Source organism: Bradyrhizobium sp. USDA 372 (assembly GCF_053629095.1).
The window spans coordinates 6,166,402-6,277,456 of record NZ_JBRJHR010000001.1 but is presented as its reverse complement, the minus strand read 5'-3'; the positions used below and the strand labels follow the sequence as shown (position 1 = coordinate 6,277,456).

The following is a 111,055-nucleotide window of genomic DNA, read 5'->3' as shown; positions in this document are numbered from 1 at the left end:
CCGCTCTGGCTCGAGATGAAGCCGGTGCGCGCGATCGCGGCGCAGCCGCGCGTCGATGCGCAGGCCGTGACCTTGCTGCTCGGCCTCGAAGCCGAGACACGCGTGACCTCGACCCCGACCAAGCCCGATTGTCCGTTCCCCGACAAGATCTCGATCGTGCCGCCGACCGGCACCGGCGTGAACATCGGTGTGCCGATCGACGTGCCCTTCACCGAGATCAACAAGCTGATCGCGGCCCAGATGGTCGGCCGCACCTATCCCGAGGACGGCTCCGGCCCGGTCGACGTCACCGTCAAGAGTGCCAACGTCATCCCCTCGGGCGACCGGCTGCTGATCTCGCTTCTGGTGCGCGCCAAGGAAAAGAAGAGCTGGTTCGGCCTCGGCGCCGAGGCGAATGTGCACATCTGGGGCCGGCCGGTGCTCGACCAGGCGCAGCAGACGCTGCGGCTCACCGACATCCAGCTCGCCGTGGAATCCGAGGCTGCCTTCGGCCTCCTGGGTGCCGCCGCCCGCGCGGTGGTGCCGCAGATGCAGCAGGCGCTGCTGCAGAAGGCAACCCTCGATCTGAAGCCGATCGCTGCCAACGCCCGCGAGAAGATCGCGGCCGCGATCGCCGATTACCAGAAGAGCGAGGACGGCCTCAAGGTCGAGGCCAAGATCGACAGCCTGACACTCGCCGACATCGCCTTCGATTCCAAGACGCTGCGCGTGGTCGCCGAAGCCGGCGGAGCGCTGAACGTATTCGTGACGAAGCTGTCGGGGATGTAGCGCGTCCCTGCTCGTCGCAGGGCCGTCGCATTTGACTTGTTGCAGCGGCCTGCGCGCACGCCTCGTCCTTCGAGACGGCGCTTACGCGCCTCCTCAGGATGAGGCTATTCGACGTCAGTGCCCTCTGGAACTGCAGCCACGCCCTCCATCCTCATCCTGAGGAGCCCGCCCAAGGCGGGCGTCTCGAAGGATGGCCGCAGGGAAAGCTTTCATAAGCGATCGTCCCGCCACTCACCGGACCCTCACAATTCCTCGTCGCTTGCGCCGCTGGCATTCTCGCTGCAGGATGCTAATCTCGCACGGCATTGTAGGGGACAAGGCGAGGACAACATGGAAGCCGGCATGGTCACGCCTGCGCCGGCGTTGGTGCGCTTTTCAGGCATTCAGAAGACCTATGATGGCGAGCATCTCGTGGTGAAGAACCTCGACCTCGACATCAGGAAGGGCGAGTTCATCACCCTGCTCGGCCCGTCGGGATCGGGCAAGACGACGACGCTGATGATGCTGGCGGGCTTCGAGGTGCCGACCCATGGCGAGATCTACCTCAGCGAGCGGCCGATCAAGAACGTGCCGCCGCACAGGCGCGACATCGGCATGGTGTTCCAGAACTACGCGCTGTTTCCGCACCTGACGATCGCGGAAAACATCGCCTTCCCGCTATCGGTTCGCAAGTCGAGCAAGGCGGAAACGCAAGAGCGCGTCAGCGCGGCGCTGCGCATGATCAAGATGGAAACTTTTGCGCACCGGCGGCCCGGGCAATTGTCCGGCGGTCAGCAGCAGCGCGTGGCGTTGGCCCGCGCGCTGGTGTTCAATCCGCAGCTCGTGCTGATGGACGAGCCCCTGGGCGCACTGGACAAGCGCCTGCGGGAACAGATGCAGCTGGAGATCAAGCAGCTGCACGAGACGATGGGCATCACGATCGTCTATGTCACCCACGACCAGAGCGAAGCGCTCACCATGTCGGACCGCATCGCCGTCTTCAACGACGGCATCGTGCAGCAGATCGACCGGCCCGACGCGCTGTACGAGCATCCCGTGAACAGCTTCGTCGCCCACTTCATCGGCGAGAACAATGTGCTGGCGGGCACCGTGGAAAGCGTCGAAAGGAACTATTGCCGCGTCGCGCTGGCCGGTGGCGGCACTGTCGCCGCACGGGCGGTCAACGTCTCGGGCGCGGGCGCATCGACCTCGCTGTCGGTGCGGCCGGAGCGTGTCGCAATCGTCCCGGATGGCAGCTCCAGCGACGCACCGAACCGCCTGCCGGCGACGGTCCAGAACACCATCTATCTCGGGGACCACGCGCTGGCCGTGCTGGATGTCGCCGGCAACGCCGAGTTCATGGTCAAGCTTCCGCCTGGAGCGCATCACAGCTTGAGACCTGGCGAAGGCGTGTTCATCACCTTCCGCCCGGAGGACTGCCTCGCCCTCGATCCGGTCTGATCTGCCGGCGGCGGAGCTGAAACAATCAATGTCAACGCAACCCACATGAAGAAGGAACGAAGACCATGCAGAAGCGCAAGATTGCTCTGGGTTTCGCCGCGGCACTGAGCGCCAGTGCTGCGCTGGCCACGATCGCGGAGGCACGCGACCTCACAATCGTCTCGTGGGGCGGCGCGTATCAGGAGGCGCAAAAGAAGGTCTATTTCGAACCGTTCAAGAAGGCATCCGGCGTTGCGATGAACGACGAATCCTGGGACGGCGGCGTCGGCGTGTTGCGCGCCAAGGTGCAGGGAGGCGCCGCCACCTGGGACGTCGTCCAGGTCGAGAGCGACGAGCTCGCGGTCGGCTGCGAGGAAGGCCTGTTCGAGAAGCTGGACTATTCCAAGATCGGCGGCGAGGCCGCCTATATCCCGCCGGCGGTCAATCCTTGCGGCGTCGGCGCCATCATCTACGATTTCGTCCTCGGCTACGACAAGGACAAGCTGAAGGAGGCCCCGAACGGCTGGGCCGACTTCTTCGACACCAAGAAGATTCCGGGCAAGCGCGCCCTGCGTCAGGGCCCGAAGACCACGCTGGAGATCGCCCTCATGGCCGACGGCGTCGCGCCGAAGGACGTCTACAAGGTGCTGGCGACCGACGAAGGCATCGAGCGCGCCTTCAAGAAGCTCGACAGCATCAAGGGCGACCTCGTCTGGTGGAAGGCCGGCGCGCAGCCGCCGCAATTGCTCGCCTCCGGCGAGGTGGCGATGACCTCGGTCTACAATGGCCGCATCGACACCGCGAACAAGAACGACAAGAAGAACTTTGGCATGGTGTGGGACGGTGCGCTGTTCACCATCGACAGCTGGGTCATCCTGAAGGGCAGCCCGAACAAGGACGCGGCCTACAAGTATTTGGATTTCGTCGGCAAGGCGGAGAACCAGTCCAAGCTATCGGAGAACATTGCTTACGGGACTTCGAACAAGGACGCCGCCGGCCGGCTCCCGCCCGCCGTTCTGAAGGACCTGCCGACAGCGCCCGACAACATCAAGAACGCGGTCGAGATCAACGTCGCCTTCTGGCTCGAGAACATCGACCGCCTGACCGAGCGCTTCAACAAGTGGGCCGCGAAATAGCGCGCGACAGTACCGGCGTGCGGCACAGGCGGAGGGAAGAATGTCGCGAAGAGCTCGCCCGCGGCGCATCCTTCGAGACGCCCGCCTGCGGCGGGCCCTCAGGATGAGGGCGGGATTTGTGGCGGCGACTTTGCAGGCACCCATGTCGATGAGCCTCATCCTGAGGAGACCGCGAAGCGGTCGTCTCGAAGGACGAGGCGCTTGCTCAGGCCTCTCGTCAACGAGGCTCACGCCATGACAACCACGTCCCTGCCCGGCGCCAATGCGCAGGCCGAGGTGCCGCTCAAACGCCGATTGAGGCGCGCTGAGCGGACACGCCAGGTCAAGGCGTTGGCGCTGGTCCTGCCGCTCCTGCTGTTTCTGCTCTTCACCTTTGCAGGTCCCATCGCGGGCATGTTGTGGCGCTCGGTCGAGGACTGGGAGGTGCGTCAGGTCCTGCCGCAAACGACAGTTGCTCTCGCCAGCTGGGACGGCAAGGACCTGCCGGATGAAAAGGCCTACGCGGCGCTGGCAAGCGACATCCTGGCGGCGCGTGAGGCCGGCACCGTCGCGATTGCGGCCAAGCGGCTCAACTACGCGCTCAACGGCTTCCGCACGATCCTGACCAGCACGGGACGCAATCTGAAGGCGGTGCCTGAGCCCGGCATGGCCAGGGAGACGCTGGGCAAGATCAACCCCGCCTGGCGCGAACGCGCCACCTGGACCACGATCAAGGACGCGAGCGGCCCAACCACCGGCTTCTACCTGCTCGCCGCGCTCGACCTGACGCGAAACGCGGACGGCGCAATCGTCGCCGCAGCACCGGATCAAGCCATCTACCGCGATATTTTCGTCCGCACCTTTCTCATCAGCCTCGGTGTCACGGCGATCTGCCTGATCCTCGGCTTCCCGGTCGCTTACCTCCTGGCGACGCTGCCGCCGGGCCGGTCGAACCTGTTGATGATCTTCGTGCTGCTGCCGTTCTGGACGTCACTCCTGGTTCGCACCTGCGCCTGGATCGTCCTGCTGCAGAGCAAGGGCGTCGTCAACGACAGCCTGCACTGGCTCGGCGTCATCGACGCGCCGCTGCGCCTGATCTACAACCGCTTCGGCGTCTGCGTCGCCATGACCCACGTTCTGCTGCCGTTCATGATCCTGCCGCTGTACAGCAGCATGAAGGCGATCTCGCCTGCTTACATGCGTGCCGCCGCCTCGCTCGGAGCGCCGCCCCTCACCGCCTTCCTGCGGATCTATTTGCCGCAGACCCTGCCCGGCATCGGCGCGGGAAGCCTGCTCGTCTTCATCCTGGCGCTCGGCTACTACATCACGCCCGCCCTCGTCGGCGGCGCCGCCGATCAGATGATCAGCTACTTCATCGCCCTGTACACCACCGAGACGGCCAATTGGGGCCTTGCTTCGGCGCTAGGCGCGGTGCTGCTGCTGGCCACCGTTCTGCTCGCTCTCGTCTACGGCAAGCTGGTGCAGGGCCAGCAGGTCACGGGAGGGATGAAGAATTGAGCGACAATTCCTCCTTGCGCACGCCCAGCCAGCGCATCGCGTGGACCGCAACCATCGTTGTCTCCACCCTGGTGTTCATCTTCCTGATCGCGCCGATCCTTGCGATCATGCCGCTGTCCTTCAGTTCTAGCTCGTACCTCACCTATCCGCTGCCGGGCCTTTCCTTGCGCTGGTACGACGACTTCATCAATTCGCCGCGCTGGATGAACTCGCTCAAGAACAGCATGATCATCGGCGTCGCATCGACGCTTTTGTCCATGGTGCTCGGCACGCTGGCCGCGCTGGGGCTGGCGCAGTGGAAGAGCCGGTTCAAGCCGCTCGTGCTGGCCTTCGTGCTGTCGCCGGTGGTCGTGCCCGGGGTCATCACCGCGGTCGGCCTGTACTTCTTCTTCGCACCGATTGGCCTTACCGGCAGCTATCTCGGACTGATCCTGGCCCACACCGCGCTGGCGACACCCTTCGTGGTGATCACGGTCGGTGCGACGCTGCAGAGCTTCGACACCAATCTGGCACGCGCCGCCGCCTCGCTCGGCGCCTCGCCGCTCGAAGCGTTCCGGCGCGTGATCCTGCCGCTGATCCTGCCGGGTCTGGCCTCAGGCGCGCTGTTCGCGTTCGCGACCAGCTTCGACGAGGTGGTGATCGTGCTGTTCATGGCAGGTCCCGAGCAGCGCACCCTGCCGCGCGAGATGTTCAGCGGCATCCGCGAGAACATCAGCCCCACCATCACCGCAGCGGCGGTGATTTTGACGACAATCTCGGTCATCCTCCTCGCCACCCTGGAAGCCCTGCGCCGGCGCAACGAACGGCTCAAGGGCAGCGGGGGCTGATTGCCGGCACAATTTCCGTCATTGCGAGCGCAGCGACTTGTCCGCCGAAGCCTCGGCGAAGGCGGAAGCAATCCAGAAATGCATCCGCGGAGATAGCTCTGGATTGCTTCGTCGCAACAGCTCCTCGCAATGACGCGGGCGGACGAAGACACGACAGCGCGCCCGGTGAAAACCAGGCGCGCTTCGTTCAGGCCGTTACGCGAACCGCATTACTCCGCGTACTTGAACTGCGGCATGTTCTTCAGCTCGTCCTTGCTGGCATTGAACACGGCGTGGTCCGGATACCATTTCGACGCGGACGACGTCGCCGCGGGCGCCGCGGGCCTGTCGGTGCCGGTCGCAGCGCCGGTCGTCGTCCCGGCGGGCTTGGCGCCGGTGTTCGCGCCGGTGCCGGTATAGGCGACGGGCTCGTTGACGAACTTCAGCTTCTCGTAGGGCACGGCCACCAGATGCTCGCCCATGCCGAGGAAGCCGCCGACGCCGATCACGGCGATCTTGATGTCACCGTTCTTGTCCATCAGCAGGTCGTTGATCGTGCCGATGTTCTCGTTGGCCTCGTTGTAGACCTTCAGGCCGTCCATCTTCGAGGTGCGCCACTGGCCGGAAGCCGTCGTGGTCGTTGCGGTGGCCGCAGGGGCCGCCTTGTCGGTGGTGGCGGGCGGCGTTTGCGCGAACGCGACGGTCGCGAGCAGGGCGGTACCGGCGAGGCCGGTGACGATCGATTTCATCATGTTGTCCTCTCCTTGCGAAAACCTTGTGCGGAGAAAACAGCTCTGATCACGCGCAGTTCCGTGCGCGCCGCAATTTCGTCGCGCAATGCGCGAACTGTTCCTACTGTTCCTGCGTGACTCCGGAACATTTTGCGATGCACTGTTCCTGCCGACGATGCGCGCAAGCAGGAGATGCTGGAGCCGTTCGTGCGCGGCGACGAGGCGCGCACCATGGACGAGTCCACCGGCTTCGGGCTCGGCCTGTCGATCGCGCGCGCGATCGCACTCGCCCATGGCGGCGAGCTGTCGCTGCACGACCGCAAGCCGCATGGCCTGATCGTACGGATGCAATTGCCGGTCTCGCAGGCGCCGCGCCTTGCCGCGTGATCAAGCCGCGAGCGGCGGGTGCTCGATGGCCTCGTGCGGGAAGATCGCCACCGCCTCGAAGCGATAATTGCAGGCGCGGCAGGTCCAGAGATAGGAGACGCGGCCTTCGCCTGGCTCGATCCAGTCAGGGAACGGGATCGGTGTGCCACATTGTGCACAAGGGTTCTGCTTGGGGATGTCGTCGATGTCTACAGGGGTCATGGACGTTCTCCCGAGTGCTGGTCTTGAGTGACGATTGTTGGGCGAATGCGCGAATGGACAGACCCGCTGTCGCGTAAGGCGCTCCACCAACTCGGAGCTTAACCCAGGTTTAAGTCGTAAACGCGACGAGCCGGCGAAAATCGCAGCTGGTGACATTTCGCCACATCATCGCCGTGTTCCCACGGCCTAACGCGCTGGGGTGCGGGTCCGTTCTGCCGAGGAATATTTCGATGAAAATCTTACGTGTTGTCGCGCTGCTCGCGGCCGGATTGACGTTGCCGCAGGCAGCTTTCGCCGGCGAAGCCGAATATGCCGAGATGGTTGCCGCCCATGCCCGCGCCAACGGCGTGCCGGAGGCGCTGGTGCATCGCGTCATCATGCGCGAAAGCCGCTATCAGCCGCACCTCGTCGGCCGCGGCGGCACCATCGGGCTGATGCAGATCAAGCTCGCGACCGCGCGCGGGGTCGGCTACACCGGCGATGCCGCGGGCCTGCGCGATCCCAACACCAACCTCACCTATGCCGTGAAGTACCTCGCCGGCGCCTACCGCGCCGCCAACGGCGATCACGCGCGAGCCGTGCGTTATTTCGCGGGCGGCTATTACTACGCTGCAAAGCGCCAGCGGCAGGAGGCCGTGCAGGTCGCCAATGCGGGCGAGACCATGGGCCAGGGCACTATGGGTCAGCCCTGGCTCGAGCCGAACGGCAATCCGCAGCCGATGTTCGCCGCGCCAACGCACAGAAAGCTCGCCCAGCGTGTCCGCAACGCGCGGGCGCAGGCGCTCAAGTAAGCTCTCGTGTCCCGGACGCGCTGCAGCCTAGGCGATGCGAAGCATCGTCCGGTAACGCTGCTGCGCAGAGCCGGGACCCAGCACCCTCCGCAAAATGGGCCCCGGCTCAGCAGCGCACCACTGCGAGATGCGCTGCGTCCGGGGCACGGTCGGGTTCCGAGCCAACACGCGTTGACCACCCCGCCCCGCTGGCATACATTGGCACCGTTCCGAGGGGTGCTCCGAGGAGGAGCTGAGATACCGCTAAATGGGCAATACGGCCCAGGACCGCGGTGACCCTTTGAACCTGATCCGGGTCATGCCGGCGAAGGGACAGGGATGTTGCAGACCACCAAGCGACCGGACTCACCGGTATCCATCATCGGCGCAGGCATCGCAGGCGCCTGGCAGGCGCTGCTGTTCGCCCAGGCCGGCCACGCCGTCACCCTGCACGAGCGCGGTGACGAGGCGATGACGGATGCCACCAGCCATTGGGCCGGCGGCATGCTCGCCCCCTATTGCGAGGCCGAGGTCGCCGAACCCATCATCAGCCGCCTCGGCTTGCGCTCGCTCGATCTCTGGCGGCGCGAGCTGCCGGACACGCCGTTCAACGGCTCGCTGGTCGTTGCCCACCCGCGCGAGCGTAACGATTTCGAGCGGTTTGCGCGCATGACCGAAGGCCACCAGCGGCTCGATGCCGCCGGCCTTGCCGCGCTCGAGCCGTCGCTGGAGGGCCGTTTCCGCGACGCGCTGTTCTTTCCGAATGAAGGCCATGTCGAGCCGCGCCGCGTACTGCCCAGGCTGCACGCGCGCATCGTTGCCGCCGGCGGCACCATCAAGTTCTGCAGCGACGTCAGCGCTGCCGAGCTGGACGGCATCGTGATCGACTGCCGCGGCCTTGCCGCGCGCGACGAGGAGCCGGAGCTTCGCGGCGTCAAGGGCGAGATGATCCTGATCGAGACGGACGAAGTGCAGCTGGCGCGCCCGGTGCGGCTGATCCATCCGCGCTGGCCGCTCTACGTGATCCCGCGCGAGAACGGCCTGTTCATGCTGGGCGCGACCTCGATCGAGGCGGAAGACACCGGCGTCAGCGTCCGCTCCGCGTTGGAGCTTTTGGGCGCGGCCTATACGGTGCATCCGGCGTTCGGCGAAGCCCGCATCCTCGAATTCGGCTCGGGGCTTCGGCCCGCTTTTCCCGACAATTTGCCGCGCATCGGCATTCGCGATCGCAGGATCAGCGTCAACGGCCTCTATCGCCACGGCTTCCTGATCGCCCCCGCGCTCGCCGAGCTGACGCTCGCCTATGTCGAGCGCGGCCAGATCGACAACGAGGTGATGCAATGCGCGTGATCGTCCAATGCTTGTGATCATAAACGGCGAACAGCGCGAGGTCAGCGCGGCCAGCGTCGACGCGCTGCTCGCCGAGCTCGACTACGAAGGCAGCCATTTCGCCATCGCGCTCAATTACGACGTCGTGCCGAAAAGCCGCTGGGCCGAGACGCGCCTGAAGGCCGGCGACGAGATCGAGATCATCACGCCGCGGCAGGGAGGGTGAGGTGATGATTGCGCGCGCCTTCTATCTGTCGCCCGTTCAGGGTTCTTCCCGTCATTGCGAGGAGCGCAGCGACGAAGCAATCCAGAGTGTCTCCGCGGATGAATTTCTGGATTGCTTCGCTTCGCTCGCAATGACGGCGGAGAGAGCGTCAATCGAGGAAACACCGACATGGTGACCTTCTACGGCAAAACCTTCGCCTCCCGCCTCCTGATCGGCAGCGCGCTCTATCCCTCGCCTGCGATCATGCAAGGCGCGATCCGCGCCTCCGGGTCAAACATCGTCACGGTGTCGCTGCGGCGCGAATCCGCCGGCGGCAAGACCGGGGACGCGTTCTGGAAGCTGATCCGCGAGCTCGACGTCACCGTGCTGCCGAACACCGCGGGCTGCCGCACCGTGCGCGAGGCCGTGACGACGGCAAAGCTCGCGCGCGAATTGTTCGCTACCTCCTGGATCAAGCTCGAGGTCATCGCCGACAACGACACGCTGCAGCCCGACGTCGTCGGCCTGGTCGAAGCCGCCGGCATCCTGATCAAGGACGGCTTTGAGGTGTTCCCCTATTGCACGGAGGATCTCTCGGTCGCGAGCCGCCTCGTCGATGCCGGCTGCAAGGTGGTGATGCCGTGGGCCGCGCCGATCGGCAGCGCGAAAGGCATCACCAACCGCGATGCGCTGAAGCTGCTGCGCGAGCGGCTGCCCGACATCACGCTGGTGGTCGACGCGGGCCTCGGCGCGCCCTCCCACGCCGCGCAGGCGCTGGAGCTCGGCTATGACGCCGTGCTGCTCAACACCGCCATCGCCAAAGCCGCCGATCCCGTCGCGATGGCGAACGCCTTCCGCCTCGGCTGTGAGGCCGGCCGCACCGCTTACGAGGCCGGGCTGATGAACGCCCGCGACTTCGCCTCGCCCTCCACCCCTGTCGTTGGGACCCCGTTCTGGCATGCCGTATCCTGATCGCTTCTATCCCGTCGTCGACAGCTTGGCTTGGGTCGAACGCCTGACCAAGCTCGGCGTCGGCACCATCCAGCTGCGCGCCAAAGAGCTGAACGACGCCGACGCGCTGCAGATCGTCAGCGACGCGCTCGCCATCACGAAGGACACGCAGGCCAAGCTGGTGGTGAACGATTATTGGCGCGCCGCGATCGTTGCGGGTGCAAAATATCTGCATCTCGGCCAGGAGGATCTGGCGGAAGCCGACCTCAACGCGATCCGCGAGGCCGGCCTCTCCCTCGGCATCTCCACCCATGACGATTCCGAGCTTGAAACCGCGCTCAAAGCCAAGCCGGACTACGTCGCGCTCGGCCCGATCTTCTTCACCACGCTCAAATCCATGCGCTTCGAGCCGCAGGGCATTCCGAAGATCACCGAATGGAAGCAGCGCATCGGCACCATCCCGCTGGTCGCCATCGGCGGCATCAAGTTCGAGCACTCCGCGGAGATTTTTGCGGCGGGCGCGGACTCAATCGCGGTCGTGTCTGACGTCACCCAGAACCCCGACCCCGACGCCCGCGTGCGGCAATGGCTCGACGGTTCGAAGGAGGCGGCATGATGCAGGTCCCGCCCTCACCACGCGTCATTGCGAGGAGCCCTTGCGACGAAGCAATCCAGACCGTCTCCGCGGACGCATTTCTGGATTGCTTCGCTGCGCTCGCAATGACGGAGCAAGAATTCACCGCCGTCGCTCCAACGCACGCACACCAGAATTAACCGGAGGATCCCATGAACATCCGCTCCAACCCCGACAAAACCGTCCCCGCCGTCACCACCGGCCCCCTGCCCTCCTCGCGCAAGATCTTCGCGACCCCCGACGCCGCGCCTGATATCCGCGTGCCCTTGCGCGAGATCATCCTGTCCGAAGGCGCGGGCGAGCCGAACCTGCCGGTCTACGACACCTCGGGCCCCTACACCGACCCCAGCGTCACCATCGACGTCAACGCGGGCCTAGCCCGCAATCGCAAGCAATGGGTGCTGGAGCGCGGCGGCGTCGAGGAATATGAGGGCCGGCAGATCAAGCCGGAGGACAATGGCAGCGTCTCCACCGACAAGGCCGCGCGCGCCTTCTCGGCCTATCACAAGCCGCTGCGCGGCCTCGACGGACACAAGATCACGCAGCTCGAATTCGCCCGTGCCGGCATCATCACCAAGGAGATGATCTACGTCGCCGCCCGCGAAAACCTTGGCCGGAAGGCACAGCTCGAGCGCGCGGAAACGGCCCTCGCCGACGGCGAGAGCTTCGGCGCATCGGTGCCGGCCTTCATCACGCCGGAGTTCGTGCGCGACGAGATCGCGCGCGGCCGCGCCATCATCCCCTCCAACATCAACCACTCAGAGCTCGAGCCGATGATCATCGGCCGCAACTTCCTCACCAAGATCAACGCCAATATCGGCAACTCCGCCGTGACGTCGTCGGTCGAGGAGGAGGTCGAGAAGATGGTGTGGGCGATCCGCTGGGGCGCCGACACCGTGATGGACCTCTCCACGGGGCGCAACATCCACACCACGCGCGAGTGGATCCTGCGCAACTCGCCAGTGCCGATCGGCACCGTTCCCATTTATCAGGCGCTGGAGAAGTGCAACGGCGATCCCGTCAAGCTGACCTGGGAGCTCTACAAGGACACGCTCATCGAGCAGTGCGAGCAGGGCGTCGACTATTTCACCATCCACGCCGGCGTGCGCCTGCAATACATCCACCTCACCGCCAGCCGCGTCACCGGCATCGTCTCCCGCGGCGGCTCGATCATGGCGAAGTGGTGCCTGGCGCATCACAAGGAGAGCTTCCTCTACACGCATTTCGACGAGATCTGCGACCTCATGCGCAAGTATGACGTCTCGTTCTCGCTCGGCGACGGCCTGCGTCCCGGCTCGATCGCGGACGCGAATGACCGCGCACAATTTGCCGAGTTGGAGACGCTCGGCGAACTGACGAAGATCGCGTGGGACAAGGGCTGCCAGGTCATGATCGAAGGCCCCGGCCACGTGCCGATGCACAAGATCAAGATCAACATGGACAAGCAGCTCAAGGAGTGCGGCGAAGCGCCGTTCTACACGCTTGGACCGCTGACCACCGACATCGCGCCGGGCTACGACCACATCACGTCGGGCATCGGTGCCGCCATGATCGGCTGGTTCGGCTGCGCCATGCTCTGCTACGTCACGCCGAAGGAGCATCTCGGCCTGCCCGACCGCAACGACGTCAAGACCGGCGTCATCACCTACAAGATCGCCGCCCACGCCGCCGACCTCGCCAAGGGCCACCCCGCCGCGCAACTGCGCGACGACGCCCTCTCCCGCGCCCGGTTCGAATTCCGCTGGACCGACCAGTTCAACCTCGGCCTCGATCCGGATACCGCGAAGAACTTCCACGACGAGACCCTGCCGAAGGAAGCCCACAAGGTCGCCCATTTCTGCTCGATGTGCGGCCCGAAATTCTGCTCGATGAAGATCACGCAGGACGTGCGGGACTATGCGGCGACGCTGAACGATCCGAACTCGGTGGGGATGTCGATGCAGGGCACGGCCGAAGACGGCATGGCCAAGATGAGCGCGAAGTTCAAGGAGATGGGCGAGAGCTTGTATCTGGATGCGGAAAAGGTGAAGGAGAGCAATCGGGTGTTGTGAGGCACCGAGACCCTTTCAACAAGACATGGCGGTCCCGTATGACGGGAGCGCCATGTCTTCAACTCTTGCAAATCCCGGGCAGCTTAGTTCGGACCACGCGATGAATGAAGCTGAGCTCAACGCCTATGGCCAAATGGCGCTAGCGCTTGCGCGTCATGCGGATGGTTGGGCTAAGGGTTGGGACTTCAAATTTCCGGGTATTACCGAGCCCGTCTATCACCACTTGTCGGATTCGACATTTGAAAGTGTGGCCAACTGCCTCTGGAAGCTGAAGGTATTTAGGGCTCTCGATGAGAAGAACGGAGGCGCGGCCAATTTTGTTATCGATTGCGAATTAGAAGATGTTTTCCGCACTGCGATTGCCAATTACCATATCGGCCCCACTTTCGAGGAGGTGCTGTATACGCTGATCTATTTGTTTGGCGATTATGGCACGCAATACTGGGGATTTTCGACGCGCCGGGATCTTGCGTTCGGGAAAGACGGACGATTGGCATCGGTGCTCGATGCGTTGGTTCCACTCGGCTACGCAGAAAGAACCGAAGCCGGGTATGTCTGGACCGAACGCGTTGCACCGATCATGCGCGAAGCAGGTTATGAAGGTGAATGGCCGGTTGGCTAGCTACCTTGAGGTGCGCCGCACCAGCGCAGACCCAGGATGAGTAGAACTGATTTGTCCGGCGCTCTTCCCCACCGCCTCCTCGATCAGCTCCGTCCCAATCTTCGCCTCGTCTTCGTCGGCACCGCCGCCTCGACGCGCTCGGCTGAGCTCGGGCACTATTACGCCCATCCCGGCAATCGCTTCTGGCGCGCGCTGCATGAAGCCGGGATCACGCCGCGGCGCTATCAGCCAAGCGATTTTGCGTCGCTGATCGAGCTCGGGATCGGCTTCACCGATCTCTGCAAGACGGGCGCGGGGATGGATCACCAGATCGCGGCGGAGACGATCGACGTGCCGGGCTTCAGGGCGAAGATGGACAAGTACCGGCCGCGGACGATTGCGTTCACGAGCAAGAAGGCGGCGAGCTTGTTTTACGGCAGGCCGTCAGCTGCGATTGCGCTGGGGCGGCAGGTGCGGGATGAGAGTTTGCCGGAGATATTTGTATTGCCGTCGCCGTCGGGGGCGGCGTCGGGGCATTGGACGATCGAGCCGTGGCGGGAGTTGGCTAGGTGGATTGCTGCGTAGGCTGGGTTGGCGCAGCGTAACCCACCTCTTCTGTCGCCGCCGATGCAGACGTGGTGGGTTACGCCTTCGGCTAACCCACCCTACGAGAGCGCGCCACACCCACAGACCTCATCCTGAGGAGACCGCGCAGCGGTCGTCTCGAAGGATCGCCGCGGGCGAGATGAGGGCCTTCATGGTTCGAAACGGTGCTTCGCGCCTCCTCGCCACGAGGATCCAGCTTCGTAGGGTGGGCAAAGGCGCGGCAGCGCCGTGCCCACGAATTCTTCGCGAGTCCCGGCGTTGCGTGGGCACGGCGCGAAGAGCGCCTTTGCCCACCCTACGGTACCGTCCCCCTCACCCCGCATACGCCTTGTCCAGATCCGCGATCACGAGCTTCCGCATCCCCATCATTGCCTGCATCACGCGGTTGGCTTTGGTGCGGTCGGGGTCGCCGAGATAGCGGCCGAGCGCCGTCGGGATGACCTGCCAGGACAGGCCGAATTTGTCCTTGAGCCAGCCGCACCTCGATTCCTCACCGCCGTCGGCGGTGAGACGGCTCCAGAAATAATCGACCTCGCCTTGCGTCTCGACGCTGATGAAGAACGACACCGCCTCGTTGAAGCGGTATTGCGGCCCGCCATTGAGCGCGTGGAAGCGCTGGCCCTCCAGCTCGAACACCGCCATGAAGTCGCTGACGGTCTCGACCCTGGCGTTGGGAAACACCGATTTGTAGAACGCGACGGCCTCGGGGACGTTGTTGTCGAACCAGAGAAACGGCGTGATCGAGGTCATGAACTTGTATCCTTTCGGCTGGAGCTGGACGCTCGGCAGGGCGCCGCTGTCCCAAGGACGAGCGAGCGGGCGGCATTCCGACAGGGGAGCCCCACTTTTTTCCGCCCCCGCAGGTGTCGTCCCGGCCTAGTGCGCAATTGCGCACGGGCGCCGGGACCCATAACCACAGGCCTAATTGTCGGAATCCCGACCGCCGGTTCGTCCTCTGAACACAGCACGCAACACCCGGAGCCCCCCATGCCCACCATCACCGCCTTCGAAAACTCGCCCGACCGTGGCCGCGGGCACGCGCGCGACATGCGGGTGCGCTGGGCATTCGAGGAGGTCGGCCAGCCCTACGACGTTCGCCTCGTCTCGTTCGCCGCGATGAAAGAGCCGGCGCATCGCGCGCTGCATCCGTTCGGCCAGATCCCGACCTATGAGGACGGCGACCTCGCCCTGTTCGAGTCCGGCGCGATCGTGCTCCACATCGCCGAACGCCATGACGGCTTGCTGCCGAAGGATGCGAATGCGCGCGCCCGCGCCATCGCATGGATGTTCGCTGCGCTGAGCACGGTGGAGCCGCCGATCGTCGAGCTCAGCATGGCCATGATGTTCGAACGCGACCGCAGCTGGTACGCCGAGCGCCTGCCGGGCTTGCAGGAGCACGTGCGCATCAGGCTCGGCGAATTGTCCCGCCGCCTCGGCAAGGCCGACTGGCTCGACGGCGCCTTCAGCGCCGGCGATCTCATGATGGTGACGGTGCTGCGGCGATTGAACTCGTCAGGCCTGCTCGACGAATACCCCGACATTGCCGCCTATGTCGCGCGCGGCGAGGCGCGCCCGGCGTTCCGGCGGGCGTTCGACGCGCAACTGGCGGTGTTCAACGCGGCGTCGCGTTCGTAATTCGTAGGGTGGGTTAGACGCGCGGCTGCGCGAAGCGCGGGCCGTGCGGCGTAACCCACCGCTTCTGTTTCGGCGGATACGAAGGTGGTGGGTTACGCCTTGCACCTTCGCGCGTTGAACGACTGCGCTCGTGAGCGGCTAACCCACCCTACGAGAGCTGTGCCAGGCCCAACCGTTGCGCCGGCCGCGACCCTCCTGCATTCTAGCCTCCACCGCCCCGGAGGAGCCCGCCATGCTGACCCTCTACTCCTATCCGCAACTGTTCGGCGTCGTCGACAACAACGGCTACGGCCTCAAGGTCTACGCCTTCCTCAGGCTCGCGGGCGTGCCGTTCGTGCATGAGCACGTCTTCGATGCCTCCGCCGCGCCGCGCGGGCAGCTGCCTTACGTCGTCGACGACGGCGGGATCATCGGCGACAGCGAGACCATCATCGCGCATGCGATCGCGAAATATCGCCTGACGATCGATGCCGGCTTGTCGCCGGAGCAGCGCCGCACCAACCATTTCGTGACGCGCATGCTGGACGATCTCTACTGGGTGATGTCCTATTCGCGCTGGAAGGATGAGCGCTTCTATCCGGCGTTCCGCGACGCCTTCATCGCGCAGCATCCGCAGATCGACGCCGATGGCTTCGAGAAGGCCAAGGCCTACAACGCGCAGCGCTATCACTTCCAGGGCATCGGCCGCTACACGCCCGAGCAGGCCTATGCGCGGGGGCTCGCGGACTTGCAGGTGCTGGCGGAGATCGTGCCGGCGCAAGGCTTCGTGCACGGCGCGGCGCCGACGAGCGTTGATGCCGGCATCTACGGCTTCATCGCCAACATCTATTTCTTTCCGATCCCGACGCCGCTGAAGGCCTTCGTCGATGCGCACGTAAACCTCGTCGCGCATTGCGAGCGGGTGTATGCGATGGTCGAAAAATCGTAGGGTGGGTTAGCTTCGGGCGGCGCGAAGCGCTGTCCGAAGCGTAACCCACCACTGTCGTCTCCGGAGACGCCGAAGAGGTGGGTTACGCCCCGCAGATGCGCTTCGCGCATCCGCAGGGCTAACCCACCCTACGGCACCTCGCTTTACCGCATCGTGATCGCAAGCCCGCTGAGATCTGCATTCGCCATCAGGCCGACCTGCGTGCCGGTCAGCTCCAGCACCGCGCCTTTTTGGTTGGTCAGCACGATGGCGCGGGCGCCGGCGCCGACGGCAAGGCCCGCGCCGGCGGCGCCGTAGACGCCGGCAACGTCCGAGGGCCGGTTGATGTTGCTGACGCGGCCGCGCAGCACTGTCTTGGATCCCCCGAACACCAGGCCATAGTCGATGCCGCCGGTGGAGAGCCCGTAAGAGCGGCCGCGGAAGTTCAGCACGCCGGAGCCGCCGGAGCCGCCGATGATCCAGCCGGCCTTGTAGATCGTCAGCGTCACGAAGCCGCTGTCGGCGCGCGCGGTCGTCGAGAGGCCGGCCAGGGCGACGATGGCGACGCACGCGGCGCGGAAGGTGGATGCGAGCTTCATGGGGGTCTCCGGGGCTTTTTTTAGGGAGGATTCGAATCAGACGGAGCGAATGTACCTGATCGATCGGGGCGGCAACATGATGGGACGGCGTTTTTGCAAGTGCAGCGGCAGCGAGACTCGCGGAAGGTCCTCATGCCCCGTCATTGCGAGCGTAGCGACTTGTCCGCCGAAGCCTTGGCGAAGGCGGAAGCAATCCAGAATCGTTCTGCGGAGGCAGTCTGGATTGCTTCGTCGCAAGAGCTCCTCGCAATGACGGGTCAATGGCCCGTCCTCTCACCACGGGCGGGCCGCTCGGGGAGAGGCGAAGACCACCATCGCCATCATCCCATACTGCCCCTGTTTTGCCCGACGGAGCAAGCGGATACTTCCGCAATCCCGAATTTCGTAAAAACCCAACGTTCTCCGCACCATCCCTACTGTGCATGGGGTTGTTTTCGCATTTTTGTTTTGAGCAGCCCACGTCTTGCCGCTACGCTCATGCGTCCGCCCCCGTCCCGAGGTGATCCCATGTCGATCCAGCATTTCGCGCCCCCGCCGCACGTCAAGGCGCCGCCGCTGTCCTTTGCGACGCGCGTTGGCGATCTCCTGTTCGTCTCCGGCATTCCCGGCTTCGATGTATCAGGCGCGCTGCCCGATGGCTTCGAGGCGCAGTTCGCCAATGTCGTCGTCAACATCAAGCGCGTGCTGGGCGAGGCCGGCGCCGGCATGCACGATCTCGTCAAGGTCAACGTGCTCCTGACCCGCGCCTCGGACGTTGCCGCGATGAACGCGCTCTATGCCGGCGCCTTCGGCCCGCCGCCGTACCCGGCGCGCACCACTTGCGTGGTGCAGGCGCTGCCCGATCCGAAGATGCTGATCGAGATCGAGGCGGTCGCCTCATTGGCCAAGTAGGAGCGGATTGAGCTGCGTGTGGCCCATCGGGCACGCTGCCAAACCAAATGCTCGAGGCACGGCTGACATGTCCGTGAATGGCGGCTCGCCGGCTTGCAAAGGGCCTGCTTTTACCGCACGAATTTTTTCGGTCCCATGTCCCACAAGGAGATACTTCATGCGTCGCCTTCTCGCGCTTTGTGCCGTTGCCGGCATCGCCTCTTCCGTGTTCGCCGTGCCGGCCTCAGCGAAGGTCGGCTATTACGTGATCCGCTGGGACAACACCGGCATCTGCCAGGTCTGGAACGAGGACCTGCAGTACAAGCCGTTCCAGTTCGGGGTCTCGACCTACAAGGTCGTCAGCAAGCCGCTCCCGACCTTCCAGCTGGCCTCGGATCTGCAGATCAAGATGCGCACCGAGCGGAAGTGCACGCTCTGAGCTCTACGGCAAGAGATCGCATTCGAAGGGCGGGTCGCGCGGGCGATCCGCCCTTTTTCTTTGCGCTGGCCTGAAGCGTTTCCCCCGGCCGAAATCGCGCAGGTCCAGCGCACATTGTTTGAACCTCGGCGGCCGGTGGAACTACTCACATCTTGTCCGGGGCGCATGCCAAGCGCGTCCCGCACCACCCCTCCCCGTCATTGTCGGGAGGCGCATCACATCATTCATTTGAGGAGCTGATCATGCGTCGTATTTCCATGCTGTGCGCTGCCGCCGGTCTTGCCGTCACTGCGTTCGTCGCCGCGAGCCCGGCCGAAGCCAGCTATCATCTGATCCGTTGGCAGGACACCGGCTTCTGCCAGATCTGGGACGAGAGCATCCCGACCACGCCGTGGCCGGCCGGCTACCACCGCGCCAGCGCGAGCATGCCGACCTTCCTCGACGCCCTCGCGGCGAAGGACGCCGCGCTCAAGAGCGGTAGCTGCACCTGGTAAAGTTTCGATCGGCGGACGAAGAGCCGGGCAAGGACGCCAACGTCCTTGCCCGGTTGTTTTTGTGCCCGCGTGAACGCGAGCCGTGGCGCCCTTACGCGTCCTTGTGCGCGCCGGGATGGATCAGGATGTCGCGCGCGGCGGCGAGGTCGATGAAGGCTTCGGCGCTGCCGCCCTGGTCGGGATGCAGGCCCTTGGCGGCGCGGCGATAGGCCTGGTTGATGTCCTCGCAGGTGAGCTGCACCGCGAGCGGCAGGCCGAGCACCTTGCGGGCGCGATCCTCGCTGGAGAGCTTCTTCGGCGCGGCGTTGCGGCGGCCGAAGCGCGGTGCGGTCAGATCGTGCACGACCTCGAGCACCACACCGAGACGACGCTGGGCCGCCAGCGTCACGCTGTGATCGTCATTGTCGACGGCCTGGCGCAGCACCGGCAGCGCCTGCTCGGCGGCCTGGCGCAGCGTGACGTCGCCGCTCATCCGCGCGATCTCGGCCACCAGCCGGCCGGCCTCGGCCCAATCCGGCGATTGCGCCGACCGCAGGCGTTCCAGAGCGAGTTTCCAGGAGTCGAGCCGTTCCATCATGCGCGCAACGTTTAGCAATCAAGATCAGTATGCCAAGGCCGCCGTTTCCGACCCCTTAATTTCGAGTTAGCTTTTCGAAACGAAAACGGGAGGAATATGCCATGGCGTTGCTCGCGAACCACATTGCCGTCGTCACCGGCGCCGGTTCCGGAATCGGCCGGGCGATCGCCGCCGGCTATGCGCGGGAGGGCGCGCAAATCGTGCTGCTCGACGTCAACGCCGAGACGGTGGCGGAGGCGGCGCAGGAGATCCGAACATCGGGCGGCAAGGCCGAGAGCTTTGCGCTCGACGTGACCAGGCGCGAGGATTGCTTTGCGCTGGCGAAGCAAGTCGCGGACAGGGTCGGGCAGGTCTCGATCCTCGTCAACAATGCCGGCATCACCCGCCGCAACGCCTTCACCGCGGAGACCGAGACGGTGGCGAAGGACTGGAACGACATCATCTCGCTCAACCTCAACGGCGTCTTCAACATGACGCAGGCATTCCTCGCGCCCTTGCGCGCGAGCAAAGGCCGCATCGTCAATATCGGCTCGATCCAGTCCTTCGTGCATCTGCGCACGCCGAGCTCGGCGGCCTACACCACCTCGAAGCACGGCGTGCTCGGCTTCACCAAGGCGCTCGCGGTCGAGCTCGGCAAGGACGGCGTGCGCGTCAACGCGATCGGGCCCGGCTTCATCGAGACCAACATCAACGTCCATGTGCGTGCGACAAATCCGGCGCTGGTGCAGGCCTTCGTCGATCACACCCCGCTGGCGCGCACCGGCAAGCCCGAGGACATCGTGGGGCCTGCGGTGTTCCTCGCCTCCGATCTGTCGGCCTTTGTCACCGGCAGCATCGTGATGGTGGACGGCGGCTACCGAACGGTGTGAGAGGCTCGTCAATCGCGGCCGCATCTGGGCATTCTCAAGATCAATTCGGCGCGGCCACCCCCGATTAACCCTTCATTAACCAAACCAGACCACCGTAGATTCACGGCTTGGGGGTCGTTGGTTCTCGATCCGCTTCCGACGATGGAAGCGGGCGTTGATCGGGAGGTGTGTTGATGACCACTGTTCATGTCGCCGCGTCCGAGCCGGACGCACAATTCTTTGCCCCGAACCAGATCGTTCCGCTTCTGATCGGCGCCACCGTCGACGAGGTCGAGCGTGAGCTCGTGCTGCAGACGCTGGCGCGCTGCGACGGCAACCGCACGCGGGCCTCGCGCGTGCTCGGCCTTTCGGTGCGCACGCTGCGCAACAAGATCAAGCTCTATGCCGCCTCTGGCATCGACGTGCCTGCCCATCAGGACTAGCGCGCGACTTTAGTCCACCCGCGACGACGCGCTGCGCAGCCGCGCGCGATCGATGACACGGCTGGTTGCTCCGTTGGATTGATGTTGATCAAGCCGGGCACGATGCGCGGGCAGAATTGCTGCTGTCGTCAAACGCCGCTAAGTAGCTTGCTTCGGGTGAAGGGAGCAATGGCGTGGCAGACGACCAGGGACGACGGCCGGGGCCTCAGGGTCCTCGTGGGCGGCAAGGCGAGCCGGGACGACCGGGGCCACAAGGTCATCCGGGCCGGCGCGGCCCCGACGGCGCGCGCGGCAAGCCCGGGCCGCAGGGCAAGCCGGGCCCGGTCGGAAAGGCCGGACCGCAAGGAAAGCAGGGCGAAGCCGGTCCGCGTGGGCCAGCCGGCGCGCTGGGACCTGTCGGACCGCAGGGGCCGGCGGGGCCGCAAGGCCCGCGCGGCGAGCCGGGTCCGCCCGGCCAATTGCCCTCGATCGAGCAGGTGCTGCCGTGGCTCGACCAGCTCTTCGACGCCTGGGACGAGCGCCGCCGCCAACGCGAGCGCGAAGCCGCTGAGCGCGAAGCGCTCGAAGCCGCCGTCCAGGAGACCGACGAGGCAATCGTCGACGACGAGGGCGACGACGGCGACGATCACAAGAAGAAAAAGAAGAAGAAGAAGCAGGGCCAGAAGAGTTAGCCCCAGTCTATTTGGGCTGATCCTCGCGCCGCGGCAGCATGCCCATGCGCTCGAACTGCCAGCGCATGGCGCGATACCAGAGATAGCCGACCGCCGCGCCGCACAGGGCGAGGATGACCACATTCGCGCTGGAGAACGAGCCGCTCCACCACATCATCCACGCGGTCCACAGCAGCGTGAAGACGATGGCACCTGCTTTCAAGGGAAGAAGGGGGCGGCTCATGTCGTGCTCCGGGCGATCAAAACCCCGGCCGCCACCTTCGCAAGCCGAGGCAGCAGATACCGTGAGGCAGATCACGGACCACGCTGCCTGAGCTCACGTACCGAAGCGCAGCCGCGAGCGCTCTTTGGCCTTTTCCGCCTCAACCTCGCGGTCGCGCGCCGGCGCATGGGTATGCAGTGAAGTCAGGAGTTTTCGCGCGGCCTCGGAGACCTCGGCCACCGCACGCTCGAACGCCGCCTCGTTGGCCTGAGACGGCCTGTTGAAACCCGACAGCTTTCGCACGAATTGCAGCGCGCTGGCGTGGATCTCATCCTCGGTCGCCGGGGGCTCGAAGTTGAACAGCGTCTTGATATTGCGGCACATGCACTTTCTCCGGATATTTCCTCGAGGACGGTTGGCGGAGGGGAAATCCTACATCGTTCCCGCATTTGTGCTAGGTTCCGCCGCAAAGCGGCCGCCGGACACGAGCCGCACGGGGAGAGGAACATGAGAGCTTCTTGCGTCGCGCTGTCGACCATCCTGCTATCGATCTCGACGTCAGGATGGGCAGCCGACTATCCGCCCCCGAAGCAGGGCGACTGGATCGCCCGGGATTTCAAGTTCCACACCGGCGAGACCATGCCGGAACTGAAGCTGCACTACACCACGGTCGGCGAACCCTCGGGCCAGCCCGTGCTGGTGCTGCACGGCACAGGCGGGTCGGGCGCGAGCATGTTGACGCCTTCCTTTGCCGGCGAGCTGTTCGGCCCTGGGCAGCCGCTCGACGCCACCAAATATTACATCATCATTCCCGACAATGTCGGCCACGGCAAATCGTCGAAGCCCTCCGACGGCATGAAGACGAGCTTTCCGAAATACAATTACGAGGACATGGTCGAGGCGCAATATCGCCTGGTGACGGAAGGCCTCGGGGTCAAGCATTTGCGGCTCGTGATCGGCAATTCGATGGGCGGCATGCACACCTGGCTGTGGGGCGAGAAATATCCGAAGGCGATGGACGCGCTGATCCCGATGGCCTCGCAGCCGACCGAGATGGCATCGCGCAACTGGATGATGCGGCGGATCATGCTCGACACTATCCGCAACGATCCCGACTACAATGGCGGCAATTACACCGGCCAACCGCGCATGATGAAATATGCCATCACCGCCTACGGCATTGCCAGCATCGGCGGGACGCTCGCCTATCAATCGCAGGCGCCGACCGCGGCGAAGGCCGACAAGATCGTCGATGACCGGCTCGCGACGCCGATCACGGCGGACGCCAACGACTTCGTCTATCAATGGGAGTCCTCGCACGACTACAATGCCGGCGAGAAGCTGGAGGCCATCGAGGCCGCGTTGCTGCTGATCAATTCCGCCGACGACGAGCGCAACCCGCCCGAGACCGGCCTCACGGACGCTGCCATGAAGCGGGTCAAGCACGGCCGCTTCCATTTGATCCCGGCGAGCGCCGAGACGCGCGGCCACGGCACCACCGGCAATGCAAAGTTCTACAGCGAGCAGGTCAGGCAATTGCTACAGACCGCGCCGCAGCGGACGATGTAGGTGCAGCAGCCAGACGATATGTCGAAAGCCCGCTTTCGTAAGACTGCACTCGCGCTTCCCGGTGTCATCGAGGGCGCGCATCACGGCCATGCCGACTTCCGCGTCGGCAAGCGCGTGTTCGCGACGATGGGCTATCCCGATGACACATGGGGTATGGTGAAGCTGACGCCGGACCAGCAGGCCATGCTCATCGATGCGGAGCCGGCGATGTTTCGCCCCGTGCCCGGCGCCTGGGGCAAGAACGGCAGCACGAATGTGAAGCTGGCGAAGGTCGATCAGGTGACGCTGCGAAGCGCGCTCGATATGGCCTGGCGCAATGTCGCGCCAAAATTGCTGCTCGCCTCGATCGAGACGCCATAGCGAAAATCATGCCGCAACGCATCATGCGCCGCGCCTCTCGCGCGCATATTATTTGAGCATGCAATGCGCTGACAGCTCGGGCTTAATCGCATCAACGATACGAATCGGAATGCGGCGGAGGATCGCATGCGAAGGCTCGCACTGTGCGTTTGGCTGATCGCGATGACGGCGCTGACGAGCGCTGCGTTCGCGTTCGACAACGGGCAATACGATCACGTCCCGCCCGACATCCGCGCCTGGTTCAAGAGCGTGATCGCGCCGAACGGCGTGCCCTGCTGCGACATCTCCGACGGCCATCGCACCGACTACGACGTGCGCGCGGGCAGCTATTGGGTGCCGATCGAGGGACAATGGATGGAGGTGCCCGAACGCGCCATCATCCGCGACCAGGGCAATCCGGTCGGCCAGGCCGTGGTGTGGTACGTCCACCACCGCGGCGCCATCATCATCAGCTGCTTCGTGCCGGCGGATGCGGTGTAGCGCGTCTTGATGAATTCCATTGGCTGGAGATGGCCCGATCGGGTAGCTTGGCGCCAAGCTTGAAGCGGAGGCACGCTTGACCGATCTTAGCGCCGAAGACCTCGCCACCATCTATGCCAAGCCGAGCCCGCGCGTGATCGCGAAGGCACGGCCTGCGATCGACGCGCATGCGAAGAAATTCATCGAGATGTCGCCGTTCTGCGTGCTCGCGACATCGGGAGCGGACGGCAGCGTCGACGCTTCGCCGCGCGGCGGCGGCATCGGCTTCGTCCGCGTCGCCGGCCCCAACCAGCTGCTGATGCCCGACCGCTCCGGCAACAACCGCATCGACAGTTTCCGCAACGTGGTCGAAGGCTCAGGCTTCGTGCATTTGCTGTTCTTCGTGCCGGGCATCGACGAGACGCTGCGCGTCGGCGGACGCGGCACGCTGTCGGCCGACCCGGATCTGCTCGCCGCGATGGAGGAATTCGGCAAGCTGCCGCGCGCGGTGCTGAATATCGCGGTCAGCGAGGTCTATTTCCATTGCGGCAAGGCGCTGATGCGCTCGAAGCTGTGGTCGTCGGAGAAGGTGCCGCGCTCGGTGATGCCGAGCATCGTCACGGTCGTTCACGAGCAGACCGGCCTCGGCGAGCCCGCGAGCCAGGAGGCCGTGGAAGAGCTCTACAAGACGCAGCTGTAGGCCGCACGACATCACAGCGTCGTCCCAGCCTCGCGCCACACTCCTCCCTGGGGTTATGGGTCCCCGCTTTCGCGGGGACCACATGGGAGTGTGTCGCGACGGCGTCTGTCGCGGCATTAGCGCTTAATGCCCGTCGCCTTCCAGCCCGCCGACATGCTTCTGGGTGTAGAGTTCGAGGCCGATGCGGCCGATCAAATCGAGCTGGGTTTCGAGGAAGTCGATGTGATGCTCCTCGTCGCTCATCAGCTTCTCGAACAGGTCGCGTGTGACATAGTCCTTGACGCTGTGGCAGTAGGTCGCCGCTTCCTGATAGAGCGCCCGCGCGCTCATCTCGGCGGCGAGATCGCACTCGATGATCTCCTTGACGTTCTGGCCGATGCGCAGGGGGTCGAGCACCTGCATGTTCGGAAAGCCGTCGAAGAACAGGATACGCTCGGTGAGCTTGTCGGCGTGCTCCATCTCCTCGATGGACTCCTTGCGCCAGACCTTGGCCATGTCCAGCAGGCCCCAATTGTCGAGGAAGCGGTAATGCAGCCAGTACTGATTGATCGCAGTCAGCTCATGACGCAGCGCCTTGTTGAGATATTCGATGACCTTTGCGTCGCCCTGCATGGTTCACTCCAGCTCTTGCAATCCAAATCGGCCCTAACCGAGTTTAGAACGCTTCTAAATCACTTTGCGAACGAGGGCAACCGGCTGCGGGAACGCAGCCGAGGAAAAGCTCAGCCGGGGGTGCGGAAGTTTTCAGCAGGCCGCGAGCGCGAACTCGGCGGGCTCGGCGGTCTCGTCGTTGGCGGCCACAGTGTGGCTATGCGGACAGCCGGCGCAGCAGGACTGCGCGCAGGGCCCAAGCGCTTCGTCGATGATGGTCTTGATCGTCCGCGCGCAGCGGCCGCATTCGGCGCTACAGCCGAGACACCCATAGACCTGTTTGGCATGGCGCAGGGCATCGTCGGACTCGGCGACGGCGGCGCGGATATCGTCATCGCTCAGCACGTTACAGGAACAAACGATCATGGAAGCGGCAGGCCCTTCGGTGATGCGCCATCATCGATATTTAACAGGCCGGCCGGATGCAAAAGGAAAAACCGGTATTTGAAGCTATTCCAAACTGGCCTGATCAAAGCCTAGAACGGCTCTAAAATAAGCTGTTGCGCTGGATCAAGATTGGGCCGGACTAGTCGCCGCCACCGCCTCCTCCACCGTCGCCACCGCCTCCGCAGTCGCCGCCGCTGCTGCTGCCGCTATCGCTGCTCGAACAGCTGCCGCCGTCGCTCGAGCTCCCCGAACTGCCGCCGGAGAACCAGCTTCCCAGCGAGAAGCCGTCACTCGTCCCGGAATAGCTGCTGTCCCTGCCGCCACTCCCGCGGTCGCTGCCTGCGGTGGCGCGGGAGCGCCGTGCGCGGTTCTGGAGATGTGCGATCCAGCCGTAGCCGATCGCGAAAACGATCCCGGCCGCAATCAAGGCATTGACCATCGCGTTGCCCATCATCGTCTCCCAGTGGGGCCCATATTAGTTGGTCGTCTCCGGCAAAGGTGCCGTTCATTGATCATTTCAGCGAAATATGGAACCTTGCGGCCCAAAGGTTCCCGTGTGTTGGTCTGAAAGGTCAAGCAATGAAGAAGTCGCTCCTGGCGGTCGCTGCCGTCGCCACCCTGGCCCTGACGGCCGGATCCCCTGCCCATGCCCAGCGCGGCGTCGCCGCAGGCGTGGCAGCCGGGATCATCGGCGGCGCCATTGTCGGCGGTGCATTGGCTTCTCCGTATTATTACGGACCCGGCTATGGCTACTATCAGCCGGGCTACTACCCGCCGCGCTACTACGCCCCTGGTCCAGGCTATGTGGCCGACGACTATTACGGCGGCTGCGTCTGGCAGAAGCAGCGCTTCTGGGATGGCTATGCCTGGCGGGTCCGTCGCGTCCGAGTCTGCGGCTGAGGCACGCCAAGCCGGTTGACTACGGAGTTGCCGTTCATCTCGGGGCCTGAAAAAGACCGCTTTTTCTCGTCACAGGTCCGTGTGCGTTTACTGTGGATTGACCATTTGCGCGCTTCCTAGCTGCAAGGCCAATTCCATCAGAGTGTGCGTGAACCTTTGAAACCCGGGCGCCTCTAACAGGAGGAACCCATCTCCCAGGAGAGCCAAGAGCATGAACAAGACTTTAGTTGCCGCCCTCACGGTCGCGACGGTCGCCGGTTCGCTGGTGACCGCCGCTCCGTCCGCCAAAGCCGGTGACAACGTCGGCGCCGGCATCGCGGCCGGCCTGATCGGCGGCGCCATTGTCGGCGGCGCGATCGCGTCGAGCCGTCCCGCCTATGGCGGCCCCGTTTACATCGCCGAGCCCCCGCCGCCCGCGCCCTGCTACTGGCGCCGCGAGCGCTATTGGGACGGCTACGGCTGGGTCAGCCGCCCGGTTCGCGTCTGCTACTGATCTGATCGCAACGCGCTCATGAGCGCGGCGATCGAAGCCCGGCCGAGCACCTCGGCCGGGCTTTTTCTTTGGTGAGACACTAAAGCGCGATGAGATTTTGGACGAATCGTCATCGCGCTTTAGGTCTTTGTTTGAGCATGATCTTTTCGGAAAAAACGCTTCACACTTTTCCGGATCATGCTCTACCGCGCCGCCTGGATCGAACGCAGCACCTCTTCACTCGGCCAGCAATCGACTTTGAGTCCCGCCGACTTCTGATAGGCGCCGAGCGCGGCGCGCGTCTGCATGCCGGCCTTGCCGTCGATCTTGTCCTTGTAGAGCCCGATGCGCGTCAGCCCGCGCTGCATGGTCTCGACGTCCTTGGTGCGCAACTGCTTCGAAGCCGACCAGGGCGTTGCGAAGGGCAGCGGGCTCGTCATGCGGTCGCTGAGATGGCCGACGAACAGCACGTAAAGATCGGAGAAATTGTATTCCTTGATGACGAAGTAGTTCTTCGTGGTCAGGAACGACGGCCCGTAGATGCCTTCGGGCTGGAGCAGCGAGGCCGGCTGCGCCTGCTCGGCCGCGCTGAGCTTTTGGCCGCGCACCGGGACAAAACCCTCGCGCAGCCATTGGGCGATCGGCTTGGTTACCTCCGGCACGCCCGTCGTGCAATCGACCTTGGCCGGGGCCTGCACCTCGTAGGCCCAACGCAGGCCGCTCTGCCAGCCCTTGTTGACGAGCTGCTGCGCGGCCGAGGCCAGCGCATCCGGCACGGAGTGCCAGATGTCGATGCGGCCATCGCCGTCGAAATCGACGCCATGCTTGTAATATTCGGACGGCAGGAATTGCGTGAGCCCGGTAGCACCCGCCCAGGACGAGCGCATGTCCTTGCGCGTCACCACGCCTTCGCCGAGGATCTTCAGCGCGAGGATGAACTCGTTGCGATACTGATCCTTGCGCCGGCCGACATAGGCCTGCGTCGCCAGCACGCGAACCAGATCATAGGGCAGCGTGTAGCGGCCGTAATCGGTCTCGCGGCCCCAGATCGCAAGCATCATTGTTGCCGGCACGCCGGAGCTCTTCTCGATCTCGGTCAGCGCCGCGCGATATTTCTGCAGCAGCCGTTGGCCCTCGCCGGCCAGCCGCGCAATCGAAGCTTCCTTGACGTAGTCCGCCGGCACCTGCACGAACTCGGCCTGCGACGGCGCGCCGGTCGCCGGCCGTCCCGGCAAGAGCAGATCGGGCAGCTTGTAATCGGGCTCCAGCCCGCGCGTCTGCGCGTCGAACGTTGCGCGCGAGACGCCGGCCTGCTGGGCTTCCGGCCACAGCGAGGCGATGAACTGCGTGAAGGCGGCGTCAGCGGCGCGGGCGGACGACCAGCCGCAGGTGATGACGATCACCGCAGCGATGAGCGCCCGCCGCATCATGCCGCCATCACCGCGTCAGCTTCTTGTACTTCACGCGGTGCGGGATGATGCTGTCCTGGCCGAGCCGGCGCATCTTGTCCTTCTCGTAATCCTGGAAATTACCTTCGAACCATTCGACATGGCTCTCGCCCTCGAAGGCGAGGATGTGCGTCGCGATGCGGTCGAGGAACCAGCGATCGTGGCTGATGATGACGGCGCAACCGGCAAAGTCCTCCAGCGCCTCTTCGAGCGCGCGCAGCGTGTCGACGTCGAGGTCGTTGGTCGGCTCGTCGAGCAGCAGGACGTTGGCGCCGGACTTCAGCATTTTTGCCAGATGCACGCGGTTGCGTTCACCGCCCGAGAGCGCGCCGACCTTCTTCTGCTGGTCCGCGCCCTTGAAGTTGAACGACGAGCAATAGCCGCGCGAATTGACTTCCTTTTTGCCGAGCAGGATCAATTCGTTGCCGCCGGAGATCTCCTCCCACACGGTCTTCTTGCCGTCGAGCGCGTCGCGCGACTGGTCGACGTAGCCGAGATGCACGGTCTCGCCGACCGTGATCGAGCCCTTGTCCGGCTGTTCCTGCTTGGTGATCATCTTGAACAGCGTGGTCTTGCCGGCGCCGTTGGCACCGATCACGCCGACGATGCCGCCGGGCGGCAGCTTGAAGGTGAGATCGTCGATCAACAGGCGATCGCCATAGCCTTTGCTGAGACCTTCGAAGTCGACCACGTTGGCGCCGAGCCGCTCAGCGACAGGGATGATGATCTGCGCGGTCTGAGTCTGTTTCTCGCTGGCCTGCTTGAGCAGTTCCTCATAACGCTGGTAGCGCGCCTTGGATTTGGCCTGGCGTGCCTTGGGCGAAGACGCCACCCATTCCTGCTCGCGCGCGAGCGTCTTCTGGTGCGCGGCGTCCTCGCGTCCCTCCTGCTCCAGACGCTTCTGCTTCTGCACCAGCCAGGACGAGTAATTGCCTTCGTACGGGATGCCGCGGCCGCGATCGAGCTCGAGGATCCAGCCGGTGACGTTGTCGAGGAAGTAGCGGTCGTGGGTGACGATCAGGATCGCGCCGGGATAGTTGCGCAGGTGCCCTTCCAGCCACGACACGGATTCCGCGTCGAGATGGTTGGTCGGCTCGTCCAGCAGCAAGAGCTCGGGCTGGTCGAGCAGCAGGCGGCACAGCGCGACGCGGCGACGCTCACCGCCTGAGAGCTTGGTCACGTCGGCGTCGTCGGGCGGACAGCGCAGCGCGTCCATGGCCTGGTCGACCTTGCTGTCGAGATCCCACAGGCCCTGAGCCTCGATCTCGTCCTGCAGCTTGGTCATCTCATCGGCGGTCTCGTCCGAATAGTTGACCGCGAGCTCGTTGTAGCGGTCGAGGATCGCCTTCTGCTTGGCGACGCCTTGCATCACGTTCTCGCGCACGGTCAGCTTGGGATCGAGCTGCGGCTCCTGCTCCAGATAGCCGACGCGGGCACCCTCGGCGACCCAGGCCTCGCCGGTATATTCCTTGTCGAGACCGGCCATGATCTTGAGCAGCGTCGACTTACCCGAGCCGTTGACGCCGAGCACGCCGATCTTGGCGTCCGGGTAGAAGCTCAGATGGATGTTATCGAGCACCTTCCGGGTCGGGTAGCTCTTGGTCAGGCCCTGCATGAAATAGATGAACTGGCGCGCCATCGGTCCCGTGAAACCTTCGATTTGAGGAAATTTGCTTCGCCAGCGATGTAACGATCCCGCCCTCAAAGGGCAACGTTTTCCCTCCGTTCACCACGGATGAATACGGGACGGACACCATCCGGACGCACATCCGGACAATTGAAACCATTTTTTAATAAAGCAGGCCAAAGCTCGGTTTCGCGCGGAAACAGCGCCACCCGCTCAGAACGAATGGGGAGCACAGCGAGGCCGCATCATGGCTCTGATCGAGACCAATTCTCTTCCCGTTCCGGCAGGAGCCGGGCGCACTTTCGGGTTCGCCTCGGAGATCAAGGCCTTCTGGAAGCGCTTCTTCGCCACCGCCTTCAATCCCTACCGGCCCGAACTGCATTACATGCGCGGCCCCGGCCCCGCCTGGCGCGCCAAGCACGGCATGGATGCGCCGTTCCGCTTGAAGCCCCGCGACGTCTGAGAGACGACCTCCTATCGGACTTTTGAAGCCGCAGGCTGCTTGCGCGCTGGCGCGATTGCGCGCAACCATGGCCAGGTTCCGACGACGGCGCCCGCCCGGCGCCATCACCTCTCGCCATGGATGATCGCTGATGAGCCGGCTGCGCTGCGCAATCCTCGACGACTATTTCAACCTCGCCCTCGACGTCGCCGACTGGCCGAAACTGTCAGACCACGTCGACGTCACCGTGTTCAGCCATCCCTTCGCCTCCGAGCAGGCCGCAGCCAGTGCGCTCACCGACTTCGAGATCATCTGCGCGATGCGCGAGCGCACGGCATTTCCCCAGAGCCTGTTCGATCGCCTGCCGAAGCTGAAGCTGCTGCTGACGTCGGGCATGCGCAACGCTGCGATCGACATCGAGGCCGCGAAAGCGCGCGGCATCGCCATCGGGGGCACGCAATATTCCCGTGATCCGACCGCGCCGCTCGCCATGGGCCTGATCCTGGAATTGACCCGCGGCATCGGCCGTGAGAACGCGCGGATGCATGCGGGCGAATCCTGGCAGACATTTGCCGGCGTCGAGATCGACGGCATGACGCTCGGCATCGTCGGGCTCGGCAAGCTCGGCAGCAAGATGGCGGGCATTGCGAAAGCGTTCGGCATGAACGCGATCGCCTGGAGCCCGAACCTCACGCCGGAGAAGTGCGCGGCTGTTGGTGTCGGCTACGCCACCAAGGAGGAGCTGTTCACCAAGGCCGACATCGTCACCATCCACGTGGTCTTGAGCGAGCGCTCGCGCGGGCTTGTGAGCCGCGCGGATCTTGCGCGGATGAAGCCGACGGCCTTCCTGGTCAACACCGCGCGCGGGCCGATCGTGGATGAGCAGGCGCTGCTGGAAGCCTTGCAGGAGCGCAAGATCGCGGGTGCAGGCCTGGACGTGTTCTCGGTCGAGCCGCTGCCGGTCGACCATCCCTTCCGCAAGCTCGACAATGTCGTGCTGACGCCGCATCTGGGCTACGCCACCACGGATGGTCTGCGCATCCATTATGGCCAGATGGTCGAGGCGATCGACGCCTTCACCAAGGGCGGCGAGCTGCCGCGCAGGCTGGCCTGAAATCAAAAGGGCGTGCCGACGGCACGCCCTTCGCAATCTCATTGAAATTGAGGCGCTCAGCGCACGGTGACCGGCGCGGGCAGCGGCGGCACGACGGTGGGCTGCGTCCCCGGCACCGGGCCCGCCTGGGCGGACATCGGAGCCGGCCCGGCCGCGCTCTGCGTCGGCGCGGCGGAGGCCGTCGCCGTTCCCGGCGGCGGGCCGCCCGGCATCACGACAACGCGGGTGCCGACCTTGACGCGATCGAACAGGTCGGAGACGTCCTCGTTCAGCATGCCGATGCAGCCCGACGAGACGAACTTGCCGATGGTCGAGGGCTGGTTGGTGCCGTGAATGCGGTACACGGTCGAGCCGAGATACATCGCGCGGGCGCCGAGCGGATTGCCGGGGCCGCCGGCCATGAAGCGCGGCAGATAGGGCTGACGCTCGATCATCTCGGTCGGCGGATGCCAATCCGGCCACTCGGCCTTGCGGGTGATCTTCTGCACGCCGGTCCAGGTGAAGCCGTCGCGGCCGACACGGACGCCGTAGCGGATCGCACGGCCGCCTCCGAGCACGTAATAGAGGTAGGTGTTGGGCGTATCGACCACGAGCGTGCCGGCCGGCTCCTTGGTCTGGAACGCGACCTCCTGACGGCGCAGGTTCGGCGGCAGCTGCACCGGCGCGGCATCGGGCTGCTCCTCGGGCGGCAGCGCGGCCAAGGTCACCGGGCGGCCATCCGTGCCCACGGGCGGCTGCCCGGCCTGGACCGTGCCGGTCGCGGCGGGACCGCCGACAGCCTCGGGCGGACGCAGACCATCATTGGCGGGCGCCTGCTGAGGCGGACGGTCGGCGTAGATCACCGCCGGCGGACCGGCGGGCCGGCCGTAGCGGGGATCGTCGGGCGACATCACGGGGCCCTGCGGCGCTGCCGAATAGACCGGCGGGGCGCCAGCCGGGCGACCGTAACGCGGATCATCAGGCGACATCACCGGGCCTTGCGGCGGGGCGGCCGAATAGACCGGAGGCGCGCCCATCGGACGGCCGTAGCGCGGATCGTCGGCCGGACCGGGCGGCGGCAGCGAGGCATGCGGCATCGCGTCGTCGTCTTCATCGAGCGCGTCGAAATTCGGTACGCGGTCACCGGGCCGATATTCGGCCGGGGCGCCATAGCTCGGGACCTGCTGGACCGGATAGCTCTGAGCCTGAGCGAGCGAGGTTCCCGCCGCAGCGACTGTTGCGGCAGCGCATATCGTCAGAAAATGTTTGATCATCATCGCTCTTGTATAGTCCCCAAGCCCGATCGGACCGTTAACGGCCAGATGACGGAAGATAGCGGCACATTCAAGACATATCAGGCTTATTTGCGCCGGACTTGACGTTTTGTGATCCGCAAGACTACCGTTGCCCCGTTGCATCACGGGGCTGAAATCGTATCGCGCCATCATTTGCCGCGATGTTGGGCGGCGATTTTAACGGAACGATCCGGAAGCGTTGCGATATGGTCGAATCAGCCTGATTCGCCACTTTTTTGAGCTTCGATCCCGCGTGGCGAACGCGGCAAGCAGTACCGTCACCGCGTTCAGATGGCTCTTGGGCCCCGGCCACTCCGCCGCCGGGGCGGAAATTCGCAACCGCTCGATGCTTCCCGGCTTTCGCTTCCTGTTTGCCGCGATCCTGCTGTCAACCTCCATCCTGGTGTTCGGCCTAGGGGCCGCCGCGCTTCTGCGGGCGACCCATCAGCAATATGCCAGCAACCCCGGGTGGCGGAACGGCCCGCAGGAGCAGGTGTTTGCGCAAGCGCCCGAGCCGGCCCAGCCGCTGCTCGCGGTGCTGCGGGCCGAGCCGGAGTTACCCGCCGAGACCACGCCATCGCTCCGCGACCAGGTGCCGACCATCGCTCTGCCCCTGAGCGAGCCCGACCAGGTTGCGGTACTCACGACCGAGACCGACGTTCAGCCTGAGGGCGCCACGCCCCAGGCCGAAGCGCCGGCCATCGAGCCAGCCAGGCCCGAGCCGACCGTGGCGGCCGCGCCGGCTTCCACGGATACGCTGACCCCCGCCGACACCACGGCCGCGATCCCCGAGGCCCAGCCTGCCGCAACCGCCAGCGAGCCGGCGCCGGCTGACCCTGCCCTCGCAGCCGCGGCGATCGATGTCGCCTCGGCAAGGCTCGCTGCGCTGAACGCTGCCCCGGCCGCGACGGACGCGCCGGCGAAGGCCAAGGCCGAGAGCAGCAAGCCGGACAGCAAGGCCACCAAGCGCAAGGCCAAGGTCAAGAAGCGCCAGCGCGTGGTGCGGCGCCCGCCACCTCAGCAGCTGCAGCAGCAACTCGATCCGTTCGGTCAGCAGCAGCCGGCTTTCGCGACAACAACGACCGCACGTACGCGCTGACTCGTCACTCCGACAATCTCACGCCGGGCCGGTCGCGATGGCCGGGCCGCCGGCCTGGCCCCATTCCGACCACGAGCCGTCATAGAGCGCGGTGTCGGTGATGCCGAGGCGGTAGAGCGCGAGGGTCAGCACGCCGGCGGAGACGCCGGAGCCGCAGCTCGTCACGATCGGCGCATCCAGCTTGACGCCGGCATTGGTGAAGGCGGCGCGGAGATCCTCGAGCGGCTTCATCTCGCCGGTCGCGGCATCGAATAACAGGTTGTAGGGCACGTTGCGGGCGCCGGGAATGTGGCCGGAGCGGATGCCCGGCCGCGGCTCGGGCGCGCGGCCTTCGAACCGATCGGCAGCGCGCGCGTCGATCACCTGCTCCTTGCGGCTTTCGAGGTTGGCGATCAGCTGCTGCATGCTGCGCACGCGGTTTGCATCATAGCGCGCCTTGAAGGTCGCCGGCTTCGGCTCGACCTCGCCGCTCTCGGTCGCGCGTCCCTCGGTGCGCCACTTCTTCAAACCGCCATTGAGGATGCGCACGTTGCTGTGGCCGTAGGACAGGAACATCCACCAGGCACGCGGCGCTGCGACCCAGCCGCCGGCATCGTAGAGCACGACGGTGTCGCTGTTTCCGATGCCGAGATTGCCGACGTCGCGGCCGAACTGCTCGGCGCTCGGAAACATGTGCGGCAACGGGTTGGAATGATCCGACACGGCATCGACATCGAAGAACACGGCGCCCGGCAGATGCGCGGCGAGATAATCGTCCTTCGGCAGCGGCAGCACGCCTGGCAGCTTGAAGCTGGCGTCGAGGATCTTGACGTTGGCATCGCCGATATGGGTGGCGAGCCATTCGGTGGAGACGAGGGGGTCGGTGGCGGTCATTGGCTTTTCCTTGCTGTCATTCCGGGGCACGCGTAGCGCGAGCCCGGAATCCATCGCGCGGCAGAGTCGGTGGATGAATGGATTCCGGGCTCGCGCTTCGCGCGCCCCGGAATGACGTTACCCCTTCTTCTTCGGCTCCCACTGCTCCGTCGGCCCGCCGGCATCGCGCCAGGCGGCGTAGCCGCCGGCGATGTGGGCGACGGGCTTCAAGCCCATGTCCTGCGCGGTCTTGGCCGCGAGCGCGGAGCGCAGGCCGCCGGCGCAGTGGAAGACGAACTTCTTGTCCTCCTGGAAGATCGGCTTGGCGTAGGGGCTCTGCGGGTCGATCCAGAATTCGAGCATGCCGCGGGTGCAGGCGAACGCGCCCGGGATGCGGCCGTCGCGCTCGATCTCGCGGGGATCGCGGATGTCGACGATGACGACGTCGCCGTTCTTGGAGATCTCGATCGCGTCCTTGGCGGTGAGCGTCTCGATCTCGGCATTGGCCTCGTCGATCAGCGCCTTGATGCCGCGGGTGATGGTCTGGGGCATATGGTTCTCCCTCTTGTTGTCATTCCGGGGCGCGCGTAGCGCGAGCCCGGAATCCATCGATCTACGCGTGCTGCGGCCCGATGGATTCCGGGCTCGCGACTTCGTCGCGCCCCGGAATGACAACAGCTAGTGCGTCAATTCCTTCATCGCACTCTCCAGCCCCTCGATCGTGATCGGATACATCCGATTGGCGAAGATGCGTTTGATGATGGTGGTGGATTCCGAATAGTCCCAGTGCTTCTGCTGCACCGGGTTCAGCCACACCGTGTGCGGATAGGTGCGGATGATGCGGTCGAGCCAGACCGAGCCGGGCTCCTCGTTGACGTGCTCGACGGAGCCGCCGGGCACCATGATCTCGTAAGGCGACATCGAGGCGTCACCGACGAACACGACCTTGTAGTCGTGCGGGTATTTGTGCAGCACGTCCCAGGTCGGCGTGCGATCGGTGAAGCGGCGCTTGTTCTGCTTCCACACGCCCTCGTAGAGGCAGTTGTGGAAGTAGAAATACTCCATGTGCTTGAACTCGCTCTTCGCCGCCGAGAAAAGCTCCTCGACCTGCTCGATATGCGCGTCCATGGAGCCGCCGATGTCGAAGAACACCAGCAGCTTCACCGCATTGCGCCGCTCGGGCCGCATGTGCACGTCGAGATAGCCGTGATTGGCGGTCTCGCGGATGGTGGTGTCGAGATCGAGCTCGTCGGGCGCGCCGGTGCGGGCGAACTTGCGCAGGCGGCGTAGCGCCACCTTGATGTTGCGGATGCCAAGCTCGACGTTGCCATCGAGATCCTTGAACTCGCGCTTGTCCCACACCTTCACGGCGCGGTTGTTGCGGTTCTTCTCCTGGCCGATACGCACGCCTTCGGGATTGTAGCCGTGGGCGCCGAACGGCGAGGTACCGGCGGTGCCGATCCACTTCGAGCCGCCCTGGTGGCGGCCCTTCTGCTCCTCGAGGCGCTTCTTCAGGGTCTCCATGAGCTTGTCCCAGCCCATGGCCTCGATCTGCTTCTTCTCTTCCTCTGTGAGGTATTTCTCGGCGAGCTTCTTCAGCCACTCCTCGGGAATCTCCGCCTTGTCCATGGCGTCGAGCAGGCTTTCCAGCCCCTTGAAGACAGTGCCGAAGACGCGGTCGAACTTGTCGAGATTGCGCTCGTCCTTCACCAGCGAGGCGCGCGACAGGTAGTAGAAGTTCTCGACCGTGTAGTCGGCAAGGTCGGCGTCGAGCGCCTCCATCAGCGTGAGGTATTCGCGCAGCGTCACGGGGACCTGCGCATCGCGCAGAGAGGTGAAGAATTGCAGGAACATGGGTGACAGATTGCCCGTCGGGTGGCCGACGTCAAGGGGCGGCACTTCACCTCTCCCATCGGGAGAGGTCGGCACGCAGTGCCGGGTGAGGGGCTTCGCTTCCTCGTGGGACCGGCGCCCCCTCACCCGATTTGCACCGGACGATGCTCCGCATCGCCGGGAGCAAATCGACCTCTCCCCGCTGGGGAGAGGTGAAGCAAGATCACGACCGCGGTGATTCAACGTGGACCGGCAGGCTTTTTGCTCTAGAATTGCCGGCCTCAAGGGGTTGTTTGGGGGACGTTTGCAATGGGAATTGTCGCGGCGCTCATCATCGGCGCCATCGCCGGCTGGCTGGCCGGCAAGATTGTCCACGGGGCGGGATTTGGCCTCGTCGGCAACATCGTCGTCGGCATCATCGGCGCGCTGGTGGCGAGCTGGGTGCTGCCACAGCTGCACATCCAGCTGGCAACGGGCACGATCGGCGCCATCGTCGACGCCACGATCGGCGCAGTGATTGTGCTCATCATCCTTTCGCTGATAAGACGGGTCTGAAAGCCTGACCGAACCAGGAACGGCCGCCCTGCGCGGCCGTTCCCATGTCGCGACCGGGGCGATGCAATTGGCAATTCCCGGGACGACGACCAACAAGGACGCGCGATGAAATTTACCGGCACCAAGGACTATGTTGCGACCGATGACCTCAAGGTCGCCGTCAACGCTTCGATCGTGCTGGAGCGCCCGCTCCTGGTGAAGGGCGAGCCCGGCACCGGCAAGACCGTGCTGGCGGAGGAAGTGGCGAAGGCGCTGAACGCGCCGCTTCTCACCTGGCACATCAAGTCCACCACCAAGGCGCAGCAGGGCCTCTACGAATACGACGCGGTGTCGCGCCTGCGCGACAGCCAGCTCGGCGATGAGCGCGTGTCCGACATCCGCAACTACATCAAGCGCGGCAAGCTGTGGGACGCCTTCACCAGCGAGCAGCGCCCGGTGCTCCTGATCGACGAGATCGACAAGGCCGACATCGAATTCCCCAACGATCTGCTGCTCGAGCTCGACCGCATGGAATTCCATGTCTACGAGACCGGCGAGACGATCAAGGCCAAGCAGCGCCCGATCATGATGATCACGTCCAACAACGAGAAGGAGCTGCCGGATGCGTTCCTGCGCCGCTGCTTCTTCCACTACATCAAGTTCCCCGACGCCGACACGATGGGCCGCATCGTCGACGTCCACTTCCCCGGCATCAAGAAGCGCCTGGTCGAGGAAGCGTTGCGCATCTTCTTCGAGGTGCGCGAGGTGCCTGGCCTGAAGAAGAAGCCGTCGACCTCGGAGCTGCTCGACTGGCTCAAGCTGCTGCTCAACGAGGACATGAGCGCCGAGCAGCTGCGCGAGCGCGACCCGCGAAAACTGATCCCGCCGCTGCACGGCGCGCTGCTGAAGAACGAGCAGGACGTGCATCTGTTCGAGCGGCTGGCGTTCTTGAGCCGACGGGAAGTGTAAGGCACGCCGTAACGCGTCGCATGGTGCCGTAGGGTGGGCAAAGGCGCAAAGCGCCGTGCCCACCAGTCCTCCGCGATGGACGAAGATCGTGGGCACGCTTCGCTTTGCCCACCCTACGATATCTGCGCTGCGTCCGGGGCACGAGTGCGGGCAAGGGGCAACGGCGTCATTCTCCAAATGCCACTGTCATTCCCCGCGAAGGCGGGGAATCCAGTACGCCGCGGCTTCTCGGTTCTAGCGCACCTTCTCGGAGTACTGGATCGCCCGCCTTCGCGGGCGATGACAGCGCGTGCGTAGCCACAGACACACCTTCGCAGCCTCGCGGCTCATCTCGCCCGAGCTTTGCTTCATTGCATCGCCCCGAAAGAAAGAGGGCGCAGGGAAGACCGGGTGCCGACGGGCACCCGCGGTCCGCTGCGCGAAAGGCACACGCAGAGAAACCGCACAGCAGCATACAGGTGTCGCCGATCACTCGGCCTTCCCTGCGCGATGGTCGGACGGCTTATGCCGCGCTCTCCTGGGAGCCGAATTCCTTCTGGCCTCCCTCGCCCCGCGAATTGACGATGCCGTCTGCCCGGTTGGGCTCGCGCGCACCTTCGCGGAAGGCTTGACCGTAGCAACGACGGCCAGGACCACACGGTTTTGCCGTACGCAGCTCATCCAGCTTCGCCAAGAGGCTTCGCCGGACTTCGGCGCCGTTCGTCTGCACGTGGCCGCGGACTCACAGGGACTACCCGCCCTGCCCGCACCTTCGTGTCGACGCTGCCGCGTCCATCGCAACCCGGCCCGCGTTTCGAACGACTCGCGAACCGCCCCTCTTCGTCGGGCCGGGCTGTTTCGATCTATGCCGCAATTCCGAATTTCGGTAAAGTGGAATATTTTTGCGCGGAGGGGTTGACGCGGCAGCGACACAGCCGAGCCGTAGGGTGGGTTAGCGTCAGCGTAACCCACCTCTGCTTCCACATCGAAAGAAGCGGTGGGTTACGCCAGCGACTGCGCTTCGCGCAGCCGCTCGCTAACCCACCCTACGCAGATCGGCTGCTCACGCCACCGCTGCGTCCGGAATCCTTGCGGCTTCCATCGGCTGCTTGCCGCGGATCAGATCCGAGGCACGATCCGCGATCATCATCGTGGAGGCGTTGAGGTTGGCCGAGATCATGCGGGGCATGACGGAGGCGTCGATGACGCGGAGGCCTTCGAGGCCGTGGACGCGGAGGTGGTCGTCGACCACCGCCCAGGTGGAATCCGCCGGACCCATGCGGCAGGTGCAGCCGGGGTGGAAGGTGGTGGTGCCGCGCTCGGTGGCGGCGTGCAAAAACTCGTCGTCGGTGTTGACGTTGGGGCCGGGGAAATCCTCGTAGGCGTAATAGGGCGACAGCGGCGCACTCTTCAAGAGGCGGCGCGCCAGCTTCATGCCGCCGACGATGACGCGGCGGTCGAGCTCGGCGTCGAGATAATTGGTCTGGATGATCGGCGGCGCGAACGGATCGCTGGAGCGGATGCGGACATAGCCGCGGCTCTCGGGCCGCTGCTGCCAGGACGCCACGGTCATGCCGGGCTCGTCCTCGAGCTGGCCCTGCACGCCTTCCTTGTAGCTTGCCGGCGTGAAGGTGAGCTGCAGGTCGGAGCTCTCGGCGCTCTCGCCGGAATGCCAGAAGCAATAGACCATGGTCGGCGACAGCGACAGCAGGCCGCGGCGCGCGGTCGCCCATTTCATCGCCTCGACCCAAAGACGCCAGCCGCGGCGGAGCTCGTTGATGGTCTTGATGTCCTTGACGCGCGCCACCGTGCGCGGGGCGTAATGATCCTGCAGGCCCTCGCCGACGGGCAGCGCGTGACGCACGGCGATGCCGTGCTGCTGCAAGAGATCCGGCGAGCCGATGCCGGAGAGCTGAAGCAGTTGCGGCGAATTATAGGTGCCGCCGGACAGGATCACTTCCTTGTTGGCGCGCACTTCGACCGGCTGCCCGCCGCGCCCGCCCTTCATGTAGCGCACGCCGACCGCGCGCTTGCCTTCAAAAATGATCTCGGTCGCGTGTGCATGGGTATGCACATGCACGTTGGGCCGCTTCATCGCCGGCTTGAGGAACGCGGTCGCGCCGGAGACGCGCAGGCCGTTGTTGATGGTGCGCTGGCAGTAGGAGACGCCTTCCTGGGTCTTGCCGTTGTAATCGGGGTTGCGGGGAATGCCGAGCGAGACCGCGCCTTCCATGAAGGCCTCGCAGAGCGGATCGCGCCAGTTCATGGTGGTGACGATGAGGTTGCCGTCGCGGCCGCGATAGGTGTCTTCGCCCTCGCCGACCCGCTTCTCCAAGCGCCGGAAGTAGGGCAGCACGTCGGCATAGCCCCAGCCGCGATTGCCCATCTGCGCCCAAGTGTCGAAATCCATGCGCTGGCCGCGATTGTAGATGTGGCCGTTGATCGAGGACGAGCCGCCGAGCGTCTTGCCGCGCGGCGCGTAGATGCTGCGCCCGCCGGTCCACGGACCGGGCTCCTGCTGGTAGGCCCAGTTGATGCTCTTCATGTGGAAGGTCTTGATGAAGCCCGCCGGCAGATGGATGTAGGGATGCCAGTCGGAAGGGCCCGCCTCGAGCACGCAGACGCTGACGTCAGGATCTTCGCTGAGCCGGCTGGTGAGCACGCAACCGGCGGAGCCCGCGCCGACGATCACATAATCAAATCTATCCATGGTCCCTCGGCCGCCCCTAGCGCGGCTTGTCGTTGAGTTGAAATTCCAGGTGCGCCTGCACCGTCGGCCATTCGGCGGCGGTGATGCTATAGACGACAGTATCGCGCAACGTGCCGTTCGGCGCGATCTGATGGCTGCGCAGGATGCCGTCCTGCTTGGCGCCCAGGCGCTCGATGGCGCGGCGGCTCTGGTGGTTGAAGAAGTGCGTGCGGAACTCGACCGCGATGCAGTTCAGCGTCTTGAAGGCGTGGCGCAGCAGCAGCAGCTTGCACTGCGTGTTGAGCGGGCCGCGCTGCGCGCTCTTGCCATACCAGGTCGAGCCGATCTCGACGCGGCGGTTCGTGGCATCGATGTTCATGTAGGTGGTCATGCCGACGATGGTGCCGCCGGCGTCGAACACGGTGAAGGGCAGCATCGAGCCGGCAGCCTGCAGGCCGAGGCGACGGTCGATCTCCTTGCCCATGTTCTCCGGCAGCGGGATCGCGGTGTACCACAGCTTCGACAGCTCGCCGTCCTTGACCGCCTCGACCAGCCCTTCGCGATGATCATGCGACAGCGGCTCGAGACGGGCGTGCTGTCCGCGCAGGGTGATGGGATCTGGCCAGGGCATTGAAGTCTCTCTCCGTTGTCATTGCGAGCGAAGCGAAGCAATCCAGAGTCTTACCGCGGAGGCAGTCTGGATTGCTTCGTCGCCAGCGCAAAATTGCTTCGCAACTTTGTCGCGGGTTCCTCGCAATGACGGCTTGGCTCACTTGTTCAAAAAATTCAACGGCAATCCGCCGCGCGGCCAGTCCATCGCGATCAGCTCGCCCCTGCCCGACAGCGTGATGTAGGCGGTTTTGAGCTCGGGGCCGCCGAAGGCGATGTTGGTGGTGACGCGGTCGCCGGTCGGGACCTGTTCCACCAGGGTGCCGTCGGGCGCGACCACCGAGATGCAGCCGGAGACGAGCGTGGCGACGCAGACATTACCGTTCGCTTCCACCGCGAGCGAGTCGAACATCTGGTAGCCGCCGAGGCCGCAGATCGGCTGGCCGCGCTCGCCGCGATAGATCGGATCGCGCGGCTTGAGCGTGCCCGGCGCCGAGAGCTCATAGGCCCAGAGCCGCCCGGTCGGCGTCTCCGCGATGTAGACCGTGCTCTCGTCCGGCGACAGGCCGATGCCGTTGGCCGGCAATATGCCGTGCACGATTTCGACGATCTCGCTCATGCCGGGCTTGAGGTAATACATGCCGCCGACGTCCATGTCGCGCGCGCGGCGCTTGCCGAGATCGGAGAACCAGAGGCCGCCGTGCTTGTCGAAGACGAGGTCGTTCGGCCCGCGCAGATCGTGCGCGCCGCATTTGCTCACGACGGTCTCGACCTTGCCGGACTGCAGGTCGACGCGCTGGATCGCGCCGCCGAGATAATCGTCCGGCTGCGGGCCCGGCATGATCATCTTGCCGGCCGGAATCCAGGAGAAGCCGCCATTGTTGCAGATGTAGATCTTGCCGTCGGGCCCGAGCGCGGCGCCATTCGGACCGCCGGGAATTTTCGCCACGATGTCCTTGCGACCGTCGGGATAAATGCGCGTCAGGCGCTGGCCGCGGATCTCCACCAGCACCACCGAACCGTCCGGCATCACGACCGGCCCTTCGGGAAATTCGAGGTCGGTGGCGAGAACGCGGACGTTGGACATTGGAGACCCTCCCGGCTGCTTGTTATGGCTTGCACGGGATGTCCGGCACGGGCCCCCGCAGGCAAGATTTGCCTGCGGTTATGGCAAAGTCACTGGGGCTTGCCAAGCAATCGGGACGGTATGCCAGCGTTGCGTGTTATTCTTTGACCGGTATCCAGATTTCGAAGCCACCGTTGCCGGTGGCGGGATCGAATTTCTCGTCATAGCGCTCGAAGTTCGGCGCGTCCGCGGCTGTCAGGCCAGACGTTGGCAGCCATTGATTCCAGATCGTGTTGACGGTGCGCCGGATCGATGCGACGTGGTCCTTGTGCGTGAACACCGCATAGCGCTGCTCCGGAATGCGAATGCGACCGAAGCGGCGCGGCAGGTCGGAGAAATCGGCGACCTCGACGCCGGCGATGTAATCGAAATTGCCGGCATCATCGCCGTTGCAGCAGACGCCATAGGCGACTTGACCGATGCGCGCGGGAATGTCGCCGACCTCCCGATTGAAGCGCTGCCATAAACCGGGGATCATGGCGCCGTTGTCGCAGGCGATGCGCTCGGCGGGACCGGCGACGAGGAAGGCCTTTGCCGTCTCGAAGCGCGGTGGGACAAGATGGTCGAGCATGGTGGAATCCATGAGGATCGGCTCCTGTAGCCTGAGCTGGTTGACGCACGCTGCCGCCCTCACCGCTTCGGGCGTGGTGCCGAACTGGTCGCGGAACGCGCGGGTGAAAGCTTCGTGCGAGCCGTAATCCGCCTCCAGCGCCAGTGACAGGATGTCGGGTGCGCCCTTTGCCAGGCAGCGCGCCGCCTCCGTCAGCCGCCGCGCGCGCACGTAGCGCATCACCGGCAGACCGACGGCTGCGGCAAACGCACGCACGATGTGGAACCGCGACACGCCCGAGATCGCAGCGATCTCGTCGAGCGTCAGCGGCTCGGCCAGATGGCTCTCGATGTACCAGAGCGCGCGCTGGGCTGGATTCATGGCGGTTCAGGCCCTCGTTCGAAGCGCGGCGATGATGCGCCTGTTACCATCGCCCTGCTTGATCGGCATTGCTGTCCTTCGCACGAGGATAGCCGGCCAACGGCCACTGGCAACGCCCCGGTGTTCGTGGCTAAACTCGTCGAAACCGCTCACAAGAAAGGGGAACCGGGTCATGGAAATCACCGATGTGCGGGCGCACCATATCCGCATCCCCTATGATTCCGGTGTCGCGAGCTTCCGTCAGGGCGCTTCCGCCATCACGGCCCTCGACATGGTCCTCGTCGAAGTCACGACCGATGCCGGACTGACCGGCTGGGGCGATGCCTTCGCCTATGTCTGTCCCCGCACCACGCACAGCGCGGTCGAGGAGATGATCGCCCCGCAGGCCCGCGGGCTGAAGGTGGCCGATGCGGCCGGCATTCCCGCATTCATGGAGCAGATCCAGCGCAACCTGCATCTGTTCGGCCGCTACGGCATCACCATGTTCGCGATCTCCGGGCTCGATATCGCGTTGTGGGACCTGGCCGCGAAGGTCGCCGGCGTGCCGCTGCATCGCCTGCTGGGCGAGATGAGGCGCACGGCGATTCCGGCTTACGCGAGCCTGCTCCGGATCGGCTCGCCCGACAACATCGCCGCCGAATGCAGGAAGGCGCTCGCGCTCGGCTATGGCGCGATCAAGCTGCACGAGACCACGACCCCTGCGGTGCTCGCCGCGCGCGCGGCGATCGGCCCCAACATTCCGCTGATGGTCGACATGAACTGCCCGCTGACGGGCGAGCAGGCGATCGCCTTCGCGACGACATGCCGCGACGCACAGCCGATGTTTCTGGAAGAGCCGGTCTGGCCGCCGGAAGACTTTGCCACGCTAGCCGAGGTGCGCAGCAAGAGCGGGCTCGGAATTGCCGCCGGCGAGAATGCCTGCACCGAATATCAATTCCGCCAGATGATGGAGGCAGGCGCGGTCAGCGACGCCCAGCCCTCGGTGACCAAGGTCGGCGGCATCACGGAATTCCTGAAGGTCGCGGCGCTGGCCGATCGGTCCGGCATCAAGATCGTGCCGCACTCGCCTTACTTTGGCCCGGGCCTGCTGGCGACGCTGCATCTGCTCGCGACGCGCGACGACGGGCTGGTCGAGATGTTCTATCTGAAACGCGAAGCCTGCCTCTGGGGCGGCCGCGCCGATGTCGATGCGACCGGCCATGTCGCGGTGCCGGCGGGACCCGGGCTCGGCTATGAGCCGGATCGCGGCGTGATCGAGCGCTATCGCGTGCTGTGAACCGCGCTTATTTCGCGGCGTCCTTGGCCGGCGGCGCGTCCTGTTTCTTCTTCAGATCCTCGGCGGTCTTTGCCTGCGCGGCCTGGAGATCGAGAAGCGTCTTCTGCAGGCCGGCGACGGCTGTCTTCAACGCATCGATCTGGCGACCCGCGGCATCCAGCTTCTGCTGATGGTCGAGGGTGAGCTTGGTGATCGTCTTCTGCAGGAAGTCGACATTGCTCTGCAGGCAGCTGGTGCGGCGTTCCATGGTCTTCTCGACCGTGCAGATCTCGATGCCGGGCACGTCCTGCGCGAGCACCGGCAGAGGCGCCAGCGCTGCGAGCAGCAATATCGCGAAACAAATGCCGGCGTTTCGAAGCAGCATGAAAGTTCCTCGGTCAGTCGATCACATCAATGTGCGCTGTTTGTGCGCAGCCGCGTGAGGCTACCACACTGGCACCGCATTCTCGCGTTGAGCTTGTGTCCGTTCCCTGGGACGGGAACGATGATCCGCGCGCGGAAGAAGTGGGCGTTCTGTCCGCGGCTTTGTTTAGGGGAGAATATTAGAATGGCAACGCGCGATAGACGTTTGGCGGAATTCGACGGCGCCGGAGAACCACCGCCGGGCCTGCCACTCGAAGTGCTGTGCGAGGATCACAGCGGGACGTATCAACTGCCGTTCGCCTGCCGCTATGTCGAGGGACGCTGGCAAAACCAGGAGGCCGGGATTGCGGTGGAAGCAACCGTGATCGGCTGGCGCCTGCCGCGCGTGAAGCAGCGCGGGGCCGCCTGAAGGCGTTCTCTGTTTCAAAATGCGACGGAGCCGCGCTCCGCTTTAACCTTCGGAACGCGGCCCGAACGAATCACGTCCGAATCAGCCGAAGCGCCCTGTACGCATCTGTTCACGGCTAGATCTCGCGGCGGGTCCGACAGGCGCGCACAATATCTGCGCAGCCGGCAGGATCGCAGACGCCTCTCACCGGCACCAAAGGTTAATTGTTGCAAAGACATAGCGCTGCGGTCGCAGCGGACGGTGCCTCGCCGCCGAAACAGGCAGGGCCGTGCGACACCTGCCTAATATTCGACCTCGAGCTCCTCGATCTCGGCCGGCTCCTCCTTGGCCGCCGCGATCCATTCCTGCATCTCGGGCATTGCCATGATGGTGTCGGCATAGGCCTTCAGCGGCGGCGCGAGCTTCACGTCATAGGTCACGAAGCGCGTCACGACAGGGGCGTACATCGCGTCCGCCATGGTGCGCTTGTCGCCGAACAGGAAGGGGCCGCCCGATTTCTCCAGGCAGTCGCGCCAGATGAACCACACCCGGTCGATGTCGGCCTGCGCCCGCGACCAGATCTTGAAGCCGGGAAAGTGTCCCTTCAGGTTGACCGGCAGCGAGGCGCGCAGCGTGGTGAAACCGGAATGGATTTCGCCTGAGATCGAGCGGCAATGGGCGCGCTGGATGCGGTCGGCCGGCAACAGGCCGGCGTCCGGCATCACCTCGTTGAGATATTCGGCAATGGCCAGCGTGTCCCAGACCACGGCGCCCTCGTGCCGCAGGCACGGCACCAGGATCGAGGACGACAGCAGCAGGATCTCGGCCCGCGCCGACGGATCGTCCGGTGCGGTGACGATCTCCTCGAAATCGAGCCCGGAGAATTTCGTCAGCAGCCAGCCACGCAGCGACCAGGACGAGTAATTCTTGCTGCTGATGGTCAGTGTCGCCTTCGCCATATGACCCTTCCCTGGTCCCGACATCGGCCCGGCCTGCCCGTGGCCTCTGCTTCCACGGCATGAACAGCAAGCGACGTGCCAGTTTTACGCGAGGCCCGATCGCCGTCTGGCGTCCTTATTGCATAGCAGCACGGGACGGGGTGGGCGATTCAGTATGATGTCGATGTACTATCAGGCTTTTCAGAACCACATGGACCTGACCGCGCCTTGGCGCGCGGGGGCTTCGTCCGCGCTCAAATTCCTCCATCTGGTGCCTCAGGGCCTATCGGACCAGGTGGTCGGCCGGGTGTCGGCCGCGCTGGAGCTGATCTCGCGCTCCACCCTCACCTATGACCGTCCCGCCTACGGCATCGACAGCGTCATGGTGGGCAACCGCGAGGTCGCGGTCAGAGAGGAGATCGCCTACGCGACCCCGTTCGGCTCGCTGCTGCATTTCAGGAAAGAAGGCGTCGGCGAGCAGCCGCGCATGCTGCTGGTGGCGCCGATGTCCGGACACTTCGCGACGCTGCTGCGCGGCACGGTGAAGACGCTGCTGCAGGACCACGACGTCTACATCACCGACTGGCACAATCCGCGCGACATCCCGCGCAGCGAGGGCCGCTTCGGGCTCGACGACTATACCGAGCACCTGATCGACTTCCTCGGACAGCTCGGGCCGCGCCCGCACATGGTGGCGATCTGCCAGCCGTCCGTCTCCGCGCTCGCGGCCGCCGCGATCATGTGCGAGGACAACCATCCCTCGCGCCCGGCGACGCTGACGCTGATGGCCGGCCCGATCGACACAAGGATCCAGCCGACCAGGGTCAACGAGTTCGCCAAGAGCAAGCCGATCGAATGGTTCGAGCGCAATCTGATCAACTACGTGCCGGTGCAATGCCGCGGCGCCTTGCGCAAGGTCTATCCCGGCTTCGTGCAGCTCACCGCCTTCGTCTCGATGAATCTCGAGCGCCATATCAAGCAGCACATGGATCTCGCCAACCACATTGCCAAGGGCGAGAAGGAGAAGGCCGCGACGATCAAGACGTTCTACGACGAATATTTCGCCGTGATGGACCTGCCGGCCGAGTTCTACATCGAGACCGTGCGCGACGTGTTCCAGGAGCATCTCCTGCCGCAAGGCAAGCTGATGCATCGCGGCCGTCCCGTGAACACCAAAGCCGTCAGCCGCATGGGCCTGATGACGGTCGAAGGCGAGAAGGACGACATCTGCTCGATCGGGCAGACGCTGGCCGCCCAGGACCTCTGCACCGGCGTGCGCGCCTATCGCCGCGTCCACCACATGCAGGCCGGCGTCGGCCATTACGGCGTGTTCTCCGGCAAGCGCTGGAACAACGAGATCTATCCGCTGCTGCGCGATTTCGTGCACGTCAATTCGTGAGGGTCGCGCCGCGGCGCACTAGAGCTGCTCTTCAAGCTCGTATCGCGCCGGGCCACGCGATGACTTGCCCTGACATCACAAGGCGGTTGCGCCCGCTCTCCTTGGCGGCGTAGAGCGCCTTATCCGCAGCCGCTATCAACGACGTGCAATCAGCCTTGTCGCCGAACGACATATGTGTGGCGCCACCAATACTGAGGGTGACCTGCTTGGATGGCGGGTTGAGCGCGTGCAGGATGCCGAGGTCTTGAATCGCTTGCCGGATTCGCTCGCCGACCTGCTCGCACCCTCCCGTGTCGGTATTTGGTAGCAGCAAGGCGAATTCCTCACCACCATACCGAGCGGCCAAGTCTGCCGGCCGCCTGGCCTGCTCCGCCAGGACCCCGGCGACCGAGCGGAGACATGCGTCGCCCGCCTGATGCCCGTACTGATCATTGAAACTCTTGAAATGATCGACGTCCATCAGCAAAAGTGACAGAGGCCTTCCTTCGCGCCTGGCCCGGTCCCATTCCGCCTCTAGCCGCTCGTCGAAGTGTCTGCGGTTTGCCAAGGCCGTCAGGCCATCCGAACTGGCGAGAGCCGCCAGCTTATCTTCCAGGTCCTTACGTTCGGTCATGTCGCGCGAGATCGCCACCACGCCGTTGATGTCTCCACTCTGCGCACTCCTGGCGACGCGCAGCGCGGTTTCGATCCAGACCTCGCCTTTCTCGCGATGCCGAGTGCGATAAGTGATTCTTGCCTCCTCGGCTTCACCGTTCATCAACGCGGAGATCGTCTCCTCAACCCGCGCCAGATCCGCCGGATTTATGCCGGCGAGGGCCGACGTATCCACCAATTCGTTCGGAGCCCAGCCGAGAACTCGCGCGCTGGACGGCGACGTATAGAGAATCCGTCCATCGACCGCTATGCGCATGACCATGTCTCCCGACTGCTCCGCGAGGAGACGAAAATCCGCCTCCTTGGCGATCAGAGCAGCGGCCATCTTCTGCCGCATGTGCAACTGGCGCACCAGCAAAACCCCCGCAACAGCGAGCCCTCCTATCAGTCCCAGCACCGCAGCCACGCGCGTCAGCGCCGCTCTGCGCCAGGGGGCCAAGACGTCGTCTTCCGATTCCGTCGCAACCACGACAACGGGGTAGCGATTGCTTAGTTGATAAAAGCTCAGACGCCGAACGCCGTCGAGAGGCGACGTGAAGTAGTAGACGTCCGCAGTTGGCCGCTCGCGGAAATTCCTAAAAAGCGGTGCATTCGACAGATCGCGGCCCGTATATCCGTTGTCCGGGCTACGCGCGAGGACAACGCCTTTCGCGGTCGCCAATGCAATTGAGCCGTTCTGGCCGACGTCGAATCCGCGATAGAACTGTAAAAAATAGTCGACATCGATCGTGGTAAGAGCCACTCCGGCAAAACTGCCGTCAGGATGATCGAAGCGCCTTGACGCTGTGATGATCCATTGCCCCCCCGACCTGCTCCTCACTGGACCCCCAATGAAGGTTCCTCGCTCAGCCACGGCGCGATGATGCTGGAAATACTCGCGGTCGCTGTTGTTGAGGCCGGCGAAATCCACGGGCTCGCTGGTTGCGAGCCAGCGGCCGGTCTCGTCATAGACGAACACAGCGCGAATCCGGTTCGCGGCTTTGCGCCGGGAAAGAAAGGTCTGAATCTTGGCGATCGCCGCCGGGCTGGTTCCCTCGAGTTCGAGTTGGCCGACCAACACATTGAGAACGGTGTCCGCGAGCTCGAACGTATCGTCCGCGTGTTGCGTCACCGACCGGGCCAGATTGGCCATGTCTGTTTCGGAGCCCTTCAGCAGCGTCTGTCGCGAGGACCACTCCCGCCAGCCGCTGAGCGCGACAATCGCCAAGCAAGCGACCGCCACGAATGCGGAGGCCCAGAGCGTCAGACGCCCTTTCCGAGGATCGCTGCGGTGATCGATCAAGAGATGCTCCCTGCACCCTCAACCCCGTAAACGCCTTGGGCTGAAGGATGGTTGCTCGTTCCGATTGTGATTTTTGGCGGAGCACCGGAAGGAGACTGACGGCATCGATGAGCGGCTTGACCGTCGATCGATAGCCCATGGACTGGTCCGACGAGAAGGACAACGCAGCAATCAACTCGCCTCGAGCACTGTGCCGGCCACCCGGCCAAAGCCAGGTTCAGTGAAACTCGTCGGATGCAGGCTTCGAGCTCCGGCAAGATGTGCAAAATCGTCTGTCCGGGGTTGAGGCCGAATGACCATGCTCTCTGCCGGCAGACGCTCGGTCGGCGAGACCGACGCGGGCTTCGCGCCGCCTGCAACAATGTGGGGCAACGGTGCGGCCATCGACCAGATGTTCTTAAGCATCGCCCTATTCACCGAGCACGCGATGACACCGTTCCGCTTCAGACGGGCGACGGTAAAGAGCTTGCGGATCAGCAGGTCTCGTTCAAGCGACTGCGGCAATTTGAACTGCACCCCGATGAGCCGGCCCCTTTGTTGCGCAATCACCGCATCGACCCATCCCACCTGCATGATGTGCACGCGCAGCGGTTCTCCGGCGCGAGGACAGTCAATGCCGGAGCCAAGCAGAACGCCGGCGCCAGAGAGGGAGATGTTGCTCACGCGTCCAGAAAGCTGCTCGCCGGTCCCGGTCTGGATCAAGATAGTTTCGTCGATGTCGAAACGCTCCTCGGTACGTCCCATCCGCGCCTGCAGCGAGGTCATGCAGACGAAGAAAAGCACGACGATGTTCACGACCGACCAGAAGGCGACCATCGGTAGAGCCGCCGGATGATCGATGATGCGCCATTCCGGAATCGTGTTCAGAACCACACCGACAACCGTCAACGCCATCAGGACCGCCGACGGCCAGAATATCTCCGCAGCGTAAGTTGCGCGCCGCGCGGCAGCGCCCTTCGGCGTCACCTTGAACGCATGTCCCGCCGGCTTGACGAGAGTCCCCAGCACCGTGGGCAGTATCTTGAAGCTCTGGATCGTCGCCGACACCTGAGCGGCGAGCGGAAAATGCACGTGCGGCGCGAACCAGGAGATGCCGCCGTTGAGCGCCAGGATCGCGGGGAACAAGTAGTAGAACACCGATTCGGGGGTGACATCGACGACAGGCGCCAAGCCGGTCCACATGAACACGATCGGAACCACCACGACCATGAGCGCCCGCAAGCCCAATGAGAGCCAATGCGTCGGAAAGAAGAGGAGCCGATGCATCAAGCCCAGTCCGGGGCCGAGCGGGCCGGCGGCGAGGTACAGCGTCTGGATCGCGCCACGCGCCCAGCGTTGCCGCTGCACGAAAAAGGCATCAAGGCTTTCCGGCGCCAGCCCAATCGCCAGCGGTTCGCAGAGATAGCGGGTGACGTATCCCTTGCGCAGCAGGACGAGCGTCAGCAGGATGTCTTCCGTAATGGACTGGGTCGGCAAGGCATCGCCTACCGCGCGGAGTGCTGCGCGACGCGTGACGGAGTTGGAACCGCAACAAAAGGCACCATCCCAGCCGTCGCGCGCGGGCATGATGGAATCGAAGAAGAACCGTTGTTCATCCGGCAGTCCCCTGTGCAGGCCGAGATTCGCCTGCATCGGGTCCTCATTGTAGAAGGCGTGCGGGATCTGAACGATTCCGACCTTTGGATCAGCGAAGAAGCCCATCGTGCGCATCAGGAAATTGCGCTGCGGCACGAAGTCCGCATCAAAGATCGCGAAGAACTCGCCACTCGTCTTGGTCAGGGCATGATTGATATTGCCGGCCTTGGCATTCAAATTGTCGGCGCGCGTGAGATAGCCGGCGCCCTTTTGCGTGCAGAGCGCCCTGAGCCAAGGCCTGCGACCATCATCCAAGACCCAGACCTGGAGGTTCGGATAGTCCAGGCACAGCGCGCCGGTGATCGTCTTTTCCAGCACCTCGAATGGCTCGTCATAGGTCGGAATAAAGACGTCGACCGAGGGCAGCTCATCATCCGGCAGGCTGCGAAGCCGACGCTCGTGCTGATCTGCTTCGCTTCGGCGATCGGTCCTGCGAAGGAACGTCAGATAAAGAATGAACTGATCTGTGAAAGTCAGAAGCTCGACGAACAGACAGAACCAGATCCAGCCGACCTGATACCAGGTCCCGCTTGCCGGCAGCACGGTGGTGAAAATACGCCATTCGAGATAGCGGGCCACCACAAGCCAAACCACGACAAAGACCGCAAGACGCGCCCAAGGGCGCGCGACTGGGAAGGTCGGCGCCAACAGATACATCGCAGCAAAGATGCCCAGCATCGGCGCGAACAGCTGAGAGAGAGGCAGTGTCATGGCTTGCATGGAACATCTCGCTCACAGGGGCGATTGGTCGAGCTCCAGGCGAGCGGTCAGCCATTTCAACTTCGAGCCGACCAATCGTAGCAGGCCGTCGGTTCTGCGCTCGAAGCGCACCTCAGCCAACCGTCCGATATCGCAGGAGCCGTTGCGGTCGGCCGACGTCTCATTGGGCGGAAGCGATATCTCAATGGTAATGTTGCCCGGATCAGGCCGCGGCACCCGAGCCGCAAGCAGCCGATCATCGCCGTACGCGGCCGATCCGCGGACCTGCCGGATCTGGCCGCTCTTCCATTCGCGACCCCCAATCAGGCGGACGGTAGCCGCATCTCCGGCCTTGATCTTCTCGAAATCGCGCTCGGGTAGTTCAACGACGATAAACCGGCGTTTGCAATCTGCGAAATCGAACACCGACTGCCCTTCCGTGACCATCGAGCCCGGGCTGGCCGCGACCGACCAGACCACGTGGGCTGCGGGCAAGGACAGATCGTAGTGATCGAGACGATCAAGTCGAGTGCGTTCCTCTGCAATTTCCGCGGCCAACTGCGCGGCACGTGAGCTATTCTGCAACAGGTCGGTCTCGAGCTCCTGGCGGCGGAGGACAAGCCGCTCGCGCTGCTGCTGAGAATAGGGCACGTCGTTGGCATCGCCACGAAGATAAATGCCCTTCTCGGCCGCCCCCAATTCCGTCTTGAGACGCTGCAGGCGTTCACCGGCCATCTGGCACCGCGTTGCGGTTGCCTCCTGCGAGGCCTGGGCCTCACCGGAGCGGATCTGCGAACTGATGCCGAGCTTCACGAGCCTCTCCATCCGGCCCGCGACATCGTTGCGCTGCCGCGCCTCAGCGAGACAGCCGCCTTTTTCAACTTCCGTTTCACTTATCTCGTGGCTCAGGCGCGCTAACATCCCCGAACGATAGTCCTCGCTTCGCTCGCGGAGCTTGCGATCGAGCTCGGCGATCTCCTCGAGTTGCCGGCGTGCGAGCTCGGCGCGTTTGGTGGACATGGCCAGCTGCTGATCAAGGTCCATGAGGTGGCGGCGATCCGGCGAACGCGCCTCGACCAGCGGCACCATCCGGGTGTGCTCGAAATATTCACCCTTGCGTGGAAGATCTGACGAGAGCTGACCCGCCATCGGCGCAGTCACCCGCATGAGCTCGGCATTGACATAGGCGGAGGGGGCGATTCGGTAAGTCACATACGGCAACAGGGCCCATCCGCTGAGAGCGATGATCCCGAGTGCCAGGGACCGCCGAGCGATCCGGCTGCGAATGAAACGTTCGACATGCAAGCGAACCACGACTGGATCTCCAAATGGGCTTTGGTCGCTCCGCCTGCCCCTGCGAAGGCAAGCCAATCGCCGCATGGCCGCCGCAGCAGCAGACTCCTCCTCGCAACCAAGAGAAGCATATCTAGCTTTCACCACAACAGGTTAAGACGTGTCAAAACCGGAGAACTACGGCTCGGGATCGATAACAAGAAGCCGACCTATTCTGGCTTCAAGTCGGCGCGGCGCTTGTACCAATCGAATGGCGGCGGCTAACGCCCATTCCCAAGCAGCTCTTTCGCTTCCGCGAATTCGGGAAGAGCATGCTCCGCCTCGAATTGAGCGAGCACGGGAGCGAGCACTTCGGATAGCGCACCCGCTCGGCCATTTGTCTTGTACAGGTGTGCAAGTTCAAGGGCGCTGCGCAGCTCGAAAGTCCTGGTCTGCTGATGTCGTGCGATGTCCAGCGCTCGCCTGAGAGCGTCTTCGGCACTGGATTCGTCCGAAGGGTTTTCGCGCGACAAGAGTTTACCGCGGACACGGTGCAGTTCGGCATCAAGCCAATGCTGGCCGGATTGTCCCGTCCCGGCGATCAATTCGTCCAGGATTTCCAGCCCGGTCTCGACTTCGCCGACATCTGCAATCGCCAGGGCGACATGCATCCCCCAGAACGGTTCGCAGAGGTAGCAATCGTTCTCGTGCAGGAAGGTCCAGCCGTGACGCATGTCCGCCAGTCCGGCCATTCGGTCGCCGGCACGCCACTTGGCAAGGCCATTGAGGTAGGTGCCGGCGGCCACGTACAGCGGCATCGTGTGGTCGCGCGCGAGACCGAGCGCCAGGATCGTCTCTGTCTGCTGCAACATGCCCCCGCATACTCCGTCGAACACGGCGCGATGAACCAGCGCATTGGCCTGGGACAGCGCCCGTTTTTCTCCCGGAGTACCCACCGCTTCCGCGGCGAGCCTGCGCGCACGAGCGATGTCGCCGAGCGGCCAGAGCACCAGGGCGAGAAATCGCATGATGACGAACGGAAGATCCAGCGCCGAAGCCCTGAAGGTCGCGGGATCCGGTTCGGCCCGATAGATCGCCAGCGCCCGCTCAAGATGCGTACGCGCAGTCGAATACTCGCCGGCGAACCAGCACGTCACGCCGCCGGTCCAATGCGCCACGACGGCGGCCACCGGCGAGTCCGGCCGTCGCTCAGCGGCGTTTCTGATGGCATCTGCCAGCTCCCGCATCGGAGCAAGTTCGCCATGCGTCAGGCAGGCATTGAAGAGGCCGGAATGGACCGGCGCAAGTTCAACGGGATCATCGATACCAGCCGCGAATTGTCGCGCGCGCGTCCATGCCGCGACCGTTTCCGGAGCGCTGTGGCCGAGGCTGCCCCGCAAGGCACGGCCATATGCGATTTGAAGATGCAGCCTGCTCATCATCCGGCGGGGTTCGTCAGGCAATTGATCGGCGATCGCGATGGCCTTGCCGAGATGCGCGATCGCCTCGGAATAGGCCGAGCGTTTCAACGCCTGCTGACCCGCCTTGCGCCACCACTCGAGTGCGATCTCGCTCAGCCCCGCCTCGGTGAAGTGGTGCGCCAGGACTTCCGGCTCGGTCTCGGCGACGACTGGAAACTTCTCGCGCAGGACATCGCCAATCCGTGTGTGAAGCACCTGCCGTTTGCTCCTAAGCAGACTCTCGTAGGCCGCTTCCTGAACAAGAGCGTGCTTGAAACTGTAATTTGCTTCGGGCGGCGTCCCACGACGCAGCAGCAGTTCGGCCTCTTCGAGTTGTCCCAGCGCCGCGCCCAGCGTCAGATCGTCGCGTCCCGCCACGGTTTTCAACAGCGCGTACGAGAAGTCGCGGCCAATGGCGGCGCCTATCTGGGCCACCTCCTTGACCGGAGCGAGCCGGTCGAGCCGCGCCATCAGCGAATCCTGCAGCGTCGCAGGGATAGCAAGCGGCGGCAGCGGACAGTTCAGGCGGTAGCGCCCGGCATCCTCGACGAGCAGCCCGGACTCCAGCACCATCTTGGTCAATTCCTCGACGAATAACGGAATGCCATCGGTCTTGTCGATGATCTGCTCCATCATCTCGCGTGGTAGCTGGCGACCGACGACAATCTGCTCGACGAGCGCGCGCGTGTCCTGCCGATCGAGCCGGTCGAGCCGCAACAGACTGACGTTGGCAAGGCCCGACCAGGAGGGCTCGAACTCCGGCCGGGACGTCAGGAGCACGAGGATCGGCAGTCCTCTGATCCGATCGACCGCAAGATCGAACAGCTCAAGTGTCGTCGCATCGGCCCAATGCATATCCTCGCAGATGATCAGCAGCGGCTGGTCTCGCGCCAGTCCCTCAAGCTGATCCAGAAGGGCGGCAAATGTCTGCCGCCGCTGCTGCGCCGGGCTCAAGCCGAGGGTCGGGCAATGGTCGCCGGTCGGAATCGAAAGCAGCGCCGCAATCAGCGGTGTTGCCCGGGCGACCTGCTGGGTTCCTATCGCCAGCATTGCCTCGAGCTTGTCGAGCTTTTGACCCGGCGTGTCGTGCGAGCGAATTCCGGCGGCGCGCTCGAGCTGCGCAACAAAGGGATGAAGCGCACTGTTGGTGTGGTAAGGCGAACACTGATATCGCACGCGACGGTGCGTCCCCAACGAGGGGCTTTCCGACAGCGTTGCCACAATGCGCGACTTGCCAATGCCCGCTTCGCCGGAAATCAACACGATCTGGCCCCGGCCCAGCCATGCCTCCCGCTGGCGCGAGAGGATGAACTCGATCTCGTTCTTGCGACCGACAAAGCCGATCGAGCGCGCGGCACGGACTGCCTCGAAGCGACTCTCGGATGCGGTTGCTCCTTCCACCGCCCAGACTGCGATGGGGTCTGCCATTCCCTTGACCTCCCGGCGGCCGAGATTGCGCAGGGAGAAGAGATCGCCAAGCAGCCGGCGCGTCGATGAAGCAACGACGACGACCCCAGGCTCCGCCAGGCTCTGGAGCCGGGCGGCGAGGTTTGGCGTGTCGCCGATGGTTGCGTGCTCCTCCGACGCATCTCCGCTGATGAGGTCGCCGACCACCACAAGTCCGGTCGCAATTGCGATCCGCAGTTCGGCTCGTTCGTCAGTCCCTGTCTTGAGCTGGCGTATCGCGGCGATCATGTCGAGGCCGGCGCGCACCGCGCGCTCGGCATCGTCTTCGTGGGCGCGCGGATAGCCGAAATAGACGAGTATTCCATCACCGACGAATCTGGCTATCCTGCCATCATAAGCACCAACCACGCTCGCGCAGGCAGCGCGATAGGCGCGGATCACCTCCCACATGTCCTCGGGATCGAGACGCGCCGAGAGCGCAGTCGAGCCGACCAGATCGCAAAACATGACGGTGAGGTGACGCCGCTCGGCGTCCTGGGGAGGAGCGGGAGATGCGATCAACGCGGCCGGATCGAGGTCAGCGATAGCACGGAGCATTTTGCGGCGATGGCCGAGCAGGACTCCGAGCTTCTCGAAGTCCTCGTCCATCAGTTCGGGAAGGACGCCTATGTCGATCCCATTTTGGGCAAAGCGCTGCGCGTATTGCGCAAGCCCCAGCTTATCGAGCCACTCCGCAATCTGCATTGGCTCCACCGATCGTGTGGTTGGCGGTTAGCAGAATTTTGGACCACGGCGCGCGGGGACAATATACCAACACCACCATGATGGCACGTTTTGTTTGTTGCGCGATAACCTAGGTTTCTCAATACCGATATTGCGTTCAAGCGGTGACGCTGCTCGATGCCAACAGGCTTGCTACCAAACATCGTCGGCACGCAGCATTGGACGGCAGAGGTTGCGAAGAATCGTCGCGGTCGTTTCGAACCAGAGCCGAACCAGCACTGCGGCTTGTGCCAAGCGGACGTTCTCCGCGACCGCAGCTTCCTTCACTGCTCGCTGATAGGCGCTTCATAACTGCGAGCCATCGTGCCCGCCGCAACCTGAAGCGAAGAACCAACCACCCAGCAGCCGGCAACAAAGCCGATAAGGCCGTTAGGCAGATTTTGATCAAGGACAAGGATGCTGACGGAGAGAGTTGCAGCGATTGCCGCGCCAAACGTTCCCGCCGCACTCATGATCTCGACCGGCTCGGAACCGTTCCATTCTTCCGAGATACTCGATGTCGGCCTCTGTGCACCATTGCCGGACAAATCAATCCCCACGTAATAGCCAAGCGCTCCGTAGAGCATCGTTATCAGGACGATCCAGCCGCTTTCAAACAGTCCGGCTTTCTGACGTAACAGGGTCGCTCCAACATAGAGGCCGCCAGAGGCCCCAACGGCGGCCAGCCCGATTCTTTCAAGAAGATGGGCCGATTTAATCAGACTGGAACGGGCGATCCGAAGATTGCCGACGCGCCTTGTTGCAGAGAAGGCGCTGGAAATTGCGCTGCTTATCTTCATAGGAGCTCCTTCTGAGTAAGTAGCAGCCTACCGGCCGACCCCGAACAGAAGCTGCATGAGTTGCGCGATGCCCTTTCATTCCAAATTACTGAAGGATCTTTGCTGAGTGATGGGACCGGCTTTGCTCGTGAACGAGACGGAGCCAATCCAAAGCTGCGAGCATGTGGCTGCGCAGGCATTGCGTCTCACCCGTGTTTGAAGTGATCCGGGTGCGGCAATTTCGTTGGATGAGTGGTAATTCCGAAAAAGAGCGATCGCGTATGAAGCGGTTCACACACGGCTCCTCCCTGTCGCTCTATTCGGTCACAATTTCCGGAGGACGCGTCTGCATTGTCGCGATAACGGAAGGCGAACACGCTGGATCTGCAACGCGCGGTTGGTCAGCAAGCTGATCACGTCTGGCCGAAATCAAAGATCCGCGCTTGGTTTCGTGAAGCTCGCAGCCTCAGGCCGACCATTCCTCGCCCCACACCTGCACCACGTGGCCGGGCGTCACTTCGCGATATTGCCGAACCGGCGGCTGATAATCCGGCGCGCGGACCGGGCTTCTGATCTCGTCGTTGGAGGCCTGGCGTCGCGTGCCGCGGCGTGACGGGTCGGGCACCGGCACGGCGGCCATCAGCTTCCTGGTGTAGGGATGCTGGGGATTGCCGAACACCGATGCGCGCGGGCCGATCTCGACGATCTCGCCGAGATACATCACGGCGACGCGGTGGCTCATGCGCTCGACCACGGCGATGTCGTGGGAAATGAAGAGATAGGCCAGGCCCATGCTGGCCTGCAGGTCGAGCATCAGGTTGACGACCTGCGCCTTCACCGAGACATCGAGCGCCGAGACCGCTTCGTCGGCGACGATCAGCTTCGGCCCGAGCGCGAGCGCGCGCGCGATGCAGATGCGCTGGCGTTGGCCGCCGGAGAATTCGTGCGGGAAGCGCGCGGCCATGTCGGCTGAGAGGCCGACGCGGACGAGCAGGTCGGCAACCTTGTCGCGCGCCTGCGACGCCGTCGCGAGTCCGTTGGCAAGCAAGGGCGCAGCGATCGCCGTTCCCACCGACATGCGCGGATTGAGGCTCGCGAACGGGTCCTGAAACACGATCTGCATGTGCTTGCGCACATCGCGCAAGGCTCGGCCGTTCATGGCCAGCACATCCTGGCCGTCGATCAGGACCGTCCCGCTGTCTGGCTCCGTCAGCTTCAGGATGGAGCGGCCGGTGGTCGACTTGCCGCAGCCGGATTCACCGACCAGGGCCAATGTCTCGCCGGCGCGCAAGGTGAAGGAGACGTTCTCGACCGCATGGACGCGGCCGGAGACCTTGCCGAACAGGCCCGAGCGGATCGGAAAGCGCGTGGTGAGATTTGAGACTTCGAGCAAAGGCCGCGCGGCGGGTGAGACAGTGTCAGGCGTCTCGGACGGCTCGTCCGATGTGCCCGTCACCTTGTCGACGATCGGAAACCGCATCGGCCGCGGCCGCCCATCCATCGAGCCGAGGCGCGGCACGGCCGCGAGCAGCGCGCGCGTGTAGGGATGCGCAGGCGCGGCGAAAATGCGCGCGGTGGCATCCGTCTCCACCGCCTGCCCGCCATACATCACCACGGTGCGGTCCGCGATCTCGGCGACCACGCCCATGTCGTGGGTGATGAAGAGGATCGACATCCCCTCCTCCTGCTGAAGCTCCTTCAAGAGCTCGAGGATCTGGGCCTGGATGGTGACGTCGAGCGCGGTGGTCGGCTCGTCCGCAATCAGGAGCTTCGGCTTGCAGGCCAGCGCCATCGCGATCATCACGCGCTGGCGCATGCCGCCGGAGAAGCGATGCGGATGCTCGTGGAAGCGCGATGCCGCCGCCGGGATGCGGACGCGATCGAGCAGGCGGATGGTCTCCGCCTCCGCCGCCGCGCGCGACAGGCCGCGATGCTGGATCAGCGCTTCCGCGATCTGGAAGCCGATGGTGAGCACCGGATTGAGGCTCGTCATCGGCTCCTGGAAGATCATGGCGACGTCATTGCCGCGGATGTCCTTCATGCTCGCCTCGGGCAGCGCGAGCAGATCGCGCCCCGCCAGCATGACCCGGCCCTCGACGCGGCCGATCTCCTTCGGAATGAGCCGCATGATCGACAGCGCGGTCACGCTCTTGCCCGAACCAGACTCGCCGACGATCGCCACGGTTTCCCGGGGCGCGATATCGAACGAGACATTGCGGACGACGGGAAGCCATTGCCGCTCGAGCATGAAGGAGGTGGTGAGGCCGGCGACCGACAGCACGGGGGCTTGGGCAACGATGGGTTTGGTCGCGGCGCTGGTCATAGGTAGACCTCAAGGCCTGCCGCGAAGATGGTGCGCTCCCTCCCCCGCTTGCGGGGGAGGGTTGGGGAGAGGGTGTCTCCGCAAGCGAGAACCCCCAAGAGGAGAGAGCCCTCTCCCGGCGCTGCGCGCCGACCTCTCCCGCAAGCGGGAGAAGTGAACTTCGCTCGTGGCTGCACCGGTGTTCCCATCATGACCTCAGTACCCCCGCTTGCGATCGACCAGCCCCGGCAAGGCCTCGCCGCGGCGGTGTCGCGCGATGGTATCAAGCACATAGCCGACCGCCGTTTCCGGCTTTGTCGTGCTGGCGATGTGCGGCGTCAGGAGAATGCGCGGATGGCTCCAGAACGGATGGCCCGCAGGCAGCGGCTCGGGCTCGGCGACGTCGAGCACGGCAGCCGACAGCGCACCGCTGTCCAGCGCAGCGATGAGGTCGGCCTCGACCAGATGCCCGCCCCGCCCGACATTGAGCAGCCGGGCACCGCGCGGCAGGCGCACGAACAGCTTTGCATTGAGGATGCCGCGCGTCTTCGAGGTCAACGGCAACAGGCAGACCAGAATGTCGCTCTGCCCCAGGAAATCCGGTAACGAGTCGGCGCCCGCATAACAGGTGACGCCTTCGATCTCGCGCGGCGAACGATTCCACCCTGAGAGCGGAAAGCCGAACGTCTTGAGCCGTTCCAGCACCGCCTGGCCGAGTTGGCCGAGCCCCATCACGCCGACACGCCGCTCGCTCGTGTACGTCGCCGGCAGTTCGCGCCAGACTTGATCGCGCTGCTGGGCGATGAACTGCACGAGATCGCGGTGCAGCGCCAGCACCGACATGCAGGCATATTCGACCATGCGATCGGTGATGCCGGGCTCCATCATGCGGACCAGCGGAACATGCGGCGGCAACTTGGTGATGTCGAACTGATCGACGCCGGCGCCGACCGAGAAGACCAACTCCAGATTCGGGAACGTCGTCGCGATGGCGTCCGGCGGCACCCAGGCCACGAGATAGCGCACATTGGCGGGATCGCCGATGTCGGGCCAGAGTCGGAACGGGATGTCGGGGGCGCGCTCCGCGAAGAAGCGCGCCCACTCGGCGCCGCGCACCATGTTGGCCTTGTAGAGAACCGTCATGCCCGCCTCAGAACGGGCTGACCGGCGCGAGCCGACGGCCGTCGATCATGCGCTTGTGGCTGTAAGCGGCGGGATCGACCAGCGGCGTCGAGCCGGTCACGATGTCGGCGGCGAGCTTGCCGGCCGCGGGACCGATGCCGAAGCCATGGCCCGAGAAGCCGGTGGCGAGGAAGAAGCCCGGCAGCGCGTCGACCGGCGAGATCACCGGAATGGTGTCGGGCGTGCAGTCGATCGTGCCGCCCCAGGCTTCGGCGATCTCGATGTCCTTCAGCCCGGGGTTCGACTTGATCAGCGCCGTCAGCGCCGCATTGACCAGCGACATGTCGGGCGCGGGATCGCGCACGCGCTCGGCCTCGAACGGCGACGGCTTGTCGAAGCTCCAGCTGGTACCGCGCATGAGTTGATCGAAGAACGACTTGCCGAACGACAGCTTCAATCCGTTCTTGCGGTGCTGATAGGTCGGCCAGAACGTGCGCGCGTAACGGAACAGGTCCGGCGACAGCTCGACCGTGCCGCGGTTGCGCAACGCCAGCGTGAAGCCGCCGTCGAGGCGGCGGCGGATGCAGTAGAAATCGGTGCCGAGCGCGCCGGAGGTGATCTCCGGTCCCGGCGTGGTCCGGCACGCGGTGGCGTTGACGAGGCCGATCGGCAGCTCGATGCCGTGGCGGCGGCAGAACAGCGACGACCACGCGCCGCCCGCCAGCAGCACGGACTGCGTGCGGATGGTACCCTTCTCGGTGACGACGGCGCTGACGCGCCCGCCTGTCGTCTCCAGCCCGCGCGCGGCGCAGCCCTGATGGATGGTCACGCCGTGCTTGCGCGCGGCTGTGGCGAGCGCAGGGACGGCCATCGACGGCTCGGCGCGGCCATCGCTCGGCGTGTGCAGGCCGCCGACCCATGTGTCGGCATTGCCAGGCATGCGCTCGGCGACCTCGGCCGGCGTCAAGACGGTGGAGTGGACCTGCTGCTCGCGCGCGACCGCGGCCCAGCGCTCCCAGCCGGCGAGCTCGTCCTTGCTCTTGGTGAGGAACAAGACGCCGGTGCGGCGGAAGCCGGCATCGACGCCGGCATCGTTCTGCATGTCCTCCCACAGCCGCAGCGCCTCGCGCGCGAGCGGGATCTCCTCGCGGGCGCGGCCCTGCTGGCGGCACCAGCCCCAATTGCGGCTCGACTGCTCGCCGCCGACATGGCCCTTCTCGACGAGGGCGACGGAATGGCCCTTCTTCGCCAGATGATAGGCCGCCGAGACGCCGATGACGCCGCCGCCGATGACGACGACATCCACCTGCGCCGGCAGGCGTTCGTCGCTGTTGATGCGGTTGAGCGGCGGGGACATGGGGCACTCCTGGAGTTCAGTTCGAGGTCTTGCGCGTCAGACAGTCTTGCGCGTCAGGGGATGTTCATTCGCGGATCGAGCGCGTCGCGCAGGCCGTCACCGAGAAAGTTGAAGCTGGTCACCGCGAGCGTGATGGCGACGCCAGGCGCGATCGCGAGCCAGGGCGCGCTGGTCAGATAGATCTGCGCATTGTTGAGCATGTTGCCCCAGCTCGCCGCCGGCGGCTGGATGCCGTAGCCGAGATAGCTGACATAGGATTCGAGCAGGATCGCCTTGGCGACGTTCAGCGTCGCGGCAACGACGATCGGCGCGATCGCGTTGGGCACGAGCTCGCGGAACATGATGCGCAGGTTCGAGGAGCCGAAGGCGAGCGCGGCGACGGCAAATTCCCGCTCGCGCAACGAGCGCACCTGGGCCTCGACGACGCGCGCGACCGCCATCCAGGCCGTCGCCGCGATCAGCACGGTGGTGGTGACGAGGCCGGGCTCGGTGAGCGCTGCGAGCGCCAGCAGCAGGAAGATGGTCGGAAAGCACAGCACGGCGTCGACGAGCCGCATCAGCACCGCGCCGACGGCGCCGCCATAGAAGCCGGCAAAGGCGCCGACGACGATGCCGACCGCCATCGCGATCACCATCGCGACGATGCCGATCGACAGCGAGACCCTCCCGCCCATCAACAGCCGCGCCAGCACGTCGCGGCCGAGCTCGTCGGTGCCGAGGATATGCGCGCCGGAGAGCGGCGGCGCGAACCGCTTCATGATGTCGATATAGGTGTCGTCGAACGGCAGCAGATAGGGACCGAAGGCCGAGCCGAGCACGAGCACCAGAATGATCAATGCGCCCGCGAGCGCCAGCCGATGCCGGCGGAAGCGCCGCCACGCGGCCTGGCCGGGCGCGAGCTGAACGGTGGAGAGGGTTGCGGTCGCCATCGCTTCAGCCCACCCGGATGCGCGGATCGACGACGGCATAGAAGATGTCGGCGAGCAGCGAGCCGATCAGCACCATCGTCGCCGAGAACATCAGGATACCCATGACCACGGGATAATCGCGGTAGCCGATGGAATCGAGGAACAGCCGGCCCATGCCCGGCCAGGTGAACACGGTCTCCGCCACCAGCGCGCCGCCGAGCAGGGTCGGAAACTGCAGGCCGGCGACCGTGATCATCGGCAACAGCGCATTGCGCAGCGCGTGCACCGTGAGGATGCGCCATTCCGGCATGCCCTTGGCGCGCGCGGTGCGGATGTAGTCCTGGTTGATCACCTCGAGCATCGAGGAGCGCATGAAGCGGCCCCACATCGCGGTCTCGACCAGCGCCAGCACCACGGCCGGCGCGATCAGATGATGCAGCAGGTCGAGGAAGGAGCCGTCGCCAATGGTGTGCCGATTGCCCGCCGGCAGCCAGCCGAGCTTGACCGAGAAGACGTAGATGGTGACGAGGCCGAACCAGAACGTCGGGATCGACAGCGCGATCATGGCGCCGACGGTGGCAAGCGTATCGAACAACGAGTAGCGGCGCAGCGCGCCAAGGATGCCGATCCAGCAGCCGAGCAGCACCGCGATGATGGTCGCCGTCGCCATCAGCTCCAGCGTGGCGCCGAGATGCGAGGAGATCACCGACAGCACCGGCTCGCCGTCGCGATACGACTTGCCCCAATCGCCCCGCACCATGCGACCGAACCAGTCGAGATACTGGATCGGCAGCGGCCGATCGAGGCCGAGCTGCCTGGTGACGCGGTCGAGATCCTCCTGCGTCATCTGTCCGGAGACGGCAAACTGCGAGAGCGGGCCGCCGGGCGCCAGATGCAGGATGGCAAAGCCAATTCCCGAGACGATCACGAGCAGCATGATCGCCTGGGCGAGGCGGTTGACGACGTAACGGGCCATCTCAGGCGATCCAGCGCATTGGACGCATCACGCCCAATACCATTCGCGCATGTTCCAGCTGTTGATCGACATGTTGATGTTGGGACGGAAGCCTTGCAGCCCCTCCTTGATGCCCTCGGCGATGAAGCCCTGGAACAGCGGCAGGATGGCGAGGTCGTTGCGGATCAGCTTTTGCAGTTCGCCATAGGTCGCCTTGCGCTGCGCAAGGTCGAATTGCTGGGCGCCTTGAGACAGCAGTCGGTCGGCCTCCGCGCTCTGATATTGATACGTGTTGTAGCCGCGGCCGCCCTTGGCGGGAATGGCGCCGGAGCCGAAGCGCGGCGTCACGTCGGGGTCGCTGCCCAGCATGAAGTTCACGCCGACGATCACCGAATTGAACTTCGATTGCTGCCAGAAGTCGCCCCAGATCACGGCCGCCGGCATGTTGTTGACGCGCATCGCCGCGCCAATCGCCCGCCAGTCCTGGATCAGGAGCTGCTGGCACTGTTCGCGCACGGCACTGCCCGCCGTCGTCGAGTTGGCGAACTCGAGCTTGACGCCGCCCTTCTCGCGAATGCCGCTGGCGCCGCGAACCCAGCCCGCGGCGTCGAGCAGCGCGTTGGCCTTGGCAGGATCGTATTTGTGCTGCGGCAGCCCCTGCTGGAACGACCAGGCCTGCTGCGGCACGAAGCTCTCGGTCTGCGTCGGCAGGCCGTAATAGAGCGCGTCGATGATCGCCTGCTTGTTGATGCCGAGATAGAGCGCCTCGCGCACGGCACGATCGGTGAAGGGGCCAAAATCCAGGTTCGGCGCGATATGCTCTACCGAGGACGTCGACGAAACGAAGATCTTGCGGCCCTTCAGCGTCTTTGCCTCCTGCACGAAGTTCGGCAGGATGCCTTGCAGGCCCGTGTAGTCGACCTGACCGGTGCGGAACTGGGTGTAGAGCACGGTGAGATCAGGGATGTATTTGAAGACCACGCGTTCGAGGTACGGCCCCTTGCCATGATAACCGGTGTGGGCGTTCAGCTGGATATGGTCGCCGGGCACGCGCTCGCCCCAGCGAAACGGGCCGGTCCCGACAGGCGCATTGTGGAACGGTGAGGCGTTCGGATCGGACACCTTCTCCAGGATGTGCTTCGGCACGATGAAGGTGAACGACGCCAGGATCGACATATAGGGCGAATAGGGCGCTTCCATCCGCCAATGAATCTCGTCGGGCGCCACGACGGTGATGTCCTTGACGAGGCTGTGGCCGACCCGGCTGCGCGCGCGGAAACCGGGATTGTTGATCAGCTCGATGGAGAATTTGACATCCTCCGCCGTGAACGGCGTGCCGTCGTGCCACTTCACGTCGCTGCGGAGCTTGATCTTCCAGGTCAACCCATCGGCCGACAGGCCGCCATTCTCGAGGGTCGGGACTTCGCGGGCGAGGTCGGGGACGAACTTGCCGTCGGGATCGATGTACCAGAGCGGCGAGAACACCTGCCACCAGATGCCCAGATCGACCTCGATGCCCGGCATCAAGGGATGAAAGACGGTCGGCTCCTGCGACAGCGCCGCGATCACCTGTCCGCGCGGCTTGTCCGGTGGAGCGGTCGGGCGTTCAGTCTGGGCCAACGCACTGCTCGAAAGCGTCCATCCCGCCGCCGCGCCTGCGCCGAGCTGGAAGAATTGACGGCGATTCGGAATGCCGAGATGCCCTGCCCCAACGCCGAACGTGCCGGTGTCGTCTGCCATGACCCACTCTCCGTTTCCGCACGCGGCACCGTCTCCCGCGCCCCCGAGACCCCGGCAAAGGGACAGGAGTGGGCTTTAGTGCTTCTAAATTTTTCTTCCAAAAGTTCATCACGACTAAATACAGCTGTCAATCGCATTGCTAGAATGCGTTCGCTTTTCAATCCGACTGAAGCCACGAGGCGCGATGCCCGAGGCTGAGATGATGCATGGGAGAGCGACATGGATGGTCGCGGCGATACCAACGGCACCAAGGACGCTTCCACGATCGAAGCTGACGATGCGGTCGACCAGCGCCTGGGTGAAACCGTGCGGCTGCTGCGGCAGCGCGCCGGCCTTTCGATCCAGGACGTCGCCAACAAGACCGGCCTGTCCACCGGCATGATCAGCCAGCTCGAACGCGCACGCGCGATGCCCTCGATCCGCACCCTGCGCCTGCTCGGCATCGCGCTCGATGTGCCCATCTCCTATTTCTTCGAGAGCAGCGATCCCGCCGACGGGCAGCGCTACATCGTGCGCAAGAGCAACCGGAGGCTGCTGCGGCTCACCGCCAGCGGCGTCGTCAAGGAAGCGCTGACCCCGGAAGGCAAAGGCCAGCTCGAGCTCTACGAGCTCACGCTCAACCCCGGCGCCTCCTCCGGCACCGACTTCCTGCAGCACACCGGCGAGAAGGCGGGCTACATCCTCGCGGGCAGCCTGCGGCTGTGGCTCGACAGTCAGGCCCATGTGCTGGAAGCCGGCGACAGCTTTCGTTTTCCGAGCATCGTGCCGCACATGTTCGACAACCCGACCCAGCAGGTGGCGCGCGTGATCTGGGTGACGACGCTGCGGCAGACCGACTCGCCGGCGGGTTGAAGCGGCCCCGTCCCGCACCACCGGAAATTGCCCCTCGACGCCGCCGCGCCTAGTCTGTAGCTCACATGATGCCCGCAGCTCGCGAAGCGGCGGGGGCGGCCGGCGTCTTTGGTGTGAGACCATGAAACTCAGGAGGCTTCTGACCCTCGCGTTGGCCGCACAGGCCATCGTGACTGCTGCAGCCTTCCTCGCCTCCTCTCTGGCGACCGGCAGTGCCGAATTCGGCACGGCCCAGCTCCTCGCGCTCTTGGTCAGCGCCGCCGTGGCGGTGCTGCTCGTCCTTCTCTGCGCGCGTGCGATCGAGACGTCGCGGGAAATACGCACCGCTGAGCTGCTGGCCGGGCAGGCGCAGACCAACACGCACATGATGCAAGCCGTCATCAAGACCGCGCTCGATGCCTACATTCAGATCGACGAGAGCGGCACCGTGCTGGAGTGGAGCTTTCAGGCGGAGGCGCTGACCGGATGGACGCGGCAGGAGGCGCGGGGCGCCGACGTCGTCGATCTTCTCGTCGCCGAGCCGCTGCGCGCCGGCTTCAGGCAACGCATGGCGCGCCTCGTTCCGGAATTGTCCGCCGCGCCGGCCGGCATGCGCTTCGAAGTCACCCTGGTGCACAGGAACGGCGATAAAATTCTGGTCGAGGCGTCCAGCACGGTGTTGCGCATCGAAGAGCGCTCCATCATCAACACCTTCGTCAGGGACATCACCCAGACGCGCGCTGCCGAGGAGCAGCTGATCCAATCCCAGAAGATGGACGCGGTCGGGCAGCTCACCGGCGGCATCGCGCATGAATTCAACAACATGCTCACGGTGATAACAGGCACGATCGAGATCCTCGCCGACGCCGTCAAGGACAACCCGCCGCTCGCGACCATCACCAAGCTGATCAGTGAGGCCGCCGATCGCGGCGCCGCGCTGACGTCGAGCTTGCTCTCCTTTGCCCGCAAGCAGGCGCTGCAGCCGGCCGAGATCGACGTCAACGAGCTCATCGAGGAGCTCGCCAAGCTGCTGCTCGCAACCTTCGACAAGAAGATCGAGATCGTGACGAAGCTGGGCGGAAACGTCTGGCTGGCCTACGCCGACCGCGGGCAATTGAGCTCGGCGCTGCTCAACCTCGCCATCAATGCCCGCGATGCCATGCTGGACGGCGGCAGGCTGACGCTGACGACGCGCAACGTCGTGTTCGGCGTGCGCGAGGCCCTGGCGGTCGGTGCCGGCTATGCCGGCGACTATGTCGAGATCGAGATTACCGACACCGGCACCGGCATTCCGCAGGCCATTCTCGAACGCATCTTCGATCCGTTCTTCTCGACCAAGGAGGTCGGCAAAGGCACGGGGCTCGGGCTCAGCATGGTGTTCGGCTTCGTCAAGCAGTCCGGCGGTGGCATCAAGGTCGCCTCCGAAGAAGGACGCGGCACCATCTTCACGATCTACCTGCCGAAGGCGGAGGCGAGCACGCTGCGCCCGACCGGCTACGACGATCGCAAGATCGTCGGCGGGACCGAAACCATCCTCTGTGTCGAGGACGACCGCGAGGTCCGACACTACGTCGCGGTCCAGCTCGAAGGGCTCGGCTACAAGGTCATCCCCGCCGCCGATGCGACCGAGGCCCTCGCCATCGCGGCCGAAGGCACCCCGTTCGACCTGCTCTTCACCGACATCGTGATGGCCGGCAGCATGAACGGACGCGAGCTCGCCGAGCAGATGGTGGCCGCACGACCGTCCTTAAGGGTCCTCTTCACCTCCGGCTACGCCTACGATTCCCTGCATACCCAGGGACGCGCCACGATGGGCGCGCCGCTGCTGCGTAAGCCCTACCGCAAGGCCGAGCTGGCACGCCTGCTGCGGCGCAGCCTCGACACCGCAGTCGATTCCGCCGGCGACGCGATCCCGACGCCCTACTCGGTGCAGGCCGACGTCGAGGCGTTTCTGCGCAGGCAGGCCGCGGAAGGTAGTGGCACGACGCGGTCGCGGAAGTAGCGTCCGCGCTAGCTCATCCTTCGGCGCAGCGTCGCCGATGGCGTCTCGCCGAACTTTTCGCGGTAGGCGCCGGCCATGCGGCCGAGATGGGTGAAGCCGAGATCGAACGCGATCTCGGTGATGGAGGCATCGGGGGCGGCCTGCGCGAGGCGCGCGTTAAGGCCGGCGAGGCGCATGTCGAGCAACATCTGCGAGATCGACAGGCCGAAGTGACGGCGGAAGCCGAGCTGCAGCGCGCGGATGCCGATGCCGGAGGCGCAGGCGAGCTGCGCGAGATCGAGCGGCTCGCCGGCATTGTCGGCCAGATGGTCGCGTGCGGCGCGGAGCGCGCGCGGCAGGCGCTCGGCCTGGCCCGAGAAGGTTTCAATCGCATCCGAGTGGCTATGCCGCTGCCCGTTGAGGAGATGATCGAGAAGCACTTCGCGCCGATCGGCCATCGCGACCGGCGACAGTCGGCCCGATGGCCCGAGACGCTCGGCGAGCGTCATCAGTTCGGCGAGCCGGGCCTGCAGGGCCCGCCCCGACGGCGCATCGAGCTCGATTACCGGATCGAACTCGACCGCGCCGGTCGCCCTGCCCGACAAGGCCGCGGCGCGCTGCTCGACCATGCGGCGGTCGAGCAGCAGGATCGCCTGTGCGCAATCGCTCCACATCATCCGGGTCGGAATGGTCGGCGATAGCAGCGATGCCGTCCGGCCCGGCGCCGCATCGAGCTCGCGATGACCGGCACGAATGCGGGCGCTGCCCGCGAGCGGGACCTGCACCAGGAAGAAGCGCTCGAGGCAGCCGGGATCGATGCTGACCGATCCGCCATAGGCGACGTAATTAATGGAAAAGCGGTCGAAGCCCGCGCAATTGTGTCGGGCCGAGAAGCCGGCCGCCCGCGCCTTCGTCGGCCTGAGATCATGCGGGCAGAAGATGCGCCCGATCTGCTCGGCCGCCTCGTCGACGTCGTCCGTGGTGACGCGGGCGAAAGCCGCAAGCCGTTCGGCTGCAGAGGCTGTTGCGCTCATTTCCAGCTCGGCTGCGGACATCGTCGACCATGCTTCGCGCCCGGAATTACTTTAAGCCTATAATAGTTCCGCGGGCGCGAAAAGGGGCGCAACTCGCAAAATCATCGTGCTGCACGGCAACAGGCGCTCCGGATTCGTTTAGCGGATAGACAGGCGGCCCGTCCCCGGCCGATGCTCCGTCCCCGCCGGAATCCATGAGGAGCAAGCCATGACTGCACTCGAAAAAGGCATTACCGCCAACGGCACGGGCTATGGCGGCAAGAGCTGGAACATCCTCGGCCAGGTCTATTTCCCACCCAAGGCCGTGACCGATTCCACCTTCGCATTCGAAACCAACAGCGATCCCGGCCAGTTCGTGCCGGTGCACATCCACCCGACCCAGGACGAGTTCATCCTGGTGCAGGAAGGCACGCTCGATCTCAAGCTCGACGGTCAATGGGTCAAGGCCCATGCCGGCGACCTCGTGCGAATGCCCCGCGGCATTCCGCACGGCTATTTCAACAAGTCCGACAAGCCGTGCCGGGCGCTGTTCTGGGTCTCGCCGATGCAGAAGCTGGAGGCGCTGTTCAACCAGCTGCACAATCTGACCGACCCCGCGGAAGTCGTGCGCATCTCGGCGCTGCATGAGGTCGACTTCCTGCCGCCCGAGGCCAACGACTAGCCGTCGCCGCTTCCTCCGCTTCCATCTGCTCGCAGCCCGGCCGGCCGCGCCTTGCGGCCGAACGCGGTCGCTTGCGCGCCAAACACACCGAGCAATCCCATGGTCAGCCCAAAACATGTCTGCGTGATCGGCGCCGGTGTCTCCGGCCTTGCCGCCGCGAAAGCATTCTCCACCCGTGGCCACCGCGTCACCATCGTCGAGCGCAGCTCGGATCTCGGCGGCGTCTGGGAGCCGGCGCGCTCCTACCCAGAGGTGCAGACCCAGAGCCCGAAGGAGCTCTACCGCTACACCGACCGCGCCATGCCGGACGCCTATCCGGAATGGCCGACCGGGCCGCAGGTGCACGCTTATCTCGCCAATTATGCCAAAAGCTTCGGCCTCGACCACATGCTGCGGCTCAACACCGAAGTCGCCGGCATGGCGCGCCGTGCCGACGGCAGACCGGGATGGACACTGGCCTTGAAGGACAAGAACGGCACGGGCACGAACGAGGATTTCGATTTCGTCGCGGTCTGCACCGGGCAATTCAACGAGCCGCGCGAGCTGCATTGCCCTGGGGAGAACGGCTTTCTGGCGCAGGGCGGCCAGATCCTGCACTCGTCGAAATACGGCGATCCGACGTTGGCGAAAGGACGCCGCGTCGTCGTGCTCGGCGGCTCGAAGTCCGCGACCGACATCGCCGTGAACGCGGTGAAGTCAGGCGCGCGCGAGGTCACGATCGTGATGCGCGAGCCGGTCTGGCGCATTCCCTATTTCATCGGCGGTCTCGTGAACTTCAAGCGCATCCTCTACATCCGCGCGCAGGAGGAGATGTTTCCGGGCTGGGGCATCGGCGCGATGGGGCGGCTCGCGCATCGCATCGCCGCGCCGCTGGTCTGGGCCAACTGGCGCGGGCTGGAAAGCCTGCTGAAGGCGCAGCTCAAGCTCGGCCGCTGCAACATGGTGCCGAAGGAGCGGATCGAGGACGGCGTCAACTGCTCGGTTCCGATCGCAACGCCGGGCTTCTATCCGATGGTCGCCGACGGCCGCATCAAGGCCGTGTTCGGCACGTTCGACCATTATGAGGGCGACAGCATCGTGATGAGCGGCGGCGAACGCGTGGGCGCCGACGTCGCGGTGCTCGCGATTGGCTACAAGCTCGGCGTGCCGTTCCTGCCCGAGGCCTATCAAGCGAAGCTGGTCGATGCCGACGGGCAGTACCGGCTCTATCGCCTGATCGCCAATCCTGATCTGCCCGAGCTCGGCTTCGTCGGCTTCAACTCCTCGTTCTGCACCGTGCTGTGCGCCGACCTCGCGGCCAACTGGCTGGTGCGTTATGCCGACGGCCAGCTCGCCAACCAGCCGACCGCTCAGGCGATGCGCGACAACATCGAGATGATGCTGCACTTCAAGCGTGTCGAGCGCCCGGCCGCGGGCGTCTATGGCGGCCTCTGCGTTGCGCCCTATCACTACCGCCATTTCGACGAGTTGATGGCTGACATCGGCACGAAGCAGCAGAAGCGCGGCGGGCTCGCGGGGCGCTTCCAGCCGCCGGATGCGGATGCTTACGCCAAGTTCCTGGCGACGGCGCCGGATTACCGGGCGGCGTGAGAGGAGAATTGCGGCAGCTCGCGTCCGGTTTACGATCTCGCTGGTTATCGAATCGACGGGAACCAGCCATAGGATCGGCCATGGGATCGAGACGACTTGCCGCCGCGGCCCTTGCGGCTGTTGCCTTCCTCGTCGCGGCGCCCACCGTTGCGCAGAAGGCGGCGCCGACGCCACAGCAATCGGAGGCGCTCGCGGCTTACGAGCGCGCGCTCGGCGGCTTCAAATCCATCCTCGCCGAGCGGCGGCGCCAGATCGAGGCGAAGGAGCCGCTGCCGAACCTGCCGGGACAGGCGCTCTATCTCGCACGCGTCGCTGTGATCAGTGCTTACAAGGACCTCACCGACGTCATGCCGTCGCGGATCGGCCGGCCGAACAAGTTCGAGATTCCTCCGGCCTATTTCGATGCCGAGATCGAGCCGCTGGTCGACGAATACGGCAGGCTGTTCGACCTCATGGAGGCGCCGCCTGCGAGCGCGCAGAGCTCGCCGACACCATTCAGGGACGTCGTCGATCTTGCCGTTGCGATTGCGCGCGCCAAGGGCCTCGCCCCCGAACATGCCGAAGCTGCCGGGCGGATCAGCCTCGGGTTGTTCTTTGCGGAGACCAACGGCAAGCAGAATGTCCGCAATGCGCGCTCGAACACCTATATGGGCAGCTTCCAGACCGGCCCCTCCGAAGACCGCAACGGCAGGCGGAAATGGGAGGCCATCAAGGGCGACATCGCCGCGATCGATCCGCACCTGAGCGCACGCGACGACAAGGAGGAGGCGCGCGCCCGCGGCACAGATCACCGCTTCAACCACTGGACCAATGTGCGCGACGGCCTGATGAACGCGCACGCCGATCTGTTTCGTGAGATCCCGAAAATCGTGAAGACGCTGCCCGACCCGATCGACCAGATGAAGCTGTTCGAGCTGATCCAGATCGTTCCCACCCCGACGCGGTCCGCACTCAAATCGGGCGATCTCCTGAACTATGGGGTTTCCAGCCCCACGATCATGAAGCACCTGCGCAACAACAGCATCTTTGCCTTCGGACGGGCCGACCGGGCGAAAACCTCGGCAAGCTACCGCGAGATCCTCGCTGCGATGTGGCTGTTCAACCGCAAGTTCGAGAAGGCGATGGCGAAATACGCGGAGATCAGGGGCCGCTGAGGAGGCGGTCGAACGCCGCGCCAAGGCTTTGCGGGCAAGCGACCCAGAGTGCCTCCGCGGACAGACTCTGGATTGCTTCGCTTCGCTCGCAATGACGGAGCGCGCGGCGCGCCCTCGCACACCTCCGCCGTCATTGCGAGGAGCCCTTGCGACGAAGCAATCCAGGCTTCCACCGCGGAACGATCCCGGATTGCTTCGCTCCGCTCCCGCCGGGACCATTACTCCGTCCGGATCGGCGAATCGTTCCGACAGATAAAAGCGATTTGTCGTAAATAAATCTGCCAAAGGGCACGCCGCCGTTTGCAGTGCAAGACCTGTGACCGCCATGGCTATGGTGTTTCGCGGCCGCGCATTTGTTGGTAGCCTGCCGCACCGACAGACAGCAATCGGGGACCACCGAATGACGCGCGCGAATCCCACCTCTCCCGCACGACGCAAAGAAGCGTGGACGCGTATCGGGCAGGTCCTTTCCGCCGCGACCGCCGTGATCATGCTCGCCGGCTGCGAGGACAAGAACACGTTCGTGGCGCCGCCGCCGCCCAAGGTGGACGTCGCGACGCCGGTGCAGCGCCCGGTGACGCGCTACGTCGAGGCCACCGGCAACACGGCGCCGATCAAGAGCGTCGATCTCGTCGCGCGCGTGCAGGGCTTTCTGCAAACGATCGACTATCAGGACGGCACGTTCGTCAAGCAGGGCACCCAGCTGTTCACGATCGAGCCTGAGACCTACAAGCTCAAGGTCGAGCAGGCGAAGGCCGCGGAGGTCGGCGCGCAGGCCACGGTCAAGCAGACCGAAGCCGATTACAAGCGGCAGGTCGAGCTCGTGCAGCGCCAGGCGGTATCGCAGTCCACCCTCGACACCTCGACATCGACCCGCGACAACGCCCAGGCCAACCTCCAGCAGGCCCAGGTCAATACGAGGCTGGCCGAGGTCAATTACGGCTACACCAGGGTGACCGCGCCGTTCGATGGCGTCGTCAGCGCGCACATGGTCTCGGTCGGCGAACTGGTCGGCGTCTCCTCGCCGACCCAGCTCGCCACCATCGTCGCGATGGACCCGATCTATGTGAACTTCACCGTCAACGAGCAGGACGTGCTGCGCATCCGCGCCGAGGCGGCCCGCCGCGGACTGACGCCCACGGATATGAAGCAATTCCCGATTCAAGTCGGGCTGCAGACCGAGACCGGCTATCCGCATGAGGGCAAGCTCGACTACGTCTCGCCGACCCTCAATCAATCGACCGGCACGCTGGCGGTGCGCGGCCTCGTCCCCAACGACAAGCGGGTGCTGCTGCCCGGCTATTTCGTCCGCGTCCGCGTGCCCTTCGACCAGGAGAAGAGCGCGCTCCTCGTTCCCGACACCGCGCTCGGGAGCGACCAGGGCGGCCGCTATCTGCTGGTGGTCAACAGCGACAACGTCGTCGAGCAGCGCAAGGTGCAGATCGGCCCGGTCGACAACGGGCTGCGCGTGATCGAAAGCGGCCTGAAGCCGGAGGACCGCGTCGTGACCGCGGGGCTCTTGCGCGTCATCCCGGGCCAGAAGATCGATCCGCAGATGACGAAGATCGAGCAGTCGCAGGCCTCGAGCAAGTAGGGGCGGCCAGCCATGATCTCAAAGTTCTTCATCGAGCGGCCGGTCCTCTCCAACGTCATCGCGCTCCTGATGATCCTGATCGGCGGCGTCGCGCTGTTCAACCTCGCCATCGCGCAATATCCCGATGTGGTGCCGCCGACCGTGCAGGTCACCACGCGCTATCCCGGCGCCAGCGCCAAGACCGTGATCGACACCGTGGCGCTGCCGATCGAGCAGCAGGTCAACGGCGTCGAGGACATGCTGTACATGCAGTCCTACAGCGGCTCCGACGGCACCTACACGCTGACCGTCACCTTCAAGATCGGCACCGACCTCAACTTCGCGCAGGTGCTGGTGCAGAACCGTGTCTCCAGCGCGCTGTCGCAATTGCCGCAAGCCGTGCAGAACCAAGGCGTCACCGTGCAGAAGCGGTCGACCTCGATCCTGTTGTTCGTGACGCTGACCTCGCCGGATGCGAGGTACGACAGCCTTTACCTGAGCAACTACGCCACCATCAACATCCGCGACGAGCTCTCGCGCCTGCCCGGCGTCGGCAACGTCACCGTGTTCGGCGCCGGCCAATATTCGATGCGGATCTGGCTCGATCCCAACAAGCTGCAGGTGCGGGGCCTGGTGCCGCAGGACGTCATCAACGCAATCCAGCAGCAGAGCCAGCAGGTCTCCGCCGGCCAGGTCGGCGCGCCGCCGACGCCGCCGGGACAAGCGTTCCAGTACACGCTCAACGTCAACGGACGGCTCGACGACGCCGGCCAGTTCGAGAACATCATCGTCAAGACAGGCTCGAGCGGCGACGTCACGCGGGTGCGCGACGTCGGCTGGGTCGAGCTCGGCGCGCAGACCTACAGCCAGATCTTCTCGCTCAACAAGCAGCCGGCCACCGGCATCGGCGTGTTCCAGTCGCCCGGCGCCAACGCGCTCCAGGTCGAGCAGGCCGTCGAGAAGAAGATGGCCGAGCTCGCCAAGCGCTTCCCCGAAGGCATCAAGTACGACACGCCGTTCGACACCACCAAGTTCGTCGAAGCCTCGGTGCACGAGGTCTACATGACCTTGATCGAGGCCGGCTTGCTGGTGCTGGTCGTGATCCTCGTCTTCCTGCAGGACTGGCGCGCGATGCTGGTGCCGGCGACGACCGTGCCCGTCACCATCATCGGCGCGTTCGCCGCGATGGCGGCGCTCGGCTTCACCATCAACATGTCGACGCTGTTTGCGATCGTGCTTGCAATCGGCATCGTGGTCGACGACGCCATCGTCGTGGTCGAAGGCGCCGCCCACAACATCGAGCAGGGCATGAACGGCCACGACGCCGCGATCCGTGCCATGGACCAGCTGTTCGCGCCGATCGTCGGCATCACGCTGGTGCTGATCTCGGTGTTTTTGCCGGCCTCGTTCCTCGCAGGACTGACGGGACGCATCTACTCGCAATTCGCGCTGGTGATCGCTGCCACCGCGCTGCTCTCCGCCATCAACGCGGCCACCTTGAAGCCGACGCAATGTGCGCTGTGGCTGCGGCCGGCGGTGCCGCCGGAGCAGCGCAATTTCTTCTATCGGGGTTTCAATGCGGTCTACAACCGCGTCGAGCGCGGCTACACCAGGCTGATCACGTTTCTGGTGAAGCACGCCACCATCTCGGTCGCGTTCGCGCTGCTGGTCATCGCAGCCAGCGGCTACGGCCTGTCGCGGGTGCCGACCGGCTTCCTGCCGATCGAGGACCAGGGCTATCTGATCGCCGCCGTGCAGCTGCCCGACGGCGCCGCGCTGGAGCGGACGCAGGCCGTGCTCGACAAAGCGAGCGGGCTGATCAAGGACACGCCCGGCGTGGCGCAGGTCATCACCATCGCCGGCATCTCCGCGCTCGACAACAGCGCCAGCCTCGCCAATGCCGGCGTCGCCTACATCATCCTGAAGGACTGGGACGCCCGCAAAGGGCCAGGCGAGGATCTGCGCTCGCTGGTCTTTGGCCTCAACGACAAGCTCGCGGCCATCATGGAGGCCCGCACCATCGTGCTGCCGCCGCCGCCGATCCAGGGCATCGGCAACGCCGCCGGCTTCTCGATGCAGGTCGAGCTGCGCGACGGCAACAGCGATTTCGCCAAGCTGCAGGCCATCACCGGCGCGATGGTCAGCAATGGCCAGAGCCAGAGCGCGCTGCAGCGCGTGCAGTCCTCGTTCCGCTCGTCGGTGCCGCAATTCAACGTCGAGATCGACCGCGTCAAGACCCAGACGCTGCACGTGACGACGGATCAGGTGTTCTCGGCGCTGTCGACCTATCTCGGCTCGTCCTATGTCAACCAGTTCAACAAGTTCGGCCGCGTGTTCCAGGTCTACACCCAGGCCGATCCGGCGTTCCGCGTCACCGAGCGCGACATCGCCAACATGCAGGTGCGCAACTCGAACGGCGACATGATCCCGATCGGCACCGTCGCCAAGATCACGCCGGCCACGGGTCCGTCGCTGATCAGCCTCTACAACCTCTATCCGTCCTCGACCGTGATCGGCCTGCCGGCGCAGGGCTACTCCTCCGGCCAGTCGCTGAAGCTGATGGAGGAGATCGCGGACAAGACGCTGCCGCCGGGCACCGGCTATGAATGGACCGCGATGTCCTATCAGGAGAAGGCGGTCAGCAACCAGATCTACTGGGTGTTCGGGCTCGCCATGCTGCTGGTCTATCTCGTGCTCGCCGGCCAGTACGAGAGCTGGTATGCGCCGATCTCGGTGATCCTCGCCGTGCCGCTGTCGCTGCTCGGGCCGATGCTGATCCTCTCCGCCCTCAAGATCGACAACAACCTCTATTGCCAGATCGGCTTGATCCTGCTCATCGCGCTGTCGGCGAAGAACGCGATCCTGATCGTCGAGGTCGGGCTCGAGCTGCACGGCCGCGACGGCAAGCCGATCCTGGAGTCCGCGATCGAAGCGGCGCGTGCCCGCTTCCGGCCGATCCTGATGACCTCGTTCGCCTTCATCCTCGGCGTTGTGCCGCTGGTGCTCGCGACCGGCGCCGGCGCCAGCGCGCGCAAGTCGATCGGCATCACGGTGTTCTCGGGCATGCTGGCCTCGACCTGCCTCGCGGTGCTGTTCGTGCCGGCGTTCTTCGTGGTGGTGCAGCGCTTCGAGAACTGGCGGGCGAGCAAGAAGGCGGTGAAGGCGGTGGCGGAGGTGAAGCCTTAGCTGCTTTTGGTCCGCTCGAAACAAAAGTGCGAAAACAACCCCATGCACAGTAGGGATGGGGTTGAAAGGCTTACGAAAATTTCGGTCTTGCCGAATCGACTTGCTCCGTCGGGCAAAACACTGGCAGAATGGCATCATCGGCGAATGAGCGATCGGCCGCGCGCCCCTCGTCATTGCGAGCGCAGCGACTTGTCCGCCGAAGCCTTGGCGAAGGCGGAAGCAATCCAGACTGGCTCCGTGGAGGGATTCTGGATTGCTTCGTCGCAAGGGCTCCTCGCAATGACGAGTGGAGAGAGTTCGGCTCAGAGCGTCTGCGGCGTGCGGATCTCGCGCGGCAGGATCAGCGCGGCGGCGATGGCGAGCAGGCAGAGGGCGGCGAAGGCGTGCAGCATGGTGACGAAGCCGCCCTGCTCGTAGAGCCAGGCGACCAGACCGACGGAGGCGCCGGCCGCGGTGAAGCCGACGAAATAGCGCACGGCATAGGCGCGCGAGCGCCACTCTTCCGTGGTGTATTTGCCGACCATGGCATCGTTCACCGTGACCTGCCCGAACGCGCCCATGACGATGCCGATCGAGACGACGATCAACGGCAGGTTGGACAGGCTCGCGGCCAGATACAGGAATGGCGCCAGCATGAAGGACAGCGGCAGCGCCACCGTCTTCAGCGAATAGCGGTCGAGCAGCCGGCCGATCGTGTACTGCGTCATCGCGCCGAACACGTAGACGCCGGCGGCGATGACGCCGAGCAGCGCCGGGCTCCTGGTCAGGTCGGCAAGGCGCTCGGCGAACAGCTTTGGCAGCGCGACGGTCACGGCGTTGAAGGTCGTGGAGATCGCGATCACCACGATCAACAGCGCCAGGATCACGCGCCACATGTCCCGTTTGGCCACCCGCGCCTGCGCTGCGGCCTGCTTCGAGCCCTTGCGGTCCTCGTGCACGACGCCCAGCGCGAAGGCGATTCCGATCAGGACCGTGACCACGCCGGGAACGATGAAGGCGAAGCGCCAGCCGAGATATTGGCCGATCACGCCGGTGACCAGGGCCGACGAGGCCACGCCGAGATTGCCCCAGACGCCGTTGATGCCCATTTCGCGGCCGAGGCGGTCGGCATAGGACACGATCATGGCGGTGCCGACGGGGTGATAGATCGAGGCAAAGATGCCGATCGCGAGCAGCGCCGCGCCGAGCTGGACCTGCGTTTGCACGAAGCCGACCGCGATCATGGAGAGGCCGATGCCGACGAAGAAGATCAGCATCATGTGGCGGCGGCTCCAGCGATCGCCGAGCCAGCCGGTGAGCAGCGAGCCGGCGCCGAAGGCGACGAAGCCCGGCGTCGCGTAAGGCAACAGTTCCGAATAGGCCATGCCGAGCGCCGGGCCCATGATGATGACAGCGGCGGCGAAGATCAGCATCGAATAATGGTCGATGAAATGGCCGGCATTGACGAAACCGATGACCCGGCTGGGGCTGTTCATTCCCGAATCCTCTCCTGCTCCGAAATGAGTTATATGTCCTCGCCATGACGGGATGCTGCCAATGACTGTCTTGGAAACGCCAATCCTGCGGGAGGTCCGGAGCAACCACCGCTCGCCCGCGGGCGTGCATCTGGTCGCTCGCGATTATCCCAAGGGGATGCGGATCGATCTGCACATGCACCGCGAGGCGCAGCTGATCTATGCAGCGAAGGGCACGATGCAGGTGACGACACCAGGGGGACGCTGGCTGGTGCCGCCGGACCGCGCGGTCTGGGTGCCGGCCGGGCTCCAGCATGCCATCGACCTGCTCGCCGACATCGAAATGCGCACGCTCTATTTCGACCTGCCCTGGCTGGAACGCGAGCAGCGCTATGACGGCCTGTCCCGGGAATTCGTCGTGCGGGTATCGCCGCTGCTCAATCAGGCGATCCTCGCCCTGTTCGACGGGCGCAGCACCGAGGAGCGCACCGAGCTGCTGGTGCGCCTGGTGATGCTGGAACTGCAGCAGGCCGAGGATTCCGCGACCTTCGTGCCGCTGCCCCGAGAGCCACGCTGCCGCCGCGCCGCGATGATCGTGCTCGACGATCCCACCGGCCTGCACGACATCGACACGCTGGCGCGCGAGGTCGGAACCTCCGGGCGTACGCTGTCGCGGCTGTTTTCGAGCGAGACGCAGCTGAGCTTCAAGAGCTGGTGCCAGCGCGCGAGGATTGCAGCGGCGATCGAGCGGATATCAACGGATGCGAGCGTGTCGGTGAAGCAGCTCGCGACCCAGCTCGGCTATGCCAGCGTGCCGGCGTTCTCGGCCGCGTTCCGCCAGGTGACGGGACGGACGCCGACGGAGTTTGCGGGGAAGGGGTGAGGCAGCCGTGCGCTTCCACCCCGTCATTGCGAGGAGCCCTTGCGACGAAGCAATCCAGACTCTCTCGGCGGAGGGATTCTGGATTGCTTCGCTGCGCTCGCAATGACGGTGTTTGAGGGAGCTACCCCTTCCCAACTCTCACCGGATCCCCCGCCCTCGCAGGCATAGCGCCATTCTCCAAACGCACGGCCCAACGAAAGATGCCGCATTCGCCTGCTTGATTGTGATCGGCTTGCACCCAAATCCCGTGTAAGCTCCCGCATCACACCGACCCGATACGAAAGCCCAGATGGCCAACGCCTTCTTCTCCGACCTGCTTGCCACCATCTCCGAGCGCGGCCGCACGTTGCTTCGCCGGGGGGACGCCTCGAATACCAAACGGGATGCCGATGGACTGCTCGAGCTTTGCGGCGCGCTGCTGTCCGGCCGCGGCGAAGCATCCGGCACAGCCATGGCGCGCGAGGTGCTCGATCTCTATCAGGAGCTGGATGCGGAGGGACGCCGCACCTTCTTCGAAGGACTGGTACGTTTTTTCGGACCCGACCGGGAACGATTGTCCAAGGCCATCGAGCAATGGCGCGCCAAGCCGAGCGACGAGGATGCCAGCGCCCTGCACTTCGCCTCCGAGCCGCGGCGGCAGGAGCTGATCCGCCGCCTCAACCGCGCGCCGGGCGGTACCGGCGATCTCGTCAACATGCGCGCCGATCTGCTCGGCATGATGAACGGGCACACCGATCTCGCCGCGCTCGACCGCGACGTCTCGCATCTTCTCTCTTCGTGGTTCAACAGGGGGTTTCTCGTGCTGCGCAGGATCGACTGGTCGACCCCGGCCAACATCCTCGAAAAGATCATCCGCTATGAAGCCGTGCACGAGATCTCGGACTGGGACGATTTGCGCCGCCGCATCGATCCGGTCGACCGGCGCTGCTACGCCTTCTTCCATCCCGCGATGGTGGATGAGCCCTTGATCTTCGTCGAGGTGGCGCTGACCGAGACGATCCCCGGCGCGATCCAGCCCCTGCTCGCGGTCGACCGCCAGCATCTGCCGATCGAGCGCGCGCGCACCGCCGTGTTCTATTCGATCTCCAACACCCAGCGCGGCCTGGGCGGTATCTCCTTCGGCAGCTTCCTGATCAAGCAGGTGGTGGAAGAGCTGCGCCGCGAGCTACCGAAGCTCGACACCTTCGTCACGCTGTCGCCGGTGCCCGGCTTCATGGCCTGGGTGAAGCAGGACAGGGATTTGCCGCTGTCGGACGAGGACCGCGAGGTGCTCAAGCGCCTCGACGATCCCAAATGGTTCGAAAGCCCGGAGACGGCGGCGCTGCTCCGCGCCGTGCTGGAGCCGCTCGCGGCGCACTATTTCCTCAAGGCGCGCACGCCGAAGGGCAAGCTGATCGATTCCGTCGCCCGCTTCCATCTCGGCAACGGCGCGCGGCTGGAGCGCATCAACTGGCTGGGCGACCTCTCGCCCAAGGGCCTGCGCGAGTCCGCCGGCGTCATGGTCAACTACCTCTACCGCCTCGACGACATCGAGAAGAACCACGAGGCCTATGCGAATGACGGCGAGGTCGTGGCGTCCAGCGCGGTGAAGAAGCTGCTGAAGGGTGAAGGGCGAAGGCTGCTGGACATGCGGCTGTCGTAAGGGGCGGACGCTTACCACATCGTCATTGCGAGGAGCCCTTGCGACGAAGCAATCCAGACTGTCTCCGCGGAAAGACTCTGGATTGCTTCGCTGCGCTCGCAATGACGGAGTGTGTGGCAGCCAACTGCCAGCACATCCTCTAGAGTCAGATCAGCGTCTCGTACAAATCGTCCCAATTCGGATTGAGGCTCTCGATTAGGGCAAGCTTATTGGCCCGACTGCCGCCCTTGATCTGCTTCTCGCGCACAATCGCGTCGGTCATGGTGGCGTGCAGCTCGTACCAGACGAGAAGCTTGCAGCCGTACTTTGAGGAAAAGCCCTTGACCAATCCCTCGCGATGCTCGAACGCGCGGCGCGGCGGATTGGAGGTAACACCCGTGTAGATCGTTCCGTTGCGACGATTGGCGAACATGTACACGCAGGGTTGCTTCATGATCGTACTCGGCTGAGGACAGCTTTGACGATAGCACAACCAAGAGATGATCACGAGACTTCCGCCACAGCGTCATTGCCAGGAGCTCTTGCGACGAAGCAATCCAGACTGTCTTCGCGGAAAGACTCTGGATTGCTTCCGCCTTCGCCAAGGCTTCGGCGGACAAGTCGCTGCGCTCGCAATGACGGAGTGTGTGGCGCGGACGTCGCGCTCCAACGACACCCCTACTCCGCCAGCGCCTTCATCTCCTTGTAGAGATCCGACTTGCCTTCGAAGCCGATGCCTGCAAGCTCGGGCATGGTGATGTGGCCGTTCTCGACGCGGACGCCGTCGGGGAAGCCGCCATAGGGCTGGAACAGGTCGGGGTAGCTTTCGTTGCCGCCCAAGCCGAGGCCGGCGGCGATGTTAAGCGACATCTGGTGGCCGCCATGCGGGATGCAGCGGCTGGGGGACCAGCCATGGGTCTTCAGCACCTCCAGCGTGCGCTGGTATTCGCACAGGCCGTAGGACAACGCGCAGTCGAATTGCAGCCAGTCGCGGTCGGGGCGCATGCCGCCGTAGCGGATCAGGTTGCGGGCGTCCTGGTGGCTGAACAGGTTCTCGCCGGTCGCCATCGGGCCTGGATAGAACTCGGCGAGCGCGGCCTGCAGCGCGTAGTCGAGGGGATCGCCGGCCTCCTCGTACCAGAACAAGGGATAGTCGCGGAGCATCTTGGCGTAGGCGATGGCGGTTTCCAGGTTGAAGCGGCCGTTGGCGTCGACGGCGAGCTGCGCGTCCTTGCCGATCTCCTTCAGCACCGCCTCGATGCGGGTGCGGTCTTCGTCGATATCAGCGCCGCCGATCTTCATCTTCACGACGTTGTAGCCGCGGTCGAGATAGCCGCGCATCTCAGCCCGGAGCATCGAGAGATCCTTGCCGGGATAATAATAGCCGCCGGCCGCGTAGACGAAGACGCGCGGATTGGCTTCGACGCCGTGGCGTTCGGCGAGCAGACGGAACAGCGGCTTGCCCGCGATCTTCGCCACCGCATCCCACACCGCCATGTCGATGGTGCCGACCGCGACCGAGCGCTCGCCGTGACCGCCCGGCTTCTCGTTGGTCATCATTGCGGCCCAGACCTTGTCGGGATCGAGATTGTCGCCGGCGGCGTTGAGCAGCGATTTCGGATCGGCCTCCGTGATGCGCGCGGCAAAGCGCTCGCGGATCAGGCCGCCCTGCCCGTAGCGGCCGTTGGAGTTGAAGCCATAGCCGACGACGCGCTTGCCGTCGCGGACGACGTCGGTGACGACGGCAACGAGGCTGGTCGTCATCTTGGTGAAGTCGATATAGGCGTTGCGGATCGGCGATGAGATCGGCTTTGTAATTTCGCGGACGTCGACGATGCGGACGGACATGGCGGTGGCCTTTGGTTGTTTTTGTCATTGCGAGCGAAGCGAAGCAATCCGGAGACGTATCCGCGGAGACAGTCTGGATTGCTTCGTCGCAAGGGCTCCTCGCAATGACGAGGAGAGAGTGTGCGTTCCCCGCAATAGCGCACCGGGGACTCTCGAGATTCCGGGTTCGCGCTATCGCACGCCCCGGAATGACAGTGGCTTATTTCTTATCCCTGAAATACGGCTCTACCGGACCGTGCACCTTGATGGTCAGCGGATTGCCGTGGCGGTCCTTGGCGTTGCCTGCGGTGACGCGGACCCAGCCTTCGCTGATGCAGTACTCCTCGACATTGGTCTTCTCGATGCCCTTGAATCGGATGCCGACATCGCGCGCCAGAATGTCCGCGTTGTAATAAGGGCTGTTCGGGTCGACCGACAGGCGGTCCGGAAATTCGTCGCTCATGATTGTCTCGCTCACAACAGTGTTTCGATCTGGTTGCGCAAACCTTCGGGCCGGGCGGTCGGCGCGTAGCGCGCGACCACGCGGCCCTCACGGTTCACCAGGAATTTGGTGAAATTCCATTTGATGGCGGCGCCGAGAAGCCCGGATTGCTGACGTTTCAGGTACTCGTACAAGGGATGCGCCTTCGGCCCGTTGACGTCGATCTTCTCGAACAGGGGAAAGGTGACGTCGTAATGGGTCGAGCAGAATTCCTGGATCTCGCTCGCCTGCCCCGGCTCCTGCGCGCCGAATTGGTTGCAGGGAAAGCCGAGCACCGAGAAGCCGCGCGGCGAGAGATCGCGATAGAGCTCCTCCAGGCCGCGATATTGCGGCGTGAAGCCGCATTTGCTCGCAGTGTTGACGATCAAGAGCACCTGCCCCTCGAAACGTCGCATCGGGACCTCCTCGCCGGCGAGCGAGTTGGCCTTGAAGTCGTAGATGGCCGTCATCGTTAGCCCACGGGATCGATCGGCGACGGCGGCACGCCGCCGGCCTCGATCGCTTCGCCCGCGAGCAGGCACAAATCCTCGCGATAACGCCCCGACACGATGTGCACGCCGACCGGCGCCTTGCCGACGAGACCTGTGGAGACCACGAGGCCCGGCAGTCCCATGAAGGGGATCGCGATCTGCGGCAGCTGCGCTTCCCAGACGCGCTTGAAGGAGTCCTCGTCCTTGCGGTCGAGATGATCCGGGAACGGCAATTCGCCCGAGACCGGCGTCAGCAGCACGGCGTATTTTTCGAAGAACAGCATCCACTCGCGGGTCAGCGTGGCGCGCCGGGTCAGCGCCTTGGCGTAATTGGCCTGGTCCATCGGCGTAACTCGATTGCGGTTGCCGCGCAGACAGGCCAGCGCGCCGGGATCGCCCTCGCGCTCGGCCATCTCCAGCTGCGCCTCATAGCCGTCGCCGAGCCAGAGCTTGATCTGCCACTCGACCGCCTCGCGCATCGGAGGAGTGTCCTCGATCACATCGACGGTCCAGCCGGCGCGCTCCAGCCGCTTGCCGGCATCGCTCACCGCCGCCTTCACCTCCGGCGCGGTGGCAAGACCGCCCGGATTGAGGCAGAGCGCGGCGCGCTTGTCCCGAGTGGGGCCTTGCAGCGGCACCGGCGCGAACCAGGGATCGCGGATGTCGCGGGCCGCCATCGCCTCGAGTGAAATCCTGAGATCATTGACCGTGCGCGCCAGCGGGCCCGACACCGCCATGATCTGCGGCCCGATCGGTCGCTCCGGCAGCGCCGGGTTGAAGGCGGGAATGCGGCCGAGCGTCGGGCGCAATCCGTGCACTCCGCAGGCATAGGCGGGATAGCGGATCGAGCCGGCGATGTCGGTGCCGTGGGCGATGTGGCCGATACCGGCCGCGACCGCCGAGCCGGCGCCGCCGGAGGAGCCGCCCGGCGTCAGCGAAGCGTCACGGGGGTTCTTGGTGTCGCCGTGGACCAGATTGGTAGTGAACCAGCGGTAGGAGAAGGCCGGGCAATTGGTGCGGCCGAGCAGGATGGCGCCGGCTTTGCGGAAATTCGCGACGACCGGATTGTCCTCGCGCGCGATCAGGTCGCGCTGCAGCTTGAGGCCATTGGTGGTGGCAAAGCCTTCCTGGTCGACATTGGCCTTGATGGTGACGGGCACGCCAGCGAGAACGCCGGGGTCCTCGCCCCTGGCAATGGCGCCATCGACGGCATCGGCCTGCTTGAGCACGTCCTCCGGCCGGTGGTCGATCACGGCGTTGAGCTGGGGATTGACGGCATCGAGCCGCGCGAGACCGGCCTTGGCGGCCTCCCTGGCGGAGACTTTCCGGGATTTGACGAGGGTGGCGAGGTCGGCGGCCGACAGGCGCCAGAGATCTTGCATGGCTTACTCCGTATGACCGGCGTCTTTTAGCGCCGGGAACGGGGCAAAGCCATGCGGATTTCGCGGGGGTACCTCAGTCATTGCGAGCGCAGCGACTTGTCCGCCGAAGCCTTGGCGAAGGCGGAAGCAATCCAGACTGCCGCCGTGGAGGCAGTCTGGATTGCTTCGTCGCAAGGGCTCCTCGCAATGACGTTGAGGGGGCGCGGGCTTCTCTCGCCGCGTCGCGTCCGGCTAATGCCGTGTCGCGGACTGGTCCGGCATGTCGAGCAGCGCCTCGGTGAAGGGAAACTCCAGCACGATCTCGCCGTCGGAATCGGTGACCTCGATGACCGCCTCCAGCAGCGCAGGCTGGGTTCCTTCCGACTTCACGACCTCGAGGATCATCTGGCGCGCGACCTCCCAGGCGCGATCGGGGTTGCGCAGGTCCTCGCCGTCAGGATCCACGATCAGTTCGTCGCCGATGCGGGTGTTGAAGAAATATCTGGGCATGCCTGATCCAATGGGGTCGTCTGTCGCCGATGAGAAGCCGGTCCATACTCACAACTGGTTTATCCCGACAGGGATCACGACCTATCGGCAATTTTGCGTATCTGATCCGCTCATCTTTGCGGCCGCAATACGCCATCTTTGCAGTGCAACATTCCTCAGCCTACTACCTAGGTCGGGAAAATTTCACTGGCGAAGTTTTCCGCCCGCACTAATTTATCTGCGGGCGGATGCGTCCGAATTTGCGAAAAATGGAGAGCCAAATGGCCTGGAAAGCCCCGAAGATCGTCGAAGTGCCCTGCGGCATGGAAATCAACATGTATGTGAGCGCCACCCGCAAGTAAGCGGCTGGCAAGATCGCGTTCTGCGCAGGTGGTTCTTGGTCACGATACGTTTCCGGCAGACAGAAACCTTGTCCGAAACGGTCTCGGCCTGAGATCCACCTCGCGAATTCGCCTCCAGGAGACGGATCATGCTTCGCGTCGTCGTCCTGGGCGCCGGGGCCGGCGGCGGAGTTCCGCAGTGGAATTGCGGTTGCGAAGGCTGCCGCGCGGCTCGTGCGAATGGACATGAGCTCTTTCGAACCCAGGCCTCGGTCGCCTTCAGCGGCGACGGCGAGCACTGGTTCCTGATCAACGCCTCGCCCGATCTTCGCCAGCAATTGATTGCCACGCCGCAGCTGCATCCCAAGGCGGGCGCGCTGCGCCACACGCCGGTTGCGGGCGTGATTTTGACCAACAGCGAAGTCGATGCCGTGGCAGGCCTGCTGTCGATGCGCGAGGGCTCGCCGTTTACGGTGTATGCGCACGAGAAGGTGCTGGCGATCCTTGCCAGCAACAGCATCTTCAACGTGCTGAACGAGAAGAACGTGCGGCGCCAGCCGATCGCGATCCGCGAGCCGTTCGAGCCGCGGCTGCCGGACGGCACCCGCTCAGGGCTCGAGGTGCTGCCCTTTGCCGTGCCGGGCAAGTCGGCCTGGTATCTCGAAGGCAAGGTGCATCCGGGCGGGGTGAGCGGCGACGGCGACACACTGGGCCTGAAGGTCACCGACAAGGCCACCGGCAAGTTCTTCTACTTCATCGCGGCCTGCGCCGAGGTGACCGACGCGCTCAAGGCCGAGATCGACGGCGCTGCACTGGTGTTCTTCGACGGCACGGTCTGGCAGGACGACGAAATGATCAAAGCCGGGCTAGGCTACAAGACCGGCAAGAGCATGGGCCATGTCTCGATGTCCGGCGAGGACGGCGCCATTGCGCGGCTGGCCGACCTCAATATCGACAGGAAGCTGTTTCTGCATATCAACAACTCGAATCCGGCGCTGCTGCCCGGCTCTCCCGAGCGCAAGATCACTGAGGAGGCGGGCTGGCAGATACCCGCGGATGGAACGGAGATCGTGTTGTGAACGCCGCATCACTAACTGGAATGACCGCGCTCTCGATCGGCAAGGATTTGAGGCTCAACTCGGCCGAGGAGCTGGAGGCGACGCTGCGCCACATCGGCGCCACGCGCTATCACAGCCTGCATCCGTTCCATAAGCTGCTGCATGGCGGCAAGCTGAACAAGGGCCAGGTGCAGGCCTGGGCGCTCAACCGCTACTATTACCAGAGCACGATCCCGATCAAGGACGCGGTGGTGATTTCGCGGTTCCGCGACCGCGCCACGCGCCTGGAATGGCGCCATCGCATCGAGGATCATGACGGCGATGTCGGCAGTGAAGGCGGCATCGAGCGCTGGATCAAGCTGACCGAAGGGCTCGGGCTCGACACCGCATACGTCGAATCCACCGAAGGCATCTTGCCGGCGACGCGCTTTGCGGTGGAGGCCTATGTCCACTTCTGCCGCGAAAAAAGCCCGCTGGAGGCGATCGCCTCCTCGCTGACCGAGCTGTTCGCGCCGAACCTGCATGAAGAGCGCATCGCCGGCATGCTGGAGCACTATGATTTCGTCAACCCCGACATCATGAGCTACTTCAAGCGCCGCCTGACCCAGGCGCCGCGCGATGCCAATTTCGCGCTAGACTATGTCAAGAGGCACGCCACGACGCCGGAGCAGCGCGCGCAGGTCTGCAACGCGCTGATCTTCAAGACCAACGTGCTATGGGTGCAGCTGGATGCGCTCCAGCATGCCTATGTCGAGGGCCACATTCCGCCGGGCGCGTTCGTGCCCAAAGCGAGTTAAGAGGAACAGCAATGGCCGGGCCGCGGAACATCAGCGTCAGCGAGGCAAGCCGCCCCGTGCTGCCGCGGCATGCCAAGCTCAGATATGACGAGACGCGGAAGGTCTGGGTGATCCTGGCGCCGGAGCGGGTGCTGGCGCCGGACGAGATCGCGGTCGAGGTCTTGCAGCTCTGCAACGGCGAGCGCAATGTCGGCGACGTCGCCAATCAATTGGCCGCGAAATACGCCGCGCCGCGCGAAGCGATCCTCGCCGACGTCATCGTCATGCTGCAGGATCTCGCCGACAAGGGCTTTCTCACCGAGATCAGGGAGAAGACGTCATGAGCGACGTGACCATCCCGCCCAGCGACAGCCTCGCGGTGCTGGAGAAGCAGCGCTCGACGGCGGAGACGTTCGGCATTCCGCTCGCGGTGCTGCTCGAGATCACCCATCGCTGCCCGCTGCAATGCCCCTATTGCTCCAACCCGGTCGAGCTCGACCGCTCCGGCAAGGAGCTGACCACCGACGAGTGGAAGAAGGTGCTGAGCGAGCTCGCCGAGATCGGCGTGCTCCAGGTGCATTTCTCCGGCGGCGAGCCGACGGCGCGGAAGGATCTGGTCGAGCTGGTCAAGCATGCCAGCGACGCCGGGCTCTATACCAACCTGATCACATCGGCCGTGCTGCTGACGCGCGAGAAGCTCAGCGATCTCGCAGATGCCGGGCTCTGCCATGTGCAGATCTCCTTCCAGGGCATCGAGGAAGGCCTTGCCGATCGTGTCGCCGGCTACAAGAACGCTCACCGCAAGAAGCTCGAGGTCGCGAAATGGACGCGCGAGCTCGACCTGCCGCTCACCGTGAACGCGGTGATGCACCGGCAGAACCTGCACCAGCTGCCGGACATCATCCAGATGGCGCTTGATCTCGATGCCGACCGGCTCGAGGTCGCCAATGTGCAATATTACGGCTGGGCTCTGAAGAACCGCGCCGCCTTGATGCCGACGGTCGCGCAGTTAGATGAGTGCACCCGCCTTGTCGAAGAGGCGCGCGAGCGGCTGAAGGGCCGGCTGACGATCGACTATGTCGTGCCGGATTATTACGCGCTGCGGCCGAAGAAGTGCATGGGCGGCTGGGGCCGGCAGTTCTTCAACATCTCGCCCGCCGGCAAGGTGCTGCCCTGCCATGCCGCCGAGAGCATCACCGGGCTCGATTTCGAATCGGTGCGCTCCAACCATTCGATCGCCTGGATCTGGCAGAACTCGGACGCCTTCAACCGCTATCGCGGCACCGGCTGGATGAAGGAGCCGTGCAGGACTTGCGAATTCCGCGAGATCGATTTCGGCGGCTGCCGCTGCCAGGCCTTCGCGCTGACCGGGGATGCCGCCAACACCGACCCGGCCTGCGCGCTGTCGCCGCTGCACGAGACCATCTTCAAGCAGGCGGAAGCCGAGGCCGAGGGCGAAACCAACCGCTTCCTCTACCGCAACTTCGCCGGCGGCACCCTGGAATCCGAGAATGACGCCTGACGCGGACGCAGGCACAGCGGCCAAACGCACCGATCCCTTTGCGCCCTTGACCTCCGACATGCTCGACGTCGGCGACGGCCATGAGCTCTATGTCGAAAGTGTCGGCCGCGCGGACGGGATCCCTGCGGTCTACCTGCATGGTGGGCCCGGCAGCGGCTGTCAGCCGGACCATCGCCGCCTGTTCGATCCCGACCGTTTCTGCGCCGTGCTGTTCGACCAGCGCGGCTGCGGCCGGAGCCGGCCCAAGGGATCGCGCGAGCACAACACGATTGCGCATCTGATCGCGGACATGGAGACGATCCGCGAAAAATTCGGCTTCGAGCGGTGGATATTGGTCGGCGGCTCCTGGGGCGCGACGCTGGCGCTGGCTTATGCAGAGGCGCATCCCGGGCGCGTCTCGGGCATCGCGCTGCGCGCGACGTTTCTCGGCACGCGGGCCGAGGTCGAGACCGCCTTCACTTCGCGCCTGTCGCAATTCCATCCGGCGCTGTACGAGGATTTCCTCAGCGTGCTGCCGCCCGAGGAGCGCGACCGGCCGGTGGATGCCTATTGGCGCCGCATCCTCGATGCCGATTCTGCCGTGCATGGCCCGGCGGCGAAGGCCTGGCACGACACCGAGCGCACCTTGTCCGAGCACAAGCCCGCAAGGACGCGGCTCGACCTCGCCGCGCTGAACGTCTGGCGCACATTGCCGGCGACGCCGTTCATGGAAGCGCATTATTTCGTCAACGACAGCTTCATGACAGAGAACCAGCTGCTGCAGAATGCGGGAAGACTCGCCGGCATTCCCGGCATCATCGTGCAGGGTCGCTATGACCTGCTGTGTCCTCCCGCGACCTCCCAGGCCCTTGCGAAAGTCTGGCCCGGTTCCGAGCTTCGCATCGTGGAAGAAGCCGGCCATTCGCTCTATGATGGCGGCGTGAGGGATGCGGTCATGAAGTCGATCGCGGACCTTGCGTCGAAGATCGGGCGATGAGAGGACAAGAAGAATGCCGCTCGCCGGAAAGGGCATGCTGCTGACGTCGATGAACATCGACGCTTCGGATGAAGCCGATTTCAACCGCTGGTACGATCGCGAGCATCTGGAAGAGCGCGTCGCGATCGATGGATTCCTCGAAGCGCGGCGCTATGTCGCGCATGCCGCCAATCCCAAATATCTGTGCCTGTATTCGACCGAGGCTCTCGACGTGCTCGACGGCCCCGCTTACAAGGCGCGCCTCGCGAGCCCGACCGACTGGTCGCGGCAGACCATGGCGCGCTTCCAGGACATGCTGCGCGTCGTCGCGCGCATCACCATCAGCGAGGGCACCGGGCGCGGCACTGCGCTCGGCGTGGTGCGGCTGCGGCCGACGCCTGATAATGCCGCGCCCTGGCGTGATGCACTGCAAGAGAAGCTCGTGCCGGACAAATGCGACGGCATCATCTCGATGCATCTGCTCGAAACCGAGCCGGAATTGTCGGGCGCAACGGCGGGACTTCCGGCGGTGCGCAACGAGGGCGCGCGCGACTGGTTCGTCCTGATCGACGGCACACATGTCAATGCGGTCTCCGCCGTCATCGCCGAGCGCTTCACCGGCCCGGCTGCGGCGCCCTTCCCGCTCCCCATCTCCGTCGGCACCTACTGCCTGATGTGGGACCTCGCGAAGAGCGACATCGCACAGAGCTGACGTTGGAAATTGCTGCGCTGCCGCCAACGCCGTCATTGCGAGCGCAGCGAAGCATTCCAGAATCTTCCCGCAGAGGCAGTCTGGATTGCCTCGTCGCAAGTGCTCCTCGCAATGACGGGATGGAGCAGAGTGCGATGCTGCACCGCACGCACATCCGCGCGCGGTCATTAATGCCGTGCACGCGCAGCTCCCATGAAAGCGGGGAAGCGGGCAAATTTGCCGTTGTACTTCGGAACGGTTCTAATAAGCTAACCCAATGACGTCATTCAGAAACCAGATCGAAGCGCGTTAAGCGCTCGCCAAGCTCAACAAAAAAGGCCGCGGGGTCTTTGAGCCTGCGCGGACAGGGTAGGAATGAAACCGACCGATATCGCGGCCCCCGACTACTTTCACAAAGTGGTCGATTGCCAATGGGCCTGTCCTGCGCACACCCCGGTTCCCGAATACATCCGACTGATCGCCCAAGGCCGCTACAGCGACGCCTACATGATCAATTGGAAATCGAACGTGTTTCCCGGAATCCTGGGACGCACCTGCGACCGTCCATGCGAGCCGGCCTGCCGGCGCGGCCGCGTCGAGGAAACCCCCGTCGCGATCTGCCGCCTCAAGCGCGTTGCAGCGGATTTCAAGGACGACATCAAGCAGCGGCTGCCGAAGCCCGGCCCGAAGAACGGCAAGCGCATTGCGCTGGTCGGCGGCGGTCCCGCTTCGCTGACGGTGGCGCGCGATCTCGCGCCGCTCGGCTATCACTGCACCGTGTTCGATGCCGACCCGGAAGCCGGCGGCATGATGCGCACGCAGATCCCGAAATTCCGCCTGCCCAATTCCGTGATCGACGAAGAGACCGGCTACATCCTGGGTCTCGGCGTCGAGTTCAGGGGCGGTCACCGCATCGACAGCATGAAGGCGCTGCTCGCGGAGAAATACGACGCGATCTTCGTCGGCTCCGGCGCGCCGCGCGGCCGCGAGCTCGACATTCCCGGCCGGAAGGAAGCAGCTAGCAACATCCATATCGGCATCGAATGGCTGGCCAACGTGTCGTTCGGCCATGTCGACAAGATCGGCAAGCGCGTGATCGTGCTCGGCGGCGGTAACACCGCGATGGACTGCTGCCGCACCGCACGCCGGCTCGGCGGCGAGAAAGTCACGGTGGTCGTGCGTTCCGGCTTCGAGGAGATGAAGGCCTCGCCTTGGGAGAAGGAAGACGCGATCCACGAGGATATCCCGATCCTCAACTACATGGTCCCGGTGGCATTCAAGCATGTCGCCGGCAAGCTGATCGGCGTCACCTTCCAGCACGTCAAAGCCGAATACGATGCCAAGGGCCGCCGCAATCTGGTGCCGTCGGGCGATCCCGATCAGACCATTCCCTGCGACGACGTGCTGGTCGCGGTGGGTCAGGAGAATGCATTCCCCTGGATCGAGCAGGATTGCGGCATCGAGTTCGACAAATGGCACATGCCGACGGTCGATCCGAAGACCTTCGCCTCGACCAATCCGAAAGTATTCTTCGGCGGCGATGCCGCGTTCGGCCCGAAGAACATCATCTGGGCGGTCGCGCATGGCCATGACGCCGCGCTGTCGATCCACAAGATGCTGTCGGGCGAGGACATCACCGAGCGCCCGCTGCCGGAGGTGCAAATCTCCTCGCAGAAGATGGGCATCCACGAATGGAGCTATGACAACGACATCTCCAACGACAAGCGCTTCAAGGTGCCGCATCGCGACAAGGTCGTTGCGCTGAAGGACATCCGCGCCGAGGTCGAGCTCGGCTATGACGTCAAGCTGGCGCTGGGCGAGGCGCATCGCTGCCTGAACTGCGACGTGCAGACCGTGTTTTCGACCTCGCTCTGCATCGAGTGCGACGCCTGTGCCGACATCTGCCCGATGGACTGCATCACCTTCACTGACAATGGCGAAGAGAGCGACCTGCGCCAGCGCCTGAAGGCGCCCTCGCCGCGCCCGGACCAAGACCTCTACGTGTCCAGCGATCTCAAGACCGGGCGCGTAATGGTGAAGGACGAGGATGTCTGCCTGCATTGCGGGCTGTGTGCCGAGCGTTGTCCCACCGGAGCCTGGGACATGCAGAAATATTTCATCGATATGACCCACGCAGGTTCGACATGTCCGACAAAAAGCCGCTCAGCAGCGTAAACGACTTCGTCGTCCGCTTCGCCAACGTCAACGGCTCGGGCTCGGCCAGCGCCAACGAGATGTTCGCGCGTGCGATCCTGCGCCATGGCGTGCCGGTGTCCCCACGCAACATCTTCCCCTCCAACATCCAGGGCCTGCCGACCTGGTACGAGGTGCGCGTGACGGAAGAAGGCCATCTCGGCGCCCGCGGCGGCGTCGACCTGATGGTGGCGATGAACCCGCAGACCTGGGACAAGGACGTCGCCGGTATCGAGCCCGGCGGCTATTTGTTCTACGATTCCACCAAGCCGATGCCGTCGACCAAATTCCGCGACGACATCACCGTGATCGGCGTGCCGCTGACCGCCATCACCAACTCGACCTATACCGATCCGCGCCAGCGCCAGCTGTTCAAGAACATCATCTATTTGGGCGCGCTCAGTGCACTGCTCGACATGGACCCCAAGCTGATCGAGCAGCTGATCGGCGAGCAGTACAAGGGCAAGGAGAAGCTCTTGTCCTCCAACGTCCACGCGCTGCATCTCGGCCGCGACTGGGCGCTGCAGAATCTGAAATGCCCGATCGGGCTCAGGGTAAAGAAATCAGACAAGGTCGGCGACCGCATCTTCATCGAAGGCAACAGCGCCGCCGCGCTCGGCGCGGTCTATGGCGGCGCCACCGTGTGTGCGTGGTATCCGATCACGCCGTCATCCTCGGTGGCGGAGGCCTTCACCGCCCATTGCAAGAAGTACCGGCACGATCCTAAAACCGGCAAGGCGAAATACGCGATCGTGCAGGGCGAGGACGAGCTGGCCTCGATCGGCATCGTCATCGGCGCCTCCTGGAACGGCGCCCGCGCCTTCACCGCGACCTCGGGGCCCGGCATCTCGCTGATGACGGAGTTCATCGGCCTCTCCTATTTCGCCGAGATCCCCGCCGTGATCATGAACATCCAGCGCGCCGGCCCCTCCACGGGCATGCCGACCCGCACCCAGCAATGCGACATCATCGCCTGCGCCTATGCCTCGCATGGCGACACCAAGCATGTGCTGCTGTTCCCGGAAGACCCGGCCGAGGCCTTCGAGTTCGCGGCTGCCGCCTTCGATCTCGCCGAGCGGCTGCAGACCACGATCTTCCTGATGCTCGACCTCGACATCGGCATGAACCACCGGCTCTGCCGTCCGCTGAAGTGGGACGATGCGCGGCAATACGACCGCGGCAAGGTGATGACGGCGGAGATGCTGGAGGAAGGCCGCGACTTCGGCCGCTATCTCGACGTCGACGGCGACGGCATTCCCTACCGCACCTATCCCGGCACGCATCCGACCAAGGGCTCCTACTTCACCCGCGGCACATCGCGCGACCGCTATGCGCGCTATTCCGAGGAAGGCACGGTCTACGCCGATAACATGCAGCGCCTGGTGCGCAAGTTCGAAACGGCGCAGGACCTCGTGCCGCGGCCGCTGCAGGCCAATGCGGAACGGCCGACCAAGTATGGCGTGATCTATTTCGGCTCGACCTCGCCGGCGATGGACGAGGCAATAGGGCTTCTGGAGGCGCGCGGACATCAGCTCGACCGGATGCGCATCCGCGCCTTCCCATTCCATTCGAGCGTGGCCAGCTTCCTCGCCGAGCACGATTTCGTCTATGTCGTCGAGCAGAACCGCGACAGCCAGCTGCGCCAGCTCATCGTCAACGAGAACGGCATCGATCCCGTTCGGCTAGTGCCGATCGTGCATTACGACGGCACCCCGATCACCGCCCGCTTCATCGCCAAGGCCATTGGCGACCACCAGGACCACCTCAAGGTGACCCCGCTCCGCAAGGCCGTGTCATGATGGTAAATCGCATCCACATCGTCATTGCGAGCGCAGCGAAGCAATCCAGACTGCCTCCGTGGAAAGACTCTGGATTGCTTCGTCGCAAGGGCTCCTCGCAATGACGATGTGGATACAGCGGGGGACAATTCGATCGTTCTCTTCGCGAGAAGATACCGCGAGGAGAGGGAGCAGAGAGAAACGTTCATGACCTACATCGCAAAACCGAAATTCCATCATCCGGGCCTGAAGAAGAACGCGCTCGGCTACACACATCGCGATTACGAGGGCAAGATCTCGACGCTGTGCGCCGGCTGCGGTCACGATTCGATCACGGCTTCGATCATCGAAGCGTGCTACGAGCTGTCGATCGAGCCGCATCGGGTGGCAAAGATCTCCGGCATCGGCTGCTCGTCGAAGACGCCGGACTATTTCCTCGGCAATTCGCACGGCTTCAACTCCGTGCACGGCCGCATGCCATCCGTGCTCACCGGCGCCAACCTCGCCAACCGCGATCTGATCTATCTCGGCGTCTCCGGCGACGGCGATTCCGCCTCGATCGGCTTCGGCCAGTTCGCGCATTCGATCCGGCGCGGCGTCAACATGACCTACATCGTCGAGAACAACGGCGTTTACGGCCTGACCAAGGGCCAGTTCTCGGCGACCGCCGACCGCGGCTCGAAGAGCAAGAAGGGCGTCACCAACACCGACAACGCCATCGACCTCGTCGCGATCGCGCTGCAGTTAGGCGCCACCTTCGTGGCGCGCTCGTTCTCGGGCGACAAGAGCCAGCTGGTGCCGCTGATCGCCGCCGCGATCGGCCACAAGGGCGCATCCTTCATCGACGTCATCAGCCCCTGCATCGCCTTCAACAACCATGCCGGCTCGACCAAGAGCTTCGATTATGTCCGCGAGCACAACGACGCCGTGAACCGGCTCGACGTGCTGGTCGGCCGCGACCCGATCGCGGTGGACTACGCGCCTGGCACGGTGCAGGTGGTCGAGCAGCACGACGGCAGCAAGATCGCGCTGCGCAAGATCGACGCCGACTACGATCCGCATGACCGTCTCGGCGCCCAGACCTTCCTCGCGCGGCACGCCGCCAAGGGCCAGATCGTCACCGGTCTTCTGTACGTCGATCCCGATGCCGACGACCTGCACGAGCATCTCAATACGGTCGAGACCCCGCTCAACGCGCTGGAGGCGGACACGCTCTGCCCGGGTTCGGCGGTGCTGGACAAGATCAACGCCAGCCTGCGGTGATCAACGGCGCCGGACCGGAACGGGCTGCCTGACTCGTATGGTGATCTTGTCAGACACGACGGGCGGATCGAAGGGGTAGTGCTTCGCATCGCCCAGCACCAGTTGCAGCGTGTGCGTGCCGGGCGGAAGCTCGAGAAACGTTTCGGTTTGCCCTGCCCCGAAATGCAGATGGGACTTGTCCTGCGGGATCGGTTCCTTGGTGTCGATGGGCTCGTTGACGTCGACCAGCAGATGATGATGACCGGCGTTCTGGTAGTCATCGCCGGCATGCGTCACGCCCATGTTGCGCAGACCGAACCGGACCCAGAACCCACCACGGATCTTCTGCCCGTCCTGCGGGGTGATGAAATAGAGCTTTGCGTCTTTGGGAGCGGTTTTGCCCTGAGAGTAAGCAGGGCTTGGCAGCAAAACACCTGACAGCAAAACACTTGCCACCAAAACACCTGGCGGCAATGCGAGCGCCGCCGCCAGCGCGGCGCAGCGAATGATTTTCATCAAACCTCCTCCAGCCTCAAGGAGTGAGCGCGACACGGAATCCATGCGTGGGGTAACGGACGTTGGTATCATAGCCATCGCGGTTGGACGGCCGCACGTATCTCGAATCGTTCTTCCAGGAGCCCGAGCGCAGGACGTGCGATGAGCAGTCGCCGCCGGTCCATGCCGAACCGTCGACCGGTGCACCCTGATAATTCTTGTGCCAGCAATCCTCGACCCACTGGTCGACGCCGCCGCCCATGTCGTGGAGCCCGAAGGGATTGGGCTTGAAGCTGCCAACCTTCGCCGGCTGCTCGGCTGCGAGGTCGCCGCAATCCTTGCATCCGGCCATGCCAGGCTGGAGCTTGTCGCCCCACCAATATTTTGTCTGCGTACCGCCGCGCGCCGCGTATTCCCATTCGGCCTCGCTCGGGAGTCGGTACGGCTTCTTCGTCGCCTTGGAGAGATACGCCACATATTGCTGCGCGTCAGTCCAGCTCACATTGCTGACCGGCGCGTCGTCCTTGCCGGTCGCGGTGAAAGCACAAGCCTTCGCGGCCGCGCATTCGTTCCACTCCCGCACCGTGACCGGATATTTTCCGATCGAGAACGGCTTGATCGTGACCTGGTGGACGGGACGCTCGGTCGGATCGTCGTTGCTTCCCATGGCGAAGCTGCCGCCGCGAATGGCGATCATCTCGGGTTCCCGGACCGGCGTCACCGATGGACTGGATGCCGGAGACGGTGAAGGCGATGCTGCGGGCGATGGCACCGTTGTGGGCACCGGAGAAGCCGCGGGTGCGGCTTGTGGCGCCGGTGCTGCCGGACTCGGTAACGACGGAACGGATTGCGGCGTCGGCGAAGCCAACGGCGCCGCGATCGGGGGAGCGGCAGCCTGTTGCCCCACCTGGCTGCGGTGCTGCACCAGCACGTACCAAAGCACGTAGCCGGCAATCACCAGCAATGCCGTGATCAGAAGAAAGAGCAGGACGTTCTCGCGCCGGCTTCGTGTCTTGCCGACGGCATCTGCATCCGGCAGCACGCGATAGACGCGCACGGGATCGGTGATGTTCTTGACCTTGCGGTCGCCGAGCGACTCATAACCGCACACGATCTTGTGCTTGATCTGCTCGTAGATCGCGCCGGATATGTAGACCTGCCCCGGCTCTGCGATGCCCTCGATACGCGTGGCGATGTTGACGCCGTCACCATAGATGTCGTCCGGCTCCACGATGACGTCACCGAGATTGACGCCAATCCGATATTCGAGCCGGGAATGCTTGGGAATCGAGGCGTTGCGACCAACGAGATTTTGCTGGATGACGATGCTGCATCGAACGGCCTCGACGGGACTGTCGAAAATGGCGATGAAGCCGTCGCCGGTCGTCTTCACCAGACTTCCATGGTGTTCGACAATGCTGGGTTGGATGATGTCGCGCTCGATCCGCTTGACGCGGGCATGCGTGCCTTCCTCGTCGGCCTGCATCAACCGGCTGTAGGAGGCGATGTCACCGACGATGATCGCGGCGAGACGACGAGGCAGTCCGCTGTGCGGCGGCGGCTCATCGGGATTTCCGGGTCTGAAGTTGCGAATTTCACCCATGCGGGGACTCCACAAACTTACAAGGCAGCCCCAGCCTACGACTGCCAAAGGCGGTCGTCTGTGAAGGCTACCACATTGACGAAACGAGACAATGTCGCAGCAAGCACCGGCGTCGGGTTCCGAGGAATCAAGTCGTCGCACCCGTTGAACCTTCTCGATTGGAGTGGTGACTAAGGCCCGCCGTGGCCGCTGCCCGACATCGAGCGACGTGCGGCGGTTGAACGCGCTCCACTGCGCCTGCGACCAATGACAGACCGGCCCGCGGATGGCGGGCCAATGCCCATCAGGCGTTCGGTGCGATCATGAAGCTTGCCCTTGTCCTTCCGCTCGCCCTGGCTGCATTCATCGGCACTGCCCGGGCCGAGGACGGCGACGATATTCGCGAGGCCAGCAAGGCCGAGGCAGTGACGTTCAATACGCGCATGTATGCGGGCGCCCCCGGCAACAAGGCCTATGCCTGCTTCGTCCGCCGCTACGATGCCGACCATCTGGCGCGGCACCCGAAGCAGAAGGTCGCTTCGATGAAGCTGCTGGTCTCGGCGGAAGTCGACAAGGAGGACAAGGAGCTCCACAACTCCTTCCGCCTCGGCTTCAGGTACCGTCATCGCAGCGGCGATTTCGATTCCAGCGGCTCGTGCAACCACGCCGTGTTCACCAAAAGCGGCAACGAGGTGCGGCTCGGCTGCGGCGTCGATTGCGAGGGCGGCGGCATCGGCGTTGCGCTCTCCAAGGACGACAAGTCGGCGATCGTCCGGCTCGAACGGGTGCGCGTCTGGCAGAACAACAAGCCCGACGACGATGCCGAGCATTCGCTGACGGCCGGCGCCGACGACAAGATCTTCCGCCTCGACCGCACCGACAACAGCGAATGCGCTTCGCTGGTGACCGATCGCAAGGAACTCGCGGCGCTACGCCACAAGTGATATGCCTTCGGCAAATTTGGCCTCGTCGAAGGAAATCGCCATGAACCGCCGGAACATCTTGTGGAGCGCCATCTCGGCACTGGGTGCAGCGCTCGGCGCCTCCAGCGCGAAAGCCGCAACGGAGGCGGGCATCGGCGCCAAGCTGAAGGTGGTCTACCACCTCAGCGATGCCGAGAAGGTCAATTTCGTGCTCGGCAACATCCAGAACCACATCGACGGCGTCGGCGGCCCCGAGCATGTGACGATCGCGCTGGTGATCCACGGCCCGGCGCTGAAGGCGTTTCACTCGGCGCAGGCCAATCCCGATGTCAGCAAGCGCGTCGGCGATTTCTCCAAGGACGGCGTCGAGCTCGCCGCCTGCGGCAACACGATGAAAGCGCAGAACGTCACGCTCAACGAGCTGCTGCCGGGTTTCGTCAACGCCGAGAAGGGCGGCGTGGTCCGGCTGGCCGAGCTGCAATCGCAGGGGTATTTGTATCTCCGGCCGTAGGCCGGGCACGGCGCCGCCACTCCCCGTCATTGCGAGCGCAGCGACTTGTCCGCCGAAGCCTTAGCGAAGGCGGAAGCAATCCAGAGTTTCTCCGCGGAGGCAGACTGGATTGCTTCGTCGCAAGGGCTCCTCGCAATGACGTGGAGAGGGCTGCGCCAGCCATCGCCATATCTCCCGTCCCACTTGACTAACCTATAACTCTACGGTTATGCATAAACCCATAACTTCCTAGTTATGGATCCCGCATGCCCTCCACCCCCGACCTCCTGTTCAGGACGCTCGCCGACCCGACCCGGCGGGCGATCTTCGAACGGCTGTGCCGCGAGGGGGAGCAGACGGTCGGGGCGCTGACGGCGCGATCCGGCGTGTCCCAGCCGGCGGTGTCGAAACATCTCGGCGCGTTGAAGCAGGCGGGCCTGGTGCGCGACCGCCATGAAGGACGGCAGACCCATTACAGCGCGCAGCCCGGTGCGCTCAATCCGCTGATCGACTGGACCGGCCAGATGGCCGGGTTCTGGCAGAAAAGGCTCGACGCTCTCGACGATCTCCTGAAGAGGATGGACCAATGAACGAACCCGCCGAGACGCGCTCCGTCGTCATCGAGCGCGAATTTGCTTATCCCGCCGAGCGGCTCTGGCGCGCGCTGACGCAGCCGCATCTGATCGAGGAATGGCTGATGAAGAACGACTTCAAGCCGGTCGTCGGCCATCGCTTCAACCTGCGCGGCGAGTGGGGCGGCGTGCTGGATTGCGAGGTGCTCACCATCGAGCCGCAGAAGTCGCTGGCCTACACCTGGAATTTCTCGCATGAGAACGCGGCCTTCGATCTGAAGAGCATCGTCACCTTCACGCTGACGCCGACCAGCGCGGGCACGCATCTGCGCGTCGAGCAGGCGGGCTTCCGCCCGACGCAGAAACAGGCGTTCGGCGGCGCGCATGCCGGCTGGAAGCAGTTCCTGGCCAAGCTGGACGATTTGCTGGCCCGGGCGAGCTAGCTCCGCCGGCGTCCATTTCGATCAATCCAACAGGAGGTCCCCAATGAGCACGCAGATGTGGATTCGGCAAATTCACCGCTGGCTGTCGATGGCTTTCACGCTCGCCGTCATCGCCAACATCGTGGCGATGACGATGCAGGTCCAGGCCGTGTGGATCGGCTTCCTGGCACTGGTGCCGCTGATTCCGCTGCTCGCGACCGGGCTGTATCTGTTCGCGCTGCCTTATCGCGGCCGCAGCAACGCGTGAACGAGGCCATGATGAAGAAGCCCGTGGCGGCGAAGACGAGCAGCGCGAAGGAAGCAGGCAACGCTTCGCCATCGAAGCTGATCGACGGCCGGATCAAGGAGCTCGGCGACTGGCGCGGCGCGATGCTCGCGCGAATCCGCGGCCTGATCAGGGAAGCCGATCCTGACGTCGTCGAGGCGTGGAAATGGCGCGGCGTCCCCGTCTGGGAGCACGATGGCATCATCTGCACCGGCGAGACTTACAAGGAGGTGGTGAAGCTGACCTTCGCCAAGGGCGCGGCGCTGGCCGATCCCGCAGGTCTCTTCAATTCCAGCCTCGACGGCAATGTGCGCCGCGCGATCGACATCCGCGAGGGCGACAAGGTCAACGAGAAGGCGTTGCAGGCGCTGATCCGCGCGGCGGTGGAGCTGAATGCGAGCAAGGCGAAGAAGCCGGGAAAGCGATTAGCCTAGGCGCGATGCCCAACGTCTTCTCTTGAGCCGCCGCGGGCTCCACCTCTCCCGCTTGCGGGAGAGGTCGGCGCGTTCCGGGCGATGCGAAGCATCGTCCGCGCGCCGGGAGAGGGCTCTCTCCTCTGGGGAGCCCCACTGCGGAGACACCCTCTCCCAGCCCTCCCCCGCAAGCGAGGGAGGGAGCGCACCGTCTTCGGCGCGCGAACTTCACTTCAAAAGAGGAGACAGCCTCACGCCACCGCGGCGGGGATCGGGCGCGGGCTGACGACGTATTCGCGCAAGACCTTGTCGTTGGCGTCGACCTCGATCAGCGCGACGTCGTAGGTCCAGAGGTCGGCCAGGTGCTGCAGCACGCGCTTGGCGTCGGTCTCGTTGAGCTGCGAGCCCTTGATGACGTGGTGATGCAGGATCAGGCGGCGGTCGCCGGAGAGATCGACGTCGACCACCTCGATATTGGCGTCGATGAAGCCGACATCGTGCTGCCGTGCCAGCTCGCGGCGGACGCGGCGGAAGCCGCGCTCGTCGTGGATGGCATCGACGCGGATACCGGCACGCTCCTCGGGATCATCGTGCAGGTGGAACATGCGGAAGTGCCGCATCAATTTGGGGCTCAGGAACTGGCCGATGAAGCTTTCGTCGCGGTAATTGGCCCAGACGTCGCGCAACACGCCCATGACGTCGTTCTTGCCGGCGATGTCGGGGAACCACTCGCGGTCCTCGTCTTCCGGATTGGTGACGATGCGCTCGATGTCCTGCATCACCGCAAAGCCGAGCGCGTAAGGGTTGAAGCCGGAGAAGCGCGGGTCGTCGAACTCGGGCTGGAACACCACGTTGGTGTGCGACCCCAGGAATTCCAGGAAGTTGCCGTCGCTGATGCGACCCTGCTCGTGCAGCTTGGTCATGATGCGATAGTGGACGTAGGTCGCCGTCCCCTCGTTCATGACCTTGGTCTGGCTCTGCGGATAGAAATATTGCGCGATGTGGCGGACGATGCGGAGCAGCTCGCGCTGCCAGGGCGCCAGCCGCGGCGCGCTCTTCTCCAGGAAATAGAGCAAATTCTCTTGCGGCAGGCCGAGCAGCTTGCGGCGGCGCTCGATGCTGAGCGTGGACCGGCTCTTGGCGGCGCCCTTCGGCACCGTGCGCCAGAGATCGTTGAAGACCTCCTCCTCGTGCTGGCGGCGGCGCCCTGCCCGCTTTTCTTCGGCGCGCAGGTCGAGCTTCTTCTTGCCGGGATAGCGGTCGATGCCGTGCGACATCAGCGCGTGCGCGGCATCGAGCGTGCGCTCGACCTCGATGCGGCCGTAGCGATCCTCGCACTGCATGACGTAGTTCTTGGCGAAGTCGAGATAGTCCAGGATGCCGTCGGCATCGGTCCACTGCTTGAACAGATAATTGTTCTTGAAGAAATGGTTGTGGCCGAAGGCGGCGTGCGCGATCACCAGTGTCTGCATCGTCGCCGTGTTCTCCTCCATCAGATAGGAGATGCAGGGCGAGGAGTTGATGACGATCTCATAGGCGAGCCCCATCAGGCCCTTGCGGTAGGAGGCCTCATGGAAGGCGAAGTGCTTGCCGAACGACCAGTGCTTGTAGAACAAGGGCATGCCGACCGACGAATAGGCGTCCAGCATCTGCTCGGCGGTGATGACCTCGATCTGGTTCGGATAGACGTCGAGGCCGAGATCCTTCAACGCCACCTCCTCGCAGGCATCGGTGATGCGCTGCAAGGTGCGGAAATCCCAATCGGCGCCTTCGAACAAACGTTCCGTCATGGAGCGGCCTTCTCCTGGGCAGTGTCGCGGCGCTGGAACAGATCGTGGAATACCGGAAAGATCTCGCTGCGCTCCGAGACCTTGCGCATCGAGAGCGGGGCGCCGCTGTTGCGCAGGCGCTCATAGAGGCTCCAGAGCGAGGAGTCGGAGAGATCGAAGGCGCTGCCGCCGGCCTCGCCGACCTCGAGATAGGCGAAGAACTGGCAGACCGGCAGGATCTTCTCGGTCAAGAGGAGCCCCGTGAGTTCGCCGTCGGAATAGGAATTGTCGCCGTCGGAAGCCTGCGCGGCGTAGATGTTCCAGTCCGACGGGTTGAAGCGCTCGCGCACGATCTCGTGCATCGCCTGCAGCGCGCTGGAGACCAGCGTGCCGCCCGAGGCCGGACCGTAGAAGAAGGTCTGCTCGTCGACCTCCTCGGCACGGTCGGTGTGGCGGATGAAGACGATCTCGACGTGCTTGTAGCGCCGCTTCAGGAACACGTAGAGCAGCATATAGAAGCGTTTCGCCAGATCCTTCATGTGCTCGGACATCGAGCCGGAGACGTCCATCAGGCAGAACATCACGGCCTGCGCGACGGGCTTGGGCACCGTCTCGAAGCGCCGGTAGCGGATGTCGAGCGGATCGATGAAGGGAATGCGCTTCGACTTTGCCTTCAGCGCATCGAGCCGGGCCACGAGAGCCGCGCGCTCGTCCTCGTCCGTGCAGGCCGCGATCGCGGCTTCCAGCTCTTCGATCTCGTCCTTGCGCGGACGCTTCAGCGCGATGCGGCGGGCGAGCGCGAGCTTCACCGTCCGGCTCACCGAGATGTTGGCGGGCGAGCCGGTCATGGTGTAGCCGGCGCGCTGGATGCCTTCGCTCTCGGTCTGCGCGATCTTGCGCTTGGCGAGATCCGGCAGCTCGAGGTCGTCGAGGAACAGATCGACGAACTCGTCGCGGCTCAGCACGAAGCGGAAGGCGTCCTCGCTGTCGCCTTCGCCGGGGCCGGAGTCCTTGGCGCTGCCCTGGCCGGAGCGCTGCAGATAGTCGCCTTCGATGAACTTCTTGTTGCCGGGCAGGACCATGTCGCGCGTCCCGCCTTCACGGCGGAAACGCGGCTCGTGCATGCCGTCGAGCGGGATCGTGACCTCACCACCCTCCAGGACGTCCTTGATGTCGCGTTCCTGCGAGGTCTTCTTGACGGCGCCCTGCACCAGGGACTTGGCCCGACGCAAGAACCGCTGGCGGTTCTCAAGACTCTTGCCGCCTGGATTCAGGCGCCTGTCAATAATGTGAATGGGCACTTTACCATTCGCCTCCCATCCGCCTCAACCGGCCTGCTTCACGCGCATGTACCATTCGACGAGCCGGCGAACCTGACGTTCGGTATAGCCGCGCTCCACCATGCGTGCGACGAACTCGCCGTGCTTCTTCTCCGTCTCGCCGTCCTTCTTCGACCCGAAGGAGATGACCGGAAGCAGGTCCTCGACCTGGGAGAATATCCGCTTTTCGATCACATCGCGAATCTTCTCGTAGGAGGTCCAGGTCGGATTCTTGCCGCCGTTCTGAGCCCGCGACCGTAACGAGAATTTGACGACCTCGTTGCGGAAGTCCTTGGGGTTGGCGATGCCCGCCGGCTTCTCGATTTTCGTCAGCTCCTGGTTCAAAAGCTCGCGATCGAGCAGCTGGCCGGTGTCGGGATCCTTGAAGTCCTGGTCCTCGATCCAGGCGTCGGCATAGTCGACGTAGCGATCGAACAGGTTCTGCCCGTAATCCGAGTAGGATTCGAGATAGGCCTTCTGGATCTCGTTGCCGATGAACTCGGCATAACGCGGCGCCAGATCCGCCTTGATGAATTCGAGATAACGCTTCTCGGTCTCCTCAGGCAGCTGCTCGCGGCGGATCGCCTGCTCCAGCGCGTACATCAGATGCACGGCGTCGGCGGCCACCTCCTGCGGATCGTGGTTGAAGGTGGCGGCCAGGATCTTGAAGGCGAAACGGGTCGAGACGCCGTCCATGCCCTCGTCGACGCCGGCGGCGTCGCGATATTCCTGGACGCTGCGCGCCTTCGGATCGGATTCCTTCAGGCTCTCGCCGTCGTAGACCCGCATCTTGCCGAACAGGGTGGAGTTCTCATGCTTGCGCAGGCGCGACATCACCGAGAACCGCGCCAGCGTCTCCAGCGTCGACGGCGCGCAAGGAGCCGCGGCGAGCTCGGAGCCCTGGATCAGCTTCTCGTAGATCTTCTGCTCCTCGGTGACCCTGAGGCAGTAGGGCACCTTGATGACGCAGATGCGGTCGATGAAGGCTTCGTTGTTCTTGTTGGCCTTGAAGCTCGCCCACTCGGCTTCGTTCGAGTGCGCCAGGATGATGCCGGTAAACGGGATCGCGCCGATGTTCTCGGTGCCGATATAATTGCCTTCCTGGGTTGCGGTCAGCAACGGGTGCAGCATCTTGATCGGCGCCTTGAACATCTCGACGAACTCGAGCACGCCTTGGTTGGCGCGGTTGAGGCCGCCGGAATAGCTGTAGGCGTCGGGATCGTTCTGCGCGTAGGTCTCGAGCTTGCGGATGTCGACCTTGCCGACCAGCGAGGAGATGTCCTGGTTGTTCTCGTCACCGGGCTCGGTCTTGGCGATCGCGATCTGGCGCAGCCGCGACGGCTGGATCTTGGCGACCCGGAACTGCGAAATGTCGCCGCCGAACGCTTCGAGCCGCTTGTAGCACCACGGGCTCATCAGGCCGGTGAGGCGACGGCGCGGAATGCCGTACTTCTCCTCCAGCATTGGACCGAGCTGATCGGGATCGAACAGGCTGAGCGGGCTCTCGAACACCGGCGAGAGCTCGTCGCCGGCCTTGAGCACGTAGATCGGCTGCACTTCCATCAGCGACTTGAGTCGCTCGGCGAGCGAGGACTTGCCGCCGCCGACCGGGCCGAGCAGGTAGAGGATCTGCTTGCGCTCTTCGAGACCTTGCGCCGCGTGGCGGAAGAAACCGACGATACGCTCGATGGTTTCTTCCATGCCGTAGAAGCCGGCGAAGGCTGGATAGGTGCGGATGGTGCGGTTCAAAAAAATACGGCCAAGGCGTGGGTCCTTGGCCGTGTCAATCGTCTGGGGCTCACCGATCGCCGCTAGGAGTCGTTCGGCCGCGTTCGCGTATTTCATGGGATCGCTTCGACACGATTCCAGATATTCCGCCATCGACATGTCGTGCTGGCTTCTCGCCTCGAACGACCGAGCGAAAGCGTTGAATAGAGAATCGTTGTACATGATCCCTCTCCGCGTGAGTTCCGCTACAAGCTGAAACGAAAGCAGTTACCGGAGCGTTCCTCAGGCCGTTTCGACTCAGCGTGAGCACATGACGATCATTGAACATCCGGGTGCCAACTCGACGCAACGCACAACGTAGGCACTTCTCTAGTTACGAACAGCCACACGCCTGTAATTTGTGCGAATCTCTGTCCATTCTGGCTCATTTCCAGAAAATGTCACTCGGTCGCCACATCCGGGCGTTCCCGGATATGACCTCATCCGGCGATGCAGCATAGCGGTCCGGGAGCGGCGATCTTATGACGCTTGTACGGCGAAGCCTTGCGGCCGCCGTTCATCTTCCTGCTGCAATGCGGTGCGCGCGCTGATGCCAGCGTGGAAGTCGCGACAAGCGCGCAGCAATGTATCAAAATCGGTCGCCAGGCCCTCCGAGCGGATGACGATGCGGCCATCCTGCGCGCGACGGGCCAGGGTCGGGATGGCGGACAGCTGGCGCTGCAGCGCCGGCGAGGGCGTGAGCACGATCGCCTTGTGGCCGCGACTTTCTTCAGCCGAAATCTCCGCGATCGATTCCCAGAGGAGAAATTCATTGCCGATACGGAGATCGCGGATGCCGTAGGGGGTGACGACCACCACCGCTCCTCGTTCGGCGGGAAGCATCCAGATCAGCCAGGACGTGACCAGGCCAAACACGACGACGCCGGCATAACCGACCATCGTATCGTAGCCGCCGGGCCCGTCCCACCAGTCGAAGGCAAGGCTCGCACTGAGCAGGGTCATGGCAAAGCCCGCCGCGACCAGCAGCCGCAGCTGCGTCACGCAGCGGTTGATTTCGAGATCGCGCGATGCGTCGATGCTGACCGACGCAACCGCCGGCTGGCTGTCGGCGACGGCCAGACCCTTCTTCTTATTGGCGTACATGCTCTTCCCCCAGCATGGCCATTCGCGGCCGAGCCACGATGCGACGGCGGATCGAAATCCGCCGGTGGCACTCTACGCAACCACTGGCCGACGAGGCGCGACGGCTGACATTACGCAAGGAGACCTCGGCCCTGTCCTCTGGCCAACGACTTTTACGCAACATAGCCCTGCCCGCCTGGATCGCCATGATCGCGACGGAGTTACACTGGAGGGTATGACTCCCATACCCTTGATTGGTTCCCTCCCGGGTGCATGTAAGCTAGAGGATAGCGCGTCAGGACCGGCGCGAAAACCCCTCGCCCGCAGGCTTGGAGATAAATAAGCATCATGAATCCCGTCAAAGAACTGGAAAAGCACGGACAAGCGGTCTGGCTCGACTTCCTGGCCCGCGGCTTCATCGCCAAGGGCGACCTGAAGCGGCTGATCGACACCGACGGCGTCAAAGGCGTCACCTCCAATCCATCGATCTTCGAGAAGGCGATCGGCAGCTCGGACGAATACGACGCCCCGATCGGCAAGGCGCTGAAGCGCGGCGACCGCAATGTGGCCGATTTGTTCGAGGCCGTCGCGGTCGAGGACATCCAGAACGCCGCCGACGTGCTGCGCCCGGTCTATGACCGCCTCAAGGGCGGCGACGGTTACGTCAGCCTGGAGGTGTCGCCCTATCTCGCCATGGACACATCAGGCACGATCGCGGAGGCGCGGCGGCTCTGGAAGGACGTTAGTCGCAAGAACCTGATGGTGAAGGTGCCGGCGACACCGGAGGGGCTGCCGGCGATCGAGCAGCTGATCAGCGAGGGCATCAGCATCAACATCACGCTGCTGTTCTCCAAGGCCGTCTATCTCGAGGTGGCGGAGGCCTACATCGCCGGTCTCGAGACCTACGTCGCCGGCGGCGGCGATCCCTCGCACGTGGCTAGCGTCGCCAGCTTCTTCGTCAGCCGGATCGATTCGGTGGTCGACAAGCAGCTGGACGAGAAGATCGCCCGCGCCAACGATCCGTCGGAGAAGGAGCGGCTCGCCGCGCTCAAGGGCAAGGTCGCGATCGCCAACGCCAAGCTCGCCTACCAGGACTACAAGCGCCTGTTCTCAGGTCCCCGCTGGGAGAAGCTCGCCGCCAAGGGCGCCAAGCCGCAGCGCATGCTGTGGGCCTCGACCGGCACCAAGAACAAGGACTACAGCGACGTCCTCTACGTCGAGGAGTTGATCGGTCCCGACACCATCAACACCGTGCCGCCGGCAACGCTGGATGCGTTCCGCGACCACGGCAAGCCGCGCGACAGCCTGGAGGAGAATGTCGAGGACGCGAAGCGCGTGCTGGAGGAGCTGGAGCGCTCCGGCATCTCGCTCGATGCGATCACCGAGGAGCTGGTCAAGGACGGCGTCAAGCTGTTTGCGGATGCCGCCGACAAGCTCTACGGCGCCGTCGCCCACAAGCGCGCGGCCGTGCTCGGGCCCGCACTCGACCGCCAGCAGCTTTCGCTGGGCGACGGGCTCGGCAAGGCGCTGGCCAAGACCACCGAGGAGTGGCGGGCATCGGCCAGGATCCGCAGGCTGTGGCAGCGCGACAAATCGGTCTGGACCGGTGCGGACGAGGACAAATGGCTGGGCTGGCTCGACAGCCCGCACCAGGCCGACATTGCCGATTACGAGGACTATGCCGGTCGCGTGAAGGGCCAGCAATTCTCCGACGCCGTCGTGCTCGGCATGGGCGGATCCAGCCTCGGCCCCGAGGTGCTGGCCGAGACCTTCGGCAAGAAGCCCGGCTTCCCCAAGCTGCACGTGCTCGATTCCACCGACCCGGCGCAGGTCCGGGCGATGGAGGCGAAGATCGACATCGCCAACACCGTCTTCATCGTTTCCAGCAAGTCCGGCGGCACCACCGAGCCGAACGCGATGAAGGACTATTTCCATGAGCAGGTTGCCAAGGCGGTGGGGGCGAAGGTGAAGACCGGCCATCGCTTCATCGCGGTGACCGATCCCGGCTCGTCGCTGGAGAAGGCGGCGAAGCAGCTGAACTATGCCCGCGTCTTCCATGGCGAGCCCTCGATCGGCGGACGCTATTCGGTGCTCTCGCCGTTCGGGCTGGTGCCGGCGGCAACCGCGGGCATCGACGTCAAGACCTTCGTCAAGCATGCGCTGGCGATGGCCCGCTCCTGTGGCCCGGACGTGCCGCCGTCCGAAAATCCGGGCGTGCAGCTCGGCCTTGCCATGGGTCTCGCGGGACTCGAAGGCCGCGAC

Annotated in this window: 109 protein-coding genes, 1 pseudogene and 1 riboswitch (2 of these 111 running past the window's edge); of the genes and pseudogenes, 63 read left to right on the top strand and 47 right to left on the bottom strand. The window is 64.5% G+C overall.

From position 1 onward, the window contains the following. The 5 genes from AB7M16_RS29340 to AB7M16_RS29320 form a co-directional block, all read left to right on the top strand. Positions 1–768 carry the end of a DUF4403 family protein gene (locus AB7M16_RS29340; protein ID WP_453945927.1) on the top strand. 801 nt of this gene lie to the left of the window's left edge, so only the last 768 of its 1,569 coding nucleotides appear in the window; its start codon lies beyond the left edge, outside the window; it ends in the stop codon at positions 766–768. A gap of 330 nt (positions 769–1,098) precedes the next feature. After that, positions 1,099–2,208, top strand: a complete 1,110-nt coding sequence (locus tag AB7M16_RS29335; RefSeq protein WP_453945926.1) for an ABC transporter ATP-binding protein — start codon at positions 1,099–1,101, stop codon at positions 2,206–2,208. A gap of 65 nt (positions 2,209–2,273) precedes the next feature. Further along, on the top strand, positions 2,274–3,323 hold the full coding sequence (locus tag AB7M16_RS29330; RefSeq protein WP_453945924.1) for an ABC transporter substrate-binding protein: 1,050 nt from the start codon (positions 2,274–2,276) through the stop codon (positions 3,321–3,323). Positions 3,324–3,557: 234 nt separating this feature from the next. Then, entirely contained in the window at positions 3,558–4,820 is a 1,263-nt protein-coding gene (locus tag AB7M16_RS29325; RefSeq protein WP_453945922.1) for an ABC transporter permease, read from the top strand. Then, complete coding sequence (locus tag AB7M16_RS29320; protein WP_453945921.1) at positions 4,817–5,647, top strand: ABC transporter permease; 831 nt, start codon at positions 4,817–4,819, stop codon at positions 5,645–5,647. Before AB7M16_RS29325 ends, AB7M16_RS29320 begins: the two co-directional genes overlap by 4 nt. A 209-nt stretch (positions 5,648–5,856) precedes the next feature. Here AB7M16_RS29320 and AB7M16_RS29315 read toward each other — a convergent pair whose 3' ends face one another. Next, positions 5,857–6,378, bottom strand: coding sequence for a PRC-barrel domain-containing protein (locus tag AB7M16_RS29315; RefSeq protein ID WP_172787198.1), 522 nt, complete (start codon positions 6,376–6,378; stop codon positions 5,857–5,859). 153 nt (positions 6,379–6,531) lie between these two features. Here AB7M16_RS29315 and AB7M16_RS29310 point away from each other — a divergent pair. Continuing rightward, positions 6,532–6,744 (top strand): annotated as a pseudogene (locus AB7M16_RS29310) (ATP-binding protein); the annotation flags it as partial. Here AB7M16_RS29310 and AB7M16_RS29305 read toward each other — a convergent pair. After that, a complete protein-coding gene (locus AB7M16_RS29305) occupies positions 6,745–6,945 on the bottom strand; it encodes a hypothetical protein (RefSeq protein ID WP_172787194.1) in 201 nt (66 codons plus the stop codon). Positions 6,946–7,175: 230 nt separating this feature from the next. Between AB7M16_RS29305 and AB7M16_RS29300 the strand changes: the two genes are divergently transcribed. The 9 genes from AB7M16_RS29300 to AB7M16_RS29260 all read left to right on the top strand — a co-directional run bounded on the left by AB7M16_RS29300 (position 7,176) and on the right by AB7M16_RS29260 (position 14,071). Beyond that, the gene (locus AB7M16_RS29300) at positions 7,176–7,736 is read left to right on the top strand and encodes a lytic transglycosylase domain-containing protein (RefSeq protein ID WP_212254570.1); all 561 of its coding nucleotides are present in this window, start codon (positions 7,176–7,178) and stop codon (positions 7,734–7,736) included. A 202-nt stretch (positions 7,737–7,938) separates the two neighbouring features. After that, positions 7,939–8,067: riboswitch (TPP riboswitch) on the top strand. Then, positions 8,055–9,065: an FAD-dependent oxidoreductase gene (locus AB7M16_RS29295; RefSeq protein WP_453945918.1), complete on the top strand. Its 1,011-nt coding sequence runs from the start codon at positions 8,055–8,057 to the stop codon at positions 9,063–9,065. Its footprint overlaps the riboswitch before it by 13 nt. A 7-nt stretch (positions 9,066–9,072) precedes the next feature. Next, complete coding sequence (gene thiS, locus AB7M16_RS29290) at positions 9,073–9,270, top strand: sulfur carrier protein ThiS (protein ID WP_172787191.1); 198 nt, start codon at positions 9,073–9,075, stop codon at positions 9,268–9,270. A 4-nt stretch (positions 9,271–9,274) separates the two neighbouring features. Further along, a complete protein-coding gene (locus tag AB7M16_RS29285; RefSeq protein ID WP_453945916.1) occupies positions 9,275–9,445 on the top strand; it encodes a hypothetical protein in 171 nt (56 codons plus the stop codon). Next, positions 9,439–10,221, top strand: coding sequence for a thiazole synthase (locus AB7M16_RS29280; RefSeq protein ID WP_212254568.1), 783 nt, complete (start codon positions 9,439–9,441; stop codon positions 10,219–10,221). Before AB7M16_RS29285 ends, AB7M16_RS29280 begins: the two co-directional genes overlap by 7 nt. After that, a complete protein-coding gene (locus tag AB7M16_RS29275) occupies positions 10,208–10,816 on the top strand; it encodes a thiamine phosphate synthase (RefSeq protein WP_453945914.1) in 609 nt (202 codons plus the stop codon). Before AB7M16_RS29280 ends, AB7M16_RS29275 begins: the two co-directional genes overlap by 14 nt. Positions 10,817–10,986: 170 nt before the next feature. After that, a complete protein-coding gene (thiC, locus tag AB7M16_RS29270; protein WP_453945912.1) occupies positions 10,987–12,885 on the top strand; it encodes a phosphomethylpyrimidine synthase ThiC in 1,899 nt (632 codons plus the stop codon). Between the two features lie 100 nt (positions 12,886–12,985). Then, positions 12,986–13,507, top strand: coding sequence for a hypothetical protein (locus tag AB7M16_RS29265; RefSeq protein WP_439401118.1), 522 nt, complete (start codon positions 12,986–12,988; stop codon positions 13,505–13,507). 36 nt (positions 13,508–13,543) lie between these two features. Next, entirely contained in the window at positions 13,544–14,071 is a 528-nt protein-coding gene (locus tag AB7M16_RS29260) for a mismatch-specific DNA-glycosylase (RefSeq protein WP_453945910.1), read from the top strand. 333 nt (positions 14,072–14,404) lie between these two features. Here the strand turns inward: AB7M16_RS29260 and AB7M16_RS29255 are convergent, their stop codons facing one another. Next, on the bottom strand, positions 14,405–14,842 hold the full coding sequence (locus AB7M16_RS29255) for a VOC family protein (protein ID WP_212254562.1): 438 nt from the start codon (positions 14,840–14,842) through the stop codon (positions 14,405–14,407). Positions 14,843–15,079: 237 nt separating this feature from the next. On the opposite strand from AB7M16_RS29255, the gene AB7M16_RS29250 reads away from it, so the two are divergent. Further along, on the top strand, positions 15,080–15,727 hold the full coding sequence (locus tag AB7M16_RS29250) for a glutathione S-transferase family protein (RefSeq protein ID WP_453945908.1): 648 nt from the start codon (positions 15,080–15,082) through the stop codon (positions 15,725–15,727). A gap of 232 nt (positions 15,728–15,959) precedes the next feature. Then, positions 15,960–16,655: a glutathione S-transferase family protein gene (locus AB7M16_RS29245; protein WP_453945906.1), complete on the top strand. Its 696-nt coding sequence runs from the start codon at positions 15,960–15,962 to the stop codon at positions 16,653–16,655. A 143-nt stretch (positions 16,656–16,798) separates the two neighbouring features. Here AB7M16_RS29245 and AB7M16_RS29240 read toward each other — a convergent pair whose 3' ends face one another. Then, positions 16,799–17,233 (bottom strand): hypothetical protein, encoded by a 435-nt coding sequence (locus AB7M16_RS29240; protein ID WP_172786762.1) that lies wholly within the window; start codon positions 17,231–17,233, stop codon positions 16,799–16,801. Between the two features lie 507 nt (positions 17,234–17,740). On the opposite strand from AB7M16_RS29240, the gene AB7M16_RS29235 reads away from it, so the two are divergent. The 3 genes from AB7M16_RS29235 to AB7M16_RS29225 all read left to right on the top strand — a co-directional run bounded on the left by AB7M16_RS29235 (position 17,741) and on the right by AB7M16_RS29225 (position 19,036). Beyond that, on the top strand, positions 17,741–18,124 hold the full coding sequence (locus AB7M16_RS29235; RefSeq protein WP_453945904.1) for a RidA family protein: 384 nt from the start codon (positions 17,741–17,743) through the stop codon (positions 18,122–18,124). A 157-nt stretch (positions 18,125–18,281) separates the two neighbouring features. After that, positions 18,282–18,542, top strand: a complete 261-nt coding sequence (locus AB7M16_RS29230; protein ID WP_260382562.1) for a hypothetical protein — start codon at positions 18,282–18,284, stop codon at positions 18,540–18,542. 242 nt (positions 18,543–18,784) lie between these two features. Next, positions 18,785–19,036 carry a hypothetical protein gene (locus AB7M16_RS29225; protein WP_453945902.1) on the top strand — a complete coding sequence of 84 codons (252 nt, stop codon included), beginning with the start codon at positions 18,785–18,787 and terminating at the stop codon, positions 19,034–19,036. A 91-nt stretch (positions 19,037–19,127) separates the two neighbouring features. On the opposite strand, the gene AB7M16_RS29220 is transcribed toward AB7M16_RS29225, so the two are convergent. Continuing rightward, a complete protein-coding gene (locus tag AB7M16_RS29220; RefSeq protein WP_172786766.1) occupies positions 19,128–19,613 on the bottom strand; it encodes a J domain-containing protein in 486 nt (161 codons plus the stop codon). A gap of 101 nt (positions 19,614–19,714) precedes the next feature. Between AB7M16_RS29220 and AB7M16_RS29215 the strand changes: the two genes are divergently transcribed. The 3 genes from AB7M16_RS29215 to AB7M16_RS29205 all read left to right on the top strand — a co-directional run bounded on the left by AB7M16_RS29215 (position 19,715) and on the right by AB7M16_RS29205 (position 21,575). Further along, complete coding sequence (locus AB7M16_RS29215) at positions 19,715–20,482, top strand: SDR family NAD(P)-dependent oxidoreductase (RefSeq protein WP_453945900.1); 768 nt, start codon at positions 19,715–19,717, stop codon at positions 20,480–20,482. A 173-nt stretch (positions 20,483–20,655) separates the two neighbouring features. Then, entirely contained in the window at positions 20,656–20,904 is a 249-nt protein-coding gene (locus AB7M16_RS29210; protein ID WP_172786768.1) for a helix-turn-helix domain-containing protein, read from the top strand. A gap of 173 nt (positions 20,905–21,077) precedes the next feature. Next, positions 21,078–21,575: a collagen-like protein gene (locus AB7M16_RS29205; RefSeq protein WP_212254557.1), complete on the top strand. Its 498-nt coding sequence runs from the start codon at positions 21,078–21,080 to the stop codon at positions 21,573–21,575. A gap of 7 nt (positions 21,576–21,582) precedes the next feature. Here the strand turns inward: AB7M16_RS29205 and AB7M16_RS29200 are convergent, their stop codons facing one another. Continuing rightward, a complete protein-coding gene (locus AB7M16_RS29200) occupies positions 21,583–21,798 on the bottom strand; it encodes a hypothetical protein (RefSeq protein WP_172786770.1) in 216 nt (71 codons plus the stop codon). Between the two features lie 93 nt (positions 21,799–21,891). Beyond that, a complete protein-coding gene (locus AB7M16_RS29195) occupies positions 21,892–22,161 on the bottom strand; it encodes a DUF2277 domain-containing protein (RefSeq protein WP_172786771.1) in 270 nt (89 codons plus the stop codon). 123 nt (positions 22,162–22,284) lie between these two features. Between AB7M16_RS29195 and AB7M16_RS29190 the strand changes: the two genes are divergently transcribed. The 4 genes from AB7M16_RS29190 (at position 22,285) to AB7M16_RS29175 (ending at position 24,865) form a co-directional block, all read left to right on the top strand. Beyond that, on the top strand, positions 22,285–23,346 hold the full coding sequence (locus AB7M16_RS29190) for an alpha/beta fold hydrolase (RefSeq protein WP_453945897.1): 1,062 nt from the start codon (positions 22,285–22,287) through the stop codon (positions 23,344–23,346). An 18-nt stretch (positions 23,347–23,364) separates the two neighbouring features. Then, the gene (locus AB7M16_RS29185; protein ID WP_453945895.1) at positions 23,365–23,706 is read left to right on the top strand and encodes an MmcQ/YjbR family DNA-binding protein; all 342 of its coding nucleotides are present in this window, start codon (positions 23,365–23,367) and stop codon (positions 23,704–23,706) included. Between the two features lie 126 nt (positions 23,707–23,832). Next, on the top strand, positions 23,833–24,186 hold the full coding sequence (locus tag AB7M16_RS29180; RefSeq protein ID WP_172786774.1) for a hypothetical protein: 354 nt from the start codon (positions 23,833–23,835) through the stop codon (positions 24,184–24,186). A 76-nt stretch (positions 24,187–24,262) separates the two neighbouring features. Further along, positions 24,263–24,865 carry an MSMEG_1061 family FMN-dependent PPOX-type flavoprotein gene (locus AB7M16_RS29175; RefSeq protein WP_453945893.1) on the top strand — a complete coding sequence of 201 codons (603 nt, stop codon included), beginning with the start codon at positions 24,263–24,265 and terminating at the stop codon, positions 24,863–24,865. A 123-nt stretch (positions 24,866–24,988) separates the two neighbouring features. Here the strand turns inward: AB7M16_RS29175 and bfr are convergent, their stop codons facing one another. The 3 genes from bfr to AB7M16_RS29160 form a co-directional block, all read right to left on the bottom strand. Next, positions 24,989–25,477, bottom strand: coding sequence for a bacterioferritin (gene bfr / locus AB7M16_RS29170; RefSeq protein ID WP_172786776.1), 489 nt, complete (start codon positions 25,475–25,477; stop codon positions 24,989–24,991). Between the two features lie 132 nt (positions 25,478–25,609). Then, positions 25,610–25,882, bottom strand: coding sequence for a (2Fe-2S)-binding protein (locus AB7M16_RS29165; protein ID WP_453945890.1), 273 nt, complete (start codon positions 25,880–25,882; stop codon positions 25,610–25,612). Between the two features lie 160 nt (positions 25,883–26,042). Next, entirely contained in the window at positions 26,043–26,354 is a 312-nt protein-coding gene (locus AB7M16_RS29160; protein WP_453945889.1) for a hypothetical protein, read from the bottom strand. 128 nt (positions 26,355–26,482) lie between these two features. Here AB7M16_RS29160 and AB7M16_RS29155 point away from each other — a divergent pair, with 128 nt between their 5' ends. Both AB7M16_RS29155 and AB7M16_RS29150 read left to right on the top strand, forming a co-directional pair. Further along, positions 26,483–26,803, top strand: coding sequence for a hypothetical protein (locus AB7M16_RS29155; protein ID WP_271499837.1), 321 nt, complete (start codon positions 26,483–26,485; stop codon positions 26,801–26,803). Between the two features lie 211 nt (positions 26,804–27,014). Next, positions 27,015–27,296, top strand: coding sequence for a hypothetical protein (locus tag AB7M16_RS29150; RefSeq protein WP_025034459.1), 282 nt, complete (start codon positions 27,015–27,017; stop codon positions 27,294–27,296). Positions 27,297–27,478: 182 nt separating this feature from the next. Here AB7M16_RS29150 and AB7M16_RS29145 read toward each other — a convergent pair whose 3' ends face one another. Together AB7M16_RS29145 and ettA are read right to left on the bottom strand one after the other, a co-directional pair. After that, positions 27,479–28,705: a lytic murein transglycosylase gene (locus tag AB7M16_RS29145; protein WP_439364066.1), complete on the bottom strand. Its 1,227-nt coding sequence runs from the start codon at positions 28,703–28,705 to the stop codon at positions 27,479–27,481. Positions 28,706–28,712: 7 nt separating this feature from the next. Next, on the bottom strand, positions 28,713–30,362 hold the full coding sequence (ettA, locus tag AB7M16_RS29140; RefSeq protein ID WP_172786782.1) for an energy-dependent translational throttle protein EttA: 1,650 nt from the start codon (positions 30,360–30,362) through the stop codon (positions 28,713–28,715). A 235-nt stretch (positions 30,363–30,597) separates the two neighbouring features. On the opposite strand from ettA, the gene AB7M16_RS29135 reads away from it, so the two are divergent. Then, positions 30,598–30,813, top strand: coding sequence for a hypothetical protein (locus AB7M16_RS29135; RefSeq protein WP_172786783.1), 216 nt, complete (start codon positions 30,598–30,600; stop codon positions 30,811–30,813). A gap of 130 nt (positions 30,814–30,943) precedes the next feature. Beyond that, positions 30,944–31,906, top strand: coding sequence for a D-2-hydroxyacid dehydrogenase family protein (locus AB7M16_RS29130; protein WP_453945885.1), 963 nt, complete (start codon positions 30,944–30,946; stop codon positions 31,904–31,906). A gap of 56 nt (positions 31,907–31,962) precedes the next feature. Here the strand turns inward: AB7M16_RS29130 and AB7M16_RS29125 are convergent, their stop codons facing one another. Then, the gene (locus AB7M16_RS29125) at positions 31,963–33,159 is read right to left on the bottom strand and encodes a L,D-transpeptidase family protein (protein ID WP_212254549.1); all 1,197 of its coding nucleotides are present in this window, start codon (positions 33,157–33,159) and stop codon (positions 31,963–31,965) included. A 367-nt stretch (positions 33,160–33,526) separates the two neighbouring features. Between AB7M16_RS29125 and AB7M16_RS29120 the strand changes: the two genes are divergently transcribed. After that, positions 33,527–34,279: a hypothetical protein gene (locus tag AB7M16_RS29120; protein WP_453945883.1), complete on the top strand. Its 753-nt coding sequence runs from the start codon at positions 33,527–33,529 to the stop codon at positions 34,277–34,279. An 18-nt stretch (positions 34,280–34,297) separates the two neighbouring features. On the opposite strand, the gene sseA is transcribed toward AB7M16_RS29120, so the two are convergent. The 3 genes from sseA to AB7M16_RS29105 all read right to left on the bottom strand — a co-directional run bounded on the left by sseA (position 34,298) and on the right by AB7M16_RS29105 (position 36,985). Next, complete coding sequence (sseA, locus tag AB7M16_RS29115) at positions 34,298–35,152, bottom strand: 3-mercaptopyruvate sulfurtransferase (RefSeq protein ID WP_453945881.1); 855 nt, start codon at positions 35,150–35,152, stop codon at positions 34,298–34,300. A gap of 117 nt (positions 35,153–35,269) precedes the next feature. After that, positions 35,270–35,683 carry a rhodanese-like domain-containing protein gene (locus tag AB7M16_RS29110; RefSeq protein ID WP_018641027.1) on the bottom strand — a complete coding sequence of 138 codons (414 nt, stop codon included), beginning with the start codon at positions 35,681–35,683 and terminating at the stop codon, positions 35,270–35,272. 126 nt (positions 35,684–35,809) lie between these two features. Next, positions 35,810–36,985: a vWA domain-containing protein gene (locus AB7M16_RS29105; protein WP_260383638.1), complete on the bottom strand. Its 1,176-nt coding sequence runs from the start codon at positions 36,983–36,985 to the stop codon at positions 35,810–35,812. A 288-nt stretch (positions 36,986–37,273) separates the two neighbouring features. On the opposite strand from AB7M16_RS29105, the gene AB7M16_RS29100 reads away from it, so the two are divergent. Next, positions 37,274–37,519 carry a GlsB/YeaQ/YmgE family stress response membrane protein gene (locus AB7M16_RS29100; RefSeq protein ID WP_453945879.1) on the top strand — a complete coding sequence of 82 codons (246 nt, stop codon included), beginning with the start codon at positions 37,274–37,276 and terminating at the stop codon, positions 37,517–37,519. 105 nt (positions 37,520–37,624) lie between these two features. Continuing rightward, positions 37,625–38,467 carry an AAA family ATPase gene (locus AB7M16_RS29095; RefSeq protein ID WP_172786789.1) on the top strand — a complete coding sequence of 281 codons (843 nt, stop codon included), beginning with the start codon at positions 37,625–37,627 and terminating at the stop codon, positions 38,465–38,467. 1,042 nt (positions 38,468–39,509) lie between these two features. On the opposite strand, the gene AB7M16_RS29090 is transcribed toward AB7M16_RS29095, so the two are convergent. The 4 genes from AB7M16_RS29090 to AB7M16_RS29075 all read right to left on the bottom strand — a co-directional run bounded on the left by AB7M16_RS29090 (position 39,510) and on the right by AB7M16_RS29075 (position 43,801). Next, complete coding sequence (locus AB7M16_RS29090; RefSeq protein ID WP_453945877.1) at positions 39,510–41,156, bottom strand: GMC family oxidoreductase; 1,647 nt, start codon at positions 41,154–41,156, stop codon at positions 39,510–39,512. A gap of 16 nt (positions 41,157–41,172) precedes the next feature. Then, positions 41,173–41,766, bottom strand: a complete 594-nt coding sequence (locus AB7M16_RS29085) for a GNAT family N-acetyltransferase (RefSeq protein WP_453945875.1) — start codon at positions 41,764–41,766, stop codon at positions 41,173–41,175. A gap of 138 nt (positions 41,767–41,904) precedes the next feature. After that, positions 41,905–42,831: an SMP-30/gluconolactonase/LRE family protein gene (locus AB7M16_RS29080; RefSeq protein WP_439401127.1), complete on the bottom strand. Its 927-nt coding sequence runs from the start codon at positions 42,829–42,831 to the stop codon at positions 41,905–41,907. Between the two features lie 136 nt (positions 42,832–42,967). Further along, positions 42,968–43,801 carry an AraC family transcriptional regulator gene (locus tag AB7M16_RS29075; protein ID WP_212254544.1) on the bottom strand — a complete coding sequence of 278 codons (834 nt, stop codon included), beginning with the start codon at positions 43,799–43,801 and terminating at the stop codon, positions 42,968–42,970. Positions 43,802–43,973: 172 nt separating this feature from the next. Between AB7M16_RS29075 and AB7M16_RS29070 the strand changes: the two genes are divergently transcribed. Beyond that, entirely contained in the window at positions 43,974–45,077 is a 1,104-nt protein-coding gene (locus AB7M16_RS29070; RefSeq protein WP_453945873.1) for a mandelate racemase/muconate lactonizing enzyme family protein, read from the top strand. Positions 45,078–45,084: 7 nt separating this feature from the next. On the opposite strand, the gene AB7M16_RS29065 is transcribed toward AB7M16_RS29070, so the two are convergent. Then, positions 45,085–45,441, bottom strand: coding sequence for a hypothetical protein (locus AB7M16_RS29065; protein WP_271499799.1), 357 nt, complete (start codon positions 45,439–45,441; stop codon positions 45,085–45,087). 183 nt (positions 45,442–45,624) lie between these two features. On the opposite strand from AB7M16_RS29065, the gene AB7M16_RS29060 reads away from it, so the two are divergent. After that, complete coding sequence (locus AB7M16_RS29060; protein WP_172786831.1) at positions 45,625–45,849, top strand: hypothetical protein; 225 nt, start codon at positions 45,625–45,627, stop codon at positions 45,847–45,849. Between the two features lie 281 nt (positions 45,850–46,130). Here AB7M16_RS29060 and AB7M16_RS29055 read toward each other — a convergent pair whose 3' ends face one another. After that, positions 46,131–46,787: a glutathione S-transferase family protein gene (locus AB7M16_RS29055; protein WP_212254542.1), complete on the bottom strand. Its 657-nt coding sequence runs from the start codon at positions 46,785–46,787 to the stop codon at positions 46,131–46,133. Between the two features lie 154 nt (positions 46,788–46,941). Between AB7M16_RS29055 and AB7M16_RS29050 the strand changes: the two genes are divergently transcribed. Beyond that, positions 46,942–48,165 (top strand): polyhydroxyalkanoate depolymerase, encoded by a 1,224-nt coding sequence (locus AB7M16_RS29050; RefSeq protein WP_172786833.1) that lies wholly within the window; start codon positions 46,942–46,944, stop codon positions 48,163–48,165. Positions 48,166–48,196: 31 nt separating this feature from the next. On the opposite strand, the gene AB7M16_RS29045 is transcribed toward AB7M16_RS29050, so the two are convergent. From AB7M16_RS29045 to AB7M16_RS28995, 11 genes are all read right to left on the bottom strand, one after another. Beyond that, complete coding sequence (locus tag AB7M16_RS29045; protein ID WP_453945870.1) at positions 48,197–50,101, bottom strand: diguanylate cyclase domain-containing protein; 1,905 nt, start codon at positions 50,099–50,101, stop codon at positions 48,197–48,199. 171 nt (positions 50,102–50,272) lie between these two features. Continuing rightward, on the bottom strand, positions 50,273–52,456 hold the full coding sequence (locus tag AB7M16_RS29040; RefSeq protein ID WP_453945868.1) for a glycosyltransferase: 2,184 nt from the start codon (positions 52,454–52,456) through the stop codon (positions 50,273–50,275). 12 nt (positions 52,457–52,468) lie between these two features. Continuing rightward, a complete protein-coding gene (locus tag AB7M16_RS29035) occupies positions 52,469–53,749 on the bottom strand; it encodes an HlyD family efflux transporter periplasmic adaptor subunit (RefSeq protein WP_453945866.1) in 1,281 nt (426 codons plus the stop codon). Positions 53,750–53,988: 239 nt separating this feature from the next. Next, on the bottom strand, positions 53,989–57,318 hold the full coding sequence (locus AB7M16_RS29030) for an adenylate/guanylate cyclase domain-containing protein (RefSeq protein WP_453945864.1): 3,330 nt from the start codon (positions 57,316–57,318) through the stop codon (positions 53,989–53,991). A gap of 302 nt (positions 57,319–57,620) precedes the next feature. Further along, entirely contained in the window at positions 57,621–58,136 is a 516-nt protein-coding gene (locus tag AB7M16_RS29025; RefSeq protein WP_260382541.1) for a hypothetical protein, read from the bottom strand. 445 nt (positions 58,137–58,581) lie between these two features. Beyond that, positions 58,582–60,438, bottom strand: coding sequence for an ABC transporter ATP-binding protein (locus tag AB7M16_RS29020; protein ID WP_453945862.1), 1,857 nt, complete (start codon positions 60,436–60,438; stop codon positions 58,582–58,584). Positions 60,439–60,633: 195 nt separating this feature from the next. Beyond that, the gene (locus tag AB7M16_RS29015; RefSeq protein WP_453945860.1) at positions 60,634–61,560 is read right to left on the bottom strand and encodes a 2-hydroxyacid dehydrogenase; all 927 of its coding nucleotides are present in this window, start codon (positions 61,558–61,560) and stop codon (positions 60,634–60,636) included. Positions 61,561–61,567: 7 nt separating this feature from the next. Continuing rightward, positions 61,568–62,896, bottom strand: a complete 1,329-nt coding sequence (locus AB7M16_RS29010; protein WP_453945858.1) for an NAD(P)/FAD-dependent oxidoreductase — start codon at positions 62,894–62,896, stop codon at positions 61,568–61,570. Positions 62,897–62,949: 53 nt separating this feature from the next. Then, positions 62,950–63,825, bottom strand: coding sequence for an ABC transporter permease (locus AB7M16_RS29005; RefSeq protein WP_212254534.1), 876 nt, complete (start codon positions 63,823–63,825; stop codon positions 62,950–62,952). A gap of 4 nt (positions 63,826–63,829) precedes the next feature. After that, positions 63,830–64,780 carry an ABC transporter permease gene (locus tag AB7M16_RS29000; protein WP_453945856.1) on the bottom strand — a complete coding sequence of 317 codons (951 nt, stop codon included), beginning with the start codon at positions 64,778–64,780 and terminating at the stop codon, positions 63,830–63,832. Between the two features lie 27 nt (positions 64,781–64,807). Continuing rightward, positions 64,808–66,499, bottom strand: a complete 1,692-nt coding sequence (locus tag AB7M16_RS28995; protein ID WP_453945854.1) for a peptide ABC transporter substrate-binding protein — start codon at positions 66,497–66,499, stop codon at positions 64,808–64,810. Between the two features lie 219 nt (positions 66,500–66,718). Here AB7M16_RS28995 and AB7M16_RS28990 point away from each other — a divergent pair, with 219 nt between their 5' ends. Both AB7M16_RS28990 and AB7M16_RS28985 read left to right on the top strand, forming a co-directional pair. Continuing rightward, the gene (locus AB7M16_RS28990) at positions 66,719–67,351 is read left to right on the top strand and encodes a cupin domain-containing protein (protein WP_212254532.1); all 633 of its coding nucleotides are present in this window, start codon (positions 66,719–66,721) and stop codon (positions 67,349–67,351) included. Between the two features lie 121 nt (positions 67,352–67,472). After that, positions 67,473–69,332: an ATP-binding protein gene (locus AB7M16_RS28985; protein ID WP_453945852.1), complete on the top strand. Its 1,860-nt coding sequence runs from the start codon at positions 67,473–67,475 to the stop codon at positions 69,330–69,332. Between the two features lie 8 nt (positions 69,333–69,340). Here AB7M16_RS28985 and AB7M16_RS28980 read toward each other — a convergent pair whose 3' ends face one another. Then, the gene (locus tag AB7M16_RS28980; RefSeq protein ID WP_453945850.1) at positions 69,341–70,366 is read right to left on the bottom strand and encodes an AraC family transcriptional regulator; all 1,026 of its coding nucleotides are present in this window, start codon (positions 70,364–70,366) and stop codon (positions 69,341–69,343) included. A 187-nt stretch (positions 70,367–70,553) separates the two neighbouring features. Between AB7M16_RS28980 and AB7M16_RS28975 the strand changes: the two genes are divergently transcribed. From AB7M16_RS28975 to AB7M16_RS28955, 5 genes are all read left to right on the top strand, one after another. Beyond that, complete coding sequence (locus tag AB7M16_RS28975) at positions 70,554–71,006, top strand: cupin domain-containing protein (protein ID WP_453945848.1); 453 nt, start codon at positions 70,554–70,556, stop codon at positions 71,004–71,006. Positions 71,007–71,105: 99 nt separating this feature from the next. After that, on the top strand, positions 71,106–72,596 hold the full coding sequence (locus AB7M16_RS28970) for an FAD-dependent oxidoreductase (protein ID WP_439364085.1): 1,491 nt from the start codon (positions 71,106–71,108) through the stop codon (positions 72,594–72,596). Between the two features lie 80 nt (positions 72,597–72,676). Beyond that, entirely contained in the window at positions 72,677–73,750 is a 1,074-nt protein-coding gene (locus AB7M16_RS28965; RefSeq protein WP_453945845.1) for a hypothetical protein, read from the top strand. A gap of 400 nt (positions 73,751–74,150) precedes the next feature. Continuing rightward, on the top strand, positions 74,151–75,344 hold the full coding sequence (locus tag AB7M16_RS28960; protein ID WP_025034426.1) for an efflux RND transporter periplasmic adaptor subunit: 1,194 nt from the start codon (positions 74,151–74,153) through the stop codon (positions 75,342–75,344). A 12-nt stretch (positions 75,345–75,356) separates the two neighbouring features. Then, positions 75,357–78,509 (top strand): efflux RND transporter permease subunit, encoded by a 3,153-nt coding sequence (locus tag AB7M16_RS28955; protein ID WP_453945843.1) that lies wholly within the window; start codon positions 75,357–75,359, stop codon positions 78,507–78,509. Positions 78,510–78,811: 302 nt separating this feature from the next. On the opposite strand, the gene AB7M16_RS28950 is transcribed toward AB7M16_RS28955, so the two are convergent. Next, on the bottom strand, positions 78,812–79,984 hold the full coding sequence (locus tag AB7M16_RS28950) for an MFS transporter (protein WP_453945841.1): 1,173 nt from the start codon (positions 79,982–79,984) through the stop codon (positions 78,812–78,814). A gap of 61 nt (positions 79,985–80,045) precedes the next feature. On the opposite strand from AB7M16_RS28950, the gene AB7M16_RS28945 reads away from it, so the two are divergent. Together AB7M16_RS28945 and AB7M16_RS28940 are read left to right on the top strand one after the other, a co-directional pair. Beyond that, entirely contained in the window at positions 80,046–80,846 is an 801-nt protein-coding gene (locus tag AB7M16_RS28945) for an AraC family transcriptional regulator (RefSeq protein ID WP_212254523.1), read from the top strand. Between the two features lie 289 nt (positions 80,847–81,135). Further along, positions 81,136–82,488 (top strand): malonyl-CoA decarboxylase, encoded by a 1,353-nt coding sequence (locus tag AB7M16_RS28940; RefSeq protein WP_271499723.1) that lies wholly within the window; start codon positions 81,136–81,138, stop codon positions 82,486–82,488. A 145-nt stretch (positions 82,489–82,633) separates the two neighbouring features. Here the strand turns inward: AB7M16_RS28940 and AB7M16_RS28935 are convergent, their stop codons facing one another. The 6 genes from AB7M16_RS28935 to AB7M16_RS28910 form a co-directional block, all read right to left on the bottom strand. After that, positions 82,634–82,921, bottom strand: a complete 288-nt coding sequence (locus tag AB7M16_RS28935) for a GIY-YIG nuclease family protein (protein WP_212254521.1) — start codon at positions 82,919–82,921, stop codon at positions 82,634–82,636. Positions 82,922–83,145: 224 nt separating this feature from the next. Continuing rightward, positions 83,146–84,315, bottom strand: a complete 1,170-nt coding sequence (gene tarD, locus AB7M16_RS28930; protein WP_453945839.1) for a D(-)-tartrate dehydratase — start codon at positions 84,313–84,315, stop codon at positions 83,146–83,148. 199 nt (positions 84,316–84,514) lie between these two features. Next, positions 84,515–84,757 carry a DUF3297 family protein gene (locus AB7M16_RS28925; protein ID WP_029674077.1) on the bottom strand — a complete coding sequence of 81 codons (243 nt, stop codon included), beginning with the start codon at positions 84,755–84,757 and terminating at the stop codon, positions 84,515–84,517. Between the two features lie 11 nt (positions 84,758–84,768). Then, complete coding sequence (locus tag AB7M16_RS28920; RefSeq protein ID WP_439364092.1) at positions 84,769–85,245, bottom strand: glutathione peroxidase; 477 nt, start codon at positions 85,243–85,245, stop codon at positions 84,769–84,771. Between the two features lie 2 nt (positions 85,246–85,247). Continuing rightward, the gene (locus tag AB7M16_RS28915; protein ID WP_453945836.1) at positions 85,248–86,648 is read right to left on the bottom strand and encodes an amidase family protein; all 1,401 of its coding nucleotides are present in this window, start codon (positions 86,646–86,648) and stop codon (positions 85,248–85,250) included. Positions 86,649–86,879: 231 nt separating this feature from the next. Continuing rightward, entirely contained in the window at positions 86,880–87,137 is a 258-nt protein-coding gene (locus AB7M16_RS28910) for a DUF6894 family protein (RefSeq protein WP_025034417.1), read from the bottom strand. Between the two features lie 260 nt (positions 87,138–87,397). Here AB7M16_RS28910 and pqqA point away from each other — a divergent pair, with 260 nt between their 5' ends. The 10 genes from pqqA to AB7M16_RS28860 all read left to right on the top strand — a co-directional run bounded on the left by pqqA (position 87,398) and on the right by AB7M16_RS28860 (position 97,693). Further along, complete coding sequence (pqqA, locus tag AB7M16_RS28905; protein ID WP_007595659.1) at positions 87,398–87,478, top strand: pyrroloquinoline quinone precursor peptide PqqA; 81 nt, start codon at positions 87,398–87,400, stop codon at positions 87,476–87,478. A gap of 128 nt (positions 87,479–87,606) precedes the next feature. Next, positions 87,607–88,536 carry a pyrroloquinoline quinone biosynthesis protein PqqB gene (pqqB, locus tag AB7M16_RS28900; RefSeq protein ID WP_260382526.1) on the top strand — a complete coding sequence of 310 codons (930 nt, stop codon included), beginning with the start codon at positions 87,607–87,609 and terminating at the stop codon, positions 88,534–88,536. 20 nt (positions 88,537–88,556) lie between these two features. Beyond that, a complete protein-coding gene (gene pqqC / locus AB7M16_RS28895; RefSeq protein ID WP_409241916.1) occupies positions 88,557–89,312 on the top strand; it encodes a pyrroloquinoline-quinone synthase PqqC in 756 nt (251 codons plus the stop codon). An 11-nt stretch (positions 89,313–89,323) separates the two neighbouring features. After that, a complete protein-coding gene (gene pqqD, locus AB7M16_RS28890; RefSeq protein WP_260382524.1) occupies positions 89,324–89,635 on the top strand; it encodes a pyrroloquinoline quinone biosynthesis peptide chaperone PqqD in 312 nt (103 codons plus the stop codon). After that, positions 89,632–90,813, top strand: a complete 1,182-nt coding sequence (gene pqqE, locus AB7M16_RS28885) for a pyrroloquinoline quinone biosynthesis protein PqqE (protein WP_260382523.1) — start codon at positions 89,632–89,634, stop codon at positions 90,811–90,813. Before pqqD ends, pqqE begins: the two co-directional genes overlap by 4 nt. Further along, positions 90,803–91,789, top strand: coding sequence for a prolyl aminopeptidase (gene pip, locus AB7M16_RS28880; protein ID WP_453945833.1), 987 nt, complete (start codon positions 90,803–90,805; stop codon positions 91,787–91,789). The genes pqqE and pip overlap by 11 nt, the downstream gene beginning before the upstream one ends. Positions 91,790–91,802: 13 nt before the next feature. After that, on the top strand, positions 91,803–92,480 hold the full coding sequence (locus tag AB7M16_RS28875; protein WP_439364097.1) for a hypothetical protein: 678 nt from the start codon (positions 91,803–91,805) through the stop codon (positions 92,478–92,480). A gap of 354 nt (positions 92,481–92,834) precedes the next feature. Next, entirely contained in the window at positions 92,835–94,634 is a 1,800-nt protein-coding gene (locus tag AB7M16_RS28870) for an FAD-dependent oxidoreductase (RefSeq protein WP_453945831.1), read from the top strand. Continuing rightward, complete coding sequence (locus AB7M16_RS28865) at positions 94,604–96,451, top strand: 2-oxoacid:acceptor oxidoreductase subunit alpha (RefSeq protein WP_453945829.1); 1,848 nt, start codon at positions 94,604–94,606, stop codon at positions 96,449–96,451. The genes AB7M16_RS28870 and AB7M16_RS28865 overlap by 31 nt, the downstream gene beginning before the upstream one ends. Before the next feature lie 186 nt (positions 96,452–96,637). Next, positions 96,638–97,693, top strand: a complete 1,056-nt coding sequence (locus AB7M16_RS28860) for a 2-oxoacid:ferredoxin oxidoreductase subunit beta (RefSeq protein ID WP_025034408.1) — start codon at positions 96,638–96,640, stop codon at positions 97,691–97,693. Here AB7M16_RS28860 and AB7M16_RS28855 read toward each other — a convergent pair whose 3' ends face one another. Then, positions 97,694–98,188, bottom strand: a complete 495-nt coding sequence (locus tag AB7M16_RS28855; protein ID WP_212254510.1) for a DUF4399 domain-containing protein — start codon at positions 98,186–98,188, stop codon at positions 97,694–97,696. 16 nt (positions 98,189–98,204) lie between these two features. Next, positions 98,205–99,770 (bottom strand): SUMF1/EgtB/PvdO family nonheme iron enzyme, encoded by a 1,566-nt coding sequence (locus tag AB7M16_RS28850; RefSeq protein ID WP_212254509.1) that lies wholly within the window; start codon positions 99,768–99,770, stop codon positions 98,205–98,207. Between the two features lie 302 nt (positions 99,771–100,072). On the opposite strand from AB7M16_RS28850, the gene AB7M16_RS28845 reads away from it, so the two are divergent. The 6 genes from AB7M16_RS28845 (at position 100,073) to AB7M16_RS28820 (ending at position 102,876) form a co-directional block, all read left to right on the top strand. Further along, positions 100,073–100,693: a hypothetical protein gene (locus AB7M16_RS28845; RefSeq protein WP_453945826.1), complete on the top strand. Its 621-nt coding sequence runs from the start codon at positions 100,073–100,075 to the stop codon at positions 100,691–100,693. A 40-nt stretch (positions 100,694–100,733) separates the two neighbouring features. Next, on the top strand, positions 100,734–101,183 hold the full coding sequence (locus AB7M16_RS28840; protein WP_453945824.1) for a DsrE family protein: 450 nt from the start codon (positions 100,734–100,736) through the stop codon (positions 101,181–101,183). Between the two features lie 245 nt (positions 101,184–101,428). Next, positions 101,429–101,752, top strand: coding sequence for an ArsR/SmtB family transcription factor (locus AB7M16_RS28835; protein WP_172786872.1), 324 nt, complete (start codon positions 101,429–101,431; stop codon positions 101,750–101,752). Further along, complete coding sequence (locus AB7M16_RS28830; RefSeq protein WP_453945821.1) at positions 101,749–102,177, top strand: SRPBCC family protein; 429 nt, start codon at positions 101,749–101,751, stop codon at positions 102,175–102,177. The genes AB7M16_RS28835 and AB7M16_RS28830 overlap by 4 nt, the downstream gene beginning before the upstream one ends. 43 nt (positions 102,178–102,220) lie before the next feature. Further along, the gene (locus AB7M16_RS28825) at positions 102,221–102,424 is read left to right on the top strand and encodes a hypothetical protein (RefSeq protein ID WP_025034403.1); all 204 of its coding nucleotides are present in this window, start codon (positions 102,221–102,223) and stop codon (positions 102,422–102,424) included. 11 nt (positions 102,425–102,435) lie between these two features. Next, positions 102,436–102,876 carry a DUF1801 domain-containing protein gene (locus AB7M16_RS28820; RefSeq protein ID WP_260382518.1) on the top strand — a complete coding sequence of 147 codons (441 nt, stop codon included), beginning with the start codon at positions 102,436–102,438 and terminating at the stop codon, positions 102,874–102,876. Positions 102,877–103,106: 230 nt separating this feature from the next. Here the strand turns inward: AB7M16_RS28820 and AB7M16_RS28815 are convergent, their stop codons facing one another. From AB7M16_RS28815 to AB7M16_RS28800, 4 genes are all read right to left on the bottom strand, one after another. After that, the gene (locus AB7M16_RS28815; RefSeq protein ID WP_271499673.1) at positions 103,107–104,645 is read right to left on the bottom strand and encodes a SpoVR family protein; all 1,539 of its coding nucleotides are present in this window, start codon (positions 104,643–104,645) and stop codon (positions 103,107–103,109) included. Further along, positions 104,642–105,919 (bottom strand): YeaH/YhbH family protein, encoded by a 1,278-nt coding sequence (locus AB7M16_RS28810; protein ID WP_212254901.1) that lies wholly within the window; start codon positions 105,917–105,919, stop codon positions 104,642–104,644. Before AB7M16_RS28810 ends, AB7M16_RS28815 begins: the two co-directional genes overlap by 4 nt. 30 nt (positions 105,920–105,949) lie before the next feature. Further along, a complete protein-coding gene (locus AB7M16_RS28805) occupies positions 105,950–107,893 on the bottom strand; it encodes a PrkA family serine protein kinase (RefSeq protein WP_172786875.1) in 1,944 nt (647 codons plus the stop codon). A 297-nt stretch (positions 107,894–108,190) separates the two neighbouring features. Further along, the gene (locus AB7M16_RS28800) at positions 108,191–108,814 is read right to left on the bottom strand and encodes an STM3941 family protein (RefSeq protein WP_172786876.1); all 624 of its coding nucleotides are present in this window, start codon (positions 108,812–108,814) and stop codon (positions 108,191–108,193) included. A gap of 327 nt (positions 108,815–109,141) precedes the next feature. Here AB7M16_RS28800 and AB7M16_RS28795 point away from each other — a divergent pair, with 327 nt between their 5' ends. Continuing rightward, positions 109,142–111,055, top strand: the 5' portion of a protein-coding gene (locus AB7M16_RS28795; RefSeq protein ID WP_453945818.1) for a bifunctional transaldolase/phosoglucose isomerase. 936 nt of this gene lie beyond the right edge of the window; 1,914 of the gene's 2,850 nt are visible here — the first part of the coding sequence; the start codon lies at positions 109,142–109,144; its stop codon lies off the right edge, out of view.

What these genes read in the sequence shown, in the direction of transcription:
- AB7M16_RS29060 (WP_172786831.1), top strand. Translation starts at nt 45,625, where the DNA reads ATGGCAACGCGCGATAGACGTTTGGCGGAATTCGACGGCGCCGGAGAA.
- AB7M16_RS28850 (WP_212254509.1), bottom strand. Translation starts at nt 99,770, where the DNA reads ATGGGTGAAATTCGCAACTTCAGACCCGGAAATCCCGATGAGCCGCCG.
- pqqD (WP_260382524.1), top strand. Translation starts at nt 89,324, where the DNA reads ATGGCCGGGCCGCGGAACATCAGCGTCAGCGAGGCAAGCCGCCCCGTG.
- AB7M16_RS29110 (WP_018641027.1), bottom strand. Translation starts at nt 35,683, where the DNA reads ATGCCCCAGACCATCACCCGCGGCATCAAGGCGCTGATCGACGAGGCC.
- AB7M16_RS28950 (WP_453945841.1), bottom strand. Translation starts at nt 79,984, where the DNA reads ATGAACAGCCCCAGCCGGGTCATCGGTTTCGTCAATGCCGGCCATTTC.
- AB7M16_RS29245 (WP_453945906.1), top strand. Translation starts at nt 15,960, where the DNA reads ATGCTGACCCTCTACTCCTATCCGCAACTGTTCGGCGTCGTCGACAAC.
- AB7M16_RS29180 (WP_172786774.1), top strand. Translation starts at nt 23,833, where the DNA reads ATGCGAAGGCTCGCACTGTGCGTTTGGCTGATCGCGATGACGGCGCTG.
- AB7M16_RS29295 (WP_453945918.1), top strand. Translation starts at nt 8,055, where the DNA reads ATGTTGCAGACCACCAAGCGACCGGACTCACCGGTATCCATCATCGGC.
- AB7M16_RS29090 (WP_453945877.1), bottom strand. Translation starts at nt 41,156, where the DNA reads ATGGATAGATTTGATTATGTGATCGTCGGCGCGGGCTCCGCCGGTTGC.
- AB7M16_RS28855 (WP_212254510.1), bottom strand. Translation starts at nt 98,188, where the DNA reads ATGAAAATCATTCGCTGCGCCGCGCTGGCGGCGGCGCTCGCATTGCCG.
- AB7M16_RS28965 (WP_453945845.1), top strand. Translation starts at nt 72,677, where the DNA reads ATGGGATCGAGACGACTTGCCGCCGCGGCCCTTGCGGCTGTTGCCTTC.
- AB7M16_RS29230 (WP_260382562.1), top strand. Translation starts at nt 18,282, where the DNA reads ATGCGTCGCCTTCTCGCGCTTTGTGCCGTTGCCGGCATCGCCTCTTCC.
- AB7M16_RS29225 (WP_453945902.1), top strand. Translation starts at nt 18,785, where the DNA reads ATGCGTCGTATTTCCATGCTGTGCGCTGCCGCCGGTCTTGCCGTCACT.
- AB7M16_RS29155 (WP_271499837.1), top strand. Translation starts at nt 26,483, where the DNA reads ATGAAGAAGTCGCTCCTGGCGGTCGCTGCCGTCGCCACCCTGGCCCTG.
- AB7M16_RS29190 (WP_453945897.1), top strand. Translation starts at nt 22,285, where the DNA reads ATGAGAGCTTCTTGCGTCGCGCTGTCGACCATCCTGCTATCGATCTCG.
- pqqB (WP_260382526.1), top strand. Translation starts at nt 87,607, where the DNA reads ATGCTTCGCGTCGTCGTCCTGGGCGCCGGGGCCGGCGGCGGAGTTCCG.
- AB7M16_RS29200 (WP_172786770.1), bottom strand. Translation starts at nt 21,798, where the DNA reads ATGAGCCGCCCCCTTCTTCCCTTGAAAGCAGGTGCCATCGTCTTCACG.
- AB7M16_RS29305 (WP_172787194.1), bottom strand. Translation starts at nt 6,945, where the DNA reads ATGACCCCTGTAGACATCGACGACATCCCCAAGCAGAACCCTTGTGCA.
- bfr (WP_172786776.1), bottom strand. Translation starts at nt 25,477, where the DNA reads ATGCAGGGCGACGCAAAGGTCATCGAATATCTCAACAAGGCGCTGCGT.
- AB7M16_RS29255 (WP_212254562.1), bottom strand. Translation starts at nt 14,842, where the DNA reads ATGACCTCGATCACGCCGTTTCTCTGGTTCGACAACAACGTCCCCGAG.
- AB7M16_RS28960 (WP_025034426.1), top strand. Translation starts at nt 74,151, where the DNA reads ATGACGCGCGCGAATCCCACCTCTCCCGCACGACGCAAAGAAGCGTGG.
- AB7M16_RS28920 (WP_439364092.1), bottom strand. Translation starts at nt 85,245, where the DNA reads ATGACGGCCATCTACGACTTCAAGGCCAACTCGCTCGCCGGCGAGGAG.
- AB7M16_RS29070 (WP_453945873.1), top strand. Translation starts at nt 43,974, where the DNA reads ATGGAAATCACCGATGTGCGGGCGCACCATATCCGCATCCCCTATGAT.
- AB7M16_RS29240 (WP_172786762.1), bottom strand. Translation starts at nt 17,233, where the DNA reads ATGAAGCTCGCATCCACCTTCCGCGCCGCGTGCGTCGCCATCGTCGCC.
- AB7M16_RS28825 (WP_025034403.1), top strand. Translation starts at nt 102,221, where the DNA reads ATGAGCACGCAGATGTGGATTCGGCAAATTCACCGCTGGCTGTCGATG.
- AB7M16_RS29020 (WP_453945862.1), bottom strand. Translation starts at nt 60,438, where the DNA reads ATGACCAGCGCCGCGACCAAACCCATCGTTGCCCAAGCCCCCGTGCTG.
- thiS (WP_172787191.1), top strand. Translation starts at nt 9,073, where the DNA reads ATGCTTGTGATCATAAACGGCGAACAGCGCGAGGTCAGCGCGGCCAGC.
- thiC (WP_453945912.1), top strand. Translation starts at nt 10,987, where the DNA reads ATGAACATCCGCTCCAACCCCGACAAAACCGTCCCCGCCGTCACCACC.
- pqqA (WP_007595659.1), top strand. Translation starts at nt 87,398, where the DNA reads ATGGCCTGGAAAGCCCCGAAGATCGTCGAAGTGCCCTGCGGCATGGAA.
- AB7M16_RS28940 (WP_271499723.1), top strand. Translation starts at nt 81,136, where the DNA reads ATGGCCAACGCCTTCTTCTCCGACCTGCTTGCCACCATCTCCGAGCGC.
- AB7M16_RS29085 (WP_453945875.1), bottom strand. Translation starts at nt 41,766, where the DNA reads ATGCCCTGGCCAGATCCCATCACCCTGCGCGGACAGCACGCCCGTCTC.
- AB7M16_RS29160 (WP_453945889.1), bottom strand. Translation starts at nt 26,354, where the DNA reads ATGGGCAACGCGATGGTCAATGCCTTGATTGCGGCCGGGATCGTTTTC.
- AB7M16_RS29250 (WP_453945908.1), top strand. Translation starts at nt 15,080, where the DNA reads ATGCCCACCATCACCGCCTTCGAAAACTCGCCCGACCGTGGCCGCGGG.
- AB7M16_RS29220 (WP_172786766.1), bottom strand. Translation starts at nt 19,613, where the DNA reads ATGATGGAACGGCTCGACTCCTGGAAACTCGCTCTGGAACGCCTGCGG.
- AB7M16_RS29150 (WP_025034459.1), top strand. Translation starts at nt 27,015, where the DNA reads ATGAACAAGACTTTAGTTGCCGCCCTCACGGTCGCGACGGTCGCCGGT.
- AB7M16_RS29185 (WP_453945895.1), top strand. Translation starts at nt 23,365, where the DNA reads ATGTCGAAAGCCCGCTTTCGTAAGACTGCACTCGCGCTTCCCGGTGTC.
- AB7M16_RS29330 (WP_453945924.1), top strand. Translation starts at nt 2,274, where the DNA reads ATGCAGAAGCGCAAGATTGCTCTGGGTTTCGCCGCGGCACTGAGCGCC.
- AB7M16_RS28800 (WP_172786876.1), bottom strand. Translation starts at nt 108,814, where the DNA reads ATGTACGCCAATAAGAAGAAGGGTCTGGCCGTCGCCGACAGCCAGCCG.
- tarD (WP_453945839.1), bottom strand. Translation starts at nt 84,315, where the DNA reads ATGTCCGTCCGCATCGTCGACGTCCGCGAAATTACAAAGCCGATCTCA.
- AB7M16_RS29025 (WP_260382541.1), bottom strand. Translation starts at nt 58,136, where the DNA reads ATGAAGATAAGCAGCGCAATTTCCAGCGCCTTCTCTGCAACAAGGCGC.
- AB7M16_RS28805 (WP_172786875.1), bottom strand. Translation starts at nt 107,893, where the DNA reads ATGTACAACGATTCTCTATTCAACGCTTTCGCTCGGTCGTTCGAGGCG.
- AB7M16_RS29130 (WP_453945885.1), top strand. Translation starts at nt 30,944, where the DNA reads ATGAGCCGGCTGCGCTGCGCAATCCTCGACGACTATTTCAACCTCGCC.
- AB7M16_RS29215 (WP_453945900.1), top strand. Translation starts at nt 19,715, where the DNA reads ATGGCGTTGCTCGCGAACCACATTGCCGTCGTCACCGGCGCCGGTTCC.
- AB7M16_RS29275 (WP_453945914.1), top strand. Translation starts at nt 10,208, where the DNA reads ATGCCGTATCCTGATCGCTTCTATCCCGTCGTCGACAGCTTGGCTTGG.
- AB7M16_RS28845 (WP_453945826.1), top strand. Translation starts at nt 100,073, where the DNA reads ATGAAGCTTGCCCTTGTCCTTCCGCTCGCCCTGGCTGCATTCATCGGC.
- AB7M16_RS28820 (WP_260382518.1), top strand. Translation starts at nt 102,436, where the DNA reads ATGAAGAAGCCCGTGGCGGCGAAGACGAGCAGCGCGAAGGAAGCAGGC.
- pqqC (WP_409241916.1), top strand. Translation starts at nt 88,557, where the DNA reads ATGACCGCGCTCTCGATCGGCAAGGATTTGAGGCTCAACTCGGCCGAG.
- AB7M16_RS28985 (WP_453945852.1), top strand. Translation starts at nt 67,473, where the DNA reads ATGAAACTCAGGAGGCTTCTGACCCTCGCGTTGGCCGCACAGGCCATC.
- AB7M16_RS29075 (WP_212254544.1), bottom strand. Translation starts at nt 43,801, where the DNA reads ATGAATCCAGCCCAGCGCGCGCTCTGGTACATCGAGAGCCATCTGGCC.
- AB7M16_RS29195 (WP_172786771.1), bottom strand. Translation starts at nt 22,161, where the DNA reads ATGTGCCGCAATATCAAGACGCTGTTCAACTTCGAGCCCCCGGCGACC.
- AB7M16_RS29285 (WP_453945916.1), top strand. Translation starts at nt 9,275, where the DNA reads ATGATTGCGCGCGCCTTCTATCTGTCGCCCGTTCAGGGTTCTTCCCGT.
- AB7M16_RS29015 (WP_453945860.1), bottom strand. Translation starts at nt 61,560, where the DNA reads ATGACGGTTCTCTACAAGGCCAACATGGTGCGCGGCGCCGAGTGGGCG.
- AB7M16_RS29315 (WP_172787198.1), bottom strand. Translation starts at nt 6,378, where the DNA reads ATGATGAAATCGATCGTCACCGGCCTCGCCGGTACCGCCCTGCTCGCG.
- AB7M16_RS29120 (WP_453945883.1), top strand. Translation starts at nt 33,527, where the DNA reads ATGCTTCCCGGCTTTCGCTTCCTGTTTGCCGCGATCCTGCTGTCAACC.
- AB7M16_RS29055 (WP_212254542.1), bottom strand. Translation starts at nt 46,787, where the DNA reads ATGGCGAAGGCGACACTGACCATCAGCAGCAAGAATTACTCGTCCTGG.
- AB7M16_RS29100 (WP_453945879.1), top strand. Translation starts at nt 37,274, where the DNA reads ATGGGAATTGTCGCGGCGCTCATCATCGGCGCCATCGCCGGCTGGCTG.
- AB7M16_RS29260 (WP_453945910.1), top strand. Translation starts at nt 13,544, where the DNA reads ATGAGTAGAACTGATTTGTCCGGCGCTCTTCCCCACCGCCTCCTCGAT.
- AB7M16_RS28995 (WP_453945854.1), bottom strand. Translation starts at nt 66,499, where the DNA reads ATGGCAGACGACACCGGCACGTTCGGCGTTGGGGCAGGGCATCTCGGC.
- AB7M16_RS29300 (WP_212254570.1), top strand. Translation starts at nt 7,176, where the DNA reads ATGAAAATCTTACGTGTTGTCGCGCTGCTCGCGGCCGGATTGACGTTG.
- AB7M16_RS28865 (WP_453945829.1), top strand. Translation starts at nt 94,604, where the DNA reads ATGTCCGACAAAAAGCCGCTCAGCAGCGTAAACGACTTCGTCGTCCGC.
- AB7M16_RS29065 (WP_271499799.1), bottom strand. Translation starts at nt 45,441, where the DNA reads ATGCTGCTTCGAAACGCCGGCATTTGTTTCGCGATATTGCTGCTCGCA.
- AB7M16_RS28815 (WP_271499673.1), bottom strand. Translation starts at nt 104,645, where the DNA reads ATGACGGAACGTTTGTTCGAAGGCGCCGATTGGGATTTCCGCACCTTG.
- pqqE (WP_260382523.1), top strand. Translation starts at nt 89,632, where the DNA reads ATGAGCGACGTGACCATCCCGCCCAGCGACAGCCTCGCGGTGCTGGAG.
- AB7M16_RS29000 (WP_453945856.1), bottom strand. Translation starts at nt 64,780, where the DNA reads ATGGCCCGTTACGTCGTCAACCGCCTCGCCCAGGCGATCATGCTGCTC.
- AB7M16_RS28970 (WP_439364085.1), top strand. Translation starts at nt 71,106, where the DNA reads ATGGTCAGCCCAAAACATGTCTGCGTGATCGGCGCCGGTGTCTCCGGC.
- AB7M16_RS29165 (WP_453945890.1), bottom strand. Translation starts at nt 25,882, where the DNA reads ATGATCGTTTGTTCCTGTAACGTGCTGAGCGATGACGATATCCGCGCC.
- AB7M16_RS29030 (WP_453945864.1), bottom strand. Translation starts at nt 57,318, where the DNA reads ATGCAGATTGCGGAGTGGCTCGATAAGCTGGGGCTTGCGCAATACGCG.
- AB7M16_RS28975 (WP_453945848.1), top strand. Translation starts at nt 70,554, where the DNA reads ATGACTGCACTCGAAAAAGGCATTACCGCCAACGGCACGGGCTATGGC.
- AB7M16_RS29135 (WP_172786783.1), top strand. Translation starts at nt 30,598, where the DNA reads ATGGCTCTGATCGAGACCAATTCTCTTCCCGTTCCGGCAGGAGCCGGG.
- AB7M16_RS28925 (WP_029674077.1), bottom strand. Translation starts at nt 84,757, where the DNA reads ATGAGCGACGAATTTCCGGACCGCCTGTCGGTCGACCCGAACAGCCCT.
- AB7M16_RS29335 (WP_453945926.1), top strand. Translation starts at nt 1,099, where the DNA reads ATGGAAGCCGGCATGGTCACGCCTGCGCCGGCGTTGGTGCGCTTTTCA.
- AB7M16_RS29280 (WP_212254568.1), top strand. Translation starts at nt 9,439, where the DNA reads ATGGTGACCTTCTACGGCAAAACCTTCGCCTCCCGCCTCCTGATCGGC.
- AB7M16_RS28915 (WP_453945836.1), bottom strand. Translation starts at nt 86,648, where the DNA reads ATGCAAGATCTCTGGCGCCTGTCGGCCGCCGACCTCGCCACCCTCGTC.
- AB7M16_RS28835 (WP_172786872.1), top strand. Translation starts at nt 101,429, where the DNA reads ATGCCCTCCACCCCCGACCTCCTGTTCAGGACGCTCGCCGACCCGACC.
- sseA (WP_453945881.1), bottom strand. Translation starts at nt 35,152, where the DNA reads ATGACCGCCACCGACCCCCTCGTCTCCACCGAATGGCTCGCCACCCAT.
- AB7M16_RS29095 (WP_172786789.1), top strand. Translation starts at nt 37,625, where the DNA reads ATGAAATTTACCGGCACCAAGGACTATGTTGCGACCGATGACCTCAAG.
- AB7M16_RS28870 (WP_453945831.1), top strand. Translation starts at nt 92,835, where the DNA reads ATGAAACCGACCGATATCGCGGCCCCCGACTACTTTCACAAAGTGGTC.
- AB7M16_RS28945 (WP_212254523.1), top strand. Translation starts at nt 80,046, where the DNA reads ATGACTGTCTTGGAAACGCCAATCCTGCGGGAGGTCCGGAGCAACCAC.
- AB7M16_RS29040 (WP_453945868.1), bottom strand. Translation starts at nt 52,456, where the DNA reads ATGCAAGCCATGACACTGCCTCTCTCTCAGCTGTTCGCGCCGATGCTG.
- AB7M16_RS28875 (WP_439364097.1), top strand. Translation starts at nt 91,803, where the DNA reads ATGCCGCTCGCCGGAAAGGGCATGCTGCTGACGTCGATGAACATCGAC.
- AB7M16_RS28935 (WP_212254521.1), bottom strand. Translation starts at nt 82,921, where the DNA reads ATGAAGCAACCCTGCGTGTACATGTTCGCCAATCGTCGCAACGGAACG.
- AB7M16_RS28990 (WP_212254532.1), top strand. Translation starts at nt 66,719, where the DNA reads ATGGATGGTCGCGGCGATACCAACGGCACCAAGGACGCTTCCACGATC.
- AB7M16_RS29010 (WP_453945858.1), bottom strand. Translation starts at nt 62,896, where the DNA reads ATGTCCCCGCCGCTCAACCGCATCAACAGCGACGAACGCCTGCCGGCG.
- AB7M16_RS28840 (WP_453945824.1), top strand. Translation starts at nt 100,734, where the DNA reads ATGAACCGCCGGAACATCTTGTGGAGCGCCATCTCGGCACTGGGTGCA.
- AB7M16_RS29005 (WP_212254534.1), bottom strand. Translation starts at nt 63,825, where the DNA reads ATGGCGACCGCAACCCTCTCCACCGTTCAGCTCGCGCCCGGCCAGGCC.
- AB7M16_RS29050 (WP_172786833.1), top strand. Translation starts at nt 46,942, where the DNA reads ATGATGTCGATGTACTATCAGGCTTTTCAGAACCACATGGACCTGACC.
- AB7M16_RS29210 (WP_172786768.1), top strand. Translation starts at nt 20,656, where the DNA reads ATGACCACTGTTCATGTCGCCGCGTCCGAGCCGGACGCACAATTCTTT.
- ettA (WP_172786782.1), bottom strand. Translation starts at nt 30,362, where the DNA reads ATGGCGCGCCAGTTCATCTATTTCATGCAGGGCCTGACCAAGAGCTAC.
- AB7M16_RS28910 (WP_025034417.1), bottom strand. Translation starts at nt 87,137, where the DNA reads ATGCCCAGATATTTCTTCAACACCCGCATCGGCGACGAACTGATCGTG.
- AB7M16_RS28980 (WP_453945850.1), bottom strand. Translation starts at nt 70,366, where the DNA reads ATGTCCGCAGCCGAGCTGGAAATGAGCGCAACAGCCTCTGCAGCCGAA.
- AB7M16_RS29125 (WP_212254549.1), bottom strand. Translation starts at nt 33,159, where the DNA reads ATGATCAAACATTTTCTGACGATATGCGCTGCCGCAACAGTCGCTGCG.
- AB7M16_RS29325 (WP_453945922.1), top strand. Translation starts at nt 3,558, where the DNA reads ATGACAACCACGTCCCTGCCCGGCGCCAATGCGCAGGCCGAGGTGCCG.
- pip (WP_453945833.1), top strand. Translation starts at nt 90,803, where the DNA reads ATGACGCCTGACGCGGACGCAGGCACAGCGGCCAAACGCACCGATCCC.
- AB7M16_RS29235 (WP_453945904.1), top strand. Translation starts at nt 17,741, where the DNA reads ATGTCGATCCAGCATTTCGCGCCCCCGCCGCACGTCAAGGCGCCGCCG.
- AB7M16_RS28860 (WP_025034408.1), top strand. Translation starts at nt 96,638, where the DNA reads ATGACCTACATCGCAAAACCGAAATTCCATCATCCGGGCCTGAAGAAG.
- AB7M16_RS28830 (WP_453945821.1), top strand. Translation starts at nt 101,749, where the DNA reads ATGAACGAACCCGCCGAGACGCGCTCCGTCGTCATCGAGCGCGAATTT.
- AB7M16_RS29265 (WP_439401118.1), top strand. Translation starts at nt 12,986, where the DNA reads ATGAATGAAGCTGAGCTCAACGCCTATGGCCAAATGGCGCTAGCGCTT.
- AB7M16_RS29105 (WP_260383638.1), bottom strand. Translation starts at nt 36,985, where the DNA reads ATGTTCCTGCAATTCTTCACCTCTCTGCGCGATGCGCAGGTCCCCGTG.
- AB7M16_RS29145 (WP_439364066.1), bottom strand. Translation starts at nt 28,705, where the DNA reads ATGATGCGGCGGGCGCTCATCGCTGCGGTGATCGTCATCACCTGCGGC.
- AB7M16_RS29080 (WP_439401127.1), bottom strand. Translation starts at nt 42,831, where the DNA reads ATGTCCAACGTCCGCGTTCTCGCCACCGACCTCGAATTTCCCGAAGGG.
- AB7M16_RS28955 (WP_453945843.1), top strand. Translation starts at nt 75,357, where the DNA reads ATGATCTCAAAGTTCTTCATCGAGCGGCCGGTCCTCTCCAACGTCATC.